Annotated in this window: 109 protein-coding genes, 2 pseudogenes and 2 riboswitches (1 of these 113 running past the window's edge); of the genes and pseudogenes, 23 read left to right on the plus strand and 88 right to left on the minus strand. The window is 37.9% G+C overall.

Features of this window, described 5'->3' with window-relative positions; translation table 11 throughout:
* The 9 genes and pseudogenes from RWP19_RS00005 to RWP19_RS00045 form a co-directional block, all read right to left on the minus strand.
* Positions 1 to 994 (minus strand): annotated as a pseudogene (locus RWP19_RS00005) (heavy metal translocating P-type ATPase); the annotation flags it as partial.
* Between the two features lie 19 nt (positions 995 to 1013).
* Positions 1014 to 1325 (minus strand): annotated as a pseudogene (locus tag RWP19_RS00010) (CopY/TcrY family copper transport repressor); the annotation flags it as partial.
* Between the two features lie 55 nt (positions 1326 to 1380).
* A complete protein-coding gene (locus RWP19_RS00015) occupies positions 1381 to 2823 on the minus strand; it encodes a multicopper oxidase family protein (RefSeq protein ID WP_295209541.1) in 1443 nt (480 codons plus the stop codon).
* A gap of 17 nt (positions 2824 to 2840) precedes the next feature.
* Positions 2841 to 3290 (minus strand): CopY/TcrY family copper transport repressor, encoded by a 450-nt coding sequence (locus RWP19_RS00020; protein ID WP_314355926.1) that lies wholly within the window; start codon positions 3288 to 3290, stop codon positions 2841 to 2843.
* 283 nt (positions 3291 to 3573) lie between these two features.
* Positions 3574 to 4857 (minus strand): uracil permease, encoded by a 1284-nt coding sequence (uraA, locus tag RWP19_RS00025; protein ID WP_105085250.1) that lies wholly within the window; start codon positions 4855 to 4857, stop codon positions 3574 to 3576.
* A gap of 110 nt (positions 4858 to 4967) precedes the next feature.
* Complete coding sequence (locus RWP19_RS00030; protein WP_314355927.1) at positions 4968 to 6311, minus strand: putative peptidoglycan glycosyltransferase FtsW; 1344 nt, start codon at positions 6309 to 6311, stop codon at positions 4968 to 4970.
* A gap of 1 nt (position 6312) precedes the next feature.
* Entirely contained in the window at positions 6313 to 6972 is a 660-nt protein-coding gene (gene trmB, locus RWP19_RS00035) for a tRNA (guanosine(46)-N7)-methyltransferase TrmB (protein ID WP_295210609.1), read from the minus strand.
* A 163-nt stretch (positions 6973 to 7135) separates the two neighbouring features.
* Complete coding sequence (locus RWP19_RS00040; RefSeq protein WP_295210607.1) at positions 7136 to 7819, minus strand: carboxymuconolactone decarboxylase family protein; 684 nt, start codon at positions 7817 to 7819, stop codon at positions 7136 to 7138.
* Positions 7820 to 8097: 278 nt separating this feature from the next.
* On the minus strand, positions 8098 to 9855 hold the full coding sequence (locus RWP19_RS00045) for a 1-deoxy-D-xylulose-5-phosphate synthase (protein ID WP_314355928.1): 1758 nt from the start codon (positions 9853 to 9855) through the stop codon (positions 8098 to 8100).
* 191 nt (positions 9856 to 10046) lie between these two features.
* On the opposite strand from RWP19_RS00045, the gene RWP19_RS00050 reads away from it, so the two are divergent.
* A complete protein-coding gene (locus tag RWP19_RS00050; RefSeq protein WP_314355930.1) occupies positions 10047 to 10352 on the plus strand; it encodes a MerR family transcriptional regulator in 306 nt (101 codons plus the stop codon).
* A 151-nt stretch (positions 10353 to 10503) separates the two neighbouring features.
* Here RWP19_RS00050 and RWP19_RS00055 read toward each other — a convergent pair whose 3' ends face one another.
* The 9 genes from RWP19_RS00055 to RWP19_RS00095 form a co-directional block, all read right to left on the minus strand.
* Positions 10504 to 10695, minus strand: a complete 192-nt coding sequence (locus tag RWP19_RS00055) for a DUF3343 domain-containing protein (protein WP_314355932.1) — start codon at positions 10693 to 10695, stop codon at positions 10504 to 10506.
* A gap of 17 nt (positions 10696 to 10712) precedes the next feature.
* Positions 10713 to 11159: a hypothetical protein gene (locus RWP19_RS00060; protein WP_314355933.1), complete on the minus strand. Its 447-nt coding sequence runs from the start codon at positions 11157 to 11159 to the stop codon at positions 10713 to 10715.
* A gap of 187 nt (positions 11160 to 11346) precedes the next feature.
* The gene (locus RWP19_RS00065) at positions 11347 to 12177 is read right to left on the minus strand and encodes a radical SAM protein (protein ID WP_314355934.1); all 831 of its coding nucleotides are present in this window, start codon (positions 12175 to 12177) and stop codon (positions 11347 to 11349) included.
* Between the two features lie 2 nt (positions 12178 to 12179).
* The gene (locus RWP19_RS00070) at positions 12180 to 12986 is read right to left on the minus strand and encodes a 4Fe-4S binding protein (RefSeq protein WP_314355935.1); all 807 of its coding nucleotides are present in this window, start codon (positions 12984 to 12986) and stop codon (positions 12180 to 12182) included.
* Entirely contained in the window at positions 12979 to 13842 is an 864-nt protein-coding gene (locus tag RWP19_RS00075) for a substrate-binding domain-containing protein (protein ID WP_314355936.1), read from the minus strand. Before RWP19_RS00075 ends, RWP19_RS00070 begins: the two co-directional genes overlap by 8 nt.
* Before the next feature lie 416 nt (positions 13843 to 14258).
* Positions 14259 to 14489, minus strand: a complete 231-nt coding sequence (gene rpsR / locus RWP19_RS00080) for a 30S ribosomal protein S18 (protein ID WP_004693795.1) — start codon at positions 14487 to 14489, stop codon at positions 14259 to 14261.
* 39 nt (positions 14490 to 14528) lie between these two features.
* Entirely contained in the window at positions 14529 to 14927 is a 399-nt protein-coding gene (locus RWP19_RS00085) for a single-stranded DNA-binding protein (RefSeq protein WP_004693797.1), read from the minus strand.
* A gap of 19 nt (positions 14928 to 14946) precedes the next feature.
* Complete coding sequence (gene rpsF, locus RWP19_RS00090; RefSeq protein WP_004693799.1) at positions 14947 to 15231, minus strand: 30S ribosomal protein S6; 285 nt, start codon at positions 15229 to 15231, stop codon at positions 14947 to 14949.
* A gap of 142 nt (positions 15232 to 15373) precedes the next feature.
* Complete coding sequence (locus tag RWP19_RS00095) at positions 15374 to 16558, minus strand: multidrug effflux MFS transporter (protein ID WP_295210603.1); 1185 nt, start codon at positions 16556 to 16558, stop codon at positions 15374 to 15376.
* Positions 16559 to 16757: 199 nt separating this feature from the next.
* Here RWP19_RS00095 and RWP19_RS00100 point away from each other — a divergent pair, with 199 nt between their 5' ends.
* Positions 16758 to 17987: an LL-diaminopimelate aminotransferase gene (locus tag RWP19_RS00100; RefSeq protein ID WP_295257272.1), complete on the plus strand. Its 1230-nt coding sequence runs from the start codon at positions 16758 to 16760 to the stop codon at positions 17985 to 17987.
* A gap of 148 nt (positions 17988 to 18135) precedes the next feature.
* Here RWP19_RS00100 and RWP19_RS00105 read toward each other — a convergent pair whose 3' ends face one another.
* A complete protein-coding gene (locus tag RWP19_RS00105; RefSeq protein WP_314355937.1) occupies positions 18136 to 20358 on the minus strand; it encodes an autotransporter outer membrane beta-barrel domain-containing protein in 2223 nt (740 codons plus the stop codon).
* 282 nt (positions 20359 to 20640) lie between these two features.
* Here RWP19_RS00105 and RWP19_RS00110 point away from each other — a divergent pair, with 282 nt between their 5' ends.
* Complete coding sequence (locus RWP19_RS00110; protein WP_314355938.1) at positions 20641 to 21615, plus strand: diaminopimelate dehydrogenase; 975 nt, start codon at positions 20641 to 20643, stop codon at positions 21613 to 21615.
* Between the two features lie 204 nt (positions 21616 to 21819).
* On the opposite strand, the gene RWP19_RS00115 is transcribed toward RWP19_RS00110, so the two are convergent.
* Entirely contained in the window at positions 21820 to 22992 is a 1173-nt protein-coding gene (locus tag RWP19_RS00115; RefSeq protein WP_314355940.1) for a class I SAM-dependent methyltransferase, read from the minus strand.
* A gap of 380 nt (positions 22993 to 23372) precedes the next feature.
* Between RWP19_RS00115 and ychF the strand changes: the two genes are divergently transcribed.
* Positions 23373 to 24479, plus strand: a complete 1107-nt coding sequence (gene ychF / locus RWP19_RS00120) for a redox-regulated ATPase YchF (protein ID WP_008602886.1) — start codon at positions 23373 to 23375, stop codon at positions 24477 to 24479.
* A 67-nt stretch (positions 24480 to 24546) separates the two neighbouring features.
* Here ychF and RWP19_RS00125 read toward each other — a convergent pair whose 3' ends face one another.
* The 5 genes from RWP19_RS00125 to RWP19_RS00145 all read right to left on the minus strand — a co-directional run bounded on the left by RWP19_RS00125 (position 24547) and on the right by RWP19_RS00145 (position 27742).
* The gene (locus RWP19_RS00125; protein ID WP_314355942.1) at positions 24547 to 25257 is read right to left on the minus strand and encodes an NAD(P)H-dependent oxidoreductase; all 711 of its coding nucleotides are present in this window, start codon (positions 25255 to 25257) and stop codon (positions 24547 to 24549) included.
* Positions 25258 to 25355: 98 nt separating this feature from the next.
* Positions 25356 to 25613, minus strand: coding sequence for a DUF3343 domain-containing protein (locus RWP19_RS00130; RefSeq protein ID WP_295211002.1), 258 nt, complete (start codon positions 25611 to 25613; stop codon positions 25356 to 25358).
* Between the two features lie 123 nt (positions 25614 to 25736).
* On the minus strand, positions 25737 to 26336 hold the full coding sequence (gene yedF, locus RWP19_RS00135) for a sulfurtransferase-like selenium metabolism protein YedF (RefSeq protein WP_314355943.1): 600 nt from the start codon (positions 26334 to 26336) through the stop codon (positions 25737 to 25739).
* Positions 26337 to 26497: 161 nt separating this feature from the next.
* The gene (gene selD, locus RWP19_RS00140; RefSeq protein WP_314355945.1) at positions 26498 to 27529 is read right to left on the minus strand and encodes a selenide, water dikinase SelD; all 1032 of its coding nucleotides are present in this window, start codon (positions 27527 to 27529) and stop codon (positions 26498 to 26500) included.
* 9 nt (positions 27530 to 27538) lie between these two features.
* Entirely contained in the window at positions 27539 to 27742 is a 204-nt protein-coding gene (locus RWP19_RS00145) for a DUF951 domain-containing protein (RefSeq protein WP_295257287.1), read from the minus strand.
* A gap of 607 nt (positions 27743 to 28349) precedes the next feature.
* Here RWP19_RS00145 and rbr point away from each other — a divergent pair.
* Positions 28350 to 28895, plus strand: coding sequence for a rubrerythrin (rbr, locus tag RWP19_RS00150; RefSeq protein ID WP_295209961.1), 546 nt, complete (start codon positions 28350 to 28352; stop codon positions 28893 to 28895).
* Between the two features lie 251 nt (positions 28896 to 29146).
* On the opposite strand, the gene thiM is transcribed toward rbr, so the two are convergent.
* Together thiM and thiD are read right to left on the minus strand one after the other, a co-directional pair.
* On the minus strand, positions 29147 to 30664 hold the full coding sequence (gene thiM, locus RWP19_RS00155) for a hydroxyethylthiazole kinase (protein ID WP_314355947.1): 1518 nt from the start codon (positions 30662 to 30664) through the stop codon (positions 29147 to 29149).
* Between the two features lie 4 nt (positions 30665 to 30668).
* Positions 30669 to 31511 carry a bifunctional hydroxymethylpyrimidine kinase/phosphomethylpyrimidine kinase gene (gene thiD / locus RWP19_RS00160; RefSeq protein WP_314355948.1) on the minus strand — a complete coding sequence of 281 codons (843 nt, stop codon included), beginning with the start codon at positions 31509 to 31511 and terminating at the stop codon, positions 30669 to 30671.
* 63 nt (positions 31512 to 31574) lie between these two features.
* A riboswitch (TPP riboswitch) is annotated at positions 31575 to 31669 on the minus strand.
* Positions 31670 to 31751: 82 nt separating this feature from the next.
* Positions 31752 to 31857: riboswitch (TPP riboswitch) on the plus strand.
* 51 nt (positions 31858 to 31908) lie between these two features.
* Between thiD and cytX the strand changes: the two genes are divergently transcribed.
* Positions 31909 to 33087, plus strand: coding sequence for a putative hydroxymethylpyrimidine transporter CytX (cytX, locus tag RWP19_RS00165; RefSeq protein WP_314355950.1), 1179 nt, complete (start codon positions 31909 to 31911; stop codon positions 33085 to 33087).
* A gap of 110 nt (positions 33088 to 33197) precedes the next feature.
* On the opposite strand, the gene RWP19_RS00170 is transcribed toward cytX, so the two are convergent.
* The 12 genes from RWP19_RS00170 to modA all read right to left on the minus strand — a co-directional run bounded on the left by RWP19_RS00170 (position 33198) and on the right by modA (position 45968).
* The gene (locus RWP19_RS00170; protein ID WP_314355952.1) at positions 33198 to 34871 is read right to left on the minus strand and encodes a GTP-binding protein; all 1674 of its coding nucleotides are present in this window, start codon (positions 34869 to 34871) and stop codon (positions 33198 to 33200) included.
* Positions 34871 to 35770, minus strand: coding sequence for a sulfate adenylyltransferase subunit CysD (cysD, locus tag RWP19_RS00175; RefSeq protein ID WP_314355954.1), 900 nt, complete (start codon positions 35768 to 35770; stop codon positions 34871 to 34873). The genes RWP19_RS00170 and cysD overlap by 1 nt, the downstream gene beginning before the upstream one ends.
* A 14-nt stretch (positions 35771 to 35784) precedes the next feature.
* Positions 35785 to 36099 carry a ferredoxin family protein gene (locus RWP19_RS00180; RefSeq protein ID WP_314355955.1) on the minus strand — a complete coding sequence of 105 codons (315 nt, stop codon included), beginning with the start codon at positions 36097 to 36099 and terminating at the stop codon, positions 35785 to 35787.
* Complete coding sequence (locus RWP19_RS00185) at positions 36083 to 37783, minus strand: adenylyl-sulfate reductase subunit alpha (RefSeq protein WP_314355956.1); 1701 nt, start codon at positions 37781 to 37783, stop codon at positions 36083 to 36085. Before RWP19_RS00185 ends, RWP19_RS00180 begins: the two co-directional genes overlap by 17 nt.
* A gap of 13 nt (positions 37784 to 37796) precedes the next feature.
* On the minus strand, positions 37797 to 38858 hold the full coding sequence (locus RWP19_RS00190; RefSeq protein ID WP_314355957.1) for an ABC transporter ATP-binding protein: 1062 nt from the start codon (positions 38856 to 38858) through the stop codon (positions 37797 to 37799).
* The gene (locus RWP19_RS00195) at positions 38858 to 39685 is read right to left on the minus strand and encodes a sulfate ABC transporter permease subunit (protein ID WP_314355958.1); all 828 of its coding nucleotides are present in this window, start codon (positions 39683 to 39685) and stop codon (positions 38858 to 38860) included. Before RWP19_RS00195 ends, RWP19_RS00190 begins: the two co-directional genes overlap by 1 nt.
* Before the next feature lies 1 nt (position 39686).
* Positions 39687 to 40529: a sulfate ABC transporter permease subunit CysT gene (cysT, locus tag RWP19_RS00200; protein WP_314355959.1), complete on the minus strand. Its 843-nt coding sequence runs from the start codon at positions 40527 to 40529 to the stop codon at positions 39687 to 39689.
* Positions 40510 to 41517 (minus strand): sulfate ABC transporter substrate-binding protein, encoded by a 1008-nt coding sequence (locus RWP19_RS00205; protein ID WP_314355961.1) that lies wholly within the window; start codon positions 41515 to 41517, stop codon positions 40510 to 40512. Before RWP19_RS00205 ends, cysT begins: the two co-directional genes overlap by 20 nt.
* 266 nt (positions 41518 to 41783) lie before the next feature.
* On the minus strand, positions 41784 to 43349 hold the full coding sequence (locus RWP19_RS00210) for a nitrite/sulfite reductase (RefSeq protein ID WP_314355963.1): 1566 nt from the start codon (positions 43347 to 43349) through the stop codon (positions 41784 to 41786).
* Positions 43350 to 43750: 401 nt separating this feature from the next.
* The gene (locus RWP19_RS00215; RefSeq protein WP_314355965.1) at positions 43751 to 44380 is read right to left on the minus strand and encodes an ATP-binding cassette domain-containing protein; all 630 of its coding nucleotides are present in this window, start codon (positions 44378 to 44380) and stop codon (positions 43751 to 43753) included.
* Positions 44381 to 44388: 8 nt separating this feature from the next.
* The gene (gene modB / locus RWP19_RS00220) at positions 44389 to 45057 is read right to left on the minus strand and encodes a molybdate ABC transporter permease subunit (protein WP_314355966.1); all 669 of its coding nucleotides are present in this window, start codon (positions 45055 to 45057) and stop codon (positions 44389 to 44391) included.
* A 122-nt stretch (positions 45058 to 45179) separates the two neighbouring features.
* A complete protein-coding gene (gene modA / locus RWP19_RS00225) occupies positions 45180 to 45968 on the minus strand; it encodes a molybdate ABC transporter substrate-binding protein (RefSeq protein ID WP_314355967.1) in 789 nt (262 codons plus the stop codon).
* A gap of 287 nt (positions 45969 to 46255) precedes the next feature.
* Between modA and RWP19_RS00230 the strand changes: the two genes are divergently transcribed.
* Positions 46256 to 47245, plus strand: coding sequence for an AEC family transporter (locus RWP19_RS00230; RefSeq protein ID WP_314355969.1), 990 nt, complete (start codon positions 46256 to 46258; stop codon positions 47243 to 47245).
* A gap of 176 nt (positions 47246 to 47421) precedes the next feature.
* On the opposite strand, the gene RWP19_RS00235 is transcribed toward RWP19_RS00230, so the two are convergent.
* The 9 genes from RWP19_RS00235 to glmS all read right to left on the minus strand — a co-directional run bounded on the left by RWP19_RS00235 (position 47422) and on the right by glmS (position 55844).
* Positions 47422 to 47712 carry a metalloregulator ArsR/SmtB family transcription factor gene (locus RWP19_RS00235; protein WP_314355970.1) on the minus strand — a complete coding sequence of 97 codons (291 nt, stop codon included), beginning with the start codon at positions 47710 to 47712 and terminating at the stop codon, positions 47422 to 47424.
* 189 nt (positions 47713 to 47901) lie between these two features.
* The gene (locus RWP19_RS00240) at positions 47902 to 48348 is read right to left on the minus strand and encodes a universal stress protein (protein WP_295209955.1); all 447 of its coding nucleotides are present in this window, start codon (positions 48346 to 48348) and stop codon (positions 47902 to 47904) included.
* A 169-nt stretch (positions 48349 to 48517) separates the two neighbouring features.
* On the minus strand, positions 48518 to 49786 hold the full coding sequence (locus tag RWP19_RS00245; RefSeq protein WP_295990640.1) for a hypothetical protein: 1269 nt from the start codon (positions 49784 to 49786) through the stop codon (positions 48518 to 48520).
* An 8-nt stretch (positions 49787 to 49794) separates the two neighbouring features.
* Complete coding sequence (locus tag RWP19_RS00250) at positions 49795 to 50553, minus strand: amino acid ABC transporter ATP-binding protein (RefSeq protein ID WP_295275166.1); 759 nt, start codon at positions 50551 to 50553, stop codon at positions 49795 to 49797.
* 108 nt (positions 50554 to 50661) lie between these two features.
* Positions 50662 to 51318: an amino acid ABC transporter permease gene (locus RWP19_RS00255; RefSeq protein WP_295210928.1), complete on the minus strand. Its 657-nt coding sequence runs from the start codon at positions 51316 to 51318 to the stop codon at positions 50662 to 50664.
* Positions 51319 to 51441: 123 nt separating this feature from the next.
* On the minus strand, positions 51442 to 52254 hold the full coding sequence (locus RWP19_RS00260) for an amino acid ABC transporter substrate-binding protein (RefSeq protein ID WP_314355972.1): 813 nt from the start codon (positions 52252 to 52254) through the stop codon (positions 51442 to 51444).
* A gap of 199 nt (positions 52255 to 52453) precedes the next feature.
* A complete protein-coding gene (locus tag RWP19_RS00265) occupies positions 52454 to 52930 on the minus strand; it encodes a hypothetical protein (RefSeq protein ID WP_314355973.1) in 477 nt (158 codons plus the stop codon).
* 36 nt (positions 52931 to 52966) lie between these two features.
* The gene (gene trpS, locus RWP19_RS00270) at positions 52967 to 53953 is read right to left on the minus strand and encodes a tryptophan--tRNA ligase (protein ID WP_314355975.1); all 987 of its coding nucleotides are present in this window, start codon (positions 53951 to 53953) and stop codon (positions 52967 to 52969) included.
* A 58-nt stretch (positions 53954 to 54011) separates the two neighbouring features.
* Positions 54012 to 55844: a glutamine--fructose-6-phosphate transaminase (isomerizing) gene (gene glmS / locus RWP19_RS00275; protein ID WP_314355977.1), complete on the minus strand. Its 1833-nt coding sequence runs from the start codon at positions 55842 to 55844 to the stop codon at positions 54012 to 54014.
* 534 nt (positions 55845 to 56378) lie between these two features.
* Here glmS and RWP19_RS00280 point away from each other — a divergent pair.
* Complete coding sequence (locus RWP19_RS00280) at positions 56379 to 57749, plus strand: hypothetical protein (protein ID WP_314355978.1); 1371 nt, start codon at positions 56379 to 56381, stop codon at positions 57747 to 57749.
* Between the two features lie 670 nt (positions 57750 to 58419).
* Here RWP19_RS00280 and glmM read toward each other — a convergent pair.
* The 12 genes from glmM to RWP19_RS00340 all read right to left on the minus strand — a co-directional run bounded on the left by glmM (position 58420) and on the right by RWP19_RS00340 (position 70526).
* Positions 58420 to 59775, minus strand: a complete 1356-nt coding sequence (gene glmM / locus RWP19_RS00285; protein ID WP_314355979.1) for a phosphoglucosamine mutase — start codon at positions 59773 to 59775, stop codon at positions 58420 to 58422.
* A gap of 169 nt (positions 59776 to 59944) precedes the next feature.
* The gene (locus tag RWP19_RS00290; protein ID WP_314355980.1) at positions 59945 to 61543 is read right to left on the minus strand and encodes an FAD-dependent protein; all 1599 of its coding nucleotides are present in this window, start codon (positions 61541 to 61543) and stop codon (positions 59945 to 59947) included.
* Positions 61544 to 61813: 270 nt separating this feature from the next.
* Entirely contained in the window at positions 61814 to 62734 is a 921-nt protein-coding gene (locus RWP19_RS00295) for a CdaR family protein (RefSeq protein WP_314355981.1), read from the minus strand.
* Positions 62731 to 63543, minus strand: coding sequence for a diadenylate cyclase CdaA (gene cdaA, locus RWP19_RS00300; RefSeq protein ID WP_314355982.1), 813 nt, complete (start codon positions 63541 to 63543; stop codon positions 62731 to 62733). Before cdaA ends, RWP19_RS00295 begins: the two co-directional genes overlap by 4 nt.
* A 97-nt stretch (positions 63544 to 63640) precedes the next feature.
* Complete coding sequence (locus RWP19_RS00305) at positions 63641 to 63955, minus strand: XdhC family protein (protein WP_314355984.1); 315 nt, start codon at positions 63953 to 63955, stop codon at positions 63641 to 63643.
* Entirely contained in the window at positions 63945 to 64673 is a 729-nt protein-coding gene (locus RWP19_RS00310; protein WP_314355985.1) for an XdhC family protein, read from the minus strand. The genes RWP19_RS00305 and RWP19_RS00310 overlap by 11 nt, the downstream gene beginning before the upstream one ends.
* Positions 64657 to 65469 (minus strand): selenium-dependent molybdenum cofactor biosynthesis protein YqeB, encoded by an 813-nt coding sequence (gene yqeB / locus RWP19_RS00315; RefSeq protein ID WP_314355986.1) that lies wholly within the window; start codon positions 65467 to 65469, stop codon positions 64657 to 64659. Before yqeB ends, RWP19_RS00310 begins: the two co-directional genes overlap by 17 nt.
* Complete coding sequence (locus tag RWP19_RS00320; protein WP_314355987.1) at positions 65466 to 66188, minus strand: nucleotidyltransferase family protein; 723 nt, start codon at positions 66186 to 66188, stop codon at positions 65466 to 65468. Before RWP19_RS00320 ends, yqeB begins: the two co-directional genes overlap by 4 nt.
* Before the next feature lie 6 nt (positions 66189 to 66194).
* Positions 66195 to 66953: a selenium cofactor biosynthesis protein YqeC gene (yqeC, locus tag RWP19_RS00325; RefSeq protein WP_314355988.1), complete on the minus strand. Its 759-nt coding sequence runs from the start codon at positions 66951 to 66953 to the stop codon at positions 66195 to 66197.
* Between the two features lie 41 nt (positions 66954 to 66994).
* A complete protein-coding gene (locus RWP19_RS00330) occupies positions 66995 to 69289 on the minus strand; it encodes a molybdopterin cofactor-binding domain-containing protein (RefSeq protein ID WP_314355989.1) in 2295 nt (764 codons plus the stop codon).
* Positions 69289 to 69744 carry a 2Fe-2S iron-sulfur cluster-binding protein gene (locus RWP19_RS00335; RefSeq protein WP_314355990.1) on the minus strand — a complete coding sequence of 152 codons (456 nt, stop codon included), beginning with the start codon at positions 69742 to 69744 and terminating at the stop codon, positions 69289 to 69291. Before RWP19_RS00335 ends, RWP19_RS00330 begins: the two co-directional genes overlap by 1 nt.
* Positions 69744 to 70526 carry an FAD binding domain-containing protein gene (locus tag RWP19_RS00340; protein ID WP_314355991.1) on the minus strand — a complete coding sequence of 261 codons (783 nt, stop codon included), beginning with the start codon at positions 70524 to 70526 and terminating at the stop codon, positions 69744 to 69746. Before RWP19_RS00340 ends, RWP19_RS00335 begins: the two co-directional genes overlap by 1 nt.
* Positions 70527 to 70680: 154 nt before the next feature.
* Here RWP19_RS00340 and RWP19_RS00345 point away from each other — a divergent pair, with 154 nt between their 5' ends.
* Positions 70681 to 71556 carry a QueG-associated DUF1730 domain-containing protein gene (locus RWP19_RS00345; protein ID WP_314356179.1) on the plus strand — a complete coding sequence of 292 codons (876 nt, stop codon included), beginning with the start codon at positions 70681 to 70683 and terminating at the stop codon, positions 71554 to 71556.
* A gap of 70 nt (positions 71557 to 71626) precedes the next feature.
* On the opposite strand, the gene yfbR is transcribed toward RWP19_RS00345, so the two are convergent.
* The 3 genes from yfbR to RWP19_RS00360 are packed head-to-tail and all read right to left on the minus strand — an operon-like array spanning position 71627 to position 74021.
* A complete protein-coding gene (yfbR, locus tag RWP19_RS00350) occupies positions 71627 to 72217 on the minus strand; it encodes a 5'-deoxynucleotidase (RefSeq protein WP_314355992.1) in 591 nt (196 codons plus the stop codon).
* Entirely contained in the window at positions 72214 to 73071 is an 858-nt protein-coding gene (locus RWP19_RS00355; RefSeq protein WP_314355993.1) for a D-alanyl-D-alanine carboxypeptidase family protein, read from the minus strand. The genes yfbR and RWP19_RS00355 overlap by 4 nt, the downstream gene beginning before the upstream one ends.
* Before the next feature lie 23 nt (positions 73072 to 73094).
* Complete coding sequence (locus tag RWP19_RS00360) at positions 73095 to 74021, minus strand: mechanosensitive ion channel family protein (protein WP_314355994.1); 927 nt, start codon at positions 74019 to 74021, stop codon at positions 73095 to 73097.
* A 164-nt stretch (positions 74022 to 74185) separates the two neighbouring features.
* On the opposite strand from RWP19_RS00360, the gene RWP19_RS00365 reads away from it, so the two are divergent.
* A complete protein-coding gene (locus RWP19_RS00365; protein ID WP_314355995.1) occupies positions 74186 to 74962 on the plus strand; it encodes an adenosylcobinamide amidohydrolase in 777 nt (258 codons plus the stop codon).
* A gap of 132 nt (positions 74963 to 75094) precedes the next feature.
* Here the strand turns inward: RWP19_RS00365 and RWP19_RS00370 are convergent, their stop codons facing one another.
* The 3 genes from RWP19_RS00370 to RWP19_RS00380 form a co-directional block, all read right to left on the minus strand.
* Positions 75095 to 76072, minus strand: a complete 978-nt coding sequence (locus tag RWP19_RS00370) for an asparaginase (RefSeq protein WP_314355996.1) — start codon at positions 76070 to 76072, stop codon at positions 75095 to 75097.
* Between the two features lie 165 nt (positions 76073 to 76237).
* On the minus strand, positions 76238 to 77005 hold the full coding sequence (gene nadE, locus RWP19_RS00375; protein WP_295208078.1) for an NAD(+) synthase: 768 nt from the start codon (positions 77003 to 77005) through the stop codon (positions 76238 to 76240).
* Positions 77006 to 77013: 8 nt separating this feature from the next.
* Entirely contained in the window at positions 77014 to 78465 is a 1452-nt protein-coding gene (locus RWP19_RS00380; RefSeq protein ID WP_314355997.1) for a nicotinate phosphoribosyltransferase, read from the minus strand.
* A gap of 317 nt (positions 78466 to 78782) precedes the next feature.
* Here RWP19_RS00380 and RWP19_RS00385 point away from each other — a divergent pair, with 317 nt between their 5' ends.
* From RWP19_RS00385 to RWP19_RS00405, 5 genes are all read left to right on the plus strand, one after another.
* Positions 78783 to 80231 carry an aminoacyl-histidine dipeptidase gene (locus tag RWP19_RS00385; protein WP_314355998.1) on the plus strand — a complete coding sequence of 483 codons (1449 nt, stop codon included), beginning with the start codon at positions 78783 to 78785 and terminating at the stop codon, positions 80229 to 80231.
* 429 nt (positions 80232 to 80660) lie between these two features.
* Positions 80661 to 81530 (plus strand): GTP-binding protein, encoded by an 870-nt coding sequence (locus RWP19_RS00390; protein WP_314355999.1) that lies wholly within the window; start codon positions 80661 to 80663, stop codon positions 81528 to 81530.
* On the plus strand, positions 81527 to 83062 hold the full coding sequence (locus RWP19_RS00395; RefSeq protein WP_314356000.1) for a permease: 1536 nt from the start codon (positions 81527 to 81529) through the stop codon (positions 83060 to 83062). The genes RWP19_RS00390 and RWP19_RS00395 overlap by 4 nt, the downstream gene beginning before the upstream one ends.
* 74 nt (positions 83063 to 83136) lie before the next feature.
* Positions 83137 to 83901: a TIGR03943 family putative permease subunit gene (locus tag RWP19_RS00400; RefSeq protein ID WP_314356001.1), complete on the plus strand. Its 765-nt coding sequence runs from the start codon at positions 83137 to 83139 to the stop codon at positions 83899 to 83901.
* Positions 83902 to 84399: 498 nt separating this feature from the next.
* The gene (locus RWP19_RS00405; protein ID WP_314356002.1) at positions 84400 to 84987 is read left to right on the plus strand and encodes a PepSY domain-containing protein; all 588 of its coding nucleotides are present in this window, start codon (positions 84400 to 84402) and stop codon (positions 84985 to 84987) included.
* Positions 84988 to 85521: 534 nt separating this feature from the next.
* Here RWP19_RS00405 and RWP19_RS00410 read toward each other — a convergent pair.
* The 10 genes from RWP19_RS00410 to RWP19_RS00455 form a co-directional block, all read right to left on the minus strand.
* On the minus strand, positions 85522 to 86793 hold the full coding sequence (locus RWP19_RS00410) for an O-acetylhomoserine aminocarboxypropyltransferase/cysteine synthase family protein (RefSeq protein WP_314356003.1): 1272 nt from the start codon (positions 86791 to 86793) through the stop codon (positions 85522 to 85524).
* Positions 86794 to 87079: 286 nt separating this feature from the next.
* Positions 87080 to 88039 carry a homoserine O-succinyltransferase gene (gene metA, locus RWP19_RS00415; RefSeq protein WP_314356004.1) on the minus strand — a complete coding sequence of 320 codons (960 nt, stop codon included), beginning with the start codon at positions 88037 to 88039 and terminating at the stop codon, positions 87080 to 87082.
* Between the two features lie 52 nt (positions 88040 to 88091).
* Positions 88092 to 89276, minus strand: a complete 1185-nt coding sequence (locus tag RWP19_RS00420; RefSeq protein WP_314356005.1) for a MalY/PatB family protein — start codon at positions 89274 to 89276, stop codon at positions 88092 to 88094.
* A 10-nt stretch (positions 89277 to 89286) separates the two neighbouring features.
* Positions 89287 to 90420: a PLP-dependent aspartate aminotransferase family protein gene (locus RWP19_RS00425; RefSeq protein ID WP_314356007.1), complete on the minus strand. Its 1134-nt coding sequence runs from the start codon at positions 90418 to 90420 to the stop codon at positions 89287 to 89289.
* Positions 90421 to 90572: 152 nt separating this feature from the next.
* A complete protein-coding gene (locus RWP19_RS00430) occupies positions 90573 to 91076 on the minus strand; it encodes an ECF transporter S component (protein WP_295208104.1) in 504 nt (167 codons plus the stop codon).
* Positions 91077 to 91416: 340 nt separating this feature from the next.
* The gene (locus RWP19_RS00435) at positions 91417 to 92883 is read right to left on the minus strand and encodes a DASS family sodium-coupled anion symporter (protein ID WP_314356008.1); all 1467 of its coding nucleotides are present in this window, start codon (positions 92881 to 92883) and stop codon (positions 91417 to 91419) included.
* Positions 92884 to 93207: 324 nt separating this feature from the next.
* Entirely contained in the window at positions 93208 to 94032 is an 825-nt protein-coding gene (locus RWP19_RS00440; RefSeq protein ID WP_314356009.1) for a MetQ/NlpA family ABC transporter substrate-binding protein, read from the minus strand.
* Between the two features lie 53 nt (positions 94033 to 94085).
* Entirely contained in the window at positions 94086 to 94757 is a 672-nt protein-coding gene (locus RWP19_RS00445; RefSeq protein WP_082717854.1) for a methionine ABC transporter permease, read from the minus strand.
* Positions 94757 to 95779 carry an ATP-binding cassette domain-containing protein gene (locus tag RWP19_RS00450; protein ID WP_314356011.1) on the minus strand — a complete coding sequence of 341 codons (1023 nt, stop codon included), beginning with the start codon at positions 95777 to 95779 and terminating at the stop codon, positions 94757 to 94759. Before RWP19_RS00450 ends, RWP19_RS00445 begins: the two co-directional genes overlap by 1 nt.
* 159 nt (positions 95780 to 95938) lie before the next feature.
* Complete coding sequence (locus RWP19_RS00455; protein ID WP_314356013.1) at positions 95939 to 96805, minus strand: EamA family transporter; 867 nt, start codon at positions 96803 to 96805, stop codon at positions 95939 to 95941.
* Positions 96806 to 97180: 375 nt separating this feature from the next.
* Here RWP19_RS00455 and pflB point away from each other — a divergent pair, with 375 nt between their 5' ends.
* The 3 genes from pflB to pflA all read left to right on the plus strand — a co-directional run bounded on the left by pflB (position 97181) and on the right by pflA (position 100402).
* A complete protein-coding gene (pflB, locus tag RWP19_RS00460; protein WP_314356015.1) occupies positions 97181 to 99298 on the plus strand; it encodes a formate C-acetyltransferase in 2118 nt (705 codons plus the stop codon).
* Between the two features lie 75 nt (positions 99299 to 99373).
* Positions 99374 to 99613: an autonomous glycyl radical cofactor GrcA3 gene (gene grcA3 / locus RWP19_RS00465; RefSeq protein ID WP_024066082.1), complete on the plus strand. Its 240-nt coding sequence runs from the start codon at positions 99374 to 99376 to the stop codon at positions 99611 to 99613.
* Between the two features lie 12 nt (positions 99614 to 99625).
* Positions 99626 to 100402, plus strand: a complete 777-nt coding sequence (gene pflA / locus RWP19_RS00470; RefSeq protein ID WP_314356016.1) for a pyruvate formate-lyase-activating protein — start codon at positions 99626 to 99628, stop codon at positions 100400 to 100402.
* 120 nt (positions 100403 to 100522) lie between these two features.
* Here the strand turns inward: pflA and RWP19_RS00475 are convergent, their stop codons facing one another.
* Positions 100523 to 101476 carry an NAD(P)-dependent oxidoreductase gene (locus RWP19_RS00475; RefSeq protein ID WP_314356017.1) on the minus strand — a complete coding sequence of 318 codons (954 nt, stop codon included), beginning with the start codon at positions 101474 to 101476 and terminating at the stop codon, positions 100523 to 100525.
* 275 nt (positions 101477 to 101751) lie between these two features.
* On the opposite strand from RWP19_RS00475, the gene alr reads away from it, so the two are divergent.
* On the plus strand, positions 101752 to 102864 hold the full coding sequence (alr, locus tag RWP19_RS00480; protein WP_314356019.1) for an alanine racemase: 1113 nt from the start codon (positions 101752 to 101754) through the stop codon (positions 102862 to 102864).
* Between the two features lie 477 nt (positions 102865 to 103341).
* Here the strand turns inward: alr and RWP19_RS00485 are convergent, their stop codons facing one another.
* From RWP19_RS00485 to RWP19_RS00495, 3 genes are all read right to left on the minus strand, one after another.
* Entirely contained in the window at positions 103342 to 103620 is a 279-nt protein-coding gene (locus RWP19_RS00485; protein WP_295990745.1) for a PepSY domain-containing protein, read from the minus strand.
* Positions 103621 to 103778: 158 nt separating this feature from the next.
* Positions 103779 to 104351: a ribonuclease E gene (locus tag RWP19_RS00490; protein ID WP_314356020.1), complete on the minus strand. Its 573-nt coding sequence runs from the start codon at positions 104349 to 104351 to the stop codon at positions 103779 to 103781.
* A 515-nt stretch (positions 104352 to 104866) separates the two neighbouring features.
* Positions 104867 to 105430, minus strand: a complete 564-nt coding sequence (locus tag RWP19_RS00495; RefSeq protein WP_314356022.1) for a peptidase — start codon at positions 105428 to 105430, stop codon at positions 104867 to 104869.
* Positions 105431 to 105589: 159 nt separating this feature from the next.
* Between RWP19_RS00495 and fliB the strand changes: the two genes are divergently transcribed.
* The gene (fliB, locus tag RWP19_RS00500; RefSeq protein ID WP_314356023.1) at positions 105590 to 106486 is read left to right on the plus strand and encodes a flagellin lysine-N-methylase; all 897 of its coding nucleotides are present in this window, start codon (positions 105590 to 105592) and stop codon (positions 106484 to 106486) included.
* Positions 106487 to 106545: 59 nt separating this feature from the next.
* On the opposite strand, the gene RWP19_RS00505 is transcribed toward fliB, so the two are convergent.
* The 6 genes from RWP19_RS00505 to RWP19_RS00530 all read right to left on the minus strand — a co-directional run bounded on the left by RWP19_RS00505 (position 106546) and on the right by RWP19_RS00530 (position 110836).
* A complete protein-coding gene (locus RWP19_RS00505) occupies positions 106546 to 107154 on the minus strand; it encodes a hypothetical protein (RefSeq protein WP_314356025.1) in 609 nt (202 codons plus the stop codon).
* A 149-nt stretch (positions 107155 to 107303) separates the two neighbouring features.
* Positions 107304 to 107933, minus strand: a complete 630-nt coding sequence (locus RWP19_RS00510; protein ID WP_314356027.1) for a hypothetical protein — start codon at positions 107931 to 107933, stop codon at positions 107304 to 107306.
* Between the two features lie 15 nt (positions 107934 to 107948).
* Positions 107949 to 108632 carry a hypothetical protein gene (locus tag RWP19_RS00515; RefSeq protein ID WP_314356029.1) on the minus strand — a complete coding sequence of 228 codons (684 nt, stop codon included), beginning with the start codon at positions 108630 to 108632 and terminating at the stop codon, positions 107949 to 107951.
* Positions 108633 to 108755: 123 nt separating this feature from the next.
* Positions 108756 to 109196 (minus strand): hypothetical protein, encoded by a 441-nt coding sequence (locus RWP19_RS00520; RefSeq protein ID WP_314356030.1) that lies wholly within the window; start codon positions 109194 to 109196, stop codon positions 108756 to 108758.
* 11 nt (positions 109197 to 109207) lie between these two features.
* Complete coding sequence (gene fic / locus RWP19_RS00525) at positions 109208 to 109813, minus strand: protein adenylyltransferase Fic (protein ID WP_314356031.1); 606 nt, start codon at positions 109811 to 109813, stop codon at positions 109208 to 109210.
* Positions 109814 to 109930: 117 nt separating this feature from the next.
* Positions 109931 to 110836, minus strand: coding sequence for a metal ABC transporter substrate-binding protein (locus RWP19_RS00530; protein ID WP_295208774.1), 906 nt, complete (start codon positions 110834 to 110836; stop codon positions 109931 to 109933).
* Between the two features lie 147 nt (positions 110837 to 110983).
* Between RWP19_RS00530 and RWP19_RS00535 the strand changes: the two genes are divergently transcribed.
* From RWP19_RS00535 to RWP19_RS00545, 3 genes are all read left to right on the plus strand, one after another.
* On the plus strand, positions 110984 to 111769 hold the full coding sequence (locus RWP19_RS00535; protein ID WP_314356032.1) for a metal ABC transporter ATP-binding protein: 786 nt from the start codon (positions 110984 to 110986) through the stop codon (positions 111767 to 111769).
* On the plus strand, positions 111762 to 112580 hold the full coding sequence (locus tag RWP19_RS00540; protein ID WP_314356034.1) for a metal ABC transporter permease: 819 nt from the start codon (positions 111762 to 111764) through the stop codon (positions 112578 to 112580). The genes RWP19_RS00535 and RWP19_RS00540 overlap by 8 nt, the downstream gene beginning before the upstream one ends.
* Before the next feature lie 100 nt (positions 112581 to 112680).
* Positions 112681 to 113091 (plus strand): Fur family transcriptional regulator, encoded by a 411-nt coding sequence (locus RWP19_RS00545; RefSeq protein ID WP_295208768.1) that lies wholly within the window; start codon positions 112681 to 112683, stop codon positions 113089 to 113091.
* A 96-nt stretch (positions 113092 to 113187) separates the two neighbouring features.
* On the opposite strand, the gene RWP19_RS00550 is transcribed toward RWP19_RS00545, so the two are convergent.
* Positions 113188 to 114528 (minus strand): anaerobic C4-dicarboxylate transporter, encoded by a 1341-nt coding sequence (locus RWP19_RS00550; protein ID WP_314356036.1) that lies wholly within the window; start codon positions 114526 to 114528, stop codon positions 113188 to 113190.
* Between the two features lie 205 nt (positions 114529 to 114733).
* Positions 114734 to 115343, minus strand: partial view of an adenosylmethionine--8-amino-7-oxononanoate transaminase gene (bioA, locus tag RWP19_RS00555; protein ID WP_314356037.1) — the final stretch only. It continues 779 nt past the right edge of the window; only the last 610 of its 1389 coding nucleotides appear in the window; the start codon falls outside the window, past its right edge — the gene reads right to left on this strand; the stop codon is at positions 114734 to 114736.

The raw sequence follows: 115343 nt of genomic DNA on the forward strand, positions 1-115343 counted from the left end.
CTGCAACCTTTTGAGCAATATTTTCTGCTCTGGAAGGCTGACTTTGAGCTTGGCTGATTAAATTCTGAACTTGAGAGATGAAGGATTGATCACCTGTCTCATTCACTTTAATATAAAGAACCCCTTCTCCATTTGTTGAGCCTCCGATTACTTTATCGCCAGGGCCTTTTTTAACTGCTTTTGATTCTCCAGTCAAAAGAGCTTCATTTAAACGTGATTCGCCACGCTCGATAATCCCGTCTGCTGGCACATTTTCTCCGGCTTGAACACGAATTAAATCACCTATCTTTAAGTCAGCAACTGGTCGGGTTTCAATTGAATCGTCTTCTAATACAACGTGAGCATCTTTCGGCACTAACTTAGCCAATGCTGCTTGTGCGTCTCCTGCTTCTCCAATAGCTTTCATCTCAATCCAGTGACCTAATAACATGATTAATAGTAATGAAGCAAATTCAAAGAAAAAGTCCATCACGTGTTCACCCGTTACGTAGGTGATGATCACAGCATAAACACTGTATAAATATGAAGCACTTAAACCTAAAGAAACTAGAGTCATCATTCCAGGTTCTTTTTGTTTAAATTCGTCAACTGCGCCTTGATAGAATGGACGTCCACCATAAATAATTAATATAGTAGATAAAATAGCTACTACAATATCAGAATATGGAAAAGTAAACTGGAATGGTAGTTCAAATCCATCCATAGGGGATAAGAGCATAATAACGATTCCTAGTGGCAATGACTTTAAGAAAAGTTCCTTAAAGCTTCCGTGATGATGGTGGTCATGCCCTCCGTGCCCACTATGGTCATGACCAGCATGATGGTCGTGTTGTTGATCCTTATGGTGCCCGCTGTGATCATGCCCAGCATGATGGTCGTGTTGTTGATCCTTATGGTCTCCATGTTCATCTGTGATTCCATGCTCGTGTTTTAACTTATCTATGTTGTCATAATCATGGTGATTATGGGACGAATATCTGTTGTCATTATTCATTTTAAATTCCTCCTTATACTTAATGATGATGTAAATGACAGTCGCATTGTCCTTCTGGACAATTGCAATCCACTTCTTCTACTGCGAAAGATTTTTTCATCTCTAATATTTTTTCTAGTCGATCTATATCATCGAAGCTTAAAACATGATTTTCAATGATGCTTCCTATTACATTTCCGACTTTCTTATTGCAAATACGGTTAAAAATATCTTCTACATAATCCCTTACGGCTTCTTTCTCTTCAATATTGGCAGTGTAAATAAAATTTCTACCTTCTTGCTCTGTATTTAGTACGCCTTTTCCAACTAATCGACCTAAGATCGTTTTGATTTAGAATCTTACACTTAAATTGTGGGAGCATTATAAAGATATAAAATATTATTTATTATTCTACTTTAATTTGTCCCATCATACCTGCTTCTTCATGTTCAAGAATGTGACAGTGGTACATATAAGTACCCTTCTTATTAAACTTAACTATAAGTCTTACTTTTTCGTTAGGCTCAATATATACAGTATCTTTCCATCCGCTCTCCTCTGGAGAAGGCGCATTACCGTTTCTTGATAGAATTTGAACCTGTGTGCCATGAATATGGAATGGGTGCCCCATTTCATGCATCATAGATCCTGGATTTGTAATTTCCCAAATCTCTGTATCTCCAAGCTTCACTGTTTCATCAATTCTATTCATATCAAACTTTTTACCGTTTATTGATACCATGTGACCCATACCTTGAAGCTCAAAGCTTCTTATCTTAGTAGCTTGTGCTTCTGACATTCTTTCTATATTCGTTAAAGTGCTAGGTACTTCAGTATCATCTTTCCCATCGCCTGTAACATTAAAGGTCATAATGGCTTCCTTATTACTCATAAGTGATAGCTGCGTTCCCTTTTCATACTTTGAAAAGTCCACTATTATCTCTGCTCTTTCCCCAGGTGATAACATAATATTTCTCTTGCTAACCGGTTTTTCTAAAAATCCACCATCAGATGCTATTTGATAGAATCCATCTCTATTATCTAACTTCAAATTAAAGTTACTTGCATTAGCACCATTAACTATTCTAAATCTCATCTTGACTCTATTAACCTCTAAATTAGGTTTAATAGCTCCGTTAACTATGATAGTATCCCCTGTTGCTCCATCCATCATATTTGTATTATAAATAAAACTGCCGTCCTTGCCAAAGCTTCTATCTTGAATTACTAAAGGTATATCATTTACTCCATATTCCTTAGGAATATTTAAGCTTTTTGATACTTCATCATCCACATAGAATAGTCCTGCTAAACCTTTATAAACTTGGGTAGCAGTATTTCCTCCAAAGTGCGGATGATACCACAATGTTGCAGCCTGTTGATTTACTGTAAAACTAGGCCCCCAAGTTGTTCCTGGTTCAATTCCTTGATGAGGGCCCCCATCCTTTTCTCCTTCTACCTCTAGTCCATGCCAGTGAACTGTAGTTGCTTCTTTGAGCTTGTTATTTACGTGCATATTTACTTGCTCACCTTTACTTACTCTGATGACAGGGCCTAAGAAGCTTCCGTTGTAACCCATAGTTCGTGTCTTGGTATTTGGTAAAAATGAAGTTTCTCCTTCTTGAGGTTCTAAAGTAAAATCCGCAATATTAGGATCTGGATTTTTATCCTCTAATAGTGGTGGTATAGGAAGCGTACTTTTTGTTTTACTTGTTTGAATATCTATATTAACTGCACTCTGGTTTATTTTAGAATAACTAATCATTGGTTCTAAAAATGTAATATATCCAACTACAGTTAATACGACTGTAAGTCCAATACCTAATAACATATGTTTATTCTTACTCATTTTTATTCCTCCTTATGTTAATGATGATGTAAATGACAGTCGCATTGTCCTTCTGGACAATTGCAATCCACTTCTTCTACTGCGAAAGATTTTTTCATCTCTAATATTTTTTCTAGTCGATCTATATCATCGAAGCTTAAAACATGATTTTCAATGATGCTTCCTATTACATTTCCGACTTTCTTATTGCAAATACGGTTAAAAATATCTTCTACATAATCCCTTACGGCTTCTTTCTCTTCAATATTGGCAGTGTAAATAAAATTTCTACCTTCTTGCTCTGTATTTAGTACGCCTTTTCCAACTAATCGACCTAAGATCGTTTTGATAGTGGATTGTGTCCAGCCCATTTTTTCTTGCAATACGGAAATGACTTTTTTACTAGTTACTCGATCATTTGCCCAAACTACACGCATGACTTCCCACTCAGCATCTGTGATATAAGTATTAAGTTCTATTGTGCTCATTTTCCTTTCCCCCTAGTCGTTTACAAATGTAAACAAATATCTTTAAGACAAGTCTACTATTGTAAACGAATTATGTCAAGTCTTTTTAATAAATGTAAGCAACGCTTATAGCTTTTTATCTCTCCACTTCTATCCCATAATAATTTTCATAGTTTTTCCTAAACTAAAAACGACTACTTTCACAGACATACATCTGATCTAGTAGTCGTTTATTATAAGGAGTAAAAAACAAATTGGGCTTATAAACGCAACGATTTATATGGTAGCCTCACAGCAACTTGAATTATACTTCTGTTTTTTTCAATTGGTCATTACCAACGCCTGTTTTTTGAAGGATTAATAAGATAATACTCATGGCCATGCCTACTACAGTAGCAAGACCCATGCCTTTCAGTACAACAGGACCTACAGCAAGTTCTGCACCGCTAAGACCTACAACAAGGATAACAGATGTTAAGATCATATTAACAGGGTTTGTATAATCTACCTTGCGTTCTACAAGCATGCGCAAACCGGATGCTGCAATGATACCGAATAAGAGAATGGATACACCACCCATAACTGGAACTGGAATAGCATGAATAAGAGCTGCTACTTTACCTACAAAGGAGATAATCATCGCAAGAACTGCAGCACCACCAATTACCCACACGCTAAAGCAACGAGTGATGGCGAGGACACCGATATTTTCACCGTATGTCGTATTTGGTGTAGCCCCAAAGAAACCAGAAAGGATGTTCGCAAGGCCATCACCTAGCAAGGAACGTTGTAAACCTGGTTCCTTCATCAAGTCTTTTGATACAATGTTGCTCGTTACAACTAAGTGACCTACGTGCTCAGCAAATACTACAAAGAGTGCTGGCATAATCATAATAATGGCATTGATATCAAACACAGGCATGCCATAGAACTGTGGTAAAGAGAACCAAGGAGCAGCCTCTACACCAGAGAAATCAACAACACCCATGAAGGCAGACAAGATATAGCCGGAAACAACGCCAATCAAAACAGGGATTACAGCTAAGAACCCACGGAATACAACAGTACCAAGCAAGGTAACAACTAAGGAAAACATAGAGATAAAAATAGCTTGGCTGTGGCTCATGCCTAAATCTTGATTCCCAATAAGTCCAGACATACTCATCGCTACTGGAGCCAATTCTAAACCGATAATAGCAACGATAGCACCCATGGCAGCCGGTGGGAATAATTTATCAATCCAACGAGTACCGATATAGCGAACAAGAATAGATAAAATCACAAAGGATAAACCAAATACAACGAAGGCCCCCTTTGCAGCCTCATACCCAAGACCTGCAGATAATACACCAGCTACAGGAGCAATGAAAGCAAAGCTAGAACCGAGGTATGCAGGGATTTTACCTTTACAAACGAATAAATACAGTAATGTACCGATACCATTCATAAATAAAGCTGTTGCCGGATCTACTTTTAACAAATATGGTACCAATACAGTAGAGCCAAACATAGCAAATAAATGTTGGAAACTAAGTGGCAACATTCGACCCCAGGACGGGCGTTCTTGGATATCAATATAATCCTTCATTTTTTCTCCTCACACACAATACAAGTACGTTGCATTTATACAGAACCTCTTAAGAGATGCTATATAAATCCACACTAAATATATTCACCTTATACTACATAAGTTAAATATCAACGTTCAGACCTAGGTCGTCTACGAGTAGGCTTTTTAGACTCTCTCGGTCTAAATGGACCAGGCATTTCCGTTTTTTGAGGACTCTTCGGAGCTGCCGGTTTGAATCGGCTTTGTGTTTCCTCACGTAAAGATGGCAAAGCCTCAGCAGTACCAACTTGTTTAACCCCTTCTACATTACGACGACCAACACTAGCTAACAAACCTATAGCCATAAAGTTCATTAACAATGAAGAACCACCATAACTAATAAATGGCAAAGGCACACCTGTTACAGGCATAATCCCACAAACCATGGCAATGTTAAATAATGCTTGTCCACTGATGAGCAAAGTTATCCCCATAGCCAACCACTTACCAAATTCATCACGGGATCGATTCGCAATGCGGAAACCAAAGTATGTGAAGGTCGCCACTAAAAGAACTACAAAGACTGCACCAATGAAACCCATTTCTTGAGCCCACACGGCAAATGCAAAGTCTGTATGTGCCTCTGGTAAATAAAAGTACTTAGATGTACCTTGCATAAAGCCTTCTCCAAGGAATCCACCAGACCCTACAGCTAACAGTCCTTGTACAGTTTGATATCCCATATCTTGGGCATGAGGCCATGGATCGAACCAAGACTGAATTCGTTCCCATCGATACGGAGACATACGAGCTGCAATAAAGCCAATTACACCGGCTACGGCAAAGGCGCCACCAAAGAATCGACCATCAAAGCCCGCTAAATAAATGAGTATAAAAGAAAACCCAAAGATTAAAACGGTAGTACCCATATCTGGTTGCAAGATTGTTAGGACCGCAAAGATTATAGGCCAAACTAACATTGGCAACATATAACCTACTCGCTCACTCACATAACCTTGTAAGTTTGTTAGTGGATTATTATATCTTGATTTACCCCATTTTCTCATGGTACTCAACTTAGCAGATGTCCATATAATAGCTGCTAACTTAGCAAATTCCGACGGCTGTATCGATACAGGACCGATAACAATCCAACGCCGTGCACCATTAATGACAGAGCCGGCCACAAGGACTAACACCATACCTATTAAGGTTGCAATCATTATGCGTTGCAACATATGTGGTTTTTGTAGTTGTCTATAATCATAGCGATATAAAACAACACCTATTGCCATTGAAAGAAATAGGAAACCTATATGTTTTGAAAAGTACCCTAAAAGTCCTGTATTTTCATAAATAGAGTTAATATAGGTGGCACTAAAGATATTCACACTACCTATAATCGTGATTAACAATATAGGTAAAAGCATACCTTGTAAATCATTTTTTAAGAATGAGCCCCACCGACTATCCCCCTTATTCGGTGTTTCCATATTAAGCCTCCTTTTGTACTTTTGGCTTAATCGCTTCTAAACGGAAAATAGGTTGTCCCTTAGCACTAAATTTCTCTTCATACTCAGTTTTCACATTTGGAAGGTCTGTACTATGTAAATCATAGGTTACATTTTTAAGTTCCCATCCGCATTCTTTAAATTCTTCAAGAGAGAACATAAATAATCCTTCATTGTCAGTTTTAAAGTGAACCTCACCACCATCTTTTAAAAGACGAGCATAACGGTCAAGGAAAGTATGATATGTGAGACGACGTTTTGCATGTTTTGCTTTAGGCCATGGATCACAAAAGTTGATATAAAAACGATCTACTTCACCAGGTGCTACAATCTCTTCAATACCAGCGATATCGAAAAGAGACACCTTAGCATTATCTCGCTCTGCTTCAAAGATTTTTTGTGCTGCATAATAAATTACGCCTATTTGAACTTCAAAACCTACAAAATTAGCATTTGGATACTCTTCAGACATACCTGCAATAAAACGACCTTTACCTGTACCAAGTTCCATATATAATGGACGTTCAGGATGGACAAATAACTCACGCCATTTGCCCTTATACTGTTCTTGACCAGACAAAATGATATGAGAGTCATATTCATGGATAGCTTCATCAATCCATGGTTTTCTACGAAGACGCATACTTTCTCCTTACATCTATATTAATGTTCATTAATTATAACTATTATTACAGGTTATATACCTATCTTATTAATTATAGAAAAGGGGGAGTTAAACGTCAATTACATTTCCCTTCTCCAAAACATAAAAAGACCTACTTCTCAAGAAGTAGGTCTTTTTATGTTTAGAAAATCAAAGCTTCAAGATTTTCAATTTGGTATTTGCTGAGGCCAAGCTCAGATAAACTCTTTTCAGATGCAGCGAATAGATTATTTTTGCCTACACGCGTACCTAAAGCTGCAGCAGCAACTAACTCACGGTCTAATTTACCAAGGCGTGAACGATTACGATTTTGCGGTTTAGGTTTCTTCATGCGGAATGTATTATACTGAACCGCTTCTTTAGTGTCCTCATTTTTAGCCTTAGCCAAAGGAGCCCCATTAGTGCCATTCCCCAATAAAGCACTAAGTCCAGTTTGCTTTGGAACCATTTTTTCATAATCAGCACCAAACTCAGGGCGTTCCTCACGTAATTGATCGAATGTAGCCAATGCCGCATTCATTTGCTTTAAGCCAGCAGCAGAGTAAAGTTGACGAATCGCAATACTCACCTCTTGCGGTGTCAACGTACCTCGCTCAATAGCGGAGGTGATTGTACTTTTCAATGAACCCTGATCTCCAGATGCTGTATAGCGACCGATATCAACCAAATCCTTTTGACGTGCATTGAGTTCTTTAGGCGTATATATGTTTATCTCAGATATGGACGGTGCCTGCTTAGAAGGCTGTTCCCCCGCCCCATTAGCCTCAAACATATAGCCACCGGCGACGATGGCCAAGGCTAATGTTAAGGTTAATACTTTTTTCAACGTCTTACAATCTCCCTTTTCATTAATACTTACTTATATAATACTATAATTTTTTTGTACATTAACAACAAACTTGTTCTACTGTAATACATACTGTAGGTAATATTATATAATACTTCATCTAATTTTTATAGTCCTATTCGAAAAAAATCTATATTTTTTTAACAAGTTTTATATATTTATAAATTATAAGGCACCAGAAAAAGCAGAAAACACTCAATAATCATTGATGTTTACTGCTTTTATTCGCAAATTTAATTAATTAAAATTTTATAAAATTAAAGTGACAACAGTTGTTTTGCATCCTCTACAATTTGTTCTAAAGATACTCCATTTTCATATAATAATTTACTTGCATCATAACGATCGTGGAACTCTTTAGCAATACCATAGTTTTTAACACGCATATCAGCCAGCCCATAGAAGCTAGCTACTCGTTGTCCCCAACCACCTTCAACTACACCATCCTCTAGTGTGAATACTACTGAATGGTTTGCTTTTAATTCTTCTAGTAATTCTTCGTCAAGACCAGAAGCAAATTTAGGATTTACTACAGTTGCATTAATGCCAGCTTTAGCCAATTCATCAGCTACTTGATTAGCTAGATGATAGAAATTACCTAAACCTAATAAAGCAATACCTTCACCACGACGAGTTATTTCAGATTTATTTAGCACACTATAATCCGTCGTATCAGCCACACCAGTAGATATAAACTTACCTACCGGCACACGGATAGCTACAGGATGTTCATGCTGATGCACGGCATATTCAGTCATAGCTAATAACTCTTCATTATTGGTAGGTACTAAATATACTAAATTAGGAATGCTTGTAAGCATAGGAATATCAAAGAAGCCTAAATGAGTTACATCGTTCATGCCATATACAGATGCCATATGATTGATAATGACCGCACTGTTATTATTCACACAAAGATCCTGTACCAATTGGTCATAGGTACGTTGTAAGAATGTGCTATACACATTGAATACTGGTTTAGCACCATTTTTAGCAATACCAGAACTCATAGCAATGGCATGTTCTTCAGCAATACCAACATCAATATATTGTTTACCAGCTTCTTTACGCCATTTAGCATTAAAACCAAATCCGCCTGGTGTACCCGCATTAATGGCTACCACCGTTGGATCTGCTTTAATTTGTTCCATCAAATAGTCCGCAATTGTACCAGTATAGGTCGGACCATGATATTCCTTTTTGAGTTTACCTGTTTCTAAATCAAATGGCATTGTCCAGTGGAAGGCCTCTTTATTTTGCTCTGCAATAGCATAGCCCTTACCTTTTTGAGTGACCACATGCAACACGATAGGATGATCAATATCTTTCACTTCTTCAAATACATTAATCAACGTTTCCAAGTCATTACCAGCTGCTACAAAACGATAATCTAAGTCTAAAGACTTAAAAATATTATTAGGGCTTTCACCATTGGATTCGCGTAATTCACGAAGACCACGATACAAGCCACCATGATTTTCCGCAATGGATTGGTCATTATCATTGACAATAATAATCATATTGCTATCTAATGTGGCTGCATAATCAAGGCCTTCAAATGCTTCACCTCCAGACAAAGAACCATCGCCAATAATAGCGATAATATTTTCAGAATCTCCTTTTAAATTACGAGCCGTTGCTAAACCAGATGCTAAGGAAATAGATGTGGAGGTATGACCAATGTTGAAGAAATCGTGCTCACTTTCAGTAGGATCTGTATAACCGGTTACGTCATCATAATGATCTTGGTCTAAAAATGCTAAGGCACGACCTGTAACCATTTTATGTACATAAGACTGATGAGATACGTCATAGACAATCTTATCTACAGGAGAATTAAATACATAGTGCAGCGCCATAATCATTTCCGCTGCACCCATAGGAGGGCCAAAATGACCGCCGTGTTCAGATACCTTTGTCATGAGGGCTTGACGAGCTTGTGCCGTTAGATCTGTTAATTCAGTAAGGGATAAGCCTTTTAAATCGGCTGGAGATTTTATATCAATTAAATTCATAAGTTTCCTTCCTATTTGTTTTATGTTACTAATCATGCTATACCGTATGTCCAGCATGTAATAAGTATAGAACTTAAAGTTAGGTTTAAGTCAAGTGAAAACGTAAAATTTAATATGAACCCAAAAGGAGGTCCTATGACATATACTGTTGGCGAAATCGCAAAAAAAAACTAAATGTGGTACCTTCTACATTGCGTTATTATGATAAAGAAGGCTTATTTCCCTTCGTAGAACGTTCTGTTGGTGGCATCCGTGTATTCCATGACGAGGATATGGATTGGTTAGAATTGATTGAATGCATGAAGCATACAGGTATGCCTATTAAAGAAATAAAACATTTTATCGACTACTGCGTCGAAGGTGATAGTCACATTAATGAAAGCTTAACACCTGATGACGTTCCTGTAGAGTATCATAAATACTTTGAACGCAAATGGCGCGCTGATAAAGAAGCTACCGAAAATGGTGAACCACCTAAAAAATATAGAGCTATATAAACGAAAAGGAGCTATCTCAACAGATAGCTTCTCTTTTACATGACATAATAATTTAGAACTGTTTACATTAACAGCTCTAAATAGGCTTTAGGCCTTATTTATTGGGGATTTCAAATATAATTCTATACCCCTCATTAGTGAGAGCGACGATTTATTCAATCTCCTCTGTTGGATCCTCTGTAAAAGTAAAGCTTTCACTAGCATCAAAGGATGCACTCGTTCCACAAGAGGAACTCAAATCGCGCGGCACAGGACGGAGTTCTATATTGGTTACCCCTTCAGGAGTCTCCCGTTTAAAACGGATGGCTCCAAAGTGAGAGTAAAAAGTAGCAATATATTTCATAGTTACTCATTTCTATCCTATGCATTTACACGTTTTGTATTAACTACAGCAATAATAAGTGCCACAATAAAGCCAATAACTACAGCAATTTCACCATTTAGTGTAGGACCTGTACCAGAGGCAGCTAAGCCGAAATTATGGGCAAATGCTGCACCAGCCGCAAGCCCAAGCACTGTAACAGCAGAATCAGAATTACCTTCCCCCGTCATAATCAATTGACGTAATGGACAACCACCAAGCAACACACTACAGAAACCTGCAAGCGCCATACCTAGGAAGTTCCACAATCCATCTGTATGTGCAATCGATTGGTTTTCAAAGCCAAGATGGAAATTACCAAAACTAATATTTACAATAAATACACCTACAAGCACTGCAAGGTACCCAAAAATAAGAACAGATTTTTTAAACAAGAATAAATCGCGGAAGCCACCTATCATATCATGATGCGTGTTGGTCTCCACTGTGCCCCGTGAGCACACCAAGTGCTAGGAAGCTATCCAGAAGGAACAGTACGCTTCTCCTTTGGCTATGCCAACACACATAAAGATGTGGAAGCCGCATTATCTGCGCTACATAGAATCGTTAAAAATACTAAATAATACATAACCGTTAAGTCTATATACCTTGAGTATATAGACTTTTATGCTTCTACGCTTCGCATAAACGACCGATAGCATCAGCTCTACAGCGTTTGCAGTGTGTCATTTGCGGCACATAGTGACCAATAAATTGACGCATGTTATCGATTTCTTCTGAAGTTGGGCCTCGGTGATTTTCAAAGACCGTATCATGAACTGGAATCATGGCAATACAGTTCATCAAATCGACGCCCCAAGCTTCTGCTTGTTTAGCGATTGCTGGCACATGGTCCATATTTACATCAGGCACTACTACAGTATTAATCTTAACAATGATATTCTTTTCCTTTAATTTTTGGATACTTTCAGCCTGACGCTCTAATAAAATACGGGCCCCATCGATTCCTTTGTAGATATTACCCTCATAACGAACCATGGAATATACATGTTTTGCAATCTCTGGATCAATAGCATTAGCTGTAATCGTTACATGCGTAATTCCTAAATCAGCAATGTCATTAATATAATCAGGTACTACCAAACCATTACTAGATAAACAAAGCATGACATGAGGAAAATCCTTTTTCACAAGACGGAAGGTTTCAAGTGTCTTGTCTGCATCACACATAGGATTCCCAGGACCTGCAATCCCTACTACAGAGATATCCTGACGAGCATCAAACACCTTGCGCACAAAGGCAGCTGCCTCTTGTGGTGTATAAACATGTTGCGTCACGCCTGGTCTATTTTCATTCGCACAGTCGTACTTACGATTACAATAATTACATTGAATATTACAATTCGGCGCTACTGGTAAATGTAAACGACCCCAATTAGCAGAAGCGGCCTTGTTGTAACAAGGATGATTTTGTAGGAAACTTTGTCCTTGAATTTCTTTCATAATTAACCTTTCCGACCAAATCTAATAGCATCTTTATGGCAAACATGTAAGCAATCACCACAGTTGGTACAATTCATTTCATTTGGTCGTGTTCCCATTTCACATACACGCAAGCACGCATCACAGTCATCGCAATCATTTGTTTTAAAAATTCTAAAAATAGAAATTTTGCGAAGCAACTCCATAACGCCCCCAAAAGGACATACAAAGCGGCACCAAGCATTGGCGATAAGAAGGGAACCAGCAATAATAGAAACGACCGTTATAGTACGAGCCGCCCAATACCATTCGGAGAACTGCATAGATAAAATAACAGCATTAAAATATTCATCGCTCGTCCGTATTGGGATCATAATGCGAGGATTACCAAATTTAAAATATACTACGAGCCCTAAAATTATAGTTGCTACCATGCCGAGTTGAAGGAAACGCATATAGCTTTTACGATTTCTTAGTGGTCCCATAGATATTTTTCCCAGCATTTGGTTAATCCACCCACTTGGACAAAACCAACTACAGAAAGCACGGCCAAAGAATACGACCATAAGGGGCAAAATAATCCACCAAGCGTAAAAATACGTTGTAATACGTCCCCAACAGGTAATTATGGGACAGCTTTCACAGTTTACGAATGGCACAATATAAGGGCATCGGAATATGCCATAGTATACCCATTTTCCCATAATGAAGAGGAAGATAAACTGTACAATACGACGCCAAAGCGTTAAATTCTTAGGGGCTTGTTTCCCAGATACACTAGAATTACCTTGAGTTCCACAGGTTGCAGATGACGGACAATGATTACACATCTTTTACACCAAACCTTTCTATCAAATCGAGACCTCTCGCACTATGAACGGATGTGAACCCGTGATTTTCTAAGATTTGTTGTCCTTCTTGGGATCGTGTGAATTCAATATAATCGGCAGCCAACGCACGATCTTGTACATATTTCATTGTATTAATAGTGAAAGTGAGCGGAGCAGGTGGCACAAATTGTGCAGGTATGGAGAAGTACTCTATACGATCCTTGAACCGATCATGTGTGGTAAGGCGTTTTTCAATGATGGATACATCGGCTTTACCTTCTACGAGATCACACATCATGGAAATTACACAAGCATTTTCAGCCATTAAGTTTTTCATGATACCATCGGTTAAACCAGATAATTTCATGATTCCTTTTACAGACGCACTACCAGGGGGAGATGCGCCTAGGGGCAACATAACGCGTACACCAGGCTCAGCCATATCCTTTAAGTCCCGAATCCCTGCAGGATTCCCCTTAGGGGTAACGATAACGTAATCCGTAAAACATAATGGTTCAAAAGCCATACTTACGCCTTTTTTGCGCATATTTTTCGCTAGTTCTAAACCGCGAGCCCCAAAGATTTCTGTGCGACTCTTCTCAGCTAACAAGGATTTACCAATAGCCCCTGCAAAGGCACCAGTATACTGAATATTGTGCCCCGTGTGCATTGTATAAACTTGGTTTAAATCAAGGAACGCTTCCGATAAACCGCCACAAGTCCACACTTGTAATGAATCAGACTGTGTTGGCTTGTAAGCACCTCGTATAAACGACGGCACCGCTGATGCGGCTGCTAAATCTAAAGCACCACCAATAAACTGGCGACGGGATATATCCTTTTTCAAAAATCCCATGTACTTACCACCTTTCACTGAGCTTTACAGTACTAAGCATATATTCACATTATAGTATAAAAATCATAAGTTTTGTTAATAATATGCATAGCTTTGATTAATTCTTTTATACAGATTAGTCATGGAACTCTTGTTTTTAAGGATGTTATTATAATTTTTTAAAATATATTTCTATATCTATTTTATTGAATATTTATTACATACGATAAATGTGCGATTTTTTTAGGTTTAACGAAGCTAGAGTCCCTCTATACGCACAATGCATAGTAAACAAGGACAATCGGCTCTATAGACTATATTTAGTCTCTTTACAGCAGTCATTACTCTTTAGGATTTAATTTCACTATAAGACAATATTGCCAAAAGAACGCAAAAAGGCGGTACAACCAAATGGTTGTACCGCCTTCATTCATCAATTATTCAGCAGTGAATGGCAATAAAGCAATTGCACGTGCACGTTTGATAGATGTAGTCAATTTGCGTTGATGTTTTGCGCAAGTACCGGAAATACGACGAGGTAAGATTTTGCCGCGTTCAGTCGTAAAACGACGAAGTTTAGCAACGTCTTTATAGTCGATTTGATCGATATGGTCTGCACAGAAAACGCATACTTTTCTTCTTGGCTTTCTGCCTCTATCTCTTCTCATTGCGAATCCTCCTTTTCGAATTAGTAGGAGTCCCTGACACTAGAACGGGATGTTTTCGTCATCGCCGCCTGTACTGAAACTATCAAAATTGGACCCACCTTCGAAAGAATTAGTATTCATATCAAGGGATTGGCCCACAAAGTTCGCTACCACTTCAGTAACGTACCGTTTTTGACCGTCCTGAGTCTCGTAAGAACGAGTTTGCAAACGACCTTCTACAAAGCAACGACTGCCTTTACGAAGATTGCCTGCCGCTTCACCGAGTTTACCCCAAGCAACGCAGTTGATGAAAGCAGTTTGTTCTTTCGTCTCATTTGTTGTGGAATCAATATAGGTGTTAGTTGCAGCCACTGTGAAAGTTGCTACCGCACGACCAGTTTTGGTATAGCGTACTTCAGGATCACGAGCTAAATTACCTAGAATTTGTACAGAGTTCATGTTTTCCTCCAGGCTTTAATTATGCTTCGTGTTTAACAATTAGATGTCTTAGGACTTCATCGTTGATTTTCAATACACGATCGATTTCTTTGATTTCAGCAGGTGCTGCTTCAAAGTTAATCAATACATAAAAACCGTCAGTGAATTTCTTCACAGCATAAGCAAGACGACGCTTGCCCCAACGATCTACCTTTTCTACTGTGCCGCCTACACGAGCAATTAAAGCTTCTACTTTTTCAATAACAGCGTTAGTTGCTTCCTCTTCAGCTGGTTTCACAATAAACATGACTTCGTATTTGTTCATACAAAATCACCTCCTCTTTCGGACTAATGCCCCTATCGACACATAGGGGTAGGAAGTGCTTACCATCAATAAGCCTTACTATTATAACCTAAAAAAAGAATGAAAGCAAGAGCTCAAATTTAAGCCCTTGCTTTCACCAATATTATATGCGATTATATTTTTCATCTTCAGGAAAAGCGATAATAGCACAAATAATTACAAATATTGCAATTACACCCATCATAGGGTCTGCCGTATCATTTGGTAAAAAGGTAAGCATCAACGATGATACAATACCACTACCATATTGCATAGCACCTAGTAACGCTGCCCCGGAGCCTGCCATTCGCCCTGCTCGATCTAATGCTAAGGCATTTGTTACAGCCGCAATAATACCATTCATAGAGAAGAATAAAAAACAACCAATAACAATTAACCACAGTGAATGGTAGCCCACAATCATTAAACCCATTACAACAGATACACAAATGGCAGCAAATAATGTGGCATATCGCAACAACCTATCGAGTCGTATAGCACTTACAATACGACGATTAATAGCACTTAGTAACATTACGCCAATAATATTGACAGAAAAGAGATAGCCAAAGTATTCCTTGGGAACTCCATAAACATCAATATATACATAAGGAGAACCCGTTAGGAACGCATAGATAGCAATATAAAAAGAGCTAACACATAGCGTATATTTCATAAAGCCTTTATTACGTAATAAAATCCAATAATTATTATAGGTATGACCTATAGACTTTTTACTACGCTTCTCTAACGGATGTGTTTCTGGAAGTACTAATACGGCAACGAGCATCAAAATACCGATTGCGACCAATAACCAGAATATAGCATGCCATGTATACCATACAAGTAAATGCCCTGCCAACATCGGCCCTGCTATAGGCGCTATGGCCATAACAATAGCTAAGGTAGATAGCATTTTAGCAGCTTCAGTCCGCCCATACAAGTCGCGAATCATAGCCCGTGATAACATAGGCCCTACGCAGGCACCAAATGCCTGAAACACGCGCCAAGCCAGTAATTCCATCATGGATGAACTCAAGGCACAGCCCAGAGAACCAATGATAAATAAAACTACCCCCATAATCAGTGGCTTCTTACGTCCAATTTTATCGCTAATGGCGCCCCAGAAAAGTTGGGCTAACGCAAAACCTATCAAGAAACCAGTCAACGTTAGCTCCGCATCACCATTAAGATCTCGCCCCATCTCAGGCATGGCAGGTAAATAAATATCCGTCGACAACGACGTAAACGCCATCAATGCACTTAATATAGAAGTAAAAAGCCATCCTTTATTGCTAATCGTCAGCATAAAGACACCACTTTCATGTAAAATCACACTATAATATGTATTTATTTAAATTATATCAAAAACAATGTTAATACTATATAGTATAGTGATAAACTAAAACAATATTTATATAAACTAGAAATTCTATAGAAAATCCTTGCGTCATTATTCTATATAATTTACTATATATAGAGAAATCTGATTATAAAAAGGAGTCATTATGGCTAATATTAATGAAAACTATTTAAACCTACAAGGTTCTTATTTATTTGCTAACATTGCTAAAAAAGTAGCGGATTATCAAGCAGCTCATCCAGACGCAGACATTATTCGTCTTGGTATTGGCGATGTAACCTTACCACTTGTTCCTGCTATCGTAGATGCTATGGGTAAAGCAGTCCAAGAAATGGGCAAAGCTGAAACATTCCGCGGTTACGGACCTGAGCAAGGTTATGATTTTCTTCGTCAAGCAATCATTGATGGTGACTACAAACCATTAGGTCTAGATATTGCAATTGATGAAGTATTTGTATCCGACGGTGCAAAATCCGATGTTGGTAACATTCAAGAGTTATTCAGCGAAGATAATACCATCGCAATTACAGACCCAGTATACCCTGTATATCTTGATTCCAATGTTATGGGCGGTCGTACTGGCGAAGCAGTAGATGGTATCTTCCAAAAGGTTGTATACCTTCCTACATACGCAGAAAATAACTTCTCCCCAGAATTTCCTTCTGAAAGAGTAGACATCGTATACCTTTGCTCCCCTAACAATCCGACAGGTACTGTTTTAAGCCGTGCTCGTTTAACAGAATGGATCAAATGGTGTAAAGATAATGATGCAATTTTGATGTTCGACTCCGCTTACGAAGCTTTCATTAGTACAGAAGACACTGTAAAATCCATCTATGAAATCGAAGGCGCTCGTGAAGTAGCCATCGAATTCCGTTCCTTCTCCAAAACTGCAGGTTTCACAGGTACACGTTGTGCATACGCAGTAGTTCCAAAAGAAGTAACAGGTAAAACTAAATCTGGCGAACGTCATCCTTTGAACCCTATGTGGAATCGTCGTCAATGTACTAAATTCAACGGTGTGCCTTATATCGTTCAACGCGGTGCAGAAGCAGTATATTCTAAAGAAGGTCGCGAACAAACTCGCGCTAATATTGCGTACTACAAAGAAAATGCTCGCATCATCAAAGAAGGTCTTGAATCTATCGGACTTACTGTATACGGCGGCGTAGACGCTCCATACATTTGGCTTAAAACGCCTGGTAGCATGACTAGTTGGGAATTATTCGACCTCTTGCTCGAAAAAGTTCAAATCGTATCCACACCAGGTTCTGGTTTTGGTCCTCACGGCGAAGGTTACCTTCGTTTAACAGCTTTTGGCAGCCGTGAAAACACAATTCGTGCCGTTGAAAGAATTAAAACATTAAAATTCTAATACCGATAAAACTGAAAGACCGATTACAATCCTACAAAAGGAAGGTAGTCGGTCTTTTCTATGCCTTAATATATATGATTATTTACTTTTTAATAATTTAATAATAGATATGTTAATAGTAGCCTAAATTACTACTATCATCTATCTATTAAAAGTTATGGCGAATGCCTGCGTCAATACGATAGGAGTTATCTACAGTAGCCCCAAAGTTTTTAGTGAAAGTACCATATACATATGTATTAGGTCGTATGCTCCAAGAACCACCGAGTTCAAGGTCAAGCCATGTATCTTTTAGGTTCACTTCGCTACCTGTAGTTGGCTCACTGGCCATGCTGTACGTAGCATTCATTTTACCTGAGAACTCATGAGCTAACGCAGCTTTAAGGAATATGTTACTGTTTTTACTTTCCTTGCCAATCCCTACACCAATTCGACCAATAACAGAATTTACCGCATCAGAATCAATATGCACTGTGCTGCCTGTATTGGTACGTGCATCGAAGCTTTCACCAGACAAACGGCTGAACGTCAACTCTGCATTAGGATCGATATAGAAGCCATTATCTTTTTTAATGTGTTTACCGTATTCAACACTTAAGGAGGCCCCTGTATTACGATAATCACCACTCAATGTAGTGCCTAAGGTATTACGTACAGTGAAATCATTTTTCAAACGATTCACTTTGCCAATTACGTCTAAATAACGGCCATCCTTAAATTGTTTAGCACCATATACAGCTAATCCAGTCGTCTTACCAGAGCCAGAGCCGAGAGCGTAATCGTTATTGCTTGTACCGTATAGTAACGCACCACCAACAGTCCAGTCACCACGCAATGTATCATAACCCACTTGAGCCATGTTGTACGTTTGGTTTACATAGACATCATCTGTAATTTTAGACTTACCACCAATGTATTTACCCCATACGCCATGTTTATCAGAGTTAAGGCGTACATCACCAAGGCGGCGTTGTAAATCATTTGTATCTGCTTTCATTTGCATCATAGAGGAAGCTAGTGCACTCTTAACGCCAGATACAAGTTCACTTTCACGAGTCGTTACCACTGCTTGATCCGTAACGCTAGCTTTTCCATCGATAGTAAAGCTTTCTGTACCTAGATTAGTAAAGTATGTAGGACTAATAAGGCCACCATCAACCTGTACATTTACACCTAAATTACGTTCCCCTTTATTAAAATTAGTGTATGTTAACTTATTTGCTAATTGGTGCAATGTACCTCTAGGATTATTAATATTTGTATAACCTTTAAGGGCCTCTGCAGAACTGCGCATAGTCACAGATGATCCCTTATCGGCATGATTGATAACTACTTGGCCTTTACCTTGTGCAGATGCAGGAGCACCCTTTTCGTAATCGATAGCTGTATGACCAGCATAGTTATTAATCGTAATAGGCCGAGCGTCTACAGCTTGGATAATCCCTTTGCTAGCGGCATCTTTACCACCTATGAAATGTTCTACACGGCTACCTGTATATAAATAGTTTACATTATCTGGGCGACCTTGCGTAGGATATACGCGCTCAGCACCTAACCATTCATTGCGCCATGTAGCACCATTTTGTAAATATAATCGCAAACCGCCATGGTACGGATTATTATTGCTTTCATCAAATTCGTTAAGCACACCACCTACTAATTTAGAATTGGGTGTCGTTAAGCCTAATGAAATTTCAGAACCATGGTTATGAGGATTTTTCTCTATACCATAATTTTTATCTAAAAACCCCACATTACCATACATTTTCACATCATTAGTACCTGGTCGTAATCCATCTATACCAGTATTTACATAAACAAAGCCTTCTTCAGATAAAGCAGAATACGTATCAGATGTATCAAGTGGATTTGTTTTTATATCGGCCCCACCCAGCACACGGATATAACCGTCTTTATTAGCTTGCAAACCAACACCGACTACATCGATATTTGCATTGCCTTTTACAGTTACACGCGTATCATCATTATTACCATCACTAGTTAAACCGCCATAACCAGCATAGATACCACTCATGTAATAATGTGCCAAATCAGGTCTGCGTTTCTCTCCGCTTTCCGCCGGCGCTGGATTCGTAATTTTCACGGTTACATTCTTGTCGATAGCTACTTGTGTACCATCAAGTGCATAAATCCCAGTCACATTGTTATGGTATTTTTTACCGTTCACACCAAGACCAGATACATTGACAGTTAAGTCATCTGTGAAGTGTTTATTTTCACCCCACAAGTTAAGACCGATGGATTTGCCATCTGTATGACTTTCAACAGTCGTAGCGGATACCATGGTAAAAGCACTTGCACCTGTTACAATCAATGCCGCTATAACAGTAGCGTTTACTTTTCTTCTCATCTCATACCTCCTATAACACTCAAACTATAAATAAAGCTAGTTCAATTGTATCTATATCGGGGGTATACGTGTCAATTTTTACTCATATGATTTTTTATTTTATGTGTATAACAATACGCAATGTATCGATATAGTTATATTTCAAAGTATATTTTTAAGTGTATAAATTATTTTTTATTTACTTATCTATTTAATTCTATAGAAAAATATCAAAGCCCCCTAGTTTTGTGGTATAATAAAAATATTAATTATTAAATTTCTCGATTTATATAGGAGGCTAATATGAGCAAAATTCGTATTGGTATCGTTGGCTACGGCAACTTGGGTCGTGGCGTTGAAGCATCCGTAAAATTACAATCTGATATGGAGCTTGTTGGTGTATTCTCTCGCCGTAAAGGTTTAGAAACAGTTTCCGGTGTTCCTACATATACTATGGAAGACCTACCAAACTTTAAAGGTAAAATCGATGTTATGGTTCTTTGCGGCGGTTCTGCAACAGACCTTATCGAACAGACTCCAATGGTAACAAAATACTTTAACTGTATCGATTCCTTCGATACACATGCACGTATTCCTGAACATTTCGCAAACGTAGACAAAGTAGCTAAAGAAGCTAAGACTGCTACATTGATTTCTTGCGGTTGGGACCCAGGCATGTTCTCTTTACAACGTGTGTACGCTGAAAGCATTTTGCCTCAAGGCAAATCTTACACATTCTGGGGCCGTGGCGTTTCCCAAGGTCACTCCGATGCTATCCGTCGTATTGATGGCGTTCTTGACGCTCGTCAATACACTGTTCCCAAAGAACAATACATTGAAGCAATCCGTAATGGTGAAACTCCAGATGTTGATGGCTACAAAGGTCACCTTCGTGAGTGCTATGTAGTAGCTGCTCCTGATGCTGACAAAGCTAAAATTGAAAACGAAATCAAAACTATGGAAAACTACTTCGTAGGTTATGAAACTGTAGTAAACTTCATTTCTCAAGAAGAACTTGATCGCAACCACAAAGGCATTCCACATGGTGGCTTCGTTCTTCGCTCTGGTGAAAGCACAGAAGGTACTCGTCACGTTATCGAATATTCCTTGAAACTTGATTCTAATCCTGAATTCACAGGCTCTGCACTCGTTGCTTATGCTCGTGGTATCTACCGTCTTGCTAAACATGGCGGCACAGGTTGCTACACTGTATTCGACATTCCACCAGCTTGGATTTCTACACATTCTGCTGAAGAATTACGAGCTCACTCTCTATAATTCAATAAATATTAAAGAGGATAACTTCGGTTATCCTCTTTTTTATGCTTTCACTATATGCTATAAATACATTTATATTAAATACATATATAATAAAAAATCTACTATAAGTACAGTTGATTTTTAGTGTTTGCAAGCAAAATAATAGATACAACAAAGGGACCATCCTAAGATGGTCCCCTTTGTATATACACTACAATACGATTAGTACCAACGAGTCAATGGTAAATCGTTATTAACACCTTTTGTCATAAGGATTTGATGTAAGTCCATATTACCAATATAGAAACCAGCAGCACAACCACAAAGATATAAATCCCACATGCGGACAAATTCAGTACCACGTACCTTTTCTACTTGATCACGAACTCCTTGGAAATTATTATACCAATGCATTAATGTTTTATAATAATGCAACCGTAAATTTTCTACATCTAGTACATCCATATCATACTCGTAAGCAAAGCCAATCATTTCTCGAAGAGAAGGTAAGCATCCGCCTGGGAAGATATATTTACGAATCCATGCACTCGTTTCTTTTTCAGCAGGGTCACTAATATAATGAAGTAAGAACAACCCACCATCTTTAAGCATTGCTGATGCATCTTCCATATATAAAGGGAAATTAGCTCTACCCACATGCTCTAACATTCCTACGCTAACCATACGATCGAACTGACGACCAGATGCTGCCACGTCACGATAATCTATAAGTTCAATTTCAACTTGACCTTTGAGACCAAACTCTTTAATTCGTTCTTGTCCTTTCTTCCACTGTTCTTCAGACAATGTACAGCCATAGCCTTTAACACCATATTTTCGTGCCGCTTCAATAAGAAGGAATCCCCAACCACAACCAATATCAAGAAGTGTCATTCCTTCTTTTAAATGTAATTTATCAAGAATATGGTGTACCTTTTGATATTGTGCATCTTCAAGGCTATCATCTTCATGTTTGAAATATGCGCAAGAATAACTCATAGTCTTATCAAGCCATAAACTATAAAAATCATTACCTAAATCATAGTGAGAAGATACTTGTTTCTTTTGATCTTTCTTTTTAAGACCTACATTAAATAGCGAACTAAGCACTTTTTTATTTATAGAATCTTTATTAACCTGACCTAAAACAACGCAAAGAGCTTTGAATAAATCACCTTCAATTTCTATATCTTTACGCATATATGCTTCGCCGAGAGCAAGTTCGGCCGATACCAATACATCCTTCTTAGATATATCTCTATTTACAATAATCGTAAATTCGGGATTTCCTTCACCAATCGTATACTGATTATCCCCAACTTTTACAATAAAACAATGATCATTGAATCGTTCCAAATAGTGTACTAAAAAACTATCAAAAAGTTTAGAAAACATAATCATGTCCTTTCTTGTCAAGATGCGTTATACAGACTTTATTCACAAGTTAGTCCTTCAACTCATCTAGTTACGCTCTTCACATTTCAAAGATTAATTTATCAAATATTTTTATATATAATCAAAAAACTCAACATAGATAATTTAATTTTCATTAATTATAAAATAAATTTATCTGATATAAATATTTAAAGTCTTACAATGACATTATAAACCTTTTATACAAAAAATACACTATATACAAAAAATTTTATTTTAATTATACAATTAAGTATTGTATTGTAAAGTTATATCTCACATATGATATAATATTTAATTAGTAGAGTTTTACGAAACTTTCAACATGAACGAAATCAATGAAATTAATAAAAGGTGGTACCATGAGCACAAATTTAGAAGTAGGCATCGTAGGCCTTCCAAATGTTGGGAAAAGTACATTATTCAACGCCATTACTAAAGCAGGCGCTGAAGCTGCCAACTATCCATTCTGCACAATCGAACCAAACGTAGGTGTTGTTGATGTTCCAGATAATCGTTTAGCTGTATTAGCTGAAATGTTCGGTTCTAAACGCATCCTTCCGGCGGCTATGCGCTTCGTAGATATCGCCGGTCTTGTAGAAGGTGCATCTAAAGGTGAAGGTTTAGGTAATAAATTCCTGAGCCACATCCGCCAAGTAGATGCCATTGCCCAAGTTATTCGTTGTTTTGATGATCCTAACATTACTCACGTTTCTGGCTCTATCGACCCAATCCGTGACATCGAAATCATCAACACTGAACTTTGCCTTGCTGACCTTGAGTCCGTAGAAAAACGTAAACAACGTATTGAAAAAATTGCTAAATCTGGCGATAAAGATGCACGTGCTGAATTACCATTGCTTGAACGCATCATTGAAGGTTTAGGCGAAGCTAAACCTGTTCGTGCACAAGGTCTTGAAGAAGAAGAATTAGAAATGATCAAAGAGTTGACATTGCTTACAGCAAAACCATCTCTTTATGTAGCCAATATTTCTGAAGATGAAGTATCTGATTACTCTTCCAACGAATACGTAAAACGCGTTGAAGAATATGCGAAAAACGAAGGTGCTGGCATCGTTGTTGTTTCCGCTCGCATTGAATCTGAAATCGCAGAATTGTCCGAAGAAGAATCCGCTGCATTCCTTGAAGATCTTGGTCTTGAGGAATCCGGCTTAACTAAACTTATTAAAGCAAGTTATGCACTTTTAGGTCTTATCAACTACTTCACAGCTGGTGAAATGGAAGCTCGTGCTTGGACAATCGTAAATGGCACAAAAGCACCTCAAGCAGCTGGTAAAATTCACTCTGATATCGAAAAAGGCTTTATCCGAGCTGAAATCGTATCCTTCGATGACTTACAAGCTTGTGGCAGCCAAAATGCAGCTAAAGAAAAAGGCCTTGTACGCCTTGAAGGTAAAGACTACGTTATGAAAGACGGCGATGTAACTCACTTCCGCTTCAACGTATAAATATCATCATGAAAATAAAAAAGACAGTAGATTTGTAGATCTACTGTCTTTTTTATTTCATAGTGTCTTATTCAACTATTTTTACAATTTCATCCATTGTACGGCGTGTCTTATTACGATGAGGTTCTTCATCACGGTAGCCAAAGGCAGCCATTACAGAAATACCGAAATGTTTAGTATCGAAGAGACCAAGTTCATCACCTAAGAAAGCAGTCATCTTATCTTGATTAAAACCTTCTAAAGCACAAGAATCTAAACCTTCATACGCCGCCATAGTCATCATATTCGCCATAACAATATATATTTGTTTAGATGCCCAATCAAAAGCAGCACGTTCAGACTCAAATGTTTTATAGTCTTCTTTTGTAAATTGAGCATATTTTTCACGATATGCCGCATCAACTTCAGCAGGTAATTGTTTAACCTCTTCTTGAATATGACGAATATATGGAGAATCGAATTCAAGATCTGCTTTTTTACGAGCTAAGAAAACTACTACATGACTAGCTTCAAGACCTGCTAAAATCCCCCAACCATAAGCTTTCATTTTTTCACGAATTTCTGGATTTTGAATAACTAACAACTGATATGCTTCAAAACCTAAAGATGTAGGAGACAAACGTGCAGCCTGCAAGATAGCATTCCAGTCTTCATCACTAATCTTTTTAGTGCTATCAAATTTCTTACATGCATAACGATATGTCATAGCATATTCTAAATCATTACGATCCAATTTAGGAGCGGTTAATTTTACATTTTCTATTTCATATTTACTCATATATACCTCCATAATTGATAAAAAATATCATGTCTTTATAGTATCATAATCAACGTTCAAATCATATAAAAATCGATATAAAAAAGCCTAGACATTGTCTAGGCTTTATATGGTACGGACAGCTCACCTTTTTCATACCAAAAGAGGCCAGATGTACTAATCTTATGTTCTTTAAAAATAGTCTGAACCTGCTCTACAATACTTGGATCTATTTGCACAGATAAACCACACATATCGTAAAGCTCTGGAGGTGTAGCCATCAATTGATGAGGTACCTCTAATTCTGTTAATACCTTATCCGCTTTATCCCCAAAATAATAGGACGTAAAGACGACTAGCAACTTTTTATTATTCACGGCCTCACCCCCTACTGCAATACATAATATTAGAATTCTTATTTCTTAACCATTCAGATAAGAAATAAGAATTCTAGTGTACTCTAACAATTAATTCATTGTACCTAAAAAGAAAACTACCAATTATAGTTTAACAATATTATCACCAAGAATAGAATCTGTAATAGCATACATATTCGTAATACTGCCGACGCCAACATTTTCTTTCACACCATAGAAATCGAGGCAAATGCCACAGGCTGCAATTTCAACACCTGCATCAGCTAGTTTTTTAATATTTTCTAAATGAACAGAATCATTTACAACCATCTTAACACTGCTATTTATGAAATAGATTTTAGATGGTTTTACATCGGCTTCAAGCATGCACACCCAGAACGTTTTCATTAGGTTACGGCCTAACTCTTCACTACCTTCACCAAGATAGTCCTTTGTCATCAAGATGACACGGTTACCATAACTCATTGGTTCACAACTACCATCTGCTACTGGATTATCATTAGGGGTCATAGTGAGGTAGAAATCCTTACCGTCTTGTCGAATATCCACCCCATAACCGCGAGACTTGCCGAACTTCTCTACATTATCACGACTCACTTCATTATCTACAATAGTGGTAATAATAGCACTTGGATTCGCATCACTTACCTTCTTGGTTTCAATTACAGGCTTTGGACACAAGCTACCACGCACATCAACAGTCAATTCCTTTGTATTGCTCATCATACACCTCTGTATTATATACATTATATATTTTGTAAAAGTATTACCTATCAGCTATCAGCTATCAGCTATCAGCTATCAGCTATCAGCTATCAGCTATCAGCTAATGATATTGTAATTAAATATCGATTGCCAATAGTAGAAAACTTGTTTTTATAAATCTATTCTGTAACACGTACCGCTAGCCCACTGAAACTTTCAACAGTACCAATAATAGCCGCACAGTCTATACCAGCCTTATGTAACGCCTCTACGAGTTGTTCACCTTCATTAGCAGGAACAGAGAACAGTAAACCACCCGAGGTTTGTGGATCGAATAGAATATCCGTCCACACTGCATCCAAAGCTTCATCAACTTGTACATCTGTTATCGCCTTGCGATTTCCATAGGATGCAGCTGGTACTAATCCCATTTGAGCCGCTTCTATGACATCATCAAAGAGAGGAAGATCATAAGCCTTAATATGTATTGTCACATCGGAGGCACTAGCCATTTCTACAGAGTGTCCCATTAGACTAAAACCTGTTACATCCGTACAAGCATGGATGGTAAAGTTATGAGCTACCTCTGCACCTACTCTATTTAAAGTACTCATACTAGTGACAGCTTGCTCTGTGCCTATAGGGAATAAATCTGCTTTCAGCGCATTATTCATAATACCTGTTCCAATACGTTTTGTTAAGACCAATACATCCCCTACTTGGGCCCCTTTGTTTTTCCAGATGCAATTGGGATTCACTTGCCCTGTCACAGACATACCAAAGATAGGTTCTTTATTTTCTATGCTATGTCCACCTACGATAGCCGCACCCGATTCGGCGACGATTGAGCCCGCGCCATTTAACACGTCTGTTAAGATCCCTTGCTCTACAAGAGGTACTGGGAAGCCTACAATATTCATAGTAGTCAATGGAGCTCCACCCATAGCATACACATCGCTTAATGCATTGGCAGCAGCAATCTTACCAAACAAAACAGGATCATTAACCATAGGTGTGAAAAAGTCTAATGTTTGAACTAATGCCAATGTATCAGAGATTTTATATACACCCGCATCATCAGAACCGGTCATATCCGCTAAAACTTGGTCATTTGTAACAGGTGTCACTGCTTTCAAAACACGATTTAATATATGAGGACCAATCTTACACGCACAGCCCCCATTTGTCACATAGTCGGTAAGTCGTACCATAAGACCTCCTTACTCATTCTCGGACAATCGGGAAACGATTTTCTTGACCGCCTTTTCAAATTTAGGGCGCGGCATCAGCAGTTGATGACCACAGCCGTTACATACGATGAGAAAATCCGTGCCAATCCTCTTCACTTCCCACTCGTCACTACCGCAAGGATGTGATTTTTTCATCTTGACCACATCGCCTACATAATATCTAATAAATGCCATAGCGCCTCCTTTTTCGTTAGTATGTATATACTTATTATACAAAAAATACAAAGTTCCATAAACATATCATAATTCTATAGTTTATATAGTCATTTTACGAGTAGTTATTAGTACATGTAACGAAAATATTATTGATTACTAATCAATAATGATTTTTCATTTAGTTATCATTCTCAATATCAAAATTAGCTTATTTCATAAATCCTATACTATTCAGTCTTAAAGAAACCGCATTTTTACTGCATTGATAATATTTATCATTTAGAAAATTTTCGAAATAAATTTTACAAAAATACTTGCATTTCTCATTTAGTATGTTACAATATAGTCAACAATGATTATTCGTTAAGTATACGGATAACACATTGTATATAAAACTGTTAAGACGGCAAGTGCCGAAAAAACACAAATCAGTAAGTACTATTTTTAAATATTAGACAAGTGTCTATTTAAATTAAGCTAAGAATAAGTTTTCTGACTAAGGCGAAGTCGCCCACTAAATTTTAGAATAAGTATTCTATTACATTGCTTTCACAACCAAGTGGTTATGAATATATAAGTTAAGTAACAAATTTTGAAATTATCGTAAGTACAAAGGAGTATTAAAATGGCAGAATTAAAAGGTTCTAACACTGAAAAAAATCTTCAAGCAGCATTTGCTGGCGAATCCCAAGCATTCCAAAAATATACATTCTACGCTGCAGCTGCTCGTCAAGCTGGCATGAATGAAATCGCTGATTATTTCGAAGAAACAGCTCACAATGAATCCGCACATGCTAAATTGTGGTTCAAAGCTCTTCATGGTGGCGACGTATCTTCCGATATCGAAGCTAACCTTCGTGATGCAGCAGCTGGCGAAAACTACGAACACACTACAATGTACAAAGATTTCGCTAACGAAGCTGAAAAAGAAGGCTTTGCAAAAATCGCTTACCAAATGCGCGAAGTTGGTAAAATCGAAGCTCGTCATGAAGCTCGTTACCTTGCATTAGCAGCTCGAGTATCTGGTAACAAAGTATTCACTAACGACGAACCAGTAGCTTGGATCTGCGCTAACTGTGGCTATGTACACGTTGGTGAAGAAGCTCCTAAAGTTTGCCCAGTATGTGCTCACCCACAAGCTTTCTTCCAACGTTTGGTTGAATCCTTCTAATCTGTAAGTACGACACTAACTAACCTAACAACCTGTAAGTGCAGATTTAAATTAACCATACCTGTAAGGATATATAATCTTACAGTAAGTACTGACAACTTCCTAAAAAAGACGATGACTAAGGTCATCGTCTTTTTTGTGTTCTATTCGCTATTAAGGTTGTGTTTTGGTTGTGTTTTATTTGATTATATTCCCTGTTTATATTGCTAATAGAGCGTAATAATCCATAAATTATCTTATAGTAATAGCAACTATTTAGTACTATCCACTAAATGCCTAAACTGTTGTACCGCCTCATAAGGGTTATCTGCATGAGCAATAGCAGATATGATGGCAACACCACAGGCTCCCGCTTCTAGTATAGGCTTCGCATTGTCTAAAGTTATTCCCCCAATACCAACACATGGTAAGGTCAAGCCTTCTGCTTGTAGTTCAGAGATACGCTCCGGTCCACATGGCTCTTGTGCATCAGGTTTACTACTTGTAGCATACATAGGACCTACACCTACACAGTCAGCATAAATTATATCAGTCTTATGAAGTTCTTCTACGGAGTGAATGGAGATGCCAACCACCTTATGGCCTACAAGATTACGAACTGCTTCTAGGCTCATATCCTCTTGCCCTACGTGAACGCCATCAGCATTAACAGCTACTGCTAAGTCTACATCGTCGTTAATAATATAGAGTACATTGTACTTAGCACAGATTTGTTTTAACTGTTGGGCTAACTCTAGTTTCTGTTGCCCCACTAAAGTACCTACGCCCTTTTCTCTAAATTGGAAACAAGTCACACCGCCTCGACAAGCCTCCTCTACGATAGAGAGTAAACGATTTTCATTCAGTTCCACATCTTGCGTACCACTTATGAAATATACTTGTAATTGATCTGGCACAACTACAGGCCGTATACGATTTTCAGACATAAGCACCGTATCATCGAGTGTATATAAACTATCCATAAAGGCTACACTAAAACTACCCGGTTTTACACCACTTACTTGCACTGCACTTTCACCAGCTAAACCATAGTAAGCCAATGCGTAAGCGAGAAACTCACCGATAGACAGTCTATTTTTACACGGATAATAAGCACTAAAGAAAGCCGCTAATACAGCCCCTAATAGACAGCCCGTACCCGTCACAGCCGTCATAATAGGATGTCCATGAGGAACGGCAAAGACCCGAGTTCCATCGGACACATAATCCTCTTCACCTGTTGCAACGACCGGGCAGTTAATAAGGCGCGCTAAACGATATGCGATAACAGCACTATCCTCGACCTGTGCCCCATCTACACCTTTACCGGTAGTAGAGTCATCCTTCTTATTATCAGGATTAAGTGCATCATAAATAGCTTTGATTTCACTTTGGTTCCCTCTCAACAAAGAGATAGCCCCAGTATGAATCAACTCTAAAACCACAGATAAACGATAAGCCCCCGCATGACACCCAACTGGATCTAAAACGATAGGAACCTCATGTTTCTTCGCCAGTGCTATAGCATCTTTGTAGTAACTAACTTTGTCTGGTGTAAGAGTACCAATATTGATGAGTAGCGCCGATGCATGGACGATGAGATCTTTCAAATCTTCACTACACTCACTCATCACCGGTGATGCGCCAATAGCGAGTAAACCATTGGCCGTAAAGGTCCTCACTACATCATTGGTAATACAAATAACGAGAGGGTTTCTCTGGCGCAAGATTTCTAATATATTGAGTTTAGGCCAAATTTGACCATTCATATATGGATTTTCATAGGTCATATCACTATCTCCTCTCGTCATTTTTCAAGAGCTCATCCATCGTTTCAGGACCATTAGATAAGAGTCCATAAGCCATATGATTTACGGGACCACAGCCATTTCCCAACTCGGGATTATGTTTAATAGCAAGTGCTATATAGTCCTTGGCAATACCAATGGCATCCATTACATCACGGCCCTTTGCAAGCTCCGCCGTAATCACTGCAGAGAAGGTACAGCCCGTTCCATGTGTATGCACCGTATTATATTTAGGGCTCGTCCAGGTACGAACGCTACCACCCTTAGTGAAAGCATAATCCGTCGCATCGTCACCAATATGGCCACCTTTAATAATGACTACCTTTGGTCCTAACTCATGTAAGATACGATTAGCCGCCGTTGTTATATCACTTTCACACGTAATAGACATATCCGCTAAAACCTCAGCTTCGCTGCGATTAGGGGTAATAACAGTTGCGGTAGGAATGAGCTTAGATTTTAAGAAATTCACCGCTTCATCTGATACGAGTCGGTCACCGCTAGTGGCAATCATAACGGGATCCATTACATAAGGAATTGGTTTACTCACATAAGGATAGATGAGGTCCATCATTTCAGGTAAAGCAATCATGCCCGTCTTAACGGCTTGTGGTTCAATGTCAGAATACACATCGTGTAATTGTCGGTCAATACTCTCTAGCGACAGATGTTCTACATGATGTACACCTGTCGTATTTTGAGCCACTACGGACGTAACAACGGCCATTCCGTATACGTGACGACTTTGAAAGGATTTCAAATCGGCCATGATGCCAGCGCCCCCACTTGGATCAGTGCCAGCAATTGTTAATGCAGTATGTAGTTTCATTGTTCCTCCACAGATATAAAAATAAGACCACTCCAAATGGAATGGTCTCGTAATAGTTTAGTATTATGTTGCACTCCACTTCCCTACGCCAGTATTATCTGGATCAGGTCTAGGGTTTTGAACGATCAATCTCAGCAAAAGCACCCCTAGTGGCAATATGTTTTTATGATTTAGTTATAGCATTATTATACAAAATATGCAAGAAAACATTTGACCATTTACAATTGAGCTCGTATAATGAAATCCATAACGGGGTGCTCACAAGAGTGGGCTGAGAGTAAGCTATCGCTTTAACCCATAACCTGATTTGGATAATGCCAACGTAGGGAACATAGAGGATTAATAGCCGAGTTCCTGTGACTCGGCTTTTTCTATGACTTCCTGGCAAGGAGGACGTATGAAAGACACACACATCACACAACCACAATTTGCTATGATATGGTTCGGTGCCGCTCTATCTATAGCGGAAATTATGACTGGCACTTATCTTGCACCATTAGGACTTACACAAGGTTTAAGTGCTATCATCCTAGGTCATATTGTAGGCGGCATACTATTATTTGGGGCCGGGCTGATTGGCGGACGGTTACGCCAAGGTAGTATGAACACAACTGCTTTTAGCTTTGGTCCATGGGGCGCCAAAGGTTTTGCCATCCTAAACATCTTACAATTATTAGGTTGGACTGGCATTATGATATATGATTCTATGTTAGCTCTCCAAGAACTAATCCCTTTTGATCCTCATATTTGGGCTATTGCAATTGGTTGTCTTGTTATTTTATGGCTTTTTATCGGACTTCATAATACTGGTTATATACACGGTATTGTATCTACTTTACTGCTTATTCTCACCATATATATGGGATACCACATCATATCCGATTGGCCATCTCATACACTCACTATTAGCAATAGTTCCATGAGCTTTATAGCAGCTTTTGAATTATCTATTGCCATGCCATTATCTTGGTTACCTTTAATCAGCGACTATACACGAGAAAGTCAAAAACCATTATCAGCCTCTTTTATCAGTGCTGGTGTATATACAATCACTAGTATTGCTATGTATGCATTAGGTCTTAGCACCGCTTTATTTGGTGGTGGAGACTCGATTATTGCCATTTTAATGAATGCAGGTCTTGGCATTACAGGACTTATTGTAATTATATTTTCCACTGTAACTACTGCATTTATGGGCACCTACTCAGCAGGTGTTTCCAGTACTGCCATCCATCGTGCGATTTCTACTAAAGGCGTAGCTATTATTATTACAATTATTGGAACAATAGCAGCTTTAGTATATCCCATGGATGACATTACGGATTTTCTTTACCTTATCGGCTCTGTATTTACCCCTATGATTGGCATATTATTAGCTGACTTTTTTATCAATCAACAAGCGACACAAACTACAGTTGCACATATCATTCGCGCTATTATTTGGGTTATTTCAGTTGGTGTATACCATTATATGTTACATAGTGAAAGCTTTATTGGCGCCACTATTCCAGCCTTTATCGTTGCATTTATGGCAACTATACTTGTTGGTCGTTTACAAACACATAGACAACAATAATACAATAAGCCCGCTGTATTTAGTAATTGCAATGATTACTAAATACAGCGGGCTTCTATGTATAACGATATAAATAGAATTATAAAATAACGCATACGGTACTAACTATATTATTTTTTAAATACGATACGCCGATAAGTACCAAAATTTAACCATGTATTATACCATTGTACTGTAAAAGCTTCATCTGTATCCAAAGATTGTTTAAAAATATCATATACAGCACTATTTTGAATATTAATAGAAAATCCACGTCCATTAAGCAGTGGTAACTTTTGATATGTATAGTCACGCAACGACTCTATCACTACAATCGTTGAGTCACGCACCTTAACTGCTACTTTATCACGCAATACAAGAATATCAAAATCTACCGGATAAGAATAACTTTCACCTTGAATCGGAATTCTATCTCCTACCTTATATACTTGTATATCATTATGTTCTTTATTAACATTAAATCCTTCTATATCATAGAAAAATTCTTCAAATATATCACCACGAGCTTTTACTGCTCCATTAACAAAAGTATATAATTCTTGATGATCGTCAAGTCGCGCCAAAACAGTTCCACATGCAGATGTCATATGCGTAACTCTATCAATTAAAATTAATTCACCTAGGCCCTTATGGTTTTCAAATGTATCGACAACTACAGGTTCTTGGAATTTTAGTACAACATGTGCTATTTCATTTTTATGTAATTCATCAGCTTGAAGTCGCTCACCATTATTGACATCAATTTTATATCTAATTTTAGTGACTACAGCAGATACTATTTTTGTACCTATACTTGCCCAATATTCTGTACCTTCTCTCAACTCGCTATCATCCATCCAAAGTAAATTTATATCTACTTTAGCGCTAACATTAAGATCAATACCTTTATAAAATACACAACCTCGCGATACATCTACTTCACGATCAAGTTGGATAGATACCGGTTGATTTTTAGTTACACTCTCTACGGTTTCAAACCCAATAATAATTGATTTAATCTTGGCTGTTTCACCACTTGGTAAAATCTTAATTTCTTCACCAACATGAATACTACCTGATTGTACCTCTCCTTGGAATCCTCTAAATGTATGATTTGGCCTTGATACACGTTGAATAGGCATATAAAAACCAACTTCTTCTTTAGTTTCAATATCTACAGACTCCAAATATGGCAACAAAGCAGAGCCTACATACCACGGCATATTGGTAGATAATGTAGTAATATTATCCCCTTCTGTTGCTGATACTGGTATCAATTCAACTTGATGAAGTTGTAATTCAGCTTGCAAAGCTAGCACTTCAGCCTTAATCTCATTAAATCGTTCTTCATCATATCCTACTAAATCCATTTTATTAATAGCAAAAATAAAATGTTCAATGCCCATTAACTTACAAATACGAGCATGTCGTCGCGTTTGCACAAGCACGCCTTGTTTAGCATCCACAAGAATAATAGCTAAATCAGCAAAAGAGGCTCCTACAGCCATATTTCGTGTATATTCTTCATGTCCCGGTGTATCTGCTACAATAAAACTTCTGTGATTTGTCGTAAAATATCGGTAGGCTACATCAATCGTAATCCCTTGTTCACGTTCTGCCATCAACCCATCCAATAATAAAGAATAGTCAATTTCGCCACCGCGACTACCTACCTTACTTTCTAATTCTAAAGCTTTCTTTTGATCTGCATATAATAGTTTAGAATCATATAGGATATGTCCAATTAATGTAGATTTACCATCATCTACGCTACCGCAGGTGATAAACTTCAATAAACTTTTCATTAGAAATACCCCTCTCTTTTTCTACGTTCCATACTACCGGCTGCCTCACTATCAATAACCCGTGTTGTTCGTTCCGAAGATACTGCGCTCAACGTTTCATCAATAATTTCGTCCAATGTATGTGCAGTTGATTCTATACCACCCGTTAAGGGATAGCAGCCCAAAGTTCTAAAGCGAACACTTTTCATAACAGGTTTTTCACCTGGCTTCAAAGGAAAACGATCATCATCAATCATAATAATATTACCATCTCTCTCTACTACAGGTCGTTCTGCAGCAAAATAAAGTGGTACAATATCAATTTTTTCACGTTTAATATATTGCCAAATATCTGTTTCTGTCCAATTCGATATAGGGAATACACGCATGCTTTCACCCTTATTAATTTTGGTGTTAAACAAGTTCCACATTTCTGGTCTTTGATTTTTAGGATCCCAGGCTTGCTCTTCATTGCGGAATGAAAAAATGCGTTCTTTAGCTCGCGATTTTTCTTCATCGCGACGCCCACCACCAAAAGCCGCATCAAATCCATATTTAGTAAGCGCTTGTTTCAAAGCTTGCGTCTTCATAATATCGGTATAAGCAGAGCCATGATCAAATGGATTAATACCTCTTTTTACACCATCTTGATTAATGTATTCAATCATATCAATGCCAAGTTTTTTCGCCGTTTCATCGCGAAATTGTATCATTTCCTTAAATTTCCACGTTGTATTTACATGAAGAAATGGAAATGGTGGTTTTTCTGGATAAAATGCTTTTAACGCCAAATGTAACATAACGGAACTATCTTTACCAATCGAATACAACATAACCGGTTTTTCACATTGGGCTGCTACTTCACGAATGATATAGATAGCTTCTGCCTCTAATTCATCTAAATGAGAAAATATACTCATAACTATTATCCTTTCTAATATTGATTAGATTCCTGTCGATTAATAGTAATCGTTTCATGTCGACCATCACCAGTCCTAATATGCCAATATAAAAACTGGCCTTTTTCTTCTACCGTCATCATTCCACCTTGTCCGCCCATATCTGCCCCTAAATAAAAGGAGATCGCTTGCACCGGACATTCTTTAACACAAGAAACACAGCCCCAACAATCTCGAGGATACGCCATATGAGCTTTTCCAGATGCACTCATTTCTATAAGTGTCCCTGGACACACTACAGTACAACGTTTACATCCAATGCACCGTTTTGAATCAATAGCTATGCTCATACGAATCCTCCCTTCCTACCAATGGTCGACGTATCATTGTAACAGTCCCATCCACCATTTTAGAATTTATAAAGCACAATCCATTACTATCACATTTAGGATAGTCTAAATATTCACCAAATGTGTGCCATCTTGTTTCTTGACGCTCTAACAAATGAGCAATTAACACAGTACAGATGGTCAATCGATTTTTTAACTCATAAATAAATACCAATTCTCTAATCGTTTGAACACGCAACATCGGAACTAATGTTTTAATTCGTTCTATTTCTAATTGCGCTCGCTCTAATTGCTTTGTAGTATATTGGTACATAGTCCCTATACCGCCAGCATAAGTGTCCATTACTTTTTGCATAGCTTCTTCTAAATCAGAAACAGAGAATCTTGGCTTTTCCTCATCTGGTGAAAGCAAAAATTGATTGTATTCTTGTATCGCCTGTTCTAATGCATTACTCAAATTATCTTCTTCTACTGGAGCAGATTGACCTAACCGCTTAACAATTTTCAAAGCTGCAATCTCGCCCTCTACCAAAGCACCTGTAACATATTTTTGCGGGCATCCACCAGCTACATCACCAGCAGCAAATAGATTATGAATCGTTGTTTCACGATTAGTGTCAACCCAATATCCACTGGCCGTATGGCCCCCTACAATATAAGGTTCCGTACCTTCAATCTCAACAGCTTGCTGCTTAGGTCCATACCCAGTATCAATCCACTTGAGAGTTTGACTAGGCGCCATATTCAAATATGCTTTGAGAAGATCATGATTCTGTTGCTCCGTGATAGCAGTCGTATCTAAGTAGCATGGTCCATGACCATCAATGTTCTCTTTTACCGTTCCATATACACGTTCAGAAGTAGTAATTCCATATTTAGTTTCATACACCTCATCACGACTATTCACTTGTTTCGCCCCAACACCTTGTGCAATCGTTCCTGTAGGAGCTATTGTATCTTTACAACGTAGGGCAACAAACCGCATTTCAAAGGTAGTCATTTCGGCACCATGCTGTATGCCCATAGCATATCCCGCACCGGTGTTAAATGGAGAGTACCACATTTTATGGCGCGAAAATCCAGGATTATTCGGTTTATATAACCCAGAAGCACCTCCTGTAGCTACAATGACATAAGAAGCACGAATTTCATAAACTACACCTGTTTCAATATGAAATCCTATAGCGCCTTTAATAGTATTATCTTCTACAATATAATCCGTAATCACTAGACGATTAATAATCATTACATCATCTAATTTTTGTACTGCATCCGCCAATATGGGCTTAATATTTTCTCCATTTATCTTAATATTGCGATTGCCTCTTGCTACATAAGACCCATCATCATGTTTAAGGATAACTAGCCCTAACTTTTCAAGATCCTCTGTTACACGATTTAAACCCTCACACATGGTACGAGCTAAATCTTCACGTACAATACCATTAGCATCTTTTACTTGATAATCTATATAATCATCAATAGTACGTCCTGGTACAATATACGCATTTAACGCATTTACACCAGCAGCTAAACATCCGCTTCGTTTAATATGCGCTTTCTCCGCAATAATAATAGATGCCGCACTATGTTTTCTCAATGTTAAAGCACTATAACACCCTGCTGTGCCACCACCTATAATTAAGACATCTGTATGGAATTGCTGAGTATCTGTTATCGCCATAGAACTCACCACCTTAAATATAATATAAGTTATCTGTATTCATCTTACTGTTCTCTATCACATACGTTTTATTTTGATTGAATACATATAAACGATATATCAAAACGTCTACTAATTCTCCCACTTCAAACTCTTCATCATCTATACTGGCATTACTATAAATTAAGATTTCATCAATTCGAACCCATAATTCCATATGATTTCCCTTAAATAAAATCCGCTCAATGATGCCTTCTTCAGCAGCACTCATATATTGACGTAGCGCACCTTTTTTATAGATTTTAACGCATTCAGGTCTAATAATGGCCGAATCGCCTTGTATATCCATATTAAATCCTTTTAAATGGTGATACATTTTGATATCCGTAGATTTTCCCATAAATTGTGCTACAAATGGTGTTTTGGGCGCTCCATAAATATCCCTAGGCGTCCCCATCTGTTCAACACGTCCTTGCTTGGTTACAACTATGTAATCAGCTAACTCTACAGCTTCCTCTTGATCATGTGTCACAAATATTGTTGTAATTCCTATTTTTTTAATAGTCTCTTTCAACCAACTCCGTAACTCCTCTTTTACTTTAACATCAATAGCTGCAAACGGTTCATCTAACAATAGTACCTTTGGTCTGGGTGCTAATGCACGTGCAAAAGCAACCCTTTGTTTTTGCCCACCAGATAACTCGCTAGGATATCGTTTTTCTAAACCACGAAGACCAATGAGATCTAATAACTCTGTAACACGTCGTTTGATTTCTGCTTTACTAATGCCTTGCATTTTAAGACCAAAGGCAATATTTTCAAAAACAGTCATATACCGAAATAATGCATAATTTTGAAATAAAAAACCGATTTCTCTCTCCCGGGGCTTCAGAGTATTAACAACAGCACCATTAATTTTTATATCTCCAGAATCAGGAATTTCAAGTCCTGCAATCATTCGTAGAATAGTTGTCTTACCACTACCACTAGGTCCTAACAACGCAAGAACAGTTCCTTGTTCAATACTAATATTAATATCTTTTGACGCATGATATGTGCCATAATATTTATTAACATTACACAATTCTACATACATTAGGAATGTCCTTTCTTTTCTACAACATTACGGATACATAACATAATTAACGATATACATACTAAAATTGAAGACGCAGCAAAAGCGGCTACAATACCATTTTCAGAACCAGACATATATAAAGCATCAATTTCCAATGGCAATGTAAATGTTTCACCTCTCGCTTTAGATAATGCAGCTACGGCACCAAATTCACCTATTGCACGAGCACTACATAGAATGACTCCATATACAAATGGCCATTTAATTGCTGGAAATGTAATACGCCAAAAGATAGTCCAGCCAGATGCGCCCATTAAAGCTGCTGCTTCTTCCTCTTCTTTTCCTTGTGAAAATAAAACAGGAATAATCTCACGATAAATAAAAGGAAATGTTACAAAAATAGTTGCCAATATCACACCAGGAATAGCAAATACTACACGAATGTCTAAATTAAAATACGCATTAATACTTTCAATATAAGAATGCAACCACCCCATACGACCAAATGTCATAATAAAGGCAAGCCCTGCAATAACTGGAGATACAGAAAATGGAATATCAATTATAGTGGTTAAAATAGATTTTCCTGGGAATTCAAACTTACCAATACAATAGGCAGCAACTAAACCAAATATCCCTGTTACAACTACCGTAATGATCATTGTAAGAAAAGTGAGTTTAATAGCGGAGATTACATAATCATTTGATATAGAAACAATAAAAAATGCAAAGCCCTTTGAAAATCCATTAGCTAAAACACTAATTAAAGGAATTACTAACATGCTTATAACAAATAAAAAGACAAGAACGATAGCAATTATTTCATCAACAGACTTATGTTTCATTCTACGTCCCCCTTACACGTTTTGCCTTTAAAATATGTATAGAATTAATGGTAAACATAACAAAGAAGGATATAAGTAACAGTACAATAGCTACTACAGTGGCACTTGCATAATCTGCATAGTTAAGCTTTTGCATAATCACATATGATACAACTTGTGTATGTTCTCGGACACTATTACCAGAAATATAAATAACGCTTCCATATTCACCAATGCCTCTTGCAAAAGCCAAGCCAAATCCTGTTAAAATAGCAGGTTTCACTTCTGGAAAAATAATGCGGCGATACAAAATCCACTTAGATGCACCTAATACATGAGCAGCTTCTTCGTAAGTTCTATCGAACTGTTCCAAGACTGGCTGCACGGTTCTTACAATAAAAGGAATACCTACAAATATAAGTGCAATAATAATACCTATATGGCTATATGATATATGGATTCCCCATTGATACAATAAGCTACCTACTGCCCCTTTCGAAGAATATAATTTAGATAAAGTAATACCTGCCACGGCTGTCGGTAGTGCAAAAGGTATTTCTATAAGACCATTGATGATCATCTTTCCAGGAAATTCATATCGAACAAGTACCCATGCAATTAAGACTCCAAAAACAACATTGATAATAGCTGCAATACATGATGTTCCAATACTAGTAGCAAATGCATACAATACACTAGGAGCAGTAATAAGTCGCCACCATTCATCAATAGGTATCGTAGTAGCAAACCATACAATTGATGATAGAGGTATCAATACTAACAATGAAATCATGGAAAGTGTAATTCCCAACGTTATACCAAATCCGGGAATTAGTGTATTTTCTTTAGGAGCTATAAATTTCATCAAATACACCTCCATCCTTAAAAAATCGATTGTATACCGTACTCCAACCACCGAAATCACGAATTGTAATCAATTTTATCTGTGTATTAAAGCGATGAGTATATTGTTTCATCACTTCTTTATTAGAAGGTCTAAATCCATAATCAGCTAATAACCGTTGAGCTGGTTCACTATACAAGAAAGAAATATAGTCTTTGGCAAATTGAGTTGTGCCACTTTTATCTGTTACCCCAGTTACAACGGCTACACTTGGCTCCGCTTGTACACTAACAGAAGGAGTCACTAATTCATAACGATCAGGATACTGTGCTAACAAATGTAACGCTTCATTTTCCCATAATAAAAGCACATCACCTTGTCCATTTTCTACAAATGTTGTAGTCGAACTACGTGCACCTGAATCAAGAATAATCACATTACGATATAACTGGCGCACAAAGGATTTAGCACCCTCATCATCTCCATAATATTGTGTTCCATAATACCATGCAGCAAGAAAAATCCAACAAGCACCACTACTACTTTTAGGATCTGGAGCTATAATCTGTATATTCTGTCGTATTAAATCATTCCAATCGTGTATACCAAGCGGATTCCCTTTTCTAACCAACATAACAATAGTTGATGTATAGGGTGCGGAATGGTATGGAAATGTATTAATCCAATCATCTGATAGCAAGTGGACTTTAGCCAATAAATTAATATCTTGCTCCGACCCAAGTGTTACTATATCGGCGTTGTTGCCTTCCATCACAGATCGAGCTTGTCCACTTGATCCACCATGAGACTGAGTAACCTTAATATCAAATCCTGTATTAGCTAAGTATGTATCATGAAAAAGTTGATTATATTGTTCATAAAACTCACGTGTCGTGTCATATGAAACATTAGTTAATCTAACATGGTTCCCATCTACTTTATTCTCTTTTCCACAACCACCATATACTACTAACATAAGTAAACATATAACAACCAGTATATATTTCATGAGCACCTCGAACTAACTTAACAAGATACCTATACTGAGAGCTGTATGTAAAATAACTAAATACTTAATCAGATTGGTAACAATAAAACTAGGGTATAATTGACGTCGCCACATATGGATACAGCCAATTATTATATATCCTACTAGGATAAAAATTATAAAATAAATGCTATCATCTGCGTTCATATTGCACCAACCTTTCTAACTATTTATATATGGCAAATCTATTACTATCAAATTTATAAATACGCTATAAATAACTATGCTTATTCATATTTAGACACTAGTTCATCAAATTCCGCCTCATGAATTTGAATCCATGCATCAAATGTAAGATTTGCTTTTGTTAAAATTTGACCAAGCTCTACAAAAAAGGAAGGAATATCTGAACTTACGATTGTTCCAATCTGCTCTGCAAAATGTTCATGTTCTAAATTTTCATTTCCTCCACGGAATACTCTAAATGCTGGTGTAGGAACGCTATTAACGACCTTCATAGCTCCATGAAATCCTATAGTACCAATTTGATGAGTACCACACGATGATGGACATCCAGAAATATGAAATTTAGGTAATAAGTCACTATTCACATTTGTCGCTTTACGTACAGCATCAAAGATTTTAATTAGTAATCCTGATGAATCTTGTAACCCTACTTGGCAGATTGTAGCCCCAATACAAGAAACAGAGTTATAAAAATCATTAGTACCTCCATTTTCTGTAATTGCCAAAACCTGACGGGCCTCATCAGCTGTTAAATTAACAATGTACATAGACTCATCTGAACTCAATCGAATTTGTACTTCATCATCTAGACTACCTACATATTCAAGAACTTGTAACAATTGTTTTTGAGAAGGATTGCCTCCATAAGGATGCCAATTTACATAATACAATCCTTCTTGTTTTTGTTCTCCTATGCGATGGTTCTGTAAGCTAGGATCAGCCTTCCCCTGTTTATTAATAGAATATATAAATTCAGATGGATTAATAGTCAACTTCTCTGTCTCTTTGACATTAGCTAAATATGTTTTAAACGTATTTTGTAATGCCTCAGGGCCTCCCAGTATATCTTGTAGGTAACGTACACGCGCCTTACTACGATTCTTATAATTACCATGTTCAGAAAAAATTAAGGCTAACGTTTTAACATAGTATAATAACTCTTCAGGTTGAATATGATTTCCTACAAGAACCCCCATCTTAGGATTTGGTCCAAGGCCACCAGCGACGTAAATAGAAAATGTTTTATCCTCAGGATGAGCTAATACACCAAAATCTTTGAACGTCACATGAGCTGAGTTTTCTTGACCATTAGAAAAAGCAGTTTTAAATTTCCGTGGAAACTTTATATCCTTAATGAAAGTTAAGACATATTCAGATAAAGCTTTTACATACGGAGAAAAGTCCCATATTTCATCTTTATATAATCCTAACAATGGAGATGCAGCCGTATTTCTTGGATGATCCCCACCAGCACCACGGTTATAAATGCCATGTCTATGACATTCTTCAAAAAGTTTAATAATGGTGTCACCATCTAAATTATGAAATTGAATACATTGACCTGTCGTAAAATGAGGAACCTTCAAATCATAACGACGTATAGTCTCAGCAACAAAACGAATCTTATCTTGATCTAAAACACCACCAGGAAAACGCCACCGACTCATGCCTGTATTAGCGCCTTTTTCTGCATAACTACCAAACGGACCAGATAACCCCTTATAATCTTGTACAGAAATTTCTTTATTATAGAATTTTTTTGTATTTTCTATAAATGTAGGATAATCAACAATTAATTCTTCTTTTAATTCTTTTGAAATAGCCATGATAACATCCTCCTCAATTCACATCACACGAATATGTTTTAAACATCTTTCATAACCTATATCTTGAGTAGGATATTACTCTTTTCTCATTTACCTGTCAACACTCTTATTGTATATTCTATCAAACTGATGTATATTCACATTTTTTACAGGAATTTATAAAGCTACTATTTATCTACTATCCCGAACCCTTTATATGTGATAAAAATCACATGTAACTTTTTCCCAACTTCACAAAACATTTAATTTCAAGGTTTTATAGGATAAAGATTTTAGGATTTAAAATAGAAAAATTAAAGACTGCATACATACTACAGATACTATCATTACAATATAAATAAAACCCAGTGTATAAAAAACAGATTTTTATACACTGGGTTTTATTATCCCTAATACTATTTTCATTTAACAACAATAATTTTTCCGTCTTCACAGATCCAGTGTCTATCACCTACGGCTTTTGCTTCACTTTCATCATGTGTTACCCATACACAAGGTACATCCCATTCTCGAATAATAGAAACAAGGTCCTCTTGTACTTGTTTACGAAGATTCCAATCAAGAGCAGATAATGGTTCATCAAGAAGTAATATCGTCGGTTTGGAATACAATGCCCGCCCTAAGGCCACACGCTGCTGTTCTCCACCAGATAAATTTCTCGCCTTAGTCTTGCGATACTGTTCTAAGCCTAAACGTGTTAATAAGTTTTCACACATATCCGGTGTACCTCGTTTACTATAAGTAATATTATGTTCTACCGACAAATGGGGAAATACTATATTCCCTTGTGGCATATAGCCTACTTGTCGTTTTTGAGCGGGAACCCAAATCTTTCTATCTTTATCTACCCATGTCATTTCATCGCACTGAATACTACCTGTTGCAGGCTTTACGAGACCGGCAATACATTTGATAAAGGTACTTTTACCACTGCCAGACTGTCCAGTTAGCACAGTAATACCAGAAGATAGTACACCATGGGCTTTCACAGTCATAGAAGTTCTAGCTACAGTAAAAGAAAATGTAATCATAGAACCTCCTAATTATTATCTGTATGGCGGAACAAGGAACCTTTTGTAATGAGGTGAATACCGCTTAACAATGCCAATGTAAGGACACAAATATAAACAACAAGCTCAAAGGCATCCATGTACTGCCCTGCCTCTACATAGGAGTAGATAGCTAACGGCATAGTACGTGTTACCTTCGGAATATTACCTGCAATCAAGATGGTAGCTCCAAACTCGCCCATAGCACGGCAGAACGCTAAAATACTACCTGTTAAAATACCTTTCCATGCGAGTGGTACAGATATGGTAAAGAAAATGCGTAACTCTGAAGCACCTAATGTTCGCGCAACATCCTCCATATTATGGTCGACGGACTGCAAAGCAGAGCGCACTGTTTGATAAAATAGAGGGAATGCAATAACGGAGGAAGCAACGACTGCACCAGAAGCGGCAAAGACTACACTCATGCCATGGGTTTCGAGCCACGCACCAAAAGCATAACCTGGAGTAAACACCATGAGAAGTGCAAAACCAACAACTACAGGTGGCAATACAAGAGGCAACGTAATCAATGCATCTAAAATGGCTATGCCACCCCACTTACAGCGGTTCATCCAATAACACGCTCCTAAGCCTGTAATAATAACAATAATAAGAGCAATACTCGCCACCCACAAGGATAGCCAAAATGGGCTCATGTCACTCCCCCCTTCTATTTATAACAACCTATAGAATACAAAAATTCACCCCTAAAAAATTCATAATAATATCTATATTGTATCATAAGAAAACGCTAGCCCCGAAAGCTAGCGTTTAACTCTTATTTAGAAGTAGAGAAACCGTATTTTTCTAATACTTTTTGGCCTTCTGGGCTCATTACATATTGGTAGAAATCTTTTGCCAATGCATTGTCATATTTTTTAATGATGCCAATTGGATAGATAACTGGATCGTGAAAGTCATCAGGTGTTACTGCGGAAATTTGAACTGAATCACCTGCTGCAATAGCATCAGTTTTATAAATGAAACCAGCATCACCAGCGCCTTGGCTAATGGATGCGGTTACTGCTTTTACGTCTTTAGCATATACTACATTAGGTTCTACTTGTTCCCAAACGCCTAATTTTGTTAATACTTGTTTACCATAGTTACCAGCTGGCACTGTTTCAGGATTCCCCAATACGATGCGTTTCACAGTAGCAATTTGATCTAACTCAACTTTAGGTTGACCTTTTGGAACTACGAGAACGAGTTCATTTGTTACGAATGGTTTTACATCACTTACAAGGTCTTTTTCTTGTAACATTTTCATATTTTTTTCGTCAGCAGAGATAAATAAGCTAGCTGGTGCACCTTGTTCAATTTGTTGACGCAATGTACCAGAGCCAGCAAAGTTAATAGCAATTTGATCATCTGCTAAATTATGGCTTTTTTTGTAAGCATCAGCCAGCTCTGTAAGAGCCCCTTTAAGACTAGCAGCAGCTTGTACCGTAATCTTTTCAGATGTACTTGGTTTACCGGTTTCTGCCGGTTTGCTTGCATCGTTACCACAGCCTACTAGAAAAGCAAGCATGAAAACGCTCATTAATACTAATAGAATTCGTTTCATAATTCCTCCTGTGCATCCCTCTAACATCCACACTGTGAAAGCTATGGTCAAACCTAGAGACACCTCAACTAACAAAAAACTATCTATACGATACATGCACATTATACTATAATTCTAATAATTAAATTGTATGTAAAAACTCACATTTTTCATATATATTTCTGATGAATATGATAAGCAATCATAATGAATCAAGTTTTAAGCCCCAAAACAATACATACTATGGTATGATAATATTATAAATATAACGATTCCTTAATAATTAATGAGAAACTCCAGGTGAGACAATGAATATATTTGAATTAATTGGTCATATATTTCTAAATTCTATGATCCCAATCTTCATACTCATCGGCATAGGATTTATACTAGATAGAAAATTCAAACTTGACCTCTATACGTTGAGTAAATTGAATTTCTATATATTACTACCAACCTTTGTATTCAGAGCCATGTATGAAGCAAAATTTACATCTGGCACACTAGAAATTGTATTTTGTGCACTAGTTGTACTCATTCTAAACTCTGTACTTTCTGGTATAGTCGGTAAAATCCAAGGATATGATGTGGCCAAAATTGCAACATTAAAAAACTGTGTCATGTTTAATAACGTTGGAAATATGGGTATTGCTCTTGCCATCTTCGTATTTACGAATGTGCCTTATATCATTGATGGAGCAACCCCCTATGCTGATCTAGGGCTCGTCAGTGTTGTATCTATAATGATTATACAAACAATTACAAGTAATACCTATGGCTTCTACCAGGCTGGCGCTGGACGGTTGAGCACACGAGATGCCTTAAATGTAGTCTTCCATATGCCAATGGTCTATGCTATACCGCTAGCATTACTTTGTCAGCTTTTGCCTTTTGATTTACATGGCCTCTTCTTCTTTGCACCTCTTAAGATTTTTGCCAATGCTTTTGTTGGTGTTGCAATGATTGCCTTAGGGGTCCAAATTAATAGAACACCATTAAATTTCTTTAAGTCCGATGTCATGCTCGCTACATCCTTACGACTCATCGTAAGCCCTCTTATCGCAGCTATTATCACTATACTCTTTATAATGTTCTACGGTCCAATGCATCCAATAGCAGCACAGACTATAGTTATTACCTATAGTGTACCAACAGCTATTAACATGGCCCTCATCGCTATTGAAATGAAAAATAATCCTGAGTACGCCACACAAGTTGTAATGGGTACAACCATACTATCAGCAGTAACTATGCCACTATTCATTACTATAGCCTATTATCTGTTCCCATTATATTAAAAATATAAAAAATATAGACAAAAAAATAACTCATAGTTATCAACTATGAGTTATTTTTTATGCCTTAACATTTAGTCTTGTTAACCAAGTTACACAAACTATAACAATTATAGCACCTATAATTTCATTTATCCCTAAATGATGATTAAGAATCGCTACATCTAGACCTAAAGTAACTATTGATGAGATACGTGTTCCATCCCCATTCGAACAAGTCCTTCCACATGATCATCATTTAAAGAATAATATGCGGTTTTCCCTTCCTTGCGATAGGTCACAAGGCGTGCTTGACGTAATACGCGTAGTTGGTGTGAAATAGCAGATTGACCCATTCCCATTGTTTCTGCAATATGATTTACACACATTTCATTTTCTAGTAATAGTTCTACTATTTTAAGGCGTGTAGGGTCCCCCAAGATTTTAAACAACTCTGCTAACTTTAGCAATGATTCTTGTTTATCGTTCATATTGTCCCCCTTAATTTCATTCATATCCATGCCTATAATCTGTATTTCTTATGTATAACTAATCGATGTTGCTTAAATTAGATTGCTCATATATAGAGCATACATATAAACATTATATCATTTTTATAATATTAAAAAAGAGACTTTGTAAAACAAAGTCTCTCTTACTCATATTATACAGAATATGAATTATTTAATGATTAATACAGGGCAAGTGGAGTGACTAGTTACATAGCTACTTACGCTACCCATGAATAAACCTTTCAATGGGCCAAGGCCACGGCTACCCATAACAATAAGATCAGCATTGTATTTTTTAGCTACTGCTAACAATGCAGGGCCTGGGGAACCAACTTCGAATACGCTTTTAACTTTTACGCCTTTAGGAATTTCTTTCACTACATCGGTAAGAATTTCTTTACCATTTTCTTCCATATCTTCAGCAATTTGTTCAGATACATAACCACCAGAAATTGGTGTTTGATCGAAATTGGAAATGGCAGACACAATATTTGCAACGTGAACTACAATCAATTCAGCATGATTGCGGTCCGCCACAGCAAGAGCGTGTTCCAATGCACGTTTAGCATTTTCAGAACCATCAGTAGGTACGACAATAGTTTTGTAGGTAACCATATTAACCCCTCCTATTTCTAATCCCTCACAGGGGATATGATCAAAGATCGTTTAGCCTATATTATTATATTCTAGACTATCAAGGAAATATCCTCTTTTCTTAGAGGATTTCTTTTATTATAGCACAAATTATACAGAATTATACAAATAAAAGAATATTATGTGTATATTATAGCACTTGAGAAGATTGATTTGTATTGAGTGTAGTCGTTAATTTAAATCCATCCAATACATCGATCAACTCTGGCGTACTAAGACTAGTTCCTGCAGGACCAATCATACGTGCTACAGCTACATTACCCTCATTACCCAAGATAATAGTAGCCGCAAAAGATACTGGTGCTGCTATAGATGTATCAGCAGTATTAGGGTTCTTCATATGACCAGCCAAGTAAAACATAACATTACCATCTATGATATGCGTTTCATAGCGAGTTATAGTTGCCTTATTTACCTCAACCAATTGTTTAAGGTAATAATCTCCTAACATTTGTTTCCCCATCATCGTAGGCATCCCTGTGCTAACTGCTTGTACAGGGATTGTAAAAGATTCAATATCAAGCCGTACATTATGCTTACTAAAAGCGATTTTATCCTTTTCATTAAGACGGGTAAACCCTTTTGGATAAGCAAATTTAATTCCTTCAACTACACTAATATCACTAGTTCCTGAGATAAATTGCTTAACCCCTTTAATCGTACTAGAACCCGTTTTATTTAGTAATTCAAAGGATGGAATCGTATGTTCCATCAAGCCTTGTTCCATAAATTCACCTTGAACAGGAGCATAAGTACTCGCTAAATTATAGCGATGCGTAGGATCCTTATCCATAATAAATTCCGCTTCAAATACGGATTGAACAGGCTCAGTAGATGTCATTTCAGCATATGATTTTGGTGTGGTCTTATCCCAACGTGCTGATATAGCCCCTTTCTTGTTAAAGAAGCCACCAACAATATCATTATTTTCAAAAACATTACTATGTTGACTCCAAATACTCAAGTATTCTTCATCAGACATCCCCTTAATGGGCACACCATACCAAGTCGTATTCCATTCCTTTTGAGATACCCCATCTTGCGGTGTATTATTGCGTTTTGTAAAAGATACTGTATAGGAATCATCTTGTGTAGGACCTGCTAAATTGAACGAATAGCCTTGAATATGCTCACTTTCACTACGTACATCCATATCAAGCTTAACACCATCAGCTACACGCCATGGAATAGTAAAGGTATAGCCATTTTTATAGTCCTTAACTACCGTATTCATTTTAGTAGCATAGGATTTATATTGATCTGGCAAAATTGAAGCAGAGTCTTTTTGAGAATCTACAATAGCAAGTGGTGTACTAGGCGTTCCTTGCAATCCTTCAGCCATAGAGGTCGTGCCCATAGCCATTACAGCTAAGATTGCGGCAATATAACGTAACTTCATAAGACCTCCTATAACATATTTTCTAAGAATGCTTTTGTTCTATCACTTTGTGGATGATTAAAAATTTGTTCTGGAGTACCTTCTTCTTGAATAATACCATCAGCCATAAAGATGACACGATCAGATACTTCACGAGCAAAGTTCATTTCATGCGTTACGATAATCATCGTCATATGATCATCTGCTAACTGTTTAATAGTCTTTAGAACCTCACCGGTTAACTCAGGGTCAAGGGCAGATGTAGGTTCATCAAAAAGCATAATCTCTGGATTCATCGCCAATGCACGAGCAATAGCTACACGTTGTTGTTGGCCACCAGATAAACGAGATGGATACATATCACGCTTTTCCCATAGGCCAACTTTATTAAGTAATCGCTCAGCAATCGGTAAAATCTCATCATCTTTCATTCCTTTTACCATGCGCGGTGCAATCATAATATTATCAAGCACTGTCATATGAGGGAATAGATTGAAGGATTGGAATACCATACCCATGCGCAATAATAAGTCATGTTGTGTTTCTTGACTAGCATAGTTAACAGTGCCATTAGCATCTGTACTAGCAAGAACTGTACCATCTACAGTAATAGAACCACCATCTATGGTCTCTAATTGGCCTAAACAGCGCAAGAATGTAGATTTACCAGATCCAGATGGACCGATAATAGAAACGATTTCCCCTCTATTCATTTTGAGCGATACATCGCGCAATACAGTTTGATTGTTAAAGCGTTTTTCAATACGCTCCATATTTACAAATGTCATAAGTACCTCTTACATCGTCGTATTAATTAAATAGCTGTGATCTCAAAGGGAGCTATAGCCTCTCTAAACAACTAAATTCATATCTACGACATACTACTACAGAACAGATTAATCTTCATATACAGCAAATCGTCTTTCTAAGTAGTTGAAGATATTTGTCAAAATAAAGGTAAAGATCAAATAAAACAAAGCTGCCACCAGGAAGGCAGAAATATCAAAGTCACGTTGTACGATAGATTTTGTAATACGCAAGATATCATTCATGGCCAATACATATACAAGAGATGTATCTTTTAACAAGTTAATTGTCTCATTCGCAAGCGGAGGCAATACGCGTTTAAACATTTGTGGCAAGATGATTTTACGCATAGTTTGAGCATAAGTAAAACCAAGAACCTTTGCCCCTTCATATTGTCCGCGCGAAATAGATTGGATACCACCGCGAAAAATCTCACATAAATAAGCTGCGTAATTTAATACGAATGTAAGTACTGCGGCTGTAGCATCATCCATTTGGACAGCTCCATCTGTAATGATAGGTAATGCATAATATATAAATAGAATTTGTAACATTAATGGTGTGCCACGCATCAAATATACAAAGGCTTCAACAATTTTATCGAGCACGGTAAATTTAGATAAACGCACCAATGCAAGTAGAATACCACCAGGAATGGATAATACCCATACAATACAGAAAAGCGATACGGTTACCTTTAATCCATCTGCAATGGTTGGGATAATATGCAATAAATACTCTAACATGGAATACTCCTTCAAAACACGACTAGAGAAGAGGCATCTGGCCTCTTCTCTAGTGTACATTTCGTTCTTTAATTATCTGTTGTACATACTGACCATAATACTATTAGTATATCACGAATTGTACTATTTAGCATCGCTCTTATCTAGGTCTGCGCTAGAGCCCAACCATTTTTCAACGATTTTATCAGCAGTACCATCTTTTTTCATTTCAGCTAAAATACCATTGATTTTATCACGTAATGCAGTATCATCTTTACGGAAGCCAATAGCAAAGTTATCCGCACCGTAATCAGTACCTTCTACGATTTTATATTTACCAGGTTCTTTTGTCATGAGGTAACGAGCGATAACGCCATCAGCGATAACTGCATCAACACGACCAATGCCAAGATCCATGAAAGCACTTACGAAATCAGCATAAGATTTTGTTTCTTTTACAGTTTTACCGCTTGGATCATTTTGCAATGCAGATTCACCAGTACTAGCTTGTTGAACACCGACTACTTTGCCCGCTAAATCAGCTTTAGATTTAATAGATTCATCTTCATTACGAACAATAATATATTGTTTATCTTTCATGTATGTATTAGAGAACAATATATTTTTCTCACGTTCAGGAGATACTGTTAAGCCATTCCACAAAGCGTCAATTTTTTTAGATTTCAACTCAGCTTCTTTACTGGACCAGTCGATAGCTTTGAATTCTACCTCCATGCCAGCCCGTTTGGCAGCTTCTTTAGCCATATCGATATCTAAGCCTACGATTTCGCCTTTATCATCTTTAAAACCCATCGGAGGGAAGCTATCATCTAAGCCAATAACGATTTTTTTAGGTAATTCCTTATTAGCCGTTTTAGTATCACTACCACACCCCGTTACAAATACCATCATAGATACTGCTGCAAGGCCAACGGCCATCATTTTTTTCCAATTCATAACTATCCTCCATGGTGTGTTACACCTTTAATTACTAGCTATTATATGATGTACAGAACTCATCTCTATACCCGATGATTGTATTATACTTTAGTTTATTAAAGTTGTAAATGGTTAATTTGATGAATTTTTTTATATTCTCAGTTTTATGTTGCATATAATACTTTAAAACGATAAAGCATTTGTATATACTCTTGCTTTATGCATCTCTATTCTTATGAATAGCTTCAATCATAGCCATTTTATCTTTATATCTCACCAGGCCTAAGTCTAAAGGTATTACATAAATTCCACCATGACCATTGATGGCCTCCAACTCGCGCCAACCTTCAGTAAATCCAATAATATGCTCATAATCGACAAAAACAAAATATTCATCCCCATGAAAGAGGCTGTGAAAGTATTCTTTCACAGAAAAAGGCCTTCGCTTTAACACGAGGCCCTTTTCACAGATAAATGCTTGACTTTCACCTAATCTATGAAGGGTCCATAATATTACGAGTAACAACAGATAATACCATATACGCTCAGCCCAATCGGAGGGCATATATTTTACAATTAAGGCGCAAACCAATAGACCGATGATACGACCGGCCCACTGAATTCCACGATGTATTTCTAAGCTCTGTTGTACGGTACCTGATGAAAAGCGTTCCATCGCCTCTTGTTTCGTCATGGCTTACCTCACAAATTGAAAGTCTACTATATGATTTTATTTACGGCACAAGCCCATAGCTTGTTCTACTTTACGATACATTTGACTTGCTTTAGCATGAGCCTTAGCAGCACCTTCATCGAGAATAACATCGAGTTCAGGGCTTGTAATCAACTCATTATAACGTTCTTGGATTGGCTCAAGAGTTGCCACCAATAGGTCTGCGATATCGGATTTGAATACGCCATAACCTTTACCAGCATACATTTCTTCGATAGCTTCATAGCTGTCTTTTGTAATAGCACGGTAAATGCCCATCAAGTTAGAAATGCCAGGTTTGTTTTCTTTATCATAACGCACCGCGTTATCAGAGTCAGTTTGAGCGCGTTTCAATTTTTTCACAATCAAGTCTGGTGCATCCAAAAGACGAATTGTAGCATTTTGGTTATCATCAGATTTACTCATTTTCTTAGTTGGCTCTTGTAAGCTCATAACGCGAGCGCCACCTTCGCCTACTTTGATATCAGGTACTACGAAAGTTTCGCCAAATCGACGGTTAAAACGCTCTGCCAAATTACGAGTCAATTCAAGATGTTGTTTTTGGTCCTCACCTACTGGAACATAGTTAGTACCATATAACAAAATATCTGCCGCCATCAATGGTGGATACGTAAGCAACGCTGTAGGGATAGAGTCACCTTGCTTTTGAGACTTATCTTTGTACTGTGTCATACGCTCTAATTCGCCAACATAGCTAATAGATTGCATAACCCAACCGAGTTTAACGTGTTCAGGCACTTCGGATTGCACAAATAATGTTACCTTTTTAGGATCGAGGCCAACAGCGAGGTATAACGCAGCCAAATTACGAGTATTTTGGAATAACTCTTTTGGATCTTGCGGTACAGTAATCGCATGTTGGTTAACGATACAATAATAACATTCATCAGTATCTTGATAGTCTAAGAAATTACGTAAAGCCCCCAAATAATTACCAAGTGTTAATTCTCCACTTGGTTGGATGCCGGAAAATATAACTGCCATAATAGTCTCCCTATATTGAAATAAACCAACAGTGCCGAAGCACTGTTGGTTATATATATTATTCTACGGTTACAGATTTAGCTAAGTTACGTGGTTTATCTACATCTGCGCCGCGTGTAATCGCTGCGTAGTACGCCAACAATTGCAATGGTACAACAGCAAGAATTGGAGCGATGAATTTATTCGCACGAGGCACATAGATTGTGTGATCTACGTGTTTAGATAATTCTTCGTCACCTTTCATACCGATACCAATTACAACAGCTTCACGCGCTTTTACTTCACGGATGTTGCTGATCATCTTATCGTATACATCCTCTTGTGTAGCCAATGCGATAACAGGTACGCCTTCTTCGATAAGAGCCAATGTACCATGTTTCAACTCGCCACCAGCATATGCTTCAGCATGGATGTAAGAAATTTCTTTCAATTTCAAAGCACCTTCCATCGCTACTGCATAGTCGATAGCACGGCCCAAGAAGAACGCATCAGATTTAAAGCCATAATGTTTAGCAAAGGCTTTCATATCTTCGTCTACTTCAAAAATTTCATGAATCAATGTAGGCAAGTTTTTAACACCGCTAAGGATTTCTTCGCCTAAAGCTGGATCCAATTTACCATTTAATTGGCCAAGGTATACAGCGAACAACAAGCCTGCTACTAATTGAGTAGTGTACGCTTTTGTAGACGCTACAGAGATTTCAGGACCTGCCCATGTGTACACAGTATTATCTGCTTCACGAGAGATACTGGAACCTACTACGTTTGTAATCGCCAAAGATTTAGCGCCAAGACGTTTAGCCTCTTTCAAAGCTGCCAATGTATCGGATGTTTCCCCGGATTGGCTGATAACGATACATAATGTTTTGTCATCAGTCAACGGATTGCTATAACGGTACTCAGATGCGATTTCCACACTTACAGGAATACGCGCCAAGTTTTCAATGTATTGTTTTGTTACAAGACCTGCATGGTATGCTGTACCACATGCAACGATGAGGATTTTGTTGAAAGCTGCTACATCGTCAGCAGTCCAATTCAATTCATCAAAGATAGCCGTTTTACCATCTTCAGAGATGTGTGTACCAAATGTATCGCGTACAGCTTTAGGTTGGTCATGAATTTCTTTCAACATGAAGTGTTCATAACCGCCTTTTTCTGCTGCTTCTGCATTCCAGTTAACGTGGAATACTTCTTTATCAATAGAGTTGCCTTCACGGTCAAATACGGATACATTATCACGAGTTACGATAGCTAATTCACCATCGCTCAAAATATATGTATCGCGTGTATAGTTAATGATAGCTGGAATATCGGATGCTACAAAGTTTTCACCTTTGCCAAGACCGATAACCAATGGGTTTTCTTTTTTAGTACAAATGATTTTGTCTGGCTCATCAGCACAGATGATTTCAAGAGCATACGCACCGTCAACACGAGCGAGCATGCGACGTACAGTACTTACGAAATCGCCATCATACATATCCTCTAATAAATGAGCAACTACTTCTGTATCAGTTTCAGATTTAAAATGGTACCCTTTTTCGAGGAGCTCTTCTTTTAAAGGCATGTAGTTTTCAATAATACCGTTGTGAACAACAGCAAATTTACCATCTTCAGAGGAGTGAGGATGGGCGTTCATATCGGATGGACGACCATGAGTAGCCCAACGAGTATGACCAATACCTACAGTCCCTTCATTAGGATCTGCTTTTACAATCGCCTCAAGATTAGCTAGACGGCCAACCTTTTTTTGAATTTTGATTGCATTTTCAGGGCCAATAACAGCGATGCCTGCAGAGTCATAACCACGGTATTCTAATTTCGCCATACCGTCCAATAAGAAATCAGATGCTTGATTAAAACCAATGTATCCTACGATACCGCACATAAATATATCCTCCTATAACTGGGGGTATTTCTAGCCCCAGCCAAAAACTAAGGCTAACTAATTAATGTTTTAATTAACATTCTAAATTAATGTTCTATATGTATTAAGTCCTATTTTAATACAATTCATTCAAATACACTTTGTCTCCATCGTTACCGATGGGCTTTTTAGTATCTGTTACGACATGAATATGCCGGAAGAGCATCCGCTGATGATTCGATCACTCTTCACCTCGTCTACCCTAACGACTGCCTTCGCGGGTACTTGCGCTATTCGCCTTTACGAATTCGGATTTCCTTTCTATGATATACGGCAGAATGAGTACAAATATAAATTATAGTACTGAGCTATATTATACTAAAAAAATCGATAAGATGTAAATATTTCCACTTATTCAAAGCTATAAAAAATGATTTTTTCTATATTTCACGATATTTTCATTGTAAGAAATTATACTTCAGTCAATCTAAATTTTATGCAATTAGATTTTGTTATTTTTAAATTCATATGTATATAATTTGGGAGAGACGAATTATGACAAAAACAATAATTAATAATAAAAAACAGAAAAAACATAAAAATACAATGAAGTACAGAAAATTACGTCGTTGGGTGCTTCCTGCAATATTAGGTGCAGCCCTTTCTACTTTGGCAATGCTTCCAACCTTTGCAGCAGAAGCACAAACTACTACTAACGTAGCTACTGTAACTACAACAAAACAAGCTACAACAGTACCATCTGCACAAGGAAGCACTCCACAAGCCGAAGTAGATCCTAGTACTTTCACAGGTACGTCTATAATAACAGAAAACAAATCCATTGCTCATGAGTTAATTACTAATACAACATCTGACCAGAATGCTTTCATAGGCAAAAATAAAGCAGTCGTAAATATCGAAAACAGCGTTTTCGATAAAACTGGTAATACTACAAGCGATGACAACAGTAATTTCCGAGGTCAAAATGCGGTAATTCTTGGTATTGATGGCAGCCAAATTAACATTAAGGGTAGCAATATTACATCTAACTCCAATGGTTCCAATGCAGTCTTTGCCACTGGCGAAGGCTCTGTTATCAATGTAGAGAATACTAATATTCACACTAAAAATGATTCTTCTCGTGGTCTAGATGCTACCTATAAAGGCACTGTAAATGGTAAAAACCTAACTATTACCACTGAAGGCGCTCATTCTGCTACACTTGCTACAGACCGTGGAGAAGGCACTATTACTGTAGAAGCAGCTAAACTAACAACCTCTGGCGCAGGCAGTCCTATTATCTACTCAACTGGTAATATTACGGCTAATAACATCAACGGTGTAGCTAACAACAGTGAAATTGGCGTTGTAGAAGGCAAAAACTCCATTACCCTTACAAACTCCAATGTAACAGGCTACAAAGACAATGGCTTTATGCTCTACCAAAGCTTCTCTGGTGATGCTGAAAGCGGTATTGCGCATATGAAAGCAGAAAATAATACACTAACAACCCACGCTACAGGTGCGTTCATCTATGTTAATAACACCACTGCTGAAGCAAACCTTACAGGAAACACAATCTTAATGCCAAATACTACGATACTAGTGAAAGCTGCGGCAGACTCCCGCTGGGGCAAAACCGGCGAAAACGGAGGTCACCTTACACTTCGCGCATCTAACCAAGAACTTAGCGGTAACATCGTAGCCGACTCCATCAGCACCATCGCGATAGACATGGAAAATGGATCTAGCCTTGTGGGAGCTATCAACACTGACAACACAGCTAAAGAAGTAACTGTGAAACTCAGCAAAGACTCTACATGGACACTCACTGGTGACAGCTATGTAAAATCTTTAACTAACGAAGACACAACAGGCAATAACATTCACTTGAATGGATATAAACTCGTTGTAGCTAATAAATAAAACCAAGAAATAAAAGAGGCAACGACGACGACGTTGCCTCTTTTATTTCTATGCCGATTTAGAACCATACAAAGCTGCATAAGATTATATCAAAATTTATCCTGAGAGTTCATGCGTGAATTAATCTATCAAGTAGCAGTCATATATGGGCCATAGTTTTAATACAACTACAGGCTTGTAGTTTTCATATTACACTTTAATTATTAAACCAATACGATTTAAACTATATAGCTATAATAACATAAATCATGCCCTATGTACGTATTTGCAAAGCTCCATCCCATCTCTTAACTATCTAAGAGATGAATTACAGCATCTCTGCTATCGGCCTCTCCATACCCGAAATAACTCTTATGAGTAGAAATGGTATAGTGTAGAAATGACCGCGCAATAGTGACGGTTCCATTCGGTAACCATCCTAAATAAATAAAAAATAAATCCCCTCCTATATATGTTCCTGCAGCGACTTTACGTAGGACGGAGCAAAGGGACATATATAGGAGGGGATACCTTTTTTATGGGATTATAGAATTTTACTACTCACAAGAACAGTAGGTTTAATCTTAATATAACCAGTTCCTCGCTGTGGATTTCGCTTTCCGAAATCTTACGCTCGGAACAAAGTGATGTGTGGGCTTCATCGTCGCAAGCTCCTCTGCCGCCTCACACCCTACTTTTCAGCCAGCCCTTGTTCTCTACCGATAATATCAGCGATTTCTTGGCATAATGATTGTAATGCTTCTTGGTCTGGCCCTTCCGCCATTACACGAATGAGTGGTTCTGTACCAGATGCACGTACTAGAACGCGCCCTTCATCGCCAAGTTCACCTTCAGCTGTTACGATGGCAGCTTTAATAATATCATTGTCTTCCCAACCAGTTTTTGTAGCAACCCGAACGTTTACTAACACTTGTGGATATTTCGTCATAATGCTAGCAAGTTCAGAAAGCGGTTGATTTTTTTCTTTCATAAGAGCCGCAACTTGAACAGCAGTTAACATGCCATCACCTGTTGTATTGTGATCCAAGAAGATTACGTGACCAGATTGTTCACCACCAACAGAGAGATCATGTTCACGCATGTATTCCAATACATAGCGGTCACCAACAGCAGTGGAGACGGTTTTCATACCAAGTTCTTCTGCCGCTTTATGGAACCCAATATTACTCATAACAGTACCAACGACTGTATCACCTTTAAGTTTGCCTTCTTCTTTTAATTTAAGTGCACACAATAGCATAATTTGGTCACCATCGAGAACTTGACCTTTTTCGTCTACCAATAAGCAACGATCCGCATCACCATCGTTAGCGATACCAAGGTCTGCATTGTGTTGTTGAACAGCTACTTGCAATCCTTCAATATGTGTAGAGCCACAGTGATGGTTAATATTCAAGCCATCTGGATTTACATTGATATTGATTACCTTAGCACCAAGGCCAGACAAGATTTCAGGGCCTACACTAGAAGCAGCACCATTCGCACCATCATAAACTATTGTCAAGCCTTCAAGGGATGTATCAATTGTGTGGCGCACAAAGTGAGCATAGAAATGTGCCAAATTACTATTGAACTCAATTGTACCGATGCCATCACCCGTAGGGCGTGCCAATTCATTATCCGCACTTTGACGAACATATTGTTCTAATTCATCTTCTACTTCATCTGGCAATTTATAGCCATAACCATCAAAGAATTTAATGCCATTATCTGGATATGGATTGTGAGATGCAGAAATAACAGCACCCGCATCAAATCCTTGTTGACGTACAAGGTATGCTACAGCAGGAGTTGGTATAACACCGGCGATGACAACATTGCCACCAACAGAGCAAATACCCGCTGCTAATGCACTTTCAAGCATAGAACCGGAAATACGTGTATCGCGACCAATCAAGAATGTAGGATGATCTTTTTCTTTACCAAAATATGTAGCCGCAGCACGGCCTAAATGATAGGCTAATTCAGGTGTTAAAAATTCATTAACAACACCACGTACACCATCTGTACCAAATAAACGAGCCATAATTATCCTCCTCTAGGGATTGTGAAAATCACAAGTCCTCATATATTTACTGTTGTGTATTATATCACAATATATACACCACTCATATAGACACTATATAGATATACTATTTTACAGTACCAATATGAACTTATACTGTAGTTTTCTTTACAATATATTCTACTACCAACTAGTTAGGTTTTGCATATTTTGCCATACATAAGATAGCAGTTTCCGCTCCATCAAGGGCGGCACTCATAATGCCACCTGCATAGCCAGCCCCTTCCCCCATAGGATAAAATCCACCTACAGTCGGAGAAATACGATCTTCATTACGTCCCATCCGAAGCGGCGCAGAGGTCCGTGTTTCAACGCCCGTCATGCATACCGATGGATCATCAAACCCATGAATACGTCGTCCCCAATATGGCAATGCCCGTTCTAACACAGACGTTACGAATGGTGGTAAGCAATCATGTAAATCGCAATTGACCACACCTGGTTCATAGCTATATGTGCTATCTTGTACGCTTGGCGCTTGTGAAAGCCCCAAAAACTGACCTACGGTCTGAGCAGGTGCATGGAAGTTAGAACCGCCTAACTCATAAGCTTTACGCTCCCATTCACGTTGAAAAGCAACGCCATCGAGTGGATGTGTACCAAAGTCATCAGGACCTACATTGACTACGATAGCACTGTTTGCAACACCACTATCACGAGCATATAAACTCATGCCATTGACAACCACCCCTCCATTTTCAGAGGCAGATGCTACAACTTGACCACCGGGGCACATACAGAAACTGTACGCTGTACGTCCTGTTTCCTTATCATGAAACACAAGGGAGTATTCCGCTGCACCAAGGCCCAAGCTAGATGGTTCTACACCATATTGGGACTCATCAATGACAGCTTGGTCATGCTCGATACGAACGCCAATGGCAAATGGTTTCGCCGTCATTTCTACATTGCGTTTATATAACATTTCATACGTATCACGTGCACTATGACCTACTCCGGAAAGCACAACTGTCGTATCGATGCGTTCGTTACCATTCACTTCAACACCTACGATGTGGTCATTTTCAATAAACAGATCAGTTACTTTTGCACCAAAGCGGACTTCACCGCCCCATTCGATGATACGTTCACGCATAGATTTTACCATGGTACGCAACTTATCTGTACCTACGTGAGGTTTATGTTTATATAATATTTCCTCAGGAGCGCCAAACTCTACAAAGTATTTGGAGATTTCGTGCAATCTAGGATGGGTAATGCGAGTTGTCAATTTACCATCCGAGAAAGTACCAGCACCGCCCTCGCCAAATTGTACATTCGATTCAGGCTTAAATACACCTTCTTTCCAGAATGTTTCTACATCTTGGCTACGAGTATCAACGTCTTGACCTCGTTCAAGAACGATTGGACGGTACCCTTCACGAGCTAAATAAAAGGCTGCTAGCATACCTGCTGGCCCAAAGCCCATCACTATCGGACGATTTGCTAAAGGCACATTACCATAAACAATAGGTTCTGGATCTTCTGGAGTAAACACAGATACATCTTTTTGTTTACCTAGCTTTTTCATGATTTGAGCTTCTTTTTGAACCTCAGCAAACAAGGTATACACAAATACAATATTCGGTTTTTTACGAGCATCTACAGCGCGTCGCACAACGTGAATTGTTTCAATGGCACCACGTAACTGAGGGTACTTCTTTTCTACAATATCTTTAATATCCGACTTGACCGTAACGGCCACGCGGAGATTTATTATTCTAATCATATCTTTCCTTATTTAAACTATCCTTTTCGGTTAGCAAAGTTCTTTATTATTTGACCTAAATCCTTTAAATTTAACCTACCAGAAATTAGTTATACAATATTATTATACAATATTACTATAAAAGCTAATACATAATAAACAGAGATCTCTATAAAGCATTAAAATAGACCCTAATAGAGTTAACCTTATCCTCTATTAGGGTCTATTTATAATTCAGGTTCATAGGTAATAACAATTTTGAAAATCACTATTACGCCTCTAATTTATGAACTAGGTAGTCTTTTTTTGTATATCAACCTTAACATGTACCGTCGTTGTATTACTATTAACACCACTTGGTAATACTAAGTTGTAATTACCTTGAATACTCTTAGTAGCACTAGTAAGGTCCACTGGTTCAGTTTGAATTTCCGTAACAGAATCAATCATTTCTTCTCGACCTGTCACAGTTAATTGGGTTGGTGTAACAGATACGGCCTTAACCTCATACCCATCTAATACCGTTCCAACAGTTGGCACGGTAATAGGAACAGCTTTGTCTTTACGCAATAAATTTAATTCATATTGCGCCTGACCTTGGTTAGGATTGATATGTACATCTAATACATTACCAGATATATCCCAAGCTTCTAACGTACTAACAGCACTAAAGTTCTTAGTTTGGCCAGCAATATTGACTTTCATAACCACCTTATTTACGGCATTAACAAGCTGTTTACGTCCAGATACAGTTACCTCTTTCGGTACAATGGTTACTGACTTGAGAGCAATATCATCCGAGAATTTACCAATTGGAACAATTTCAACTGGTATTTTTCGCTCTGCATATTCATCTACATTGATTGTAATAGTATCAGGCTTAATCTCCACAAGACTCATACCTGATGGTGGCGTAAAACCTATAGTTACATTATTTTGTCCTGGCTTCACACCAGATGCATCGATATAAGCACGAAGATTATCTGCTTTCATAGAAATAATCGTATCACGTGGACCAGATAATACGATGCGTACAGTATCTGGCGCATCCTCTATGATGTAATTATCCTTAAGATTTTGAACCTGAACAGGTACCGTATACGTTACCTCCATCACAGGATTCTGATCTCTCATAATAAAGAACCACATAACAATGGCTGCTAGTAAGGATAATAACTTAGCTGGCCAATTACGTTTCAAATGTATCATCATTTTTTCGCCCCCCATTTCCACATACTAGTAATGGTTTGACGAGGACGTTCCATAAACGTGCGCAACGCTTCTTTAATTTGGTCTTCCGGTAAATGGCGATAAATATGACCGCCATAGGTATACGAAATGGTTCCTGTTTCCTCACTGACAACAACAACGACAGCGTCCGTTTGTTCAGACAAACCGATGGCTGCACGGTGACGCGTACCAAGTTCAGTACTCAATGTGCGATCTTCAGTTAGCGGCAACAAACAACCAGCCGCACGAATTCGGCCATCACGAATAATTAGCGCGCCATCATGAAGCGGTGTACTAGGAACGAAAATGTTTTTAATCAATTCACGACTTAGCACCGCATCAATTAAAATACCTGTATCAACGAAGTCATTGAGACCGACTTCACGTTCAAATACGATAAGTGCCCCTGTGTGCTCACGGGACATAACACGAGCCGCCGCCATCACTTCATTGATGGTCATGTCCATTTCCTCTTCATTAACATTCTGTGCTTTACTGAAAATTCGACCACGGCCCAATTGTTCTAAAGCACGCCGCAATTCCGGCTGAAATACTACCGGCAACGCAAAGAGAAGAACGGTCATACTTTGTTGCAAAATCCAATTAATAACATATAGATTTAGTAAATGACTCAATAAATTTAGAATTGCTAACATCACGAGGCCTTTTAAAAGAGAAACGGCTCGTGTATCTTTAAGCAATTTATATAAATAATATATACCTACAGCAACAATTAAGATATCCGCGATATCAAGAAGCCTAAAGGTATGTATAAGTGCGTCAATATGCATAAAAAAAGCTCCTTATACAAAATAATAAGGTGCAGCCAACTGCTTGACTGCACCTTATATTTTAACTCATTTTAAAAGCACTGTAAATTTAATATACTTAGATGTTTTGTGTTTCAATCCACACATCCATCTGTCCGCCACACACCATACCTTCTTTTACAGCTACATCGTCATCTAAAAGAACTTCGATACGACGATGTGCTTCTTTTTTATTCAAAGAATCAATAGCGCTTAGACGAATCTCATTTTCAGCACGACCACCCCCGATAGTACCAAAGATAGATCCATCTGGGAATACTACCATAGATGTACCAGCCTTACGCGGTGTAGAACCACGGGTAAATAAAATAGTAGCTACAGCTAGTGTTTCATTTTTACGAGCACTTAAATATTCAATAAACTCACGATTCATAGCTCACTCTACCTTTCTGCAATGAGCCGCCTTTTTTACCACGCACCACTGCCAAATATTCGCTAACGATAGATAATGCAATCTCCTCAGGAGTTTGTGCACCTAAGTCTAGACCAATTGGTGCATATACCATATCTAATTCTTCTTGCGTCCAACCTTGTTCACGCAATACTTCAAATGCATAATGAATACGCTTTTGACTGCCCATAACACCCATATAGGTTGGCAAATAATCGCGCAATTGTTCTAAGCATACATTATCATACTCATGAGCACGAGTAACAATAATAAAGCCATTATATTCATCAAGAGGTAAATCATTTTTAAAGTTTTCTAATGGTAAGCATTTACGAGTTACACGTTCATCAAAGAATTCAGGAACTACATATTCTGGGCGGTCATCTACAACAGTTACACGGCACCCAATAAATAATAATAAATCGGTAATAGCACGGCTCACATGACCAGCACCCAATACGAGAACAGATGGATCGTTTTCTACAGGTTGTACGAAACATTCCGCTTCGCCTACCATACATAAAGAATTAAGCTTTGCTTTATCTACCATAAATCCTTCGATTGGTGTGCCATACAAAACACTACCATCTTCAGCATAAATTGTCTTATCCCCTTGACGAGGGCCAGACAATATAGTAACCATCAGCGTAGTTTCTGTAAGCTGAAGACGGTCTTTCATCACATCATAGATCGTTTCCATCTTGATTCCTTTCATACTCCCATGCAGTAACAGCTTCTAAAACACCGCCACCAACGGCAAGGGATTTATCTGAAATACTATAACAATGAGCTTCTTCACAACGAGCATCTACATCGGCCAATTTAAAATGGTCGGATACGATGAGCCCGCTCTTAAGAATACCTCTAAGAATACCTGTAATTTTTGCCCGCACTGGCTCTTTATCTACATAACCAATGACTTCATTAGCTTGTACAGAATCGCCAATATGGCGCTTAGCTGTAAACAGACCAGCCTTTGATGAGTGAATAACACGTTCATGAGTATAACCGCCTACATTACCGGGAATCCCCGTATTAGGCTGCGCTGGGCCATCATAGATGCAACGACCTAAGTAATGACCGCGCATGGTTTCAATAACAACATCCACATCATGCCCTGCAGTAAATCCAGGCCCCACACCAATGACGAGATCTGCATCATCACGTTTGGTACCAAGATTCTTTTTACTTAAAATAGCATCTACAACAATAGCTGGCTTCAATGTATCAAGTAGCTCTTCATATGAACTAGTCACAACGGGAATAACACCTTGTGCCAAAGTATCTGCTACTTCGCTAAGGGATACATGACGTGCTACAAAGCGTTCCAAAATCATTTCTCCACGATGCACAGCATTGCCATAACATACTTCACGGCGAATCATGGTAGGAATGGCGATTTCGTTAATCACCACAGGATAGCCTGCACGTTTCAATCTATATACAGCGCCAGAAGCGATATCTCCGCCTCCGCGCATAAGTACTAATGGTTTCATAATGCCTCACTTTCACGTTGTTTCAAACGCTCAAAATCATCGGGTGTGTCAATATCATATCCAACATCGTCACGAATCCATAATTTGATAACATGGTCTTTACCACTACCGCGAATGATAGTTTTGCCACCTTGATCCCCTTGGATATGTTGCAATGATTCAAACCAATGTGAACCAAATAGAACAGGATTTCCCGACTGATAATTCGCCCCATAATGCGGGACGACGATAGTTTTCGAATGAAAGTTATCACTAAATGCACTAATAATCTGATGTACAACATTTCCAGTCAATAGTGGTTGATCCCCTACAGAACAAAGAATGCCGTCTAGCGGTATCGGTGAGTTTTCTACCAAATGACGTACTCCTATCGCTATGGACAGGCCTTGTCCACGATTAGGATGTTCATTCTGAACCACTTCAAACCCATAGCTCGTAACTATAGGTTCTAATCTTTCATGATCATCACCAGTAACCGCTACAAAAGGTAGTTTACAGGATTCAGTAAGTTCTACCGAATCATTCCATCCACAATGAAGAGCCCCACAGACCGCATCTAAAACAGTTTTACCACGCCAAGGCAAAAGCTGCTTATTACATCCCATGCGCTTGGATTGACCTCCTACGAGGAGGACAATGCCAATATGCAAAGGACGACGGTCTATGGGGTCTCTCATGGGACTGAAAGCGGTATTAGATTTTGCTTTCACATAAGTCATGAGTACCTACCGACATTGAATAATGCGACGGATTTCACAACTTGCTTTGTATCCATCAGCTAAGATGATATCGGAAATGTCGCTATCTACAATATGATCAATAAAATCATCAATGATGCGATGTTGCACCGTTTCATAACCAGTACAAAACAGAATTTTTTTACCTTTACTGTATTGGAATAATCCTTGTTTATGGAGCACAAGATCGGCCAACATGCGCGGTGTTACAATAGCACCCATATTGCGTTTCACAATATCTTGAACAAGCTCGATGTTATGCACGTGCTCATCATCAAGCGGCGCTCCTAACATTTGTAAATTCACAAGACCAATCGTAGTCTTTGTGAGAGATGGGATGACTGGCTCAGTCGTCTTAGGCGCCTTAAGCCATTTTTCCTTTGCTCCATCTGCTTCCACTACAATTTGCCAGTTCGGATGCAATTTTGCTAAACCATCGATAAGATCACAATCTAAGGAGTCCACTTTTGTTCCTGTAATGCCAGAGAACCACGCACCACAATATCCACGCAAAATACGATCAGTACAATATTCATCAGCTTCATTAATATTTCGAGTATAAATCGGTTCATAATGAGCCACTTGAGATTCATAGAGTCGAGTCGTAGTCGTAACCACGATGGGTTGACCTTTCAGCCTTCCATATTCCACTAATTTTGAAAGCACAGTCGTTTTGCCGCCTGCCCCAACAAGGGCCACGATTCCCGGCCGAATCAATCGATTCCAATAGGATGTTTGTGATGTCATAAAACCAGGCCTCCTTAGAAAGGAAAAGTAAATAGAAATCTCTATACTTTATATTTCTCGTCCATAGCCATAAACACCTTCTCAGGTGTCATAGGTAATGTACGAACGTCCGCACCAACTGCATTTTTAATAGCATGTTGAATAGCTGGACTAGCCGTATTAATAACAACTTCACCAATAGATTTAGCACCAAATCCGCCTGTCGGTTCATAAGACTCTACAAAGTCTACATGTAACTCACCGATATCTTGACGGGTTGGAATTTTATAAGTCATAAGGTTATTAGTCTCTAAACGACCATTATTGGAATAGCGTATATCTTCATATAACGCCATGCCGATAGCTTGTACTACGCCGCCTTCAACTTGAACACGAGCCAATTTAGGATTGATAACAGTACCGCAGTCGATGCAGGAGTATGTATGAAGCGGAATAACCTTACCAGTTTGTTTGTCTACTTTTACCTCTGCAATAGTTGCCATGAATGGAGGTGGGGATGTATGACTGCCCCATGTAGCGAAACCAGACAATTGTTCTGCATTAACGCCTACCAATAATTTTGGAGCTAATTGATGGATATCCATAGTTTGAGAACCATCTTTTGTGGTAGCTACAACGCCATCAAAGTCGACATTTTCTACATCTGTATCGAAGAATTGAGCAAACTTAGCAATAATCTTAGTGCGTAATTCTTCAGCAGCCATCTTAGCCGCCGTACCAGTTACGTATGTTGTACTAGACGCATAGGAACCTGGGTCAAATGGCACGATGTCTGTATCAGATTCGATAACAGTCATGTATTCCATAGGACAGCCGATGATTTCACAAGCCATTTGAGTCAGTACGGTATTAGCACCCATCCCCATATCGGAAGAACCAGTGTACAATGTATAGTTACCATCATCACCAAGACGAATTTCTACAGATGCTACGTCAATGTTAGCAACACCAGAACCTTGTAATGCCAACGCCATGCCAAGTCCACCGCGATAACGTTCGTCAATATCCCAAGAGTGAGGACGCTCATCCCAACGAGCCATTTCTTTTACGCGGTTTACTGTATCTTGGAATAGACCAGAGTCAAGATATTCATCTGGAGCGTATACCAAGCTTTGTTCACCTTGAGCAATCAAGTTTTTTTGACGTAATTCAGCAGGGTCTACCCCCATCTTGTCCGCCAGGTTATTAACAGCACACTCTAATGGCCACAATGCTTCGGTAGCACCATAACCACGGAATGCACCGCCTGGTGTATGGTTCATATAAACGCCTTCTGTACCATAATGAACAGCTGTCGCTTTATTATACAAAGGAATAGACTTATGTTCACCTGCTGTTGTGGTAGTGAAGCAGTGAGTTGCATGAGCACCTGCATCAGTAATAGAATCCATATCTATAACCTTGATGATGCCATCTTTTGTGGCACCTACACGAATTTGCCATTCACGGGCATGACGTGTAGTAGAGCAAGTTTGCGCTTCAGTACGATCATATAAAAGATAACAAGGTTTCTTTAAAGTCCACGCTACAAAAGCTGTCATAAGTTCTGTGCAAGCCGTTTGTTTAGAACCGAAACCACCGCCGATACGAGGTTTGATTACGCGAACCTTTGTAGCCGGAATGCCTAAGGCACGCGCAATATGACGGCGTACATGGAATACGATTTGTGTGGAAGATACGATAACTACACGACCTAATGCATCAATGTAACCATAACTTTGGAATGGTTCCATTGCTGTTTGGCGTGTAGCCTGGTCAAAGTAAGTACCATCTACTACATAATCACATTTTGCCAATTCAGCTTCAATATCGCCTACTCGTTTATGATAGGATACGCAAATATTACGTTTATAATCTTGACCTACAGGGATATGATTAAGAATATCATCTTCAGGGTGGACTACTGTTTCATGATCGATAGCCGTATGCATATCAAGTACTGGTTTTTGTATTTCGTACTCAACCTTGATAAGAGGCATTGCTTTAAGAGCTGTAGTCTCATCTTTTGCTACAATAAGTGCTACTTCATCTCCTACATAGCGAACTACTGGATCTAAAATGAGAGCATCATAGGCAGATGGTTCTGGATAGCTTTGGCCAGCCAATGTAAATCGAGTATTAGGCACATCTTCATGCGTAAAAATTGCCTCAATTCCCGGAATCAACTTTGCTTTGGATGTATCAATAGATTTAATGCGCGCCTGTGCATGAGGGCTACGAAGAACCTTAATAACGAGCGCATCTTTTGGAACAAAATCGCCAGTATAAGACGGTTTCCCCGTCAAAATACCTTTAGAGTCAACCTTGTCATAAGATTTACCAATATGCTTATTCATTATTTTAGGCCTCCTTCTAAGAATTTACGAACCCCTCGAAGTTGTGATTCATAGCCAGTACAACGGCACAAATTACCGATGAGGTATTCACGAATCTCATCATCACTAGCCTTTGGATTTTTACGTTTTAAGTTGATAGCACTCATCATCATACCAGTTGTACAGAAACCGCATTGGTCAGCGCCTTCGCTAGCAATACAAGCCGCTAATAATTCAGCCTCTTCTTGCAAGCCTTCTAATGTAATAATTTTATGACCTGGTGCACGGAATGTAGGGTATGCACAAGACAAGATAATTTCGTCATCTACCCATACAGTGCAAAGGCCACAGTTTGTTGTGTCACAGCCACAACGTACGCTGTAGTAACCAAGATTACGCAATGTATCCAACAACATTTCATCAGTTGGCACATTAACAGTTACATTTTTATTATTAATATTAAGTACGAGTTCCATTATTGTACCACCTCCTTAGACAAGCGTTGAACCATTGCTTTCACCATTTCCATGCGATATTCTTTGGAAGCATGAGAGTTAGATTGGTAAACTAATTCTTCAGATGCTAATTGACCTGCTTCTTTTGCTGCAGACAATCCTTTTTCTGAAAGCAGAGCACTTGCTTTTTCTGCTAATTGGGGCACTCCAGGTCTTGTACCGATGTACACTTCAACGCCTTTGTCATCACGGCGAAGAGCACCTGTCAACACTGGGAAGTCACCACGAGAGATGCGAAGAGCCTCTACAGCTACAGGCACATCTACTTTAGGAATACGAATTTCCACGAGGATATCACGTTCTCTGTATTTCATATAGTCATGTATGGACATGCGACCGCCTTTAAAAGTAACGATGTCAGCATGTACTGCCATTAATGCAGGAATAATATCGGAAAAGCCGAAGCGGCTTGCTACAGATCCACCCATAGTAGCAGTGTTGCGGAATTGAATGCCAAGAATTTCTTTAACACCTTTAACAACAGCACCGCCACAGAATTGTTGTAATGGCTCAAAACGTTCCACGTCGCCTTGCGTTGCCATAGCACCAATGACAAATTCGTTATCCTCTTCACGAACATAACGCAAATCAAGACTAGCCATATCAATTACGGCAGGCCATGTGCGTCGACCTAAACGCAACCAACAGCCGCCAGCTAGCATTGGGGCAGTTTTGTTTTTTATGGCTAATTCATAAGCCTCTTCCACCGTCTTCGGTTGTAATACTTTCATAAATGCTAACATAATCTGTCCTCTCAATGGTATACTAATACTAACAGAACTGGATGATAACCACAAAAATACAGATATCACCGAACTACAAACTTAGCAGGAATCTATAGAATTCCTCACGTTTCTTATATTTTTATTTTACCAATTATTCGCCACTAAATCTATGATGAAAGATATACATTTACAGGAATTTTGCAAAGAATTACATATTTATGAATTTGGGATTGCCCCTTGGCCTCTACCTGAAAATGCAAAAACCATTTTATACGAAACTAATCCCTGTCCATTTACAGCTGCAGATGTAGAGGAACGACTACTAGGAACAACTGAGTTCACTCCTAAAAGTGCTATTGTCTGTCTATTTCCATACTACGTAGAACATACCGGTCCATCCAATCTATCCCGCTATACATGGGGCACAGATTATCACCTGGTCATTAATGAATATTTAGAAAAACTTATTGAAAAATTACAAAAAAAGAATACTTCAGCTCAGTTTTCTATACATTGTGATACCTCACCTCTCGCAGATCGTTATATGGCCTACTTAGCAGGCCTTGGGTTCTATGGGAAAAACAATTGTTTCATTAGCCCCAAATGGGGTTCCTATGTAGTCATCGGTACCATTCTAACAACACTAGAATTGAAACCGAATACGCCTCTCAATCAATCTTGCATGGGTTGTAATCGTTGTATTACCGCTTGTCTAGGTCAATGCTTAGGGCACGAAGAATTCAAATACAATACTTGTAAAAGCTACTTAACACAGAAAAAAGGCGAACTCACCGACCAAGAACAACATATTATAGCTAAAACTCCATTATTGTTTGGCTGCGATGTATGCCAAGAGGTGTGCCCCCATAATCAAAGTATTCCCACAACACCAATTCTCGAGTTCCAACAAATCGAACCACACATCGATATTAATGAACTAGAAATGCTTACAAACAAAGAGTTCAAAGCTAAATATGGGCACCGGGCATTCTCGTGGCGTGGGAAGAAAATATTACTGAGGAATCAAGAAATTATAGAAGGTAAATAGATATTATAATTGTACAGAACAAAAGAGACGACTATCAGTCGTCTCTTTTTGCTCATTATTTAGTTAATCCTTATTTGATTTCGTAATAATTTAATTCATCCAAGCTCTTACCAAGAGCAGGCATATAGGTTTCAAGGAACATATCAACTTCAGGCATGTTCAACAATTTTAATTTCCCTAAAATAGAATCATGTGCTTCTTTAAACTCATCATTCCCTGCCTTGAGTTCTTTTACGCATTTCATATACGCTGAAATTGTATCTGCAGCCTTAACGATTGGCCATTCAGGACTCTCCTCTGCATCTACAATAAAAGGCTTATAAACAACTTGCAATCGTTCTGGTAAAGTAGACAACATTTTCTCTTGCGCCAATGTTTCAACTTCACCATAAAGTTCACGAAGCTTTGGATCAAAGTATTTAATCGGTGTTGGCATATCGCCCGTAAAGATTTCACTTACCTCATGATACATGGCAATAACAGCTACCTTATTAATATCTACATTACCACCAAAGTATTCATTTTTTAAAGCCGCTAAATTATGGGCTACCATGGCAACTTCGAGACTATGCTCTTGAATATTTTCTGTTTCTGTATTACGCATAAGGCTCCATCGGTTAATAAAGCGCATACGTTTTAAAAAGGCAAAGAATGAACTCATATAACCCCCCGTAGTTTAAAACCATAATCAAGGAACTGCACAGCTTCATTCCAACGGTTATCATCGTTAAGCATAACTACAATCATAGTATGACCATTACGAGTAGCCGATGCAATCAAACATTCTCCTGCAGCATTTGTAAAGCCAGTTTTCAAACCATTAGCTCCAGGATATTTATTGCGAATAAAATGGTTTGTGGTACGAATTGTTTCTGGTGTACGATTTTGATAAGGTACCTTATAATAATCATTTGCTACCTTATCACGGAACATCTGGTACTTCATACCATACGCTGCAATCATTGCCAAGTCGCGAGCCGTAGAGTGATGGCCCATTTGCGTCAAACCATGAGGGTTTAAGAAAACACTGTTTTTAGCCCCTGCTTTTGCAGCAATACGATTCATATCCTTTGCAAAGTTCTCCACAGAGCCACTTACATTTTCTGCTACTACAACAGCTGCATCATTGCCACTGGCAACCATCATACCTTCAAGAACGCCTTCCAAGGTAATTTGATCACCAACGCGAACCCCCAGATTGGATTCCTCCATACTAGTGGCATAACTACTAATAGTCGCCAGTTCATCAAGTTGTGTACCTTTGAGTTCTAGAGCTGTTAACAATGTAACCATTTTCGTAGTACTAGCAGGATGCATCCATTTATCTGGATTCTTTGCAAATAAGATTTCCTTTGTATCAGCATCAATAAGAACGACCGCCTCCCCTACTGTAGATGGCGGTGCGATATATGCCGCATAAGAAATACTAGAACCCAGTAAAACTGAACCTATAAAAGCTATTACGAAAACAAGTCGTTTCCATATCATATATGCATTAGTTGTTAAAGATATCATATATCTCACTTTCTATATTACATTTAACTTTCTGGACTATCATCAATGGCAACATTCGTTCCTGTTGCTTTTTTCTTAGTACCTTTGATTTCACCAGTAGAGTTATCTACATTTTGAATATACACCACACGTTGAGGATATGGAATATCAATACCATATTTATCGAACGCATCTTTTACATCAGACATAATTCCATATTGCACATCTAAGAAGTCTTTCGACTTAACACGTGCATAGGCAGCAATGCGTACAGAGTTATCGCCAAATTCAGAAATACCAATTTCCATATTTTTAGGATTGAGTACACGTTTATCAGCAGCAAAAATATTTTTTAAGATTTTAATTGCTTCATGATGATTATTGTTATAACCAATATCAAAGACGAACGGGATAACCCTTTCATGAGTATAAGCAATATTAGTTATGGCTTGGGAGGTAAGGATAGAGTTTGGTATATACACATTTTTTTGATCTTTAGTAGTGATAATAGTATACATAAATTGGATAGACTTAACACTACCTACAGTATCTCCAACTTGTATAACATGACCCGCTCTAAATGGTTTAAATATAAGAATTAATAAACCAGAAGCCAAGTTAGAAAGGTTGTTTTGTAATGCTAAACCAATACCTAAACCGAAGGCACCAAAGGCAGCTACAAAGGAAGTGGTAGGAATGCCAATCTGATTTAAACAAATCAAGATTAACCCAACAAGCAACGCATAATTAATAATTTGCGTAATAAAGCTCATCGCTGCAGAGTCATAAGACGCCTTCGTCATGATGCGAACTGCAAAGGCTTTTATCCATTTAATAGCATAACGACCTATCCAAAACATAATTAGAGCTAATAATATATCGCCAGCCTGTGCAAAGAACCAATCACGTATTTGAACTAAAATATTAGCATCTTTAAAAAGCAATTCAGAAGCACTCGCTAAGAGATTCAAAGCTTTAACCTCCATATTAATAACTATAGACCAATAAAAATCTATAAGAATGTAATTACAATAAATACATATGCTATAATCTTACATATGCATTTACCAAATAATAATAAAGTTATTATATCGTTATATTACATATATAACAATCTAAATATAGGGAGACTTATATGTTTAACAATCCATACGAAGCACCACAAGAACTTGCTACTGGAGGGCATGTAACAAAAGAATTAAACTCCGTTACAGTACATTTTGATGACATTCATTATTCCTTATCTAGTGGCCAACTCAATGGTGGATATCACCATACGTTAGCTGTACGAAATCAACAATTAACCTATCAAATTGAAACGGAAAAAGATTTACCTGGCGGGTCTGTAGCGAATTATTTAGCACAAGAGTTTGAGCATATTGATACGCCTGTTCATTTTAGTACGGCATTGCTCACCTCTGCTACGATGAATCTTCACGCATATGCTAAAGTCGAAGAACACGATACAATCGTGGAGACAATCGTTACTGCAGGCTATGAAAAAACTGCCCATCGTGCGGGTACCGGTTATTGCTATGAAGAGCGTAATGGTAGTTTTATCGTACCTGGTACCATTAACATTCTTGTTTTTACTAACAAGGCCTTAACAGATAGTGCTATGGTGAAAGCCATCATGACAATCACTGAAGCTAAAACAGCAGCCCTTCAAGATTGGGGTGTTGAAAGCGTACACCTCTATCCATTTATTAATGAGAATATTCCGGAAGCCATTACAAAAAAACGTAAAACGTCAGCTACTGGTACCTCTACAGATGGTATTATTCTCACCATTGATACAACTGGAGATGTATTAACGGATGCAGGCTCTTTCTCCCTATTTGGAGATACATTAGCCAAATCTGTTTATATAGGTATCCAACGGGCCTTAGAAAACGCCATTGGCGCAGAATAAAAAACCGCACATCCTAGGCGATCGAGATGTGCGGTTCATTGCATATAAAACTGTTATTCACAGTATAATATTTGAAAATGAATATCAAATTAAGATTTGAGAGTTTCTCTCAAATCTTTTTTATTTTTCTAATTAATATTCATAAAAGTACTGTTGTAATTTTTTAAGACTTTTAGTTTTTGTAAGGCCAAGCATTAATAAAATACGAGCTTTTTGAGGACTCAATGTATCACTTACAAGATAACCAGCTAAAGTATCTTGTGGTACGGCAGATACCATGCCACTTCCCGTACGAGAGGCACGTACAGTTGGAAATACTGTATTTTGTGTTATTTGACGTACATTTTGAGGTATTGTACCATGCCCTAACCCAGTCAAGATGAGCCCATCCGGATTTGTGGCAACTACACTCATTGGTATCATGTCATCCATACCACCATAACACGTCAAGATGACTACACGAGGTAACTCTTTTAATTCATGTACAGCAAAGATAGATTCTTTTGTATGACGACGAGTAGATTCTTTATAATAATGAGCCACACCATCCTGTACAATACCAAGGTGACCTACTAATGGACTGTCAAAGGTTGCTACATTAGTTGTGTTTCGCTTAGAAACATCGCGTGCCCCATCAATATAGCCATTTAGAACAACAATTACACCTTTACCTATAGTTTCTGGAGTTCTCGCCACTTGAATCGCTTGCAATAGATTAATAGGGCCATCTGCACTAATTGCTCCAGCAGGTCGCATAGAACCAGTAATAACGATAGGCTTATCTGTATGAACAGTAAGATTAAGAAAATAGGCTGTCTCCTCCATGCTATCTGTACCATGAGTAATAACAACACCACCTATATCCTCTTGATCGACTAGTTTTTGTACTAACTTGGATAAATCCAACCAATGTTGTACAGTAATATCAGAACTTTCAATATTACTAAACTGAGTATATGTATATGGACCATATGGTTCTGTACCAGGTACAGAATCTAGAATTTCATTGAGACCTAATACACCTGCAGTATAGCCAGTCAAATCTGTATCGGATGCGCCTCGTCCAGCAATCGTACCTCCCGTACCAATCAAAGCTATTTTTGTCTCCATATTACCTCCAACATAAAATACATAAAAGATAGTAAGTCTTGTGTTAATCAACATTAGCATTAATTAGTCTATTCAATACAATTATCTCAATCATCAATGAGTCCTTGGCTAACTACTATTCCTATTTAGGACATATTCAAGATCGCGAAGCATACAGGCTCTCACTCAACGCTGTGGATAAAAGGAAGGCATCAATTCTAATTTATGCTTATTGATACGGTTCAAATGGTCAATGCGCTTTTTCGTTTCTAAGTCATCAATCTCACCAGTTCTAATATATCGATCCAGTACTGCGTAAGTAAAACCTAATTTAGCTTCATCAGATTGTCCACTGAGCCCATCACTAGGGGTCTTATCTACAAGATACTTAGGAATATCTAGCAATCGACCAATTTGACGCACCTCTTCTACAACAAGATTAGCGAGAGGGCTAAAATCCCCTGCACTATCACCATACTTTGTAGAATACCCCACATAATCTTCAGAACCATTGCATGTATTGGCTACACGTGCACCGTTTTGTAAATTTTGACCTATGGCATATAACGTTGTCATACGAAGTCGAGGCGGTGTATTGATAACAGCATCCCTGGACAAATCAGCTCTACCTATAACAGTTTCATAACCTTCACCTTGAATAATTGCATTTGTTAAAGCCTCGTAAGCAGATTCTATATTAACAATAATACGAGGAATACCTAAGTGATTGACGACAGCCTTGGCATCATCAATATCAGATTGAATACCATTAGGCATGAGCACACCAACTACGCGCTCTACACCGAGAGCTTCTTTACATAAGGCAGCTACAATTGTGGAGTCTTTCCCACCAGAAATACCTACAACAGCACTACAGTTAGGTCCATTTTGACTAAAATAATCTTTAATCCATTGAACGAGAGCATCTTTAGTAGCTTGTGGATTATCTAACATAATCCCTCCTATTTTTTCCGGAAAATACGATTTAATAAATCCATTTTCATTTGATAATAACCTGGACTCATATCAAGATAATGACGATGTGGATTTTCAAAGCGCTGTTCTTCTAACCAAATTTCATTAGCCAATTGGTCATTAACATACTGGCGAAGCTCTTCTAGGGTTGGTAACTCTACCAGTAACTTGCCATCCTTAATAATGAGTTGTTTCATCTCTTTAAACGTACAATTTTCAAAGTACAGCTCACGCCAAGGTTGTTCCGGATCAATATAACGATATGGTTCAGTTGTATTTGGCATATCTTCTAACAATGTTAATAAGTCTGCAATGGCACGACCTTTCTCATTGTACACACGGTACACCTTTTTTAATCCTGGATTCGTAATTTTTTCAACAGATTCGGAAATCTTGATACGAGGTTCCCACACACCATTTTTTTCAACGCCAGCAATCTTATAAACTGCACCAAATACAGGATCACTCTTTGAAGTAATAAGTCTTTCACCTACTCCAAAAATATCAATCGGTCCACCTTGTCCCAACAAGGAGGTAATTGTATATTCATCGAGGCTATTCGAGGCCATGATTTTACAATCTTCTAAGCCAGCTTTATCAAGCATATGACGAGCCTTCTTAGCTAAATATGCAAGGTCACCAGAGTCAAGGCGAATACCTTTTAAACGTTTTCCCATTGGTTCTAATATGTCTTTAGCTACTTTAATAGCATTAGGTATGCCAGAATTAAGAACATCGTAAGTATCAACTAAAAAAACAGCTCCATCTGGATAGACTTCAGCGTAAGCTTTAAAAGCTTCATATTCTGAATCATGATACATAACCCAACTATGCGCCATAGTGCCGCTCACAGGAATTCCAAATTGTTGACCTGCTAAAACAGTTGCCGTAGACTGTACCCCTCCAATATAGGCTGCTCTCGCACCATATACGGCAGCATCAACATTATGAGCTCGGCGTGCACCAAAATCAGCAACAATGCGACCATCTGCAGCACGTACGATACGGTTTGCCTTAGTGGCAATAAGAGACTGATGATTCATCATAGTTAGGACCGCAGTTTCTACAATTTGTGCATCTATAAGAGGAGCTACGATTGTAATAACCGGTTCATTGGGATAAATAATAGAACCTTCTGGAAATGCATATACATCACCAGTGAAAGAGAAGTCTTTTAGATAAGCTAAAAATTCTTCACTAAAAATACCTTGTTTTCGTAAAAAATCGATATCACTTTCATCAAAATGCAAGTTCAAAATGTACTCAACAATCTGTTCAAGCCCACCAAAAATGGCAAAGCCACCCTTATCGGGATTACGTCTAAAAAATACATCAAATGCGACGCGATCCGTATTCTCATGTTGTGTAAAATAACCGTGGGCCATGGTCATCTCATAAAAATCCATGAGCATACTAATATTGCGACTGTCGTGTTGCATAGGTTCACCAACCTTCTAAAAACTAATGGATTTGATACATCGTTAATCGTATAACCTCATTATACATTATTATTCCTATATAGCTAGTCTCTATACATGTCGATGTTTCCATTAACTATGCTAATAATCATTCTTATGATATAACTATATATATACACTAATTATTTATATATCCCATATATATGTTGATAAAAATTATAATGAGAACTAATTCATATATCGGTGCAAAAATTCCGAAACTCATAAAATAACTAAATATTTAGTATAATCAATCAACATGTATATCTATTATTTACATCAGAATGAAAGGAACCATTATGGAATCAATCGTTCAAGCAAAACGCGTATTAGAAATATTTAAAGAAATGAGCCAAATTCCTCGTGAATCAGGAAACGAAAAAGGCATTAGCGATTATATCGTAAACTTCGGTAAAAACTTAGGTTTAGAAGTTCATCAGGATGAGCAATATAATGTAGTTATAAAAAAACCTGCTTCTCCTGGCTATGAAAATCGTCCATCCATTATTCTACAAGGTCATATCGATATGGTATGTGTACGAGATCATGACTCCAACCATGACTTTTCCAAAGACCCAATTGCTAACATCATCGAAGGCGAGTGGATGCATGCAGATCACACTACATTAGGTGCAGATAACGGCATGGGTGGTGCGATGATGCTTGCAATTCTTGAAGATGATAACCAACAACATGGCCCTATGCAATTATTGTTCACCACTAATGAAGAAACTGGTATGGATGGTGCTTTTGCCATTAAAGAAGGTCAAGTAAGTGGTGATTACTTACTCAACCTCGATACAGAAGTAGAACATGATTTTACCGTTAGCTGCGCCGGCGGTTGTCACGTTCATGTAAACATTCCTTTATTACGAGAAAACAACCAACCGGGCTATGATGCAGGCTTAACGCTTACCGTAACAGGACTTAAAGGTGGTCATTCCGGCATTGAAATCAACGAACAACGCGCTAATGCCAACCAAGTATTAACACGTGTACTCTATGATATTCAACAACAATATCCTGTATGCTTAGCATCTTTTGAAGGTGGAGTAAAACATAATGCCATTCCTTCTAAAGCAGTAGCTACATTATCCGTACGCGCTGAGGATGTAGAGGCCATTAAAACATTAGTTGCCTATCAAGAAAAACAATATCTTCATGAATATGGCATTCAAGACCCAGGTCTTACATTCGTTGTAGAAGATATCGCTACTCCTGATGTAGTATATGCAGATGACACAACCGAAGCTCTCATTACTTACATTTATCTTGCACAAGATGGTGTTCACTCTGTAAGTAAATCCATCCCAAATCTCGTAGAAACTTCTGACAATATTGCTATAGTCCGCGAAAACGAACATACTATTGAGGTACTCATTTCTATCCGTAGTTCCAATAGCAATAGCCTTGAATTCTTAGCTAAGAAAATGATTTTACTTGCGAAAACTTTAGGCGTATCAGCAGAACGTACAGGCGGATATCCTGCATGGGAATACGATAAAGGCTCCAAACTTGAAGAACAAGCTATTGCCTTACATAACGAAATGTTTAATACACCAGCTAATGTTAACGCTATTCATGCCGGTCTTGAATGCGGCTTGTTAAAAGGTGTACTACCAAACACCCAAATGATTAGCTTTGGCCCTACTATCGTAAGCCCACACACTCCAATGGAACGCGTTTATTTACCATCTGTTGAAAATGTATATGTATATTTAAAAGCTTTATTAGCTAAGTTACAATAAATATTAAACATAAAATACAAATAATGACTATATATTTTATGTATAATTTGTTATACTAAAAGTAATCAAAAAAAGATTTTTAGGACGAATTCTCTCCTCCCTCCCATAATGATATCACTCAACTCTCTCCTGACTGAATCATTCATGGGAGGGATTTTTTTCTATTTTTCAGAAAAAAATACAAATTAATATTTATACATACAGGAGTATCTTTTCATATATATTTAAATTGAGATTTACTATATCTTTTATAATTAATTATGAATATTAAATACATCTGTTACTATACTCATATAAAGTATATAACCAATATATTTAAAGAGAATTTTAAGAATAGTAAAAGTTTCATAACTATACATATACCCTATGGTGTATTTTCTGCATTATCTTATAGGTGTATACTGTGTTTACAATACTCAGGAGGTACATATGATCCCAATTGTTATCATATCTGGGTTTCTAGGTTCTGGAAAAACAACATTTTTACAACATATACTAAAAGAACATAAAACTACAGATAAAATTTTAATTATAGAAAACGATTTTGGTGAAACTAGTCTTGATGCAGCCAATCTGGCTAGAACAGGGGCTACCATTCGTGAAGTTACATCTGGCTGTATTTGCTGTAGCTTGCAAGGTAATTTCCAACAAGCACTTCTCGACATTCTTCAAAATTACGATGTAGACATTATCTATATTGAACCATCTGGTATCAGCAAACTAAGTGAAATCATCCATACATGTAAAGATGAAGAAATCGCAAAATCTGCCTATATTCATGCATCAGTAACAACTGTAGATGCCATGCAAGCACCTATGTTTATCAAAAACTTCGGTTTATTCTTTAAAGACCAAATTACAAACAGTGATGCTATTTTCTTGAGTCACACCGAAGACATCCAACAAACAAGTATTACAAAACATATGATTCACGAGTTAGCGCCAAATACTCCAATTCACGAAGAGGCCTGGAATACCATTGTATTACGAGACTATATCAAACGTCTCTATCACTGTCATGATGACCACTCTTTACATGATGAGCATCAATTTATGAGTCAAACCTTCAAAAATTTGCGTACCCTCAGCCTTGCCCATTGGAAAACCATTATGGAAGGTATGCCAGACACTGTACTCCGTGCTAAAGGTATTGTACCAACCACCGAAGGACCTCATGAATTACAATACGGTACGCATTACTGTTCCCTATCCCCCAGCGAATCCACTGCCTATAGCTTAGTCGTTATTGGTACAGATTTTAATGTACCAATGGTACATAATGAAGTGTGTCAATCATGATACCTGTTTATATCGTTACCGGATTCATCGGTTCTGGTAAAAGTACTTTCATAAATGAACAATTGCAATATCGCAAAAAGCTTGGTGGCACAGCATGTATCAGTGCCGAAGAAGGTTCAATATCACTCATTAAAGAAGCATTACAACTCAATCCTGATGCATTAAGTGCGATTACGCCTAATCAACCAGGCTCGTATAATTCAATAGCAGACGAAATTGCAACCTATCTCAACAAAGCAAAACCTAAAGAAGTATGGATTGAATGGAATGGTATGCTCAGCTTTCACCAACTAGAAGCCTTATTATACAGTGATAAGCTGCGTCACATGTTACAAATCGAAAAGGTATTTTATATCTGTACAGATCAATTCATTGTATCAATTTTACCTGGTTTAGGTAATGATGTATTAAGTCAATTATATAGTGCAGACTGTATCATAACAGAAACCGATATTCATTACGCCTTACTACGGACCTATAACAGTGATGCCAAGATTGTAACAACGCCAACACCAGAAAAAGTAGCACAATTATGTCATAATTCTATGTGGGGCCTTATACCTAATCTATTAGTTGTCGGTATTACAGCCTATATATTATTAGTTACTGCATTCCGTCATGACATTCCCTACTCCATTCATCAATCCTTTGCCATCATCACGGGACTCATTATCGAAGCCATCCCATTCCTATTATTAGGAACCATTGGATCAACAATTATTCGCTATTTTGTACCGCAAAGAGTACTACTAAAACTATTAGGAAATCATTCTTGGAAGAGCTATGGTGCCGCCATGGTTAGTGGATTAGCCTTACCAGTTTGCGACTGTGCTATTATTCCATTATTTAAAGCACTCACCGATAGAGGCGTACCATTGTCAGTGGCCCTCCTATTCACGCTCGCTAGTCCAATTATCAACCCCATTACAATCCTTTCAACCTGGTATGCCTTTCCAGATGATCCAATGGTCTCTGTATGGCGTATCACCATTGGCCTTGGCGTAGCTTTATTGGTGGCATTATCATTCCGTATTATGCCACCACCTATATCAATGATGAAAGCAAAAACAGCACAGAACTTTAGTTATGAGGAAATCGTCTTAGAAGCATCAAAAAGTAAACCCCTCAACAAAAGAAGATTGTTAGTTCATATGGAAAAGGAGTTCTCTCAACTTTTATTCTATTTTTCTATTGCAGCTTGTGTATTATCAGTAGTCCAAGTTTACGGAAAGCCTTGGCTTATCAATGCGGGGATTACGTTACCTGACGTGTGGGCTATCCCAATTCTATTATTATTAGCCTTCTTCTTCTCCATCTGCTCCACATCAGATGCGATTATAGGTAAATCTTTGAGTACCCTATTCCCCATAAGCTCAGTCATGGGGTTTCTCATTTTAGGACCTATGCTCGATATAAAAAACGTATATATTTTAAAACAGTATATGCCTACATCATTCATCCTTCGTCTAGGCATAACAATTCTAGTTATATCTTATATAGCAGCATTAGGTTATCAATTCTTTTTAGGCTAGTTTCTTAAATTAGTTACAACTATATATAGTTATTATTATTTCAGTTCTTAATAACTATAAAAGGAGATGATTCTATGAAATTAGGACTGAAAGACCGCTTTTCTATTGTGAAAGGCGCACTCTACCTCATCTTAGGTATCTGCTGTGTATACCTCATAGTAACAGGACGCTATTTAAACTATATTGCACCCCGTTATGAACTCCTACTAGGTATTAGTAGCATAGCCCTCATATTAGGTGGGTTAGCTACTATCATTTGGGCTCCGTCCCGCTATTACAAACACAACTGGCGTTCCATTGTGCCTATCATTATTCCCGTAGTATTACTTATTGTGCCGCCTGTCCTAGTACCTACCACAGGTGTTCACGGAGCAGCACGTGTCAATGACGATACAAATAACTTTGACTTTACAAATGATGCTATTGGTGAGGTTATCACTGTTAATAGTGAAAGCAAAGAACCTGGCATTTCAAAAGACAAAAAAGAAATCGTTCTAAACTCCGATAACTTCTATCAAACCATTGTAAAGGTCGGTTCTAACGTAGATCAATACAAAGACTATACTGTATATATGACAGGATATGTAAACCGAGATGATAATACACTAAAATCGAATGAATTTACCATCTCTCGTATGGCCATGTCTTGCTGCATCGCCGACGTAGCACCAATCGGCATGACCGCCTATAAACCAGATGGAGACAGCTTAGCAAATGAACAATGGGTTTCCATCGAAGGCAAGGTATCCACTAGAGACTTCCACGGTAGAGCTCAACCCTATATAGAAGTGACAAAAATAAAATCAGCAGAACCTATTTTAGGTTATGTATATCCTTAAGCAAACAGTAATAAATATCTAAAAAGTCTTAACTAGGTATTTTAAACAAATAAAACCGAGGCATAACACCTCGGTTTTATTACATATATAATAGTATTATATATAGGGTATATTATCGATGTAACTCTTTAACATATGAATCCTGCTAATAATCGTTTAAAGGATAATGTCTCCATTAATCACACATCAACAAACTACTAACTATCTAAATTAAAACACTTGTATTTTTAATCGTCAACCACAAAGGTTGTACTATGGTTAACTATCATCTTGTAATACCATATATAAAGGTATTACAAGGCTTTAATTTTTTTGATCATACTTTATAGTTATTATTAATCCTTTATAATAACTATAAGATATACTCATCTTCATACAAAAATCAAAAATTTCATCTTATATTCATATGTTGGAATTAAATTATACATAAGTAGATTGAGCAAAATCTACTTTCACAAAATAGTATTTAAAAGTACCTTATATTAGGAGGCATTCATCATGAAAAATGTTAAGAAAGTATCAAAGGTATTATGTGCATTTGGCGTTAGTACAGTATTATTAGCAGGTGTAGTTGGTGCAGCTAGCAACCATGCTTATAACAACAATAGTAACTGGAAAGGCGTTGGCAGCGTAGCTCCATCTGCTCAAGCTAACTACTCTGTTGATTACATGGGCGCTGTTACAGTATTCCAACAAAACTTCCCTGGCGCTACAGTAAAATCTATTTCTTATGATGCTAAACATAACCCTTACTATAAAGTAGAAGGTTACTACAACAATCGTGCAGTAGAACTTAAAGTAGACGAAGCAACTGGCCAAATCGTTGGTAAAGAAGTTAAAGGCTATGCTAAAGCTAACAAAACTATTAACGTTCAAAACATCATCATCCCTGAAGTAGCTGAAACAAAAGCTCTTGAAAAAGTTGGTTCCGACTTCCAAACTATGGAATGGTCCGTTGAACGTGAAAACGGTAAAGTTGTATACGAATTCGATATGACAACTGGTGGCGACAAAAAAGCAGAAGTAAAAGTTGACGCTACATCCGGTAAAGTATTGAGCTGCAAAGTAAAAACTACAAAATACTAAGAAGCTCTTTTCATCTAGTGAACCCCTATCCTAACCCACTAAGATGACACACTACACATATAACACACATACTATACACACAGTATCCCAATGGATACACTCTCTAACACACAAACTAACACACAAACTTAGAGAGCCCTATAACTCATAAAGGGCTCTCTCAAAAACCTAGCTCACACAATAGGTAAAGGGTCTGTGCTCACACACCACAGACTAAACGTTACACACACTATACTCCCTTTAAAAGACCTTGGATCGTTGAATCCAAGGTCTTTTTTCTATCCTACTATATCCTCTCCCCCCAGATATGACTATCTATTTACAAAGATCTATCATAACCCAATAAACTAATTTACAATTAACCAGAATATATATTACAACACAAAAAGACCTCCCACGCAGGGAGGTCTCTTGTATAAGTTTTATAGGTCTGATAGTTTGTGTTCTATTTCTTAAGTGAGGTCATACTTAAGAATGTCATTTATATGTTCTGAAAGTTTGATCTATAGTATTTCCATAGTGGAAGTACGAAAATTATGCTTTATCCAAAGCTTGTGCTAAGTCTTCGATGATGTCATCGATATTTTCAAGACCAATGGATACACGGATCATATCTGGTGTTACGCCAGCAGATTTTTGTTGTTCTTCGTTAAGTTGTGCATGTGTTGTTGATGCAGGATGAATAACAAGAGATTTAGCATCTGCTACGTTAGCCAAGTTGGAGAAGATTTCCAAGGAGTCCACAAGTTTAATACCTGCTTCTTTACCGCCTTTTACACCGAATGTGAATACGGCACCAACACCTTTAGGGAAGTATTTATCAGCCAAAGCTTTGTATTTGCTGTCTTCTAATTCTGGGTAGCTTACCCATGCTACTTTAGGATGTTTAGTCAAGAAGTCTACTACTTTACGAGCATTTTCTACATGACGTTCTACGCGCAAGGACAATGTTTCAACGCCTTGCAAGATTTGCCATGCTGCAAGTGGTGTAATGCATGCGCCAGTATCACGAAGCAATTGAGCACGAATTTTTACAGTGAATGGAATTGGCAAATCGCCATATACTAAACCATTGTAGTGTTCATCACCTTCGGAGAAGCCAGGGTATTTACCAGAACCTTTATAATCGAATTTACCAGATTCTACTACTACACCAGCCAATGTTGTACCATGACCACCAAGGTATTTAGTAGCAGAATGTACAACTACGTCAGCACCATGTTCTAATGGACGGAACAAGTATGGAGATGCAAATGTGTTATCTACGATCAAGATGATATTATGTTTATGTGCAATATCAGCTACTGCTTGTACATCAACAAGGTTAATACCAGGATTACCGATAGTTTCAATATAAACAGCTTTAGTATTTTCATCAATAGCTGCTTCGAATTCTTCCAAATTATCTGGATTTACGAATTTAGTGTGAATGCCCAAACGTGGCAATGTAGCAGTGAACAAGTTGTAAGTACCACCATACAATGTAGATGCAGCAACAATATTATCACCAGCACTTGCAACATTCAAAATGGAATATGTAATCGCTGCAGAACCAGATGCTACAGCGATACCACCAGCACCACCTTCAAGTTCTGCAACACGAGCATCCAATACATCTGTAGTAGGATTGCCAAGGCGGGAATAAATGCCACCAGGATTAGTCAAAGCAAAACGACCTGCTGCTTCTTCTGCATCTTTAAATACGAAAGATGTAGTTTGGTAAATAGGTACTACACGAGAACCTGTTGGATCTACCGTATGACCGGCATGTAATTGTAATGTTTCAAATCTGTATTGTTTGCTCATTATAACAACTCCTTTATATTAACTGTGAATTGAGTTCATTCTTTATACCTAGTATACTACTATGTTTTAAAAATTATGTCTACAATTAATTTATATCGTTATCCATAGCTTGAAGTTATAGCCAATTTATATAATCACAAAATTTAACAGTAAATTAAGTTCTAAAAAACAACAAATCAAGCTATCTCACTTTCTTATATATAAAAAAGCCCCTAATTACTTTACAAAAATATCTCTCTGTAGAGACCTTAAAAAGTAATTAGGGGAATTTTCTAGTAACCATAATTTAGATATAGGCACCTAAGTTCTTATCGCGTTCAAATTTCATTTTTTGAATTTGTTCAATAATGTACGGTGTTTCTTGGTATACATAGTAATTTAACCAGTTTGTAAATAACAATGTACTTACAGACCTCCAACGTACAACTGGCCGTTGTTTTGGGTCATCATCGGGGAAGTAATTTTCAGGAACTGCAATATCCAATCCTCTTTTAACGTCTCGTACATATTCACGATTAAGTGTATCCCAATCGTATTCAGCATGACCAAATACAAAGATATGTTTATTATCTAAGCTACGGACAATAGCTGCACCTGTTGGCTCAGAGCCAGCCAACAATTCTAAATTGCGGTTTTCCTTAATTTGTTGTAAGGAAACTGTGGTGTGACGGGAATGTGGCATCCAGAATTTTTCATCAAAGCCACGCAAGAGTACTGGTCGATCATTGTAGATATCATGTTCATACACACCAAATAGCTTTTCATCCATCACGCATTTATTGATACCAAAGTGATGATATAAACCAGCCTGTGCACCCCAGCAAATATAGAACGTAGAGTATACATGCTCTTCGCTCCAATCCATAATTTCTACTAACTCAGACCAATAGTCTACCTCTTCAAAAGGCATTAGCTCTACAGGAGCACCTGTAATAATCATACCATCAAAGAACCCGTCTCTCACCTCATCAAAGGTACGATAGAAAGTATCTAAATATTGCTCATCTGTATTTTTAGCCTTACGAGATGCAGTATGTAGTAGTGTCAAATTCACTTGTATTGGACTATTACTAAGAGCACGTAAGATTTGTGTTTCTGTAACTTCTTTAGTAGGCATCAAATTGATTAACAGAATATTCAAAGGTCGGATTTGTTGATTTTCCGCCCGTTCTGTATCCATAACGAAAATATTCTCTTGAGCTAATTTCGTAATGGCCGGTAAATTTTTTATTACTTTAATAGGCATACTATCACCTCTACACACTAAACAATTTGATAACCTAATCTAACTACTGTAATTAAAAGTCTCTACCCTCGTAGGCCCGACGCCAAGCTTCGAGACCTTCCTCTAATGTTTTACGAGGGCATGCTACATTGATGCGCTCAAAGTCTTCTCCATCGACGCCAAACATGGAACCAGTATCAAGCCACAATTTAGCTTCATTGATAATCCATTCATCGCGTTCTTTAGGACTTAATGGCAACTTAGAACAGTCTAACCACATAAGATACGTGCCTTCCGGACGATATACATGAATTTTCGGCATATATTTTGCTACATAATCAATAGTAAACTGGATATTGTCTTGAATGTATTCCTTTAACTCGTCGAGCCAAGGAGCACCAACTTTATAGGCACCTTCACAGCCAACAATCCCCATTGTATTTAACTGACTATAACCAGCGCGGTCTATTTCTTTGATAAAACGACGGCGTAAGGAATCATTAGGAATGAAAATATTACTTACTTGAAGGCCAGCGATGTTGAAAGTCTTACTAGGCGCTGTACATACAATACAGTGTTCTGCATAGCTTTCACCAAGATCCGCAAAGACCTTGTGCGTATAACCTTTCCAAACAAAGTCAGCATGAATTTCATCGCTCACGATGAGTACATTATGTTTAATACAAATATCACCAAGTCGTTTTAACTCATCCTCAGTCCATACCCTGCCTACCGGGTTATGTGGGTTACACAAGAGGAATAAGGTTACGTTTTCCTCAACGATAGCCCTCTCGATACCTTCAAAATCAATAGTATATTTTTCTTCGCCTTTGATGAGCGGCACATTAATAAGGCGGCGATCGTTATCATCAATAACCATACTAAATGGATAATACACAGGTTGGTTGATAAGTACCCCTTCACCTTCCTTAGTGAAAGCGCGAACCGCCATAGCCAAGGCAAATACAACACCTGGCGTTTTAACGAGCCATTTTCGGTCTGGTATCCAGTTAAAACGTGTACTAAACCAATTTTTTAAAACATCAAAATACTCATCATCGGACTCAGTATAACCAAATACGCCATGATTCACACGGTCTAATAGAATTTGCTTTAACTCGGGTGGAACCTCAAAATCCATGTCCGCCACCCAGAACGGCAATACATCTGCTGGTTTACCGCGTTTTACAGCAAAATCGTATTTCAAGGATTTTGTGTGAGTTCTATCTAAAATTTGATCAAAATTATATTGTCCCATAGGAACTCCTTTATTTATTGAAAGCTTGTTCTAAGTCCGCAATCAAATCATCTGTGTCTTCAATACCTACAGATAGACGCAATAAGCGACGTGTAATACCTTTACGCTCTGCATCTTCAGGTTTTAAATCTGGATGTGTTTGTGTTACAGGGTAGGTCAACAAGGACTCTGTACCACCAAGACTTTCAGCAAACTGAATAAGCTCAATGCCTTCTAATACTTTTTTTGCAGTTTCTTCGCTATCTACTTCAAAGGACAACATGCCTCCAAAGCCTGTAGTTTGGGCTTTATTGATTTCATAGCCTGGATGTTCTGGAAGGCCAGGGAATAATACCTTTATAACCTTAGGTTGCTTTTTGAGCCATTCTGCAAGAGCAATAGCATTCTTTTGGTGTTGTTCCATACGAAGTGCCAATGTTTTAACACCGCGGATAACGAGCCAGCTATCCATAGCGGATAGGCAGGCACCTACGGTTTTATATGTGAAGCGCAATTTCTCAGCCAATTCATCGTCGTTTACAATGGTAAAACCAGAAATAACATCATGATGACCGCTGATGAATTTTGTACCACTATGTAAAACAATATCAGCCCCCAAATTCAATGGTTGTTGGAAATATGGGCTCAAGAAAGTATTATCGATGATTACTAAGGCATTACGCTCGTGAGCCAATGCACAAAGTGCACGAATATCAGTAATCTCCATCATAGGGTTTGTAGGTGTTTCAATATATACAGCCTTTGTATTTGGTTTGAAAGCTGCTTTTACAGCATCAAGATCAGATGTACCAACATAGGTGAACTCAATGCCGTTTTGTTCGTAAATATTTGTAAACATACGGATAGAACCACCGTATAAGTCATCGCCCAAAATAATGTGATCTCCAGGGGAGAATAGATGGAATACTGCGTCTACTGCAGCCATACCAGAAGAGAATGCCAATGCATCTTTACCATCTTCAAGACCTGCAATCAATTGTTCCAAACGATCCCGTGTTGGATTAGATTCACGCGTATATTGATAACCTGTTGTATCACCTAACTTTGGATGGGAAAATGTACTAGACATATAAATTGCAGGGGAGATTGCACCAGTGCTGTCTGGTCTACCGCTGCCATGAACGCATTTTGTATTAAATTTCATTCCATTCAACTCCTCATATTTGTATACAATATATTAATTATAAAAGTAGACAATGACTAAGGTCAATAAAAATGGGCACTCATACTGCATGAGTACCCTTAAAAAGTCATATCTATTTTGAATGGCTTGCCATAACTCCAAGTTAAGTTAGCCTAATTTTTTATGCGTTTTGTAATAAGTAACGCCAAAACAATGCCCAAAGAAGATGTTACTAGCTGTGGCCAACTAGATACAAATAACATAGTATTTACAATCTTCGGTGGAAATTGGAATAGAGAAAAGAACAAGGAATATCCTCCAAAGAGAACACCTGCTTTTACCAAGGCCGCCACGATAATGAGCAATACCTTCGGTTTATGTTGTAACCAGTACGCCACAAATACATAGGCAGTCGTGCCGAGAGCGGTAATCAAAATGAACGGTGGCAATGGCAACATACCTTGTAAATGTGCTACCACTGGCGCAATCCAAGCAATAACAAGACCATTTTTCCAACCATAGCGCCATGTGGCTAGTACAAACGTAGCAGATGTAATAGAACCGATAAGGAACATGCTCACCTGATTAGGAATAAATGGAAAAATAAGACGCAAACTTTGCGCCAATAAGGCTACAGCCAATAATAGGCCGGTGCCCGTAATAGACTTTGTGGACATAAGAACCTCCTACTATACGATATAGATTTTACAAGAGGTACCTACCTCATACAAAATCGACTACACCACACACGCTGATGCAGACATAATAATAAAAACCTCCATCAGAAAATTCAGATAAGAAATTTACTATTACAACACTATTATATTGATTTTTCTAGATTTGTCGAGTTCTGTTGAATATTTCCATTTCAGGATAAAAAGAAGCCGCATTATATCTACTAAGCGACTTGCCCTCTAAAGTGAGTTTTGCCATTTCAGGATAAAAAGAAGCCGCATTGTATCTACTAAGCGACTTGCAGCGAATGGAGCGCAAGGAGATACAATGCGGCGGAGCACTTTATCCTAAAAGTGGCATTACGAACTGAATCCATGGAATCCCCACTACGATAAAGATCGCAAGGTAGATAATCCCAAAGATAGCGCCTAATTTCCAGAATTCAGGACCTTTGTTATAGCCACTAGCAAACCAAATTGGGCTGTGACCAGTACCATATGGAGTTAGAATACCCATAATACCCATTGGTACTAAAAGAATCAACATAACTTGAGCTGGATCAACACCAGGAATTTGAAGAATTAGAGTAGCAAACAAGCCTACCATAGCTGTTACATAAGCAGTGCCAGAAGCAAAGAAGTAACGAAGTAAGCAGAATGCTAATAACAAGCCAAGAACTGCCATTGTAGGATCTAAAGAAACCAAAGACCCACCAGCAGATTGAGCAAGCCATTCCAAGAAACCTACATTTTTAAGGCCAGAAGCCATAGGTACGAGCGTAGCAAACCAAGTCAAAACATTCCATGCTGGTTTGTTAGCAAGGAAGTCTTGCCAAGTCATAATCTTAGTGAAAATCATCAAGATAATAACAATCAAAGCCGTTGTTGTAGGGTTTACTTTGAATGTAGAAGCACCAATCCACAATACAAGAGCCAATACAGAAATTAAGGCCATGAAGATTTCACTGCGTGTCATAGATCCTAATTTCTTATATTCATCTTTTGCCCACGCTGCAATTTCAGGGGAACCTTTTACCTCTGGTTTGCAGAATACATAGGTCAACAATGGAGTGATGATGAACAAGATAAGGCCAACTGGCAAGAATGCGAGGAACCATGTGCCCCAGTTCGCTGCTACGATACCAGATTTAGCAGACAATTCTAGAGCCAATGGGTTTGGAGCTGCACCAGTCAAGAAGATAGAGCTAGATACACATGTAGTTGCCAACGCTACCCAGTTCAAATAGGAGCCAATTTTACGAGGGTTCTTATCTGGATAGGAATCAAACATCGGACAAATACTAGATACGATTGGGTAAATCGTACCACCAGAACGAGCCGCATTACTTGGGATGAACGGCGCCAATACAAGGTCAGTAATAGCAATAGCATAACCAAGACCTAAGGAAGACTTACCAAGCTTTGCTACGAGGAACAAAGCAATACGGCGGCCAAGTCCAGAGTTTTCATAACCGATACCAATCATGAAAGCGGCAAAGATCAACCACACAATGGCATTAGAGAAACCACTGAGGCCCCAGCTGATAGCTTGCGCATCAGTAATCGCCTTTGCTACACCAGTTGCTTTATCTACCACGGGGGCAGGACCAACCTTAAACAACATAGATACGGTAACTGCAATGATACCGATAAAAGCTGGTGGCATTGGTTCTAAAATCAAACCTACCACGAGGCCAGCGAAAATACTTACGTAAATCCAAGAATTTGCGCTAAGACCTTCAGGAGCACCTATGAGCCATACAAGAATAGCTACTACAAGCGGTGCAAATAATTTCCAATTCAATTTCATTAGAAACTCTCCTTACTACTTCAAAACAAAAATTACAAAAAAATGCTTATTTAGTATATCAAAAATTTTAATAAGATGATATAAACTCAATCATAATACTTATTAATTGATAATAAACTTTTAGTAATAAATTTTATCTCGCTGTTTCATGCATGACCGTATAAGGCACTCTACAAAACGTAATAATCTATTTGTATCAATCAACAATGCCCTCCTAGTATGCCATATAAACACAGAACCCCCTAATAAGTAAAAACTTATTAGGGGGCCCTTTTATTTATGCCTATATAGTTGTTTGTGCCTATATAGCACATTATCTACATGCTATTCACCTTTTGGTACGAACCATAGGCCGTTGTTATTTTTTTCCATGTAGTCTTTGAATTCTTGAGAATGGTAAGCTGCTACAAGGTCTTTCGCCCATTGTGCATCTTTGTTTTTCTCATTAACTACAACTTGTAATAACCATTGTGGCAATACATCTTCATTTGCAAGAGCCGTTTTAGGATCGATTTTTGCATTGTAGATAATTGCACCAGTAATGACAATGTAATCAAAATCAGTACGTACAGAAGGAATTGTAAGGGATTTCATTTCTGTAAATTTAAGATGTTTAGGATTTTCAATAATATCTGCTTGAGTTACTGTTGCTAAATCTTTATTTGGATCAAGCTTAATCCAACCGATTTTTTGCAATAACGCATAGGCACGAGCCATGTTGGATGCATCATTAGGTACAGCAATAGTGTCGCCATCTGCCACTTGATCTAAAGATGTTTTAGAACCACTAAAGATACCTGCTGGTACTGTTGGAATTGGAGTTAAAGCTACAAGATGACCATTTTGTTTTTCGTTGAAGTTTTTCATGTATGCAGTATGTTGTTCAACGTTGAAATCTACTTCACCATCGCTCAACACTTGGTCTGCTTGTACCAAGTCAGACATATCTACACCTTTAAAGGTATAGCCTTGTTTTTCCAAAATTGGTTTAACACCTTTTTCAAACAATTCTGAGTAAGGGCCTTGAGATTTACTATAGCTTAATTCTTTTTTGGCACTATTATCACTACTGTTTGAACCGCAGCCAGCGATAAAAGCTACGGTAAATACTAATGCCGCTCCAAGGGCAAGAAGTTTCTTAAATTTCATAGTATATCCTCCTATACTTTTACAATCAACATCACTGAAATCTATATCATCAATTAGGAACGACGTGCACGTCGTGCAAAGTAGTTACCAATTGTTTGAATAATTTGAACAAAAATAATTAAAATAACAACAGTAAATAGCATCAACGGGAAGTTCAACCGTTCATAACCATAGGTAAGAGCCAAATCACCTACACCACCTGCACCGATAGCACCAGCCATAGCAGTAGCGCCAATAAGGCCTATAGTACCTGTCGTAATTGACAAGATAAGGGAACCCTTTGCCTCTGGTAGAAGAAAATGCCAAATCACTTCAAAGTGAGAAGCCCCCATTGATTGTGCAGCCTCGATAATGCCTTTATTGACCTCTAAAATAGAATTTTCAAAGAGTCGAGCAAGATAAGGCGCAATAAATATAACGAGAGGAACAATAGCCGCCGTTGTACCAACTCGAGTTCCTACAATCATCTTTGTTAATGGCAAGATAAATACCATTAAGATAATAAAAGGTACGGAACGCACAATATTTACAATTGTATTGGTAATACTATAAACAATACTGTTTTTAACAATACCATTCGGATTGGTCACTACTAAGGTAACGGCTATAACTAGACCTAACACCGTACCGATAAAGAGCGATAAAAACACCATGTATAAGGTCTGCTCTGCAGCCAATAGTAATTGGGAGCCAGGAACGCCTAATTCTTGCATAAAGAAATCCATTAGATAGTCACCTCCTGCCATTCGATACCTTGTGTTACAAGATATTCTTTTACCTTGCCCACTTCAAGATCATCACCAATAAACTGAACAATAAAAATACCAAGTACGGTATGTTCTAACTCTGTTACCGTAGCAAATAACACGCTCGTTTCTAACTTAAAGGTTTTATTAATATGATATAACACATTATCGGTCGTATTATTTCCCAAGAAATGCATCTTAAGAATTGTATATGGCCTTTTATCACAGGCCAAGGTATGTTTCACTGTTGATGGAATTTCATCAGGAATGACAGTCCTAACAAATCGTTTTGTTGTTTCATGTTTAGGTTTACTAAACACCTCAAGTACAGATCCGCTCTCTATGAGTTTCCCATGTTCCATAACCACAACACGATTGCAAATTTTTTGAATTACATCAATCTCATGAGTTACGATAACAACTGTTACCCCTAATTCACGATTAACACGCTCTAATAATTGAAGAATAGACTCTGTCGTATCTGGATCAAGAGCACTTGTTGCTTCATCACAAAGAAGAATTGATGGATCTGTAGCCAACGCACGAGCAATACCAACGCGTTGTTTTTGACCACCAGATAATTCTCCAGGATACGCATTTGCTTTATCGCCTAAATCAACAAAGTCCAATAATGTTTTAACCTTTTTATCAATCTCTGATTTCGGAACCTTATTTAGAATTAATGGAATCGCCACATTATCATACACAGATTTAGCATTCAACAAATTGAATTGTTGAAACACCATGCCAATGCGCTTACGCACCTTTCTGAGCTCATTGAAACTTAAGCCATTGATATTCACACCATCTATTTCGACATGACCAGAAGTAGGTACTTCTAAAGCATTAATCATGCGCAATAGTGTAGATTTACCAGCTCCACTAAAGCCAATAATGCCAAATATGTCACCTTTTTCTATGGTGAAGTTCACATCAGATAATGCAGTAACTTTTTGCTTATTAACGTCAAACTCTTTCGTTACATTTCTTATAGCAATCACTGTACCACCTCTTTCCCCGCTGTCCAATAGGAATTAATCTTGATTCTAAAACATATCTAAAAGGTATGTTTTAATTGTATACTTAGATTACTACAATTTATAAAGACTGTCAAACACCAAAAAGAACCTCACCAATTAAAAGGTTGAGGTTCTTTTTATTTATCTATATCGATTAAAGAGAAATAGTGAGCCTAATATTATCGGTGCGCCAATATAAAGGCCTAAATTTGGAAATTCTCCCAATAAAAAAGCTGCTACTATAGCTGCCACAATTGGCGAGAGATACATAAAGTTTGTTACATCAGAAACCTTTTCAGCATGTTCAAAAGCATAGCTCCAGAATACGAATCCTAACGCACTGGAAAAGAATGCTAGGTATACCATAGCAAGCTTCGCAGTAATTGGTGCGGCGACAATCATTTCAATAGCATGATCTGCAAATGGTAGTGCCATAATAGCACCTGTAAACATGGACCACATAGCAATGGTAATAGAGTTAAATCCTTTTAAGCTTAGTCCACGATTCAGAATATTATAAATTGCAAATAGTATCATCCCCAATAAAGTCCACACGGCACCCATAGGAATAGTAAGTGTGGAATTCCAAAGAATAATAACGGCCACACCTATAAAAGCAGTTATGGTGAAGAGCCAACCTATAGGGCGTATTCTATCCTTATAGACTACCAATGCCATCAATGCTGTAGTCATTGGTGTCAAAGCCATAATAATACTAGATGTAGCAGCCGGTATTGTTCGCAATCCTTCATTAAAAACGACTTGGTAAACAAAGTTTCCTGTAGCCCCTAGCAGAATATATATGCCCCACTCACGCCAAGATGTAGGTATATGTAATCCCTTAAATACACCAATAATTAGCATGAGTATAGCACCACCTACAACCCTCGCTACAGAGAGTGTCAATGCATCTACTGATTGCAATGCTAACTTACCAAAAGGAAAGGCCGTAGCCCATACAGCAATCGTGGCAGATGCCCCTAATATGGCTTTCATTTGATTTGTCATTAGCATCCACCTTTCTACGTAATTCTTAAATCAATACTATATAGATATTACCATAATAAGGCGCTATTATTCCAAGAATGTCCATCACCCTATATCGAACGCTCTCTATTTATTGATATAGATTTTCATTATTTAAAGATAATATAAAATCAAAATCCCAGGCACACATATCCATATAATCCAGCTTAAAATCTATAATAAATAGACTTCAAATGATGAATTTATTAGTATCAAATTATAAATAAGAACTATTCTTACGAAAATTGCATAGTATTTATTGAAAATATATATCATTTAAAATTTGTTAAATCGTGACAAACATTGTACACTATAAACATAGAAATCTATAGTTATATCCTTTTATGGAGGTGCAAAATGCAACATACTGCATGGAAAGATTTTAACACAGGTGTGTGGGATAAAGCCGTTGACGTACGCGACTTTATTCAAAGAAACTATATCCCCTATGAAGGGGACGATTCCTTCCTTGCTGGTCCTACAGAAAGAACGACAAAATTATGGGACCAAGTAATGAAGCTTTATGAAGAAGAACGTGAAAAAGGCGGCATGCTCGATGCCGATACTTCCGTGGCCACACACATTACTGCCCATGCGCCAGGATATATCGACAAAGATCTTGAAACAATCGTTGGTTTGCAAACTGATAAACCCCTAAAACGAGCTATGTTCCCTTATGGTGGCTTGCGCACAGCAAAATCTGCTATTGAAGAATACGGATTCAAAATGGATCCGCAAACAGAAGACTTCTTCAAAAAGCACCGTAAAACTCACAATGATGGCGTATTTGATGTATATACACCTGAAATGCGTGCCGCTCGTACAGCTCATATCGTAACTGGTTTGCCCGATGCTTACAGCCGTGGCCGTATCATCGGCGACTATCGTCGTATCGCGTTATATGGTATTGATTACCTCATCGAAGATAAAAAAGAACAATTCAGCATCACTATGGGCGATATGCTGGAAGATGTAATTCGAGACCGCGAAGAGATTCAAGAGCAAATTCGTTCCTTAAAGGAATTAAAAGAAATGGCTGCATCCTATGGCTACGATATTTCTGGACCTGCCAAAGATGTTAAAGAAGCTATGCAATGGATTTACTTCGGCTACCTTGGCGCCATTAAAGAGCAAAACGGTGCTGCTATGTCCATCGGTCGTAATTCTACATTCTTAGATATCTACGCTGAACGCGACCTTCGCAATGGTACATATACTGAAGAACAAATTCAAGAGTTCGTAGATCATTTCATTATGAAATTACGTATGGTACGCTTCGCACGTATCCACGAATACAACAACCTGTTCACAGGCGATCCTGTGTGGACTACTGAATCCATCGGTGGTATGGGTACTGACGGTCGTACATTGGTTTCCAAAATGTCCTTCCGTTACTTACATACATTAACTAACCTTGGCCCTGCTCCAGAACCAAACCTCACTGTATTGTGGTCCCCTCGCATGCCAATCGGCTTCCGCCGCTTCTGTGCGAAATTATCCATTGAAACATCTTCCATCCAATACGAAAATGACGACTTAATGCGCCCTAACTCTGGTGATGACTACGCTATCGCATGTTGCGTATCTCCAATGCGCATTGGTAAAGAAATGCAATTCTTCGGTGCTCGATCCAACTTAGCTAAATGCTTGCTATACGCAATCAATGGTGGCGTTGATGAAAAATTGAAAAAACAAATTGGTCCTAAATACCGCCCTATCACTTCCGAATACTTAGAATTTGACGAAGTATGGGAAAAATTTGACGACATGATGGAATGGTTAGCAGGCGTATATGTAAACGCATTGAACATCATTCATTACATGCACGATAAATACGCTTATGAAAAACTGGAAATGGCATTGCATGACCGCAAGGTAACTCGTTGGTTTGCAACGGGTATTGCTGGTTTATCCGTAGTAGCTGACTCCTTGTCCGCTATTAAATATGCTAAGGTAAAACCTATTCGTGACGAAAACGGCATCGCTGTTGATTTCGAAATCGAAGGTGACTTCCCTAAATATGGTAACGATGACGATCGTGTAGATAGCTTGGCAGCAAAAGTTGTTTCCACATTTATGAACAAAATTCGTAAACATCCTACATACCGTCAATCCGTTCCTACTATGAGCTTGTTAACAATTACTTCTAACGTAGTATATGGTACTGCAACAGGTTCCACACCAGACGGCCGTAAAGCTGGTGAAGCTTTCGCTCCTGGTGCTAACCCAATGCACGGTCGTGACACTCACGGTGCTGTTTCTTCGTTGGCATCCGTAGCAAAAATGCCATGGCGTGATAGCTCTGATGGTATTTCCAATACCTTCTCTATCGTTCCTGACGCATTAGGTAAATCTGGTGAAACATTTGTGTCCGTCAGCGATTTTGATATTGAATTAGATCCATCTCAATTGCCTAATTCCAATACAAACTTCGCATGCAGCGAACCGAATGTTACTATAAAGGAAGATAAATAACGTCTTCCATAGTATCGGACTGCTTTCACCGGCACCGATACGAGTGTTAGTCTTGGTTGAAAGGAGGCAATACCCATGAGCAACCAACAACAAGTTGATAACTTGGTAGAGTTATTGGATGGCTACTCCCAAAAAGGTGGTCATCATTTGAACGTTAACGTGTTCACTCGAGAAACATTGTTAGACGCTCAAAAACATCCTGAGTTGTATCCTCAATTGACTGTTCGTGTATCTGGTTACGCAGTACACTTTAGCAAATTGACTAAACAACAACAGGACGAAGTTATTTCCCGTACATTCCATCAACAAATCTAATCGAGGTTTCCTATGACTGGACGTATTCATTCAGTTGAAACGATGGGTACAGTTGATGGTCCAGGCATGCGCATGGTGGTCTTCCTCCAAGGATGCCCCATGCGTTGTGCTTATTGCCACAATCCCGACACATGGAATGAAAGTAGCGATGATGTTAAGTTCATGACCGTTGAAGAATTGTGGGACCAGTACGAACGTAACCGCCAATTTTATACTAATGGTGGTATCACCGTCACAGGTGGGGAAGCTCTAATGCAAATCGACTTTGTTATTGAGCTTTTCACATACTTCCGTGAAAGAAACGTCCATACCTGTTTAGATACAAGTGGAATTTGTTTTGATCCCCACCAAGAGGTGGCATACCGTAAATTACTCAGTGTCACTAACCTCGTCATCCTAGATATTAAGGAAATCGATCCTGCTAAGCATCTGTGGTTAACAGGCAAACCGTTAGAGCCCATTCTTGAGTTTGCTCGATTAACGGCAGACGTAGAAGTTCCAATATGGGTTCGTCACGTTGTAGTTCCAACAATTACAGATAATGCAGATCATCACTATCGTCTAGGCTTTTTTCTAGGATCTCTGAAAAATTTACAAGCCGTTGATTGCTTACCATATCACGTTATGGGTACTGCTAAATATAAGGAGTTAGGTCTCACCTACCGCCTAGAGGGCATACCGGCCGCATCAAAAGATATAGCGGCTAAAGCGACAAGAACCGTGGTAGAAGGCATCAAGGCCTATCGACGCCATTGGTGGAGTCCCATCAAAACACAACATCAATCATAATCAAGTTTGAGGATAACTACCTCCCTTGATATATATATACATATATATTAAAAACTTGATCTATGATAGCCCTAAACAATAGAGCCGCCCCCACACAACCGGGGACGGCTCTTATTGTATTTATTTAGATACTACGTTAATAGGTTCACCTTTAAAGAAGGCTTGTACATTATCACGAATAATACCTACCAAGCGTTGACGTGTTTCTAGACCTTTCCAACCCATATGAGGTGTAAGGATAACATTATCTAACGTATATAGCGGGCTATCCTCTGCTGGAGGTTCTACCTCTTGTACATCAAGGCCTGCACCTGCAATACGTTTAGCGGCTAATGCTTCACAAAGATCTATTTCATTAATAAGTGGACCACGACCTGTATTTATGATGACTGCATTCGGTTTCATCTTAGCTATAGTTTCTTTATTAATCATATGCTTAGTTTGGTCATTTAATGGGCAGTTCAATGTAATATAATCACTATTTTTAAGTAATTCATCAAGACTTACATAACGAACACCATCACCATCAGCCTTTGGTGTACGTGTGTGAATCAAGATATTCATGCCAAGTGCTTTTGCCACTTTGATAACTTCCATGCCGATATGACCAGCACCGACAACACCTAATGTTTTACCATTTATTTCTGTGTGGCTTACTTGCAAATATTTTGTAAAGTTGCTGCGATCACCTTTAGCAAGCATACCAATTTGTTGCTGCATAGTGGACGCAAAATTAAGGATCATCATGATTACAGTATGAGCTACGCGTTCAGTGCTGTACGCTGGAATATTGCATACTGTAATTCCTTTTGCCTTAGCGGAGTTGAGGTCAATATTGTTATAACCTGTACCAGCTTCCACGATAAGCTTTACTGTATCTGGGAATTGTGAAAGCAACTCAGCAGTAACAGGAATCTCTTTTGTTACTACTACACGAGCGCCTTGAATACGTTCAATAAGCTCTGCATTTATACTATCCTCGTACACTTTCACATCACTAGATAATACAGAGAAATCTAATGCATGGTCATAATTCATTTTACTTGCATTTACTATAACTACACGTTCATTCATATGATCCTCCTAAATATATGTCAAATTCTATAGATATTTCTATATAGATTATACTATTATTTATGTAATTTAAACCATAAATATTATAATGCCCGCTATCAATAATGTGACCTATCTATTAGTATACTTTCACAATTATTGTATATAATATATGCAGAAAAGCTATAAAATTCAAAATAAAATCAATATTTCTGTATAAATCTTTCACAAAAGTATTGTGTAATTCCCCAAAAGTTATAAAATAAAAGTAATGTTATATAGAATTGAGGAATACCATGAGACCTACCTATTTGACCATAAATACAAGTCTCGTTCGCGAGAACTTGCGCAAAATTAAAGATAGTTTACCGGAGTGGAGCACATCTACCGCTGTTATCAAGGCCAATGGCTATGGCCATGGCAGTATTATGATGGGCCGTATTGCCGTTGAAGAAGGTTATGAATCCTTAGCCGTTGCCATTCCTGAAGAGTCTGTTCCACTTCGCAATGCAGGGATTATGGTACCAATTTATCTACTAGGTCTCACACGCCCCCAATCATTTGAGCTTGTAGCAGACACTAACTCTATTCCTGCTGTATGTGAATCTACTGATTTAGAAGCACTCGACAAGGTAGCAGAAAATCACGATATGATTATCCGCGTTGCAGTCGCTGTTGATACAGGCATGCATCGTATTGGTATCAAGCCTGAAGATGCTGTTGAGTTTATCAAACGCGTTGAGTCTTTCGAAAATCTTGAGGTAGACGGCTTCTTTTCTCATATGAGTAATGCCGATGCAGCTGATCAAAGCCATGCTCATGGTCAGGCGCAAAAATTTCATAAAATGGTCGATGAAATTCGTTCATTTAGACCTGATGCGGATTATCGCTTTTCCCTTGCCAATAGTGCTGGCTTGTTATCCGTAAAAGATAGCTTGTTCACCGATGCACGTCCTGGCATCATTCAATACGGTATTATGCCCTCCCTTGATGTGCCAAACCGATTGGGTTTGAAACCAGTCCTCTCCTTCCATAGCGAAGTAGTTCATGTACAGCACTTGAAAGCGGGCGAAGGTATCGGTTATGGTTCTACCTATGTAACACCGGAACCAATGACAATCGCTACGATTCCTGTAGGCTATGCAGATGGATACCCTCGAAGCTTATCCAACCGTGGTACTGTCCTCATTCATGGTACACGTTGTCCTGTAGTGGGCCGCATTTGTATGGACCAATTCATGGTATCCGTTCCAGAGACAATCACTGTACAACCTGGTGACAAGGTTGTGCTCTTAGGTTCTCAAGGTCATGAAAGCATCTCTGCCTTAGAGATTGCCGCGCTTGCATCTACGATACCTTACGAAATCTTCTGTGGTTTCTCAGATCGCGTACCTAGACAATACATATAAAACACTGAATATAAATACTATATTTAAAAACTCCATATAAGCACAAGCGTAGATATATATTACAACATCTGCGCTTTTTTTAATTCTCAATACTTATGGACCTTATGTCATACATAGTTATATTAAATTATATAGAAAAAAGCCCGTAATACATGCAGCGGTCTACATGTATTACGGACTTTCCTGCTCTCCTATACCTAGCGTACTGTAAAGCAGTTACGTTCTTATTGTGAGAGAGAGTATTATATACCAAGTATATAATCTTATGATTGGGAGGGAACCACAATGCATAAGGGGCCCTCTGGACGACAGACGGCATAGGAGAGAGTCAATGTGTGTCTATCCAATCCAGAGGGCTGCGTGTGTGTAATTGTTTATTGTGTGTGTAAGTGTATTGTGTATGTGTGTATAGTTTTGTGTGTTTAGTGTTCGTGTATTAAAAGGGGTGCTTTACAGTAGGATAGGCTAAGGATTAGCTTATTTTACTGCCATACCTGTTTTAGCATCCAATACGATGGATACAGGTTTATTTTGTGCATCATGAAACTCTACAGTATATATAGGTTTACCATTTTGGTTTACTACAGACCAAGAGTTAATACCAGTTGCTACATTGCCAGTTTGTGTGAAGGCTGCATTGATTGCCACATGTGGAGGTAACACAGTCCCTGCATCAATAGCACTAGCTTCCATAGATGCATCATATGCTTTAGGAGTACCTTCAGTAACGTTACCAGTTGCCACATCTAGAGTCATGGAATGGGCACCACTAGTATTGAAACCGTCTACTTCATAAATAGCAGTTTTATCGGCAGTTTTGAAGGATACATTAGTAATCTTAGAGTCGCCATATTTATTTTCAAATTGATCGATTAAATAATTCGCACCAATTACGAAAATACTATTTTGGTCGATTACGCCTGCTTGCTTACTTGTTGTGCTAGGTTGTGATTTTCCACTTTTAGAGTTTTTTTTTCCTCTTTAGTAGTTTCTTTTTTATCTGCTTTTACTGCTTTAGTTTCTTTTACAGCTTTATCAGCTTTAACTGCTTTGTCCGCTTTTACTTTAGGCGCTTTGTGTGCTTGCGCTTTTTTAGTATTTTTTTCGGCTTTATTAGCTTCTACTTTTTTATCTGCTGTACGTACTACTTTAGCTTCAGTAGCAGCGTTTGCAACAGCTGCAGTTTCGATTGCAGGAGTTGCTGCTGCAGGATTAGCTGCTGCTGGGACTACAGTGTCTTGAGCAACTGGAGCTTTTACATCTTGAGTTGCTATTGGAACTGGTGTAGTACCTTTAGCTGCTGGAGTCACTTGAATTGTAGGAACTACTTGATGAGTAGCAGGTTGTACTACAGGAGCTGCAGTAGTTGCTACCTCTTGAGTCGCAGAAACTGGTGTTGCTGGTTCAGCTGCTGTTACTGCTACAGTAGCACCAAATACGCCAGCTACTGCTAAAGCAATACTGCTTTTCAAAATAGATTTTTTCATAATATCCTCCTTGATAATTCATACATATGCAAACTTCCGCATATATACTTCTAACCAACTCGGTGTCATCGTTATAGATCCAAAACATATATCTAGCATGGACTGTAGATATATAGTCTGGAAAAGTCCCGATATATTTGAGTTCTGTCTTTTGACTTGATACATATTATCGATAATCTATGAAATAAAAATGTAGAACTTAATGCTTTAGCTTATTTTGGCGTGAGGATAAAATGAATTTATATGTAATTTCAACGAAATTCTATAGTATTCAATTTACAATTAATTATTCTATGAACCAAATTTAAAAAGTTATTTTTCCCATATATAAAGGAACCGTAGCCTCTCATTCAAATTCTCACAATATAAATCTGCTTTTTCATGAGCAAACTTTCACAAAAAAACTCCTTAAAACTATCATTTACTAAAAAAAGATAATTTTAAGGAGTTTAATTCTTATATTCAAAATAATAAACGTTCAACTATTAATTTGTATTTACTAATCATGCTAATGTTTAGTCATCAAATTTAACAGATAATAAAGTACCATTCATTGCATCAATACGTACAGCGACTTCTTTATCACCTTCTGTACCAAAGCTAACTTTATATACTATTTTACCTTTATCATACTGTACAGACCACGCATTAAGGCTTGTCGCTTTACCTTGTGTTTGCGCATACGCAAAGTTAACTACCGCAGCTGGTGGTAAGATTTCACGCGGATCAAAGGATTTTTTCTTTAATGATTTATGGAAGTCACCTTCACGTTTCTCAAAGATTTGATTTGTTGCATAGATATAAGTGAGCTCATATTTGCCACTTTCATCAAAACCGTCTACATCATATCTAATTTGACCACCATCCGCATCAAAAGTAATTTCAGTAATAGCTGCATTCGGATGATTTTGAATAAATGCATTTAATAAACCATTAGCACCTACAATCGCTGCATGGTTTCCATCAACAACTGCAACAGTTGGCTCTACAGCTACTAATGGAGCTGCACTTACATTTGGCATACCAAAAACTGCTGCCAAGGCTAATACAAGGCTACCTTTTACAAATAAGGATTTCATAGGCTCCTCCATCTCTCAAACAGGACCATACAGTATATATACAATTATACACTAAATAGACACGGTTTATGAATCTTTATTTATAATATTAATGCATAGACAAGTACCCTATGATACAATGCACGTAGAACAAATTTTTTACCTACAAGTGAGACGATTATGATTTCAATATACCCTACTATATATCACACATTTCAATGCAAGGCGGATAGATGTGAAAATACATGTTGTCAACTTTGGACCATCGATATCGACGAAACCACTGCTAAACGCTATCATACCATGACGGGTTCTCTTGGTGAAAGCTTACGCCAAGCTATCACTGTCGATGATGAAGGTAGCCATTTTATATTTTCTAAAAAGCAGCCGATGTGTCCATTACTCAACGAACAAGGACTCTGTAAAGTCGTCCTCGAATTGGGTGAAGAAGGTCTTTGCGATACATGTCACATGCATCCGCGGTTTTATAAATATATTGAAGATCTCGAGCTATGTGGCGTTGGTTTATCCTGTGAAGCATCAGTAAAACTTCTCGCAGAAGATACGCAGTCTAATCAGGTCATATTTACCATTGAGGATGATGACGGTGAATTCAGTCCCAATGAACGGCTAGGCATTCATAATGTCTTTGAGCTATTAGCTTTCGATATAGATTCAGCACGGTTCCAATATACCCCAAACCCTGATGCACAGTATTATACAGAACTATTAGAACTATATGGCACAACAGAGCCGATTGATGAAGAATGGACTACACAAATCAATGTATTATCTCATGACATAGATAAACTCATTGCCTCTGTACAAACCTATATTTCTACTCACGATATGGGACTATTCAATAAAGTATTCCAATATATCTTATATCGTCAAATCGATATGCTAGCAGACTATTCTTTAGAAGCCATCTGCTCCTACGCAAAAGATGCTGTAGAGTATATATTGATGACAAGTGCCACAGACGGTTTAGTACTCAAACAAATAGCAAGATGGTCTCAGCAAATTGAATACGATGAGGATAATGTAGAATTGCTATTACAATACTATGACAAATAAATGTAATGCCATATAAATACTAAGACCTCCTAGCCTTAGCTAGGAGGTCTTTATTATAGTTATGCAAAGAGCATACGCATAATCCAATTATATAAAAGATTAATAATAAATAATATCACATAAACAATTCCTACCGTAAGTGGCTCTACTTTCATAATACGAGATAAAAGCATAACGGCCACATAAAGAACGGCACAAACATAAGCTAATGCTAGCGGAACTAATAAAATCATTAAAAATGGCGTAATATAAATAAAAATAATAGATACCAAAATTAATGCTAATCCAAGTGCTCCTGTATAGCCTTCCACATAAGCAGTTCCCATTAATACTTGCTTAAAATCAAACTCACGTTCTAAAAGAACACTGAGTAATTTCCACAGAATAAAGCTACCTATAAACCAATAAATTCCTAAGCCTATAATTTCTCGTAATATAGAGAATATGCCATATACCGCAGGTATAAAGCCAAATAAAAAACCTCCAAAAGTCATGGCCAATGGTAACAGTACAATGCCTAAAGCAAAGCCTAAAATATGGGTGGCACACCAACCTGCAAGACCAGCTTTTATACCCTTTTCCAAGGTACCAAACCAGAAAATTTCATCGATTCCCTTCTTCGGTGAACGCACCAGCAGGGATATTTCTTGTAAAAATGTCGTATCCATAACTAACTCCGCTCTCAACTATACTATGAGATTAATTATATCATATATTTTCAGTTTTAAATTATATATAATCAATTTTAATATAAATTAAAACAAAAAAATACCGCAAGACTATCATCTTGCGGTTATACTTGATTTTATGCCTTATATCATTTAACTAACATATGAACGAAGTGGATCCATTGAGGCAAGACAGATACAGATAATAAAGCTACAACAAACATGATAATATACGTTTTAATGATTCCGAGTCTAACATATCGCCGCATGAGCTGAGCCCCAATAAAGACAGCGTAATACTGACTAAACATGGTAACAAGATAGGCCATATTTCCTACATACTTTGGCATAGATAAGTAGAACAATATGAGTCCCACTATATGAATCAACATCAATACTACAGTACGAAGTGCATTTGTATAAGCTAAGCCATAAATATAGTTTCGCATCACTCCGGTATAGGTGCCTGTGCCACCCAACAATAAAAGTAATCGCCAGATAACAAAAGCGCCTAGGATAATCTGAAAAATTAAAAACGATCCATTCCCAAAGGCACTCACTATATCAAAATGTGTTAACCCAGTCATCCGCTTTATCCCTAATACAGGAGCTATTGCTTTCACTAGCAAAGGCAAAATATAGGTCATTACATATAATACAACTGTAGATGTTACGAGATTTAAAATAGCACGAGCATACGTTCCATTTCTAATAATATTTTGAAAGGATTGATCACTCAATTTCGTAAATAAATGTAATATATCCTTAAACCAAGTCATAATGCTCCTTATATGTTATCGAGTTAATGTATATAGTACTTCACACAACAAAGCCACTAGAATGGCAAGTAACATGATGCTGAGTCCTTCATAAGCACTACCATTAATACAAGCCCCCGCAATACGTCCCATAGTCTGTAATAACAATACAGTACCAAGAATGCATAATACAATCATACAAAAACCAATAATGGCTTGTAGCAGAATTGGTATGGTCGTAAGAATCAACATAATACCTGCAGTAAGGGTAATCATAGCTACAACTAATTGAGCAAAAGCCATCATATGTAAGACTCCAGTAATTACGCTACGAACGTAAAACTTACGTTTTTGTAATATTGCATAACCGATAACGATGCCAGACACGAGAGCCGCTTTTAAAATGATCCATGTAAAGCGACCTATATTCCAAAACTCACGAGGTTTACTTAATTGTTCAAAAAAGACTTGTATCTCATGTTGACCTACGGGAAGCGAAAACATTTGCCACTTCACTAATAATGATGAGTTGCGTAGCAAAGCTCGTATAGCATCTAAATATACACTTTCACCGACGATGGTAAATTGATAGCATATGAGTGTCAATACGAGCATCCAAGCAAGCTGTCCATAGGTAACATCATAGTGATACATTCGTGGATTTTTTTCTTCAATGGGGTTTAATAAGCGGTATACGAACTCTACTAAACCTGCCATCATACCTCTCACCACCTTTTATACAACAAGAATAAGCACCATTCATATTTGAATGATGCATCACACAACACAACGATTACGAATTTATAACAATAATTTTATTTTTAATTCATACTCTGTTCATTATTATAACACAAAAGCAAGGTATATACATACCTTGCTTTCAATTACATATGTATTTAAGTTGTCATGAATAACATAATACCTCCAGCACCAAAGATGAATCCAGCTGGCAATACAGTTACTCAAAAGCAAGTCTGCCACTAGTTGCTTATAGGTAACTTGCCCCTTAAACACCTTAAAAACACCATATAAAATACCAGAGGTTACAAGAATAAATACTGCAATTCCAAGTACATAGCCAATAATAGAAACTACCTCAAGTTCTACAGGACTGATAACCTCCCAAATAAGAGTTTTAAAAAATGGACTCTTTGGGAAAAGCAACATCAATATGGATAAACCCAAACCAGTTATAATTAGAGATCCAATAGCTAGTAATAACATATTTTTAATGGTGATTAAATGCATCCATTTTTCTATATAAGGACCAAACAAACCATTCATAATACTATACCTTATAAATCCTCACTCTTAAATAATTGATACCCCTCAAAGTAATAACTATGGTCAAGCCCTTTCATAAATAGTTGCCGATTATTGATATCGTCAGTAAGTGCCTCCCCTAATACAGCTTTAATTTCTAAATCATTTACAGGGCTGCGCTCCATAGCGGATAAATATTTTTCCTTATCAACTTGACTCCAATCAATAGTTTTTTGTAGTTCAACACAAAGCATATGATCAAGCCACAAACGCATACTACGTCCATTACCCTCTCTAAAAGGATGAGCCACATTCATTTCTACATACTTCTCTACAATTTCATCAAATGAATTTTGTGGCATGCATTCAATAGTTTTAACCGCTTCAGATAGATACATAACAGGAACAAAACGAAAGTTCCCTTTAGAAATATTTACAGTACGTAGCTCACCAGCAAAATCATATATATCTTGAAATAATACCTTATGGATGTCTTGTAATGTAGTCCAAGTACCACTAGACATGTTATTAAGTAGGTTCTGCTCAAATAATCTAGTCGCAGATTTTTTACTTATTCGTTCTTCTTCTCTAGCCAAAGTAGGAGAATCAGTAATGCCTAATTTATTAGTAATAACCATATTGGCCCTCCTTTTTATCTCGTAATATATATTATACTATATTCGTTAAACTTTAGTTGAAACTAACATAGCATACAAAATAAAAAGCAGCCCTTTTAGGGCTGCTTTTCGTTCATCTTATTTTAAAGATGCTGCAATTTTTGTAAGGTTTTCATCCATACGTTCTAAGTATGTCTTGTTATCTTCATTGCTTTCAATTGTGTAAATAGTTTCTACCTTAGCACCAACTTCACTTGCCAAAGTCTTGGATACTTCTGGGCTAGCCATTTCTTCCGCGAAGATAGTAGTGATATTGTTTTCTTTACAGTATTTAATAAGTTCTGCCAATTGCGCTGCATTTGGTTCGCCTTCAGCAAATACATCTTCTACACTGTTTTGTTCCAAACCAAAATCACGACATAAGTATGCAAATGCTGCATGGCCAGTAACAAAGTTTTTATGAGGAGCTTGTGCCAATTGACCTTCATATTTCTTAATCATTGCATCAAGTTTAGCTACATAATCATTGTAATTCTTTTCGTAGTAGTCCTTGTTAGCTGGATCAGCTTTAACTAAAGCATCTTTAATATTTTTCACTTCAATTTTTGCATTTTTCAAAGATAACCAAGCATGAGGATCTTCGGCACCATGCTCTTTGATTTCTTCAGGATCAGTATTTTTAATAGCTTCTATGCCATCTGTAGCAACAACAGTGATAAGTTTACTATTTTTAGCTGCATCAATCGCTTGTTGTGCCCAAGGTTCCATGCCAAAACCATTGTACACGAATACTTGAGCCGTTGCCAATTGTTTCATATTTTCAGGTTTCAACTCGAAATCATGTGGCTCTACGCCATCTGGAATAATAGTAGATACCTCTACCTTGTCACCGCCAATAGCCTTTGTAAATTCAGCCATTGCATTAAAGCTTGTTACCACTTGGATCTTCTTACCTGCTTGTTCCTTCGGTGCATCATTACCACAGCCTGCAAATAACGCAGCCATCATAATGCCTATCATTAACAAAACCAGTTTCTTGACCATCGTAGTCCTCCTTTGTGAAATCCTGAGCACTATGCATTCATAGAATACTAATCATTCTATAATTGCAGTTGCGACTCAGTTGCATTTATAATATAGTTATAGTATAAACTTACTCAAGATTTTGTCAATTAGAAAAGTGGTTTTTATATGTTATCTATTGAACATCTTTATTTTTCTTATCAAGGTCAGCCACCTTATGTGTTGAATGACCTAAACTTACATATTCACAGTGGTGATTATATATCCATCGTTGGGGACAATGGGTCTGGTAAAAGTACCCTTCTACGTCTCATCTTAGGATTCCTGACACCTGTAAAAGGTTCTATCAAGCGAGATACAAACAACATTCGCTACGTGTCTCAAAAGAATGATTTCTCTCATGCAGGATTTCCTATTACGGTAAAAGAAATTCTCGATTCTTACCGTAAATTACTAAAAATTAAAGACAAACATGAGGTCGATCGCGTATTAGAGCTTACCAATATGACAGAATTTAAAGATAGATTGATTGGTAAGCTTTCAGGGGGACAAGCACAGCGCGTATCTATCGCTCGTGCCCTAATTGGTAGTCCTGAGCTTATCATCCTTGACGAGCCATCTACAGGTATCGATAGAAAGAGTCAAGAAGGTATTTATGGCCTCCTTCGAGAGTTAAATCAAGTACACCATATTACAATTATATCTGTAGAGCATAACCTTGAAATGGCTCTATCTAACTCAACTAATATCTACCACATTGCAAATGGCCAAGGTCACCTTTGCTCCCCTGAGCAATATGCTAGCGAAATTATGCATAGTACAGGTCGTAATCCGATAGAACACGAAAACTGTGCTTGTTTTACAGACGTAAGGCCTTCGGCTCAGGCTCAGGCTCAGGCTCAGGCTCAGGCTCAGGTCGATGATACTACCACTAAGGAGGTGCGCCATGTTTAGTTATGATTTCATGCAAAATGCCTTCTTCGTAGCCATCTGCATCTCTCTATTATGTCCATGTATTGGTATCTTCATGGTACTTCGTCGTTCTAGTATGATTGGCGACACCATGAGCCATGCATCTCTAGCAGGTATTACATTAGGTTTATTAACAAATACAAACCCTATTCTAGGAGCATTTATCTTTACCGCTATCTGCGGTGCCCTCATCGAGTTCTTGAGGAAATACTTTTCCCACCATCTCGATTTAATTCTAACAATTATATTATCACTAAGTATTGGTACCGCTATTACCCTTATTAGTTCAGGCAAGTTAAAAGCTAACGCCAACGTGTTCTTTTTGGGCAGTATCTTAACTGTAAATGCAACAGATATGATTAGCATTGCAGTCTTAACAATATTATCTGTTCTAACCTTGTACTTCTTATACAACTCACTTCTCTATATTGCCTATGATGAAGAGGCCGCACGCGTAGCCGGCGTTAAGGTAGATCTAATCAACTATATCTTTGCCATCTTGATGGCTGCTGCCGTATCTATTTCTATTAAAATCGTAGGGGTCCTCGTATTGAGCGCTATGATCGCACTACCTGTAGCGTCGGCACTACAACTAGAAAAAGGCTTCAGAACAACCTTGCTCTGCTCTATTGGATTTAGTTTATTAGCCATGATAATCGGCCTATTCGGCTCCTACTATCTTAATGTAGCCCCAGGTGGTTTCGTCTCCCTTACATCCGTAGCAATTTTACTTGTAGTATTGATTATCAAGAATATTCGAACCATTCTACGCCGTATGCAATTTAGCAAATAAACAAAAACCAATAATTAATAGATTTAGGCAGATATGTATTAGCAAAAAAATTATACAAGTGTACAGTAGCTTAGTATTAAAACAGAATCGAAAGAGAGTTATGAATACAACAACTTGGCCTGAAGGCATAAAAAAGACAAAACAACGCGAAGCCATTTGGTCCGTATTAATGAACACAGATAAACCCATTACCGCCATCGAAATCGCAGAGAGGTTAGGTAATGGTAGCACTACATGGATGTCTACCATCTATCGTACTCTTGAACTGTTAGAAACAAAGGAAATCGTTACGCGTACAACACTGATGGGCAGCGATATGGCATATTATGAAATTACACCTCATACGCACCGACATTATGCAGTATGCACAAACTGTGGGGCCATGATTCCCCTCCATACTTGCCCTGTTGTAGAAATGCCTCAGGAACTTATTGAGGCAGGATTTACTGTAACGGAACACCATCTCGAAATTGCAGGCATCTGTAAAAAATGTAAGAATAAAAAAATATGAAGTAATATAATAAATTGCTATAAGCAAAAGGACGTAACTTGAAAGTTACGTCCTTTTTATCACTATATTTTATTAGTCTTATTTAACTTTCACCAATTACAGCATCAACGGCGCCACTACAAAGCCAAGCGCTACGGAGAGGGCAATGGCAAGTACGCCAGGTATGAAGAACGGATGGTTAAATACGAGTTTACCAATTCGTGTAGAGCCAGTGTCATCCATTTGTACAGCCCCCAAAAGTGTTGGGTATGTAGGCAATACGAAAAGAGCAGATACAGCTGCGAAGGATGCGATAATAATGTATACGGATCCTGGGTTCTCTGGAGTAATACCAAGAGCCAGAATAACAGCTGGTACCAATGCTTGTGTAGTTGCCGCTTGACTATACAATAATGTACTAGCAAAGAAGAATGCTACGGCTAATAAGAATGGATATGCTGTGACCATACTAGAAGCAAGAGCTTTGATTTCAGGAATATGTCCTTTTACAAATGTATCCCCCAACCATGCTACACCTAATACGCAGACACATGCGGATAAACCGGATTTGAATGTGCTAGTATTAACAAGTTGTGCTGTATCAATCTTACAGAAGTAAGTAATTGCTGCTGCAATAATCATCATAAAGCCGATAATAGCATCATTTCGACCAAAAATAACTGGCGCAATAAGACCAATATTTTTAGAAATTGCAGTCGCATAGAATACAATACAAATAATGCCAATCAAGAAAATCAATACAGAAGTTTTCGCACCTGGTTTTAAGTGGAAATCAGCACTTTTTTCACGAGGTGGTGCCACATGACCTGCAGCTAACCGTTCTTGATAAACCGGATCAGAAGACAAGTCATTATTTGCAAAGGTAGACATGATAAAGGCAGTAATCATAACCGCTACAAATGTTGTAGAAATACAAATAGCAAGCAATGTAGGGTAATTTACACCATAAGGCTCAAGAAAACCACTCATTGCAACAACTGCTGCAGATACGGGGCTAGCAGTAATACCAATTTGGCTCGCTATAACAGCGATGGATAATGGGACAGATGGCTTAATGTTTTCACTTTTTGCCACTTCTACGATTACAGGAATCATAGAGAATGCTGTATGACCAGTACCGGCTAATATAGTTAAGAAATATGTTACTGTTGGTGCTAAGTAGTTAATATGCTTAGGATTTTTACGCAAAATACCTTCTGCAATACGCACCAAATAATCGAGGCCGCCAGCGAGTTGTAAAGCACAAATAGCCGCAATAGCAGACATAATAATAAGTATTACATCCCAAGGAATTTGTCCTGGGAACATACCCATACCAAGGCTTAACAACACGACACCAAGGCCGCCAGCGTAACCGATGCCCATACCACCCAGTCGAACACCAAGGAAAATGGCACCAAATAAAATAATAACTTGCATAATTACATAAATGTCCATACGATGACCTCCTTTTATAACATATATAGTATCATAGATATGCTAAATTATCATCGAATTTTCACAATGTATAGTCTATATCCTATAGTCTAAAGACCTAATAAAAATCTCATGACCCCAAATATAAAAAGCTATATATGTCTATAACTCTATATCTCTATATCTTAGAGTCATGACATATATAGCTATTATTACCCTCAATTTTTTATAAAATGATTGGACGTAAATCCTCGAGAATTCCTTCCTCTTCTGTGGCACGTTGGATACTTTCACCTACAATGCGGACCATATCCTCTAACTGCTCTACTGTAGATGCTAATGGCGGCATAAGGATTACTACATCACCGATCGGACGGCAGATGAGCCCTTGTTCACGCGCAAGAACTGCCACCTTAGCCCCTACCGCATCATTTGGACGATACGCTTCATGAGTAGCCACATCTTTTTCAAGTTCAATCCCTACAATAAGGCCACGTTGACGGACCTCTTTAACATGTTTCAATTTTTCAATTGGCTTCAATGCATTGGTAAAAGCCTCGATTTTTTTAGGTAATCCTTCAATAACCTTTTCATCCCGGAATACCTTCAAAGAAGCTAATGCTACAGCACACGCCAATGCATTACCAGTATAGGAATGACCATGGTAGAATGTTTTCTTTTCTTCAAATGTACCAAGAAATGCATCAAAGACACGTTGTGTAGTCAATGTAGCCGCCAATGGCATATAGCCACCTGTAATACCTTTAGACAATGTCATGAAATCTGGTGCGACCCCTTCATGCTCACAAGCAAAGAATTTACCAGTACGACCAAAG

This window comes from uncultured Veillonella sp., assembly GCF_963522475.1.
In the GTDB taxonomy this organism is placed as follows: Bacteria; Bacillota; Negativicutes; order Veillonellales; family Veillonellaceae; genus Veillonella.

Excerpts from the sequence above, each read along its gene's own strand:
- RWP19_RS00400 (WP_314356001.1), top strand. The coding sequence starts at position 83,137 with ATGAAATTAGGACTGAAAGACCGCTTTTCTATTGTGAAAGGCGCACTC.
- yqeB (WP_314355986.1), bottom strand. The coding sequence starts at position 65,469 with ATGAAACCATTAGTACTTATGCGCGGAGGCGGAGATATCGCTTCTGGC.
- cytX (WP_314355950.1), top strand. The coding sequence starts at position 31,909 with ATGAAAGACACACACATCACACAACCACAATTTGCTATGATATGGTTC.
- glmS (WP_314355977.1), bottom strand. The coding sequence starts at position 55,844 with ATGTGCGGTATCGTAGGATACATTGGTTTTAATCAAGCATCTGATTTC.
- trpS (WP_314355975.1), bottom strand. The coding sequence starts at position 53,953 with ATGGCAGTTATATTTTCCGGCATCCAACCAAGTGGAGAATTAACACTT.
- pflA (WP_314356016.1), top strand. The coding sequence starts at position 99,626 with ATGACTGGACGTATTCATTCAGTTGAAACGATGGGTACAGTTGATGGT.
- pflB (WP_314356015.1), top strand. The coding sequence starts at position 97,181 with ATGCAACATACTGCATGGAAAGATTTTAACACAGGTGTGTGGGATAAA.
- yfbR (WP_314355992.1), bottom strand. The coding sequence starts at position 72,217 with ATGAGTTCATTCTTTGCCTTTTTAAAACGTATGCGCTTTATTAACCGA.
- RWP19_RS00435 (WP_314356008.1), bottom strand. The coding sequence starts at position 92,883 with ATGAAATTGAATTGGAAATTATTTGCACCGCTTGTAGTAGCTATTCTT.
- RWP19_RS00260 (WP_314355972.1), bottom strand. The coding sequence starts at position 52,254 with ATGAATTGGAAAAAAATGATGGCCGTTGGCCTTGCAGCAGTATCTATG.
- ychF (WP_008602886.1), top strand. The coding sequence starts at position 23,373 with ATGAGCACAAATTTAGAAGTAGGCATCGTAGGCCTTCCAAATGTTGGG.
- RWP19_RS00440 (WP_314356009.1), bottom strand. The coding sequence starts at position 94,032 with ATGAAATTTAAGAAACTTCTTGCCCTTGGAGCGGCATTAGTATTTACC.
- RWP19_RS00185 (WP_314355956.1), bottom strand. The coding sequence starts at position 37,783 with ATGGCGATAACAGATACTCAGCAATTCCATACAGATGTCTTAATTATA.
- RWP19_RS00100 (WP_295257272.1), top strand. The coding sequence starts at position 16,758 with ATGGCTAATATTAATGAAAACTATTTAAACCTACAAGGTTCTTATTTA.
- RWP19_RS00310 (WP_314355985.1), bottom strand. The coding sequence starts at position 64,673 with ATGGAAACGATCTATGATGTGATGAAAGACCGTCTTCAGCTTACAGAA.
- RWP19_RS00265 (WP_314355973.1), bottom strand. The coding sequence starts at position 52,930 with ATGACGAAACAAGAGGCGATGGAACGCTTTTCATCAGGTACCGTACAA.
- RWP19_RS00245 (WP_295990640.1), bottom strand. The coding sequence starts at position 49,786 with ATGAAGTTACGTTATATTGCCGCAATCTTAGCTGTAATGGCTATGGGC.
- fliB (WP_314356023.1), top strand. The coding sequence starts at position 105,590 with ATGATTTCAATATACCCTACTATATATCACACATTTCAATGCAAGGCG.
- RWP19_RS00550 (WP_314356036.1), bottom strand. The coding sequence starts at position 114,528 with ATGGACATTTATGTAATTATGCAAGTTATTATTTTATTTGGTGCCATT.
- RWP19_RS00240 (WP_295209955.1), bottom strand. The coding sequence starts at position 48,348 with ATGGTTACCTACAAAACTATTGTCGTACCTACTGATGGTTCTGAAAAT.
- RWP19_RS00015 (WP_295209541.1), bottom strand. The coding sequence starts at position 2,823 with ATGAGTAAGAATAAACATATGTTATTAGGTATTGGACTTACAGTCGTA.
- RWP19_RS00395 (WP_314356000.1), top strand. The coding sequence starts at position 81,527 with ATGATACCTGTTTATATCGTTACCGGATTCATCGGTTCTGGTAAAAGT.
- RWP19_RS00255 (WP_295210928.1), bottom strand. The coding sequence starts at position 51,318 with ATGTTAGAGTATTTATTGCATATTATCCCAACCATTGCAGATGGATTA.
- RWP19_RS00205 (WP_314355961.1), bottom strand. The coding sequence starts at position 41,517 with ATGAAATATATACTGGTTGTTATATGTTTACTTATGTTAGTAGTATAT.
- RWP19_RS00180 (WP_314355955.1), bottom strand. The coding sequence starts at position 36,099 with ATGAGCATAGCTATTGATTCAAAACGGTGCATTGGATGTAAACGTTGT.
- RWP19_RS00170 (WP_314355952.1), bottom strand. The coding sequence starts at position 34,871 with ATGAAAAGTTTATTGAAGTTTATCACCTGCGGTAGCGTAGATGATGGT.
- yqeC (WP_314355988.1), bottom strand. The coding sequence starts at position 66,953 with ATGACATCACAAACATCCTATTGGAATCGATTGATTCGGCCGGGAATC.
- RWP19_RS00385 (WP_314355998.1), top strand. The coding sequence starts at position 78,783 with ATGGAATCAATCGTTCAAGCAAAACGCGTATTAGAAATATTTAAAGAA.
- metA (WP_314356004.1), bottom strand. The coding sequence starts at position 88,039 with ATGCCTATTAAAGTAATAAAAAATTTACCGGCCATTACGAAATTAGCT.
- glmM (WP_314355979.1), bottom strand. The coding sequence starts at position 59,775 with ATGGCTCGTTTATTTGGTACAGATGGTGTACGTGGTGTTGTTAATGAA.
- RWP19_RS00145 (WP_295257287.1), bottom strand. The coding sequence starts at position 27,742 with ATGGCATTTATTAGATATTATGTAGGCGATGTGGTCAAGATGAAAAAA.
- RWP19_RS00520 (WP_314356030.1), bottom strand. The coding sequence starts at position 109,196 with ATGAATGGTTTGTTTGGTCCTTATATAGAAAAATGGATGCATTTAATC.
- RWP19_RS00365 (WP_314355995.1), top strand. The coding sequence starts at position 74,186 with ATGTTTAACAATCCATACGAAGCACCACAAGAACTTGCTACTGGAGGG.
- RWP19_RS00210 (WP_314355963.1), bottom strand. The coding sequence starts at position 43,349 with ATGGCTATTTCAAAAGAATTAAAAGAAGAATTAATTGTTGATTATCCT.
- RWP19_RS00280 (WP_314355978.1), top strand. The coding sequence starts at position 56,379 with ATGACAAAAACAATAATTAATAATAAAAAACAGAAAAAACATAAAAAT.
- cysT (WP_314355959.1), bottom strand. The coding sequence starts at position 40,529 with ATGAAATTTATAGCTCCTAAAGAAAATACACTAATTCCCGGATTTGGT.
- RWP19_RS00105 (WP_314355937.1), bottom strand. The coding sequence starts at position 20,358 with ATGAGAAGAAAAGTAAACGCTACTGTTATAGCGGCATTGATTGTAACA.
- RWP19_RS00230 (WP_314355969.1), top strand. The coding sequence starts at position 46,256 with ATGAATATATTTGAATTAATTGGTCATATATTTCTAAATTCTATGATC.
- rbr (WP_295209961.1), top strand. The coding sequence starts at position 28,350 with ATGGCAGAATTAAAAGGTTCTAACACTGAAAAAAATCTTCAAGCAGCA.
- RWP19_RS00430 (WP_295208104.1), bottom strand. The coding sequence starts at position 91,076 with ATGTCCACAAAGTCTATTACGGGCACCGGCCTATTATTGGCTGTAGCC.
- RWP19_RS00515 (WP_314356029.1), bottom strand. The coding sequence starts at position 108,632 with ATGATGGCAGGTTTAGTAGAGTTCGTATACCGCTTATTAAACCCCATT.
- RWP19_RS00410 (WP_314356003.1), bottom strand. The coding sequence starts at position 86,793 with ATGAGCAAACAATACAGATTTGAAACATTACAATTACATGCCGGTCAT.
- RWP19_RS00420 (WP_314356005.1), bottom strand. The coding sequence starts at position 89,276 with ATGGGACAATATAATTTTGATCAAATTTTAGATAGAACTCACACAAAA.
- fic (WP_314356031.1), bottom strand. The coding sequence starts at position 109,813 with ATGGTTATTACTAATAAATTAGGCATTACTGATTCTCCTACTTTGGCT.
- RWP19_RS00475 (WP_314356017.1), bottom strand. The coding sequence starts at position 101,476 with ATGAATGAACGTGTAGTTATAGTAAATGCAAGTAAAATGAATTATGAC.
- nadE (WP_295208078.1), bottom strand. The coding sequence starts at position 77,005 with ATGTTAGATAATCCACAAGCTACTAAAGATGCTCTCGTTCAATGGATT.
- RWP19_RS00320 (WP_314355987.1), bottom strand. The coding sequence starts at position 66,188 with ATGACTTATGTGAAAGCAAAATCTAATACCGCTTTCAGTCCCATGAGA.
- RWP19_RS00390 (WP_314355999.1), top strand. The coding sequence starts at position 80,661 with ATGATCCCAATTGTTATCATATCTGGGTTTCTAGGTTCTGGAAAAACA.
- RWP19_RS00485 (WP_295990745.1), bottom strand. The coding sequence starts at position 103,620 with ATGACTCTAGATGTGGCAACTGGTAACGTTACTGAAGGTACTCCTAAA.
- RWP19_RS00370 (WP_314355996.1), bottom strand. The coding sequence starts at position 76,072 with ATGGAGACAAAAATAGCTTTGATTGGTACGGGAGGTACGATTGCTGGA.
- RWP19_RS00445 (WP_082717854.1), bottom strand. The coding sequence starts at position 94,757 with ATGGATTTCTTTATGCAAGAATTAGGCGTTCCTGGCTCCCAATTACTA.
- RWP19_RS00290 (WP_314355980.1), bottom strand. The coding sequence starts at position 61,543 with ATGATTAGAATAATAAATCTCCGCGTGGCCGTTACGGTCAAGTCGGAT.
- RWP19_RS00125 (WP_314355942.1), bottom strand. The coding sequence starts at position 25,257 with ATGAGTAAATATGAAATAGAAAATGTAAAATTAACCGCTCCTAAATTG.
- rpsF (WP_004693799.1), bottom strand. The coding sequence starts at position 15,231 with ATGAACAAATACGAAGTCATGTTTATTGTGAAACCAGCTGAAGAGGAA.
- RWP19_RS00545 (WP_295208768.1), top strand. The coding sequence starts at position 112,681 with ATGAATACAACAACTTGGCCTGAAGGCATAAAAAAGACAAAACAACGC.
- RWP19_RS00065 (WP_314355934.1), bottom strand. The coding sequence starts at position 12,177 with ATGAAAGAAATTCAAGGACAAAGTTTCCTACAAAATCATCCTTGTTAC.
- thiD (WP_314355948.1), bottom strand. The coding sequence starts at position 31,511 with ATGAAACTACATACTGCATTAACAATTGCTGGCACTGATCCAAGTGGG.
- RWP19_RS00235 (WP_314355970.1), bottom strand. The coding sequence starts at position 47,712 with ATGAACGATAAACAAGAATCATTGCTAAAGTTAGCAGAGTTGTTTAAA.
- RWP19_RS00250 (WP_295275166.1), bottom strand. The coding sequence starts at position 50,553 with ATGACATTTGTAAATATGGAGCGTATTGAAAAACGCTTTAACAATCAA.
- RWP19_RS00030 (WP_314355927.1), bottom strand. The coding sequence starts at position 6,311 with ATGGAAACACCGAATAAGGGGGATAGTCGGTGGGGCTCATTCTTAAAA.
- grcA3 (WP_024066082.1), top strand. The coding sequence starts at position 99,374 with ATGAGCAACCAACAACAAGTTGATAACTTGGTAGAGTTATTGGATGGC.
- RWP19_RS00045 (WP_314355928.1), bottom strand. The coding sequence starts at position 9,855 with ATGAATTTAATTGATATAAAATCTCCAGCCGATTTAAAAGGCTTATCC.
- RWP19_RS00075 (WP_314355936.1), bottom strand. The coding sequence starts at position 13,842 with ATGGGATTTTTGAAAAAGGATATATCCCGTCGCCAGTTTATTGGTGGT.
- modA (WP_314355967.1), bottom strand. The coding sequence starts at position 45,968 with ATGAAACGAATTCTATTAGTATTAATGAGCGTTTTCATGCTTGCTTTT.
- RWP19_RS00355 (WP_314355993.1), bottom strand. The coding sequence starts at position 73,071 with ATGATATCTTTAACAACTAATGCATATATGATATGGAAACGACTTGTT.
- RWP19_RS00540 (WP_314356034.1), top strand. The coding sequence starts at position 111,762 with ATGTTTAGTTATGATTTCATGCAAAATGCCTTCTTCGTAGCCATCTGC.
- yedF (WP_314355943.1), bottom strand. The coding sequence starts at position 26,336 with ATGAGCAATACAAAGGAATTGACTGTTGATGTGCGTGGTAGCTTGTGT.
- cysD (WP_314355954.1), bottom strand. The coding sequence starts at position 35,770 with ATGAGTATATTTTCTCATTTAGATGAATTAGAGGCAGAAGCTATCTAT.
- RWP19_RS00190 (WP_314355957.1), bottom strand. The coding sequence starts at position 38,858 with ATGTATGTAGAATTGTGTAATGTTAATAAATATTATGGCACATATCAT.
- RWP19_RS00330 (WP_314355989.1), bottom strand. The coding sequence starts at position 69,289 with ATGAATAAGCATATTGGTAAATCTTATGACAAGGTTGACTCTAAAGGT.
- selD (WP_314355945.1), bottom strand. The coding sequence starts at position 27,529 with ATGGTACGACTTACCGACTATGTGACAAATGGGGGCTGTGCGTGTAAG.
- RWP19_RS00340 (WP_314355991.1), bottom strand. The coding sequence starts at position 70,526 with ATGTTAGCATTTATGAAAGTATTACAACCGAAGACGGTGGAAGAGGCT.
- RWP19_RS00085 (WP_004693797.1), bottom strand. The coding sequence starts at position 14,927 with ATGAACTCTGTACAAATTCTAGGTAATTTAGCTCGTGATCCTGAAGTA.
- RWP19_RS00510 (WP_314356027.1), bottom strand. The coding sequence starts at position 107,933 with ATGACTTGGTTTAAGGATATATTACATTTATTTACGAAATTGAGTGAT.
- RWP19_RS00380 (WP_314355997.1), bottom strand. The coding sequence starts at position 78,465 with ATGCAACACGACAGTCGCAATATTAGTATGCTCATGGATTTTTATGAG.
- RWP19_RS00195 (WP_314355958.1), bottom strand. The coding sequence starts at position 39,685 with ATGAAACATAAGTCTGTTGATGAAATAATTGCTATCGTTCTTGTCTTT.
- rpsR (WP_004693795.1), bottom strand. The coding sequence starts at position 14,489 with ATGAGAAGAGATAGAGGCAGAAAGCCAAGAAGAAAAGTATGCGTTTTC.
- cdaA (WP_314355982.1), bottom strand. The coding sequence starts at position 63,543 with ATGCATATTGACGCACTTATACATACCTTTAGGCTTCTTGATATCGCG.
- RWP19_RS00115 (WP_314355940.1), bottom strand. The coding sequence starts at position 22,992 with ATGTTTTCTAAACTTTTTGATAGTTTTTTAGTACACTATTTGGAACGA.
- RWP19_RS00215 (WP_314355965.1), bottom strand. The coding sequence starts at position 44,380 with ATGATTACATTTTCTTTTACTGTAGCTAGAACTTCTATGACTGTGAAA.
- alr (WP_314356019.1), top strand. The coding sequence starts at position 101,752 with ATGAGACCTACCTATTTGACCATAAATACAAGTCTCGTTCGCGAGAAC.
- uraA (WP_105085250.1), bottom strand. The coding sequence starts at position 4,857 with ATGAAGGATTATATTGATATCCAAGAACGCCCGTCCTGGGGTCGAATG.
- trmB (WP_295210609.1), bottom strand. The coding sequence starts at position 6,972 with ATGCGTCTTCGTAGAAAACCATGGATTGATGAAGCTATCCATGAATAT.
- thiM (WP_314355947.1), bottom strand. The coding sequence starts at position 30,664 with ATGACCTATGAAAATCCATATATGAATGGTCAAATTTGGCCTAAACTC.
- RWP19_RS00505 (WP_314356025.1), bottom strand. The coding sequence starts at position 107,154 with ATGGATACGACATTTTTACAAGAAATATCCCTGCTGGTGCGTTCACCG.
- RWP19_RS00070 (WP_314355935.1), bottom strand. The coding sequence starts at position 12,986 with ATGTGTAATCATTGTCCGTCATCTGCAACCTGTGGAACTCAAGGTAAT.
- RWP19_RS00405 (WP_314356002.1), top strand. The coding sequence starts at position 84,400 with ATGAAAAATGTTAAGAAAGTATCAAAGGTATTATGTGCATTTGGCGTT.
- RWP19_RS00295 (WP_314355981.1), bottom strand. The coding sequence starts at position 62,734 with ATGATGATACATTTGAAACGTAATTGGCCAGCTAAGTTATTATCCTTA.
- RWP19_RS00495 (WP_314356022.1), bottom strand. The coding sequence starts at position 105,430 with ATGAAATCCTTATTTGTAAAAGGTAGCCTTGTATTAGCCTTGGCAGCA.
- RWP19_RS00345 (WP_314356179.1), top strand. The coding sequence starts at position 70,681 with ATGAAAGATATACATTTACAGGAATTTTGCAAAGAATTACATATTTAT.
- RWP19_RS00535 (WP_314356032.1), top strand. The coding sequence starts at position 110,984 with ATGTTATCTATTGAACATCTTTATTTTTCTTATCAAGGTCAGCCACCT.
- RWP19_RS00055 (WP_314355932.1), bottom strand. The coding sequence starts at position 10,695 with ATGAAATATATTGCTACTTTTTACTCTCACTTTGGAGCCATCCGTTTT.
- RWP19_RS00335 (WP_314355990.1), bottom strand. The coding sequence starts at position 69,744 with ATGGAACTCGTACTTAATATTAATAATAAAAATGTAACTGTTAATGTG.
- RWP19_RS00455 (WP_314356013.1), bottom strand. The coding sequence starts at position 96,805 with ATGACAAATCAAATGAAAGCCATATTAGGGGCATCTGCCACGATTGCT.
- RWP19_RS00530 (WP_295208774.1), bottom strand. The coding sequence starts at position 110,836 with ATGGTCAAGAAACTGGTTTTGTTAATGATAGGCATTATGATGGCTGCG.
- modB (WP_314355966.1), bottom strand. The coding sequence starts at position 45,057 with ATGAGCCCATTTTGGCTATCCTTGTGGGTGGCGAGTATTGCTCTTATT.
- RWP19_RS00305 (WP_314355984.1), bottom strand. The coding sequence starts at position 63,955 with ATGAATCGTGAGTTTATTGAATATTTAAGTGCTCGTAAAAATGAAACA.
- RWP19_RS00095 (WP_295210603.1), bottom strand. The coding sequence starts at position 16,558 with ATGCTGACGATTAGCAATAAAGGATGGCTTTTTACTTCTATATTAAGT.
- RWP19_RS00020 (WP_314355926.1), bottom strand. The coding sequence starts at position 3,290 with ATGAGCACAATAGAACTTAATACTTATATCACAGATGCTGAGTGGGAA.
- RWP19_RS00110 (WP_314355938.1), top strand. The coding sequence starts at position 20,641 with ATGAGCAAAATTCGTATTGGTATCGTTGGCTACGGCAACTTGGGTCGT.
- RWP19_RS00425 (WP_314356007.1), bottom strand. The coding sequence starts at position 90,420 with ATGAAATTTAATACAAAATGCGTTCATGGCAGCGGTAGACCAGACAGC.
- RWP19_RS00490 (WP_314356020.1), bottom strand. The coding sequence starts at position 104,351 with ATGAAAAAATCTATTTTGAAAAGCAGTATTGCTTTAGCAGTAGCTGGC.